General features: G+C 51.4%; 76 protein-coding genes, 1 rRNA gene and 2 other annotated features. Of the genes, 46 read left to right on the top strand and 31 right to left on the bottom strand.

The genetic code is table 11. The features are described from left to right. Window positions 1–79: 79 nt before the first annotated feature. Complete coding sequence (locus CAG64_RS07135; RefSeq protein ID WP_161447760.1) at window positions 80–469, top strand: DUF3293 domain-containing protein; 390 nt, start codon at window positions 80–82, stop codon at window positions 467–469. A gap of 39 nt (window positions 470–508) precedes the next feature. Further along, on the top strand, window positions 509–991 hold the full coding sequence (locus tag CAG64_RS07130) for a putative 4-hydroxy-4-methyl-2-oxoglutarate aldolase (protein WP_021705672.1): 483 nt from the start codon (window positions 509–511) through the stop codon (window positions 989–991). A gap of 8 nt (window positions 992–999) precedes the next feature. Here the strand turns inward: CAG64_RS07130 and CAG64_RS07125 are convergent, their stop codons facing one another. Beyond that, window positions 1,000–1,467: a hypothetical protein gene (locus CAG64_RS07125; protein WP_021705671.1), complete on the bottom strand. Its 468-nt coding sequence runs from the start codon at window positions 1,465–1,467 to the stop codon at window positions 1,000–1,002. A 293-nt stretch (window positions 1,468–1,760) separates the two neighbouring features. Further along, window positions 1,761–1,879 (top strand) — a sequence feature (Thr leader region). Between the two features lie 31 nt (window positions 1,880–1,910). Between CAG64_RS07125 and thrA the strand changes: the two genes are divergently transcribed. Genes thrA through thrC form a run of 3 tightly spaced genes read left to right on the top strand, consistent with a single transcriptional unit; the run spans window position 1,911 to window position 6,623 of the window. Next, window positions 1,911–4,370: a bifunctional aspartate kinase/homoserine dehydrogenase I gene (thrA, locus tag CAG64_RS07120; protein ID WP_021705670.1), complete on the top strand. Its 2,460-nt coding sequence runs from the start codon at window positions 1,911–1,913 to the stop codon at window positions 4,368–4,370. 16 nt (window positions 4,371–4,386) lie between these two features. After that, window positions 4,387–5,343 (top strand): homoserine kinase, encoded by a 957-nt coding sequence (gene thrB / locus CAG64_RS07115; RefSeq protein WP_161447756.1) that lies wholly within the window; start codon window positions 4,387–4,389, stop codon window positions 5,341–5,343. Beyond that, window positions 5,340–6,623, top strand: coding sequence for a threonine synthase (thrC, locus tag CAG64_RS07110; protein ID WP_161447754.1), 1,284 nt, complete (start codon window positions 5,340–5,342; stop codon window positions 6,621–6,623). Before thrB ends, thrC begins: the two co-directional genes overlap by 4 nt. 60 nt (window positions 6,624–6,683) lie before the next feature. Here thrC and CAG64_RS07105 read toward each other — a convergent pair whose 3' ends face one another. The 4 genes from CAG64_RS07105 to mtnN all read right to left on the bottom strand — a co-directional run bounded on the left by CAG64_RS07105 (window position 6,684) and on the right by mtnN (window position 9,867). After that, a complete protein-coding gene (locus CAG64_RS07105; RefSeq protein WP_021705667.1) occupies window positions 6,684–7,304 on the bottom strand; it encodes a TRIC cation channel family protein in 621 nt (206 codons plus the stop codon). A 73-nt stretch (window positions 7,305–7,377) separates the two neighbouring features. Continuing rightward, on the bottom strand, window positions 7,378–8,202 hold the full coding sequence (btuF, locus tag CAG64_RS07100; protein ID WP_161447752.1) for a vitamin B12 ABC transporter substrate-binding protein BtuF: 825 nt from the start codon (window positions 8,200–8,202) through the stop codon (window positions 7,378–7,380). Further along, window positions 8,203–9,156 carry a cobalamin biosynthesis family protein gene (locus CAG64_RS07095; RefSeq protein WP_161447750.1) on the bottom strand — a complete coding sequence of 318 codons (954 nt, stop codon included), beginning with the start codon at window positions 9,154–9,156 and terminating at the stop codon, window positions 8,203–8,205. It lies immediately after the preceding gene. Window positions 9,157–9,171: 15 nt separating this feature from the next. Continuing rightward, a complete protein-coding gene (gene mtnN / locus CAG64_RS07090; RefSeq protein ID WP_161447748.1) occupies window positions 9,172–9,867 on the bottom strand; it encodes a 5'-methylthioadenosine/S-adenosylhomocysteine nucleosidase in 696 nt (231 codons plus the stop codon). Between the two features lie 204 nt (window positions 9,868–10,071). Between mtnN and rpsO the strand changes: the two genes are divergently transcribed. The 5 genes from rpsO (at window position 10,072) to CAG64_RS07065 (ending at window position 15,743) form a co-directional block, all read left to right on the top strand. Next, window positions 10,072–10,341, top strand: a complete 270-nt coding sequence (gene rpsO, locus CAG64_RS07085) for a 30S ribosomal protein S15 (protein ID WP_021705663.1) — start codon at window positions 10,072–10,074, stop codon at window positions 10,339–10,341. A 284-nt stretch (window positions 10,342–10,625) separates the two neighbouring features. After that, the gene (pnp, locus tag CAG64_RS07080) at window positions 10,626–12,761 is read left to right on the top strand and encodes a polyribonucleotide nucleotidyltransferase (protein WP_021705662.1); all 2,136 of its coding nucleotides are present in this window, start codon (window positions 10,626–10,628) and stop codon (window positions 12,759–12,761) included. Window positions 12,762–12,904: 143 nt separating this feature from the next. Next, window positions 12,905–13,819, top strand: a complete 915-nt coding sequence (gene nlpI, locus CAG64_RS07075; RefSeq protein WP_161447746.1) for a lipoprotein NlpI — start codon at window positions 12,905–12,907, stop codon at window positions 13,817–13,819. 107 nt (window positions 13,820–13,926) lie between these two features. Beyond that, a complete protein-coding gene (locus CAG64_RS07070) occupies window positions 13,927–14,337 on the top strand; it encodes a MarR family winged helix-turn-helix transcriptional regulator (RefSeq protein ID WP_161447744.1) in 411 nt (136 codons plus the stop codon). A gap of 68 nt (window positions 14,338–14,405) precedes the next feature. After that, entirely contained in the window at window positions 14,406–15,743 is a 1,338-nt protein-coding gene (locus CAG64_RS07065) for an MATE family efflux transporter (protein ID WP_161447742.1), read from the top strand. A gap of 44 nt (window positions 15,744–15,787) precedes the next feature. Here CAG64_RS07065 and CAG64_RS07060 read toward each other — a convergent pair whose 3' ends face one another. The 3 genes from CAG64_RS07060 to CAG64_RS07050 all read right to left on the bottom strand — a co-directional run bounded on the left by CAG64_RS07060 (window position 15,788) and on the right by CAG64_RS07050 (window position 19,854). Then, window positions 15,788–16,666: a U32 family peptidase gene (locus CAG64_RS07060; protein WP_161447758.1), complete on the bottom strand. Its 879-nt coding sequence runs from the start codon at window positions 16,664–16,666 to the stop codon at window positions 15,788–15,790. Window positions 16,667–16,687: 21 nt separating this feature from the next. Beyond that, window positions 16,688–17,701, bottom strand: coding sequence for a ubiquinone anaerobic biosynthesis protein UbiU (gene ubiU / locus CAG64_RS07055; protein WP_161447740.1), 1,014 nt, complete (start codon window positions 17,699–17,701; stop codon window positions 16,688–16,690). A 113-nt stretch (window positions 17,702–17,814) separates the two neighbouring features. Beyond that, on the bottom strand, window positions 17,815–19,854 hold the full coding sequence (locus CAG64_RS07050; protein ID WP_161447738.1) for a sensor domain-containing protein: 2,040 nt from the start codon (window positions 19,852–19,854) through the stop codon (window positions 17,815–17,817). Window positions 19,855–20,049: 195 nt separating this feature from the next. Here CAG64_RS07050 and ubiT point away from each other — a divergent pair, with 195 nt between their 5' ends. From ubiT to prfC, 5 genes are all read left to right on the top strand, one after another. Next, window positions 20,050–20,577: a ubiquinone anaerobic biosynthesis accessory factor UbiT gene (ubiT, locus tag CAG64_RS07045; RefSeq protein ID WP_021705655.1), complete on the top strand. Its 528-nt coding sequence runs from the start codon at window positions 20,050–20,052 to the stop codon at window positions 20,575–20,577. Continuing rightward, a complete protein-coding gene (locus tag CAG64_RS07040; protein WP_161447735.1) occupies window positions 20,561–21,061 on the top strand; it encodes a GNAT family N-acetyltransferase in 501 nt (166 codons plus the stop codon). The genes ubiT and CAG64_RS07040 overlap by 17 nt, the downstream gene beginning before the upstream one ends. Window positions 21,062–21,205: 144 nt before the next feature. Beyond that, the gene (locus CAG64_RS07035) at window positions 21,206–21,604 is read left to right on the top strand and encodes a DNA polymerase III subunit psi (RefSeq protein WP_021705653.1); all 399 of its coding nucleotides are present in this window, start codon (window positions 21,206–21,208) and stop codon (window positions 21,602–21,604) included. Window positions 21,605–21,610: 6 nt separating this feature from the next. Beyond that, on the top strand, window positions 21,611–22,060 hold the full coding sequence (rimI, locus tag CAG64_RS07030) for a ribosomal protein S18-alanine N-acetyltransferase (protein WP_161447734.1): 450 nt from the start codon (window positions 21,611–21,613) through the stop codon (window positions 22,058–22,060). Between the two features lie 129 nt (window positions 22,061–22,189). Beyond that, window positions 22,190–23,776, top strand: coding sequence for a peptide chain release factor 3 (prfC, locus tag CAG64_RS07025; protein ID WP_161447732.1), 1,587 nt, complete (start codon window positions 22,190–22,192; stop codon window positions 23,774–23,776). An 89-nt stretch (window positions 23,777–23,865) separates the two neighbouring features. On the opposite strand, the gene srmB is transcribed toward prfC, so the two are convergent. Next, window positions 23,866–25,110, bottom strand: coding sequence for an ATP-dependent RNA helicase SrmB (gene srmB, locus CAG64_RS07020; protein WP_040902727.1), 1,245 nt, complete (start codon window positions 25,108–25,110; stop codon window positions 23,866–23,868). A 91-nt stretch (window positions 25,111–25,201) separates the two neighbouring features. Further along, window positions 25,202–25,921 carry a tRNA1(Val) (adenine(37)-N6)-methyltransferase gene (locus CAG64_RS07015; protein WP_161447730.1) on the bottom strand — a complete coding sequence of 240 codons (720 nt, stop codon included), beginning with the start codon at window positions 25,919–25,921 and terminating at the stop codon, window positions 25,202–25,204. 315 nt (window positions 25,922–26,236) lie between these two features. On the opposite strand from CAG64_RS07015, the gene brnQ reads away from it, so the two are divergent. The 5 genes from brnQ to CAG64_RS06990 all read left to right on the top strand — a co-directional run bounded on the left by brnQ (window position 26,237) and on the right by CAG64_RS06990 (window position 32,728). After that, on the top strand, window positions 26,237–27,550 hold the full coding sequence (gene brnQ, locus CAG64_RS07010; RefSeq protein WP_021705648.1) for a branched-chain amino acid transport system II carrier protein: 1,314 nt from the start codon (window positions 26,237–26,239) through the stop codon (window positions 27,548–27,550). 146 nt (window positions 27,551–27,696) lie between these two features. Beyond that, a protein-coding gene (gene prfB / locus CAG64_RS07005; RefSeq protein ID WP_156008732.1) for a peptide chain release factor 2 occupies window positions 27,697–28,795 on the top strand; the annotation gives its coding sequence in 2 pieces (ribosomal slippage) (window positions 27,697–27,771 and window positions 27,773–28,795; 1,098 coding nt in all). 35 nt (window positions 28,796–28,830) lie between these two features. Further along, window positions 28,831–30,348, top strand: coding sequence for a lysine--tRNA ligase (lysS, locus tag CAG64_RS07000; protein ID WP_021705646.1), 1,518 nt, complete (start codon window positions 28,831–28,833; stop codon window positions 30,346–30,348). Between the two features lie 284 nt (window positions 30,349–30,632). Next, window positions 30,633–31,967: a cyclic-di-GMP-binding transcriptional regulator VpsR gene (gene vpsR, locus CAG64_RS06995; protein WP_161457951.1), complete on the top strand. Its 1,335-nt coding sequence runs from the start codon at window positions 30,633–30,635 to the stop codon at window positions 31,965–31,967. Window positions 31,968–32,476: 509 nt separating this feature from the next. Further along, complete coding sequence (locus CAG64_RS06990; RefSeq protein ID WP_021705644.1) at window positions 32,477–32,728, top strand: hypothetical protein; 252 nt, start codon at window positions 32,477–32,479, stop codon at window positions 32,726–32,728. Window positions 32,729–32,767: 39 nt separating this feature from the next. On the opposite strand, the gene CAG64_RS06985 is transcribed toward CAG64_RS06990, so the two are convergent. Then, window positions 32,768–33,802: an NADP(H)-dependent aldo-keto reductase gene (locus tag CAG64_RS06985; RefSeq protein ID WP_021705643.1), complete on the bottom strand. Its 1,035-nt coding sequence runs from the start codon at window positions 33,800–33,802 to the stop codon at window positions 32,768–32,770. Window positions 33,803–33,926: 124 nt separating this feature from the next. Between CAG64_RS06985 and CAG64_RS06980 the strand changes: the two genes are divergently transcribed. Further along, on the top strand, window positions 33,927–34,247 hold the full coding sequence (locus CAG64_RS06980; protein WP_021705642.1) for a DUF6482 family protein: 321 nt from the start codon (window positions 33,927–33,929) through the stop codon (window positions 34,245–34,247). A gap of 13 nt (window positions 34,248–34,260) precedes the next feature. Here CAG64_RS06980 and mutH read toward each other — a convergent pair whose 3' ends face one another. Then, entirely contained in the window at window positions 34,261–34,929 is a 669-nt protein-coding gene (mutH, locus tag CAG64_RS06975) for a DNA mismatch repair endonuclease MutH (RefSeq protein ID WP_021705641.1), read from the bottom strand. Window positions 34,930–35,570: 641 nt separating this feature from the next. Here mutH and rppH point away from each other — a divergent pair. The 5 genes from rppH to CAG64_RS06950 are packed head-to-tail and all read left to right on the top strand — an operon-like array spanning window position 35,571 to window position 40,864. Next, on the top strand, window positions 35,571–36,089 hold the full coding sequence (gene rppH, locus CAG64_RS06970) for an RNA pyrophosphohydrolase (RefSeq protein WP_021705640.1): 519 nt from the start codon (window positions 35,571–35,573) through the stop codon (window positions 36,087–36,089). Between the two features lie 2 nt (window positions 36,090–36,091). Beyond that, window positions 36,092–38,338 carry a phosphoenolpyruvate--protein phosphotransferase gene (gene ptsP / locus CAG64_RS06965; RefSeq protein WP_161447379.1) on the top strand — a complete coding sequence of 749 codons (2,247 nt, stop codon included), beginning with the start codon at window positions 36,092–36,094 and terminating at the stop codon, window positions 38,336–38,338. A 9-nt stretch (window positions 38,339–38,347) separates the two neighbouring features. Next, window positions 38,348–39,142, top strand: a complete 795-nt coding sequence (locus tag CAG64_RS06960) for a sulfite exporter TauE/SafE family protein (RefSeq protein ID WP_021705638.1) — start codon at window positions 38,348–38,350, stop codon at window positions 39,140–39,142. Between the two features lie 42 nt (window positions 39,143–39,184). Beyond that, window positions 39,185–40,000, top strand: a complete 816-nt coding sequence (lgt, locus tag CAG64_RS06955; RefSeq protein ID WP_021705637.1) for a prolipoprotein diacylglyceryl transferase — start codon at window positions 39,185–39,187, stop codon at window positions 39,998–40,000. A gap of 12 nt (window positions 40,001–40,012) precedes the next feature. Continuing rightward, window positions 40,013–40,864, top strand: coding sequence for a thymidylate synthase (locus CAG64_RS06950; protein WP_021705636.1), 852 nt, complete (start codon window positions 40,013–40,015; stop codon window positions 40,862–40,864). Window positions 40,865–40,997: 133 nt separating this feature from the next. On the opposite strand, the gene CAG64_RS06945 is transcribed toward CAG64_RS06950, so the two are convergent. Then, on the bottom strand, window positions 40,998–42,146 hold the full coding sequence (locus CAG64_RS06945; protein ID WP_021705635.1) for a Na/Pi symporter: 1,149 nt from the start codon (window positions 42,144–42,146) through the stop codon (window positions 40,998–41,000). 405 nt (window positions 42,147–42,551) lie between these two features. On the opposite strand from CAG64_RS06945, the gene nhaR reads away from it, so the two are divergent. Continuing rightward, on the top strand, window positions 42,552–43,442 hold the full coding sequence (gene nhaR, locus CAG64_RS06940; RefSeq protein WP_021705634.1) for a transcriptional activator NhaR: 891 nt from the start codon (window positions 42,552–42,554) through the stop codon (window positions 43,440–43,442). 129 nt (window positions 43,443–43,571) lie between these two features. After that, window positions 43,572–43,880, top strand: a complete 309-nt coding sequence (locus tag CAG64_RS06935; protein WP_021705633.1) for an ArsR/SmtB family transcription factor — start codon at window positions 43,572–43,574, stop codon at window positions 43,878–43,880. A 92-nt stretch (window positions 43,881–43,972) separates the two neighbouring features. On the opposite strand, the gene rpsT is transcribed toward CAG64_RS06935, so the two are convergent. Then, on the bottom strand, window positions 43,973–44,233 hold the full coding sequence (gene rpsT / locus CAG64_RS06930; RefSeq protein WP_021705632.1) for a 30S ribosomal protein S20: 261 nt from the start codon (window positions 44,231–44,233) through the stop codon (window positions 43,973–43,975). A 261-nt stretch (window positions 44,234–44,494) separates the two neighbouring features. On the opposite strand from rpsT, the gene murJ reads away from it, so the two are divergent. The 6 genes from murJ (at window position 44,495) to ispH (ending at window position 52,071) form a co-directional block, all read left to right on the top strand. Next, entirely contained in the window at window positions 44,495–46,057 is a 1,563-nt protein-coding gene (gene murJ, locus CAG64_RS06925; protein WP_021705631.1) for a murein biosynthesis integral membrane protein MurJ, read from the top strand. 71 nt (window positions 46,058–46,128) lie between these two features. Next, on the top strand, window positions 46,129–47,064 hold the full coding sequence (gene ribF / locus CAG64_RS06920) for a bifunctional riboflavin kinase/FAD synthetase (RefSeq protein WP_161447377.1): 936 nt from the start codon (window positions 46,129–46,131) through the stop codon (window positions 47,062–47,064). A 64-nt stretch (window positions 47,065–47,128) separates the two neighbouring features. Next, a complete protein-coding gene (ileS, locus tag CAG64_RS06915) occupies window positions 47,129–49,975 on the top strand; it encodes an isoleucine--tRNA ligase (protein ID WP_161447375.1) in 2,847 nt (948 codons plus the stop codon). 46 nt (window positions 49,976–50,021) lie between these two features. Next, window positions 50,022–50,531: a signal peptidase II gene (gene lspA / locus CAG64_RS06910; RefSeq protein ID WP_021705628.1), complete on the top strand. Its 510-nt coding sequence runs from the start codon at window positions 50,022–50,024 to the stop codon at window positions 50,529–50,531. A gap of 123 nt (window positions 50,532–50,654) precedes the next feature. Further along, window positions 50,655–51,086: an FKBP-type peptidyl-prolyl cis-trans isomerase gene (fkpB, locus tag CAG64_RS06905; protein ID WP_021705627.1), complete on the top strand. Its 432-nt coding sequence runs from the start codon at window positions 50,655–50,657 to the stop codon at window positions 51,084–51,086. Window positions 51,087–51,108: 22 nt separating this feature from the next. Then, window positions 51,109–52,071: a 4-hydroxy-3-methylbut-2-enyl diphosphate reductase gene (gene ispH, locus CAG64_RS06900; RefSeq protein ID WP_161447373.1), complete on the top strand. Its 963-nt coding sequence runs from the start codon at window positions 51,109–51,111 to the stop codon at window positions 52,069–52,071. 223 nt (window positions 52,072–52,294) lie between these two features. On the opposite strand, the gene CAG64_RS06895 is transcribed toward ispH, so the two are convergent. Continuing rightward, window positions 52,295–53,779: a carbon starvation CstA family protein gene (locus tag CAG64_RS06895; protein ID WP_161447371.1), complete on the bottom strand. Its 1,485-nt coding sequence runs from the start codon at window positions 53,777–53,779 to the stop codon at window positions 52,295–52,297. Between the two features lie 268 nt (window positions 53,780–54,047). Here CAG64_RS06895 and CAG64_RS06890 point away from each other — a divergent pair, with 268 nt between their 5' ends. Then, on the top strand, window positions 54,048–54,404 hold the full coding sequence (locus tag CAG64_RS06890; RefSeq protein WP_161447369.1) for a DUF2799 domain-containing protein: 357 nt from the start codon (window positions 54,048–54,050) through the stop codon (window positions 54,402–54,404). A 21-nt stretch (window positions 54,405–54,425) separates the two neighbouring features. After that, on the top strand, window positions 54,426–56,222 hold the full coding sequence (locus CAG64_RS06885) for a cation:proton antiporter (protein ID WP_161447367.1): 1,797 nt from the start codon (window positions 54,426–54,428) through the stop codon (window positions 56,220–56,222). Here the strand turns inward: CAG64_RS06885 and murQ are convergent. Genes murQ through CAG64_RS06865 form a run of 4 tightly spaced genes read right to left on the bottom strand, consistent with a single transcriptional unit; the run spans window position 56,219 to window position 60,742 of the window. Next, window positions 56,219–57,148, bottom strand: coding sequence for an N-acetylmuramic acid 6-phosphate etherase (gene murQ / locus CAG64_RS06880; protein WP_161447365.1), 930 nt, complete (start codon window positions 57,146–57,148; stop codon window positions 56,219–56,221). The genes CAG64_RS06885 and murQ overlap by 4 nt on opposite strands. 21 nt (window positions 57,149–57,169) lie before the next feature. Next, the gene (locus CAG64_RS06875; protein ID WP_161447363.1) at window positions 57,170–58,276 is read right to left on the bottom strand and encodes an anhydro-N-acetylmuramic acid kinase; all 1,107 of its coding nucleotides are present in this window, start codon (window positions 58,274–58,276) and stop codon (window positions 57,170–57,172) included. After that, a complete protein-coding gene (locus CAG64_RS06870) occupies window positions 58,266–59,147 on the bottom strand; it encodes a BadF/BadG/BcrA/BcrD ATPase family protein (RefSeq protein WP_161447361.1) in 882 nt (293 codons plus the stop codon). The genes CAG64_RS06875 and CAG64_RS06870 overlap by 11 nt, the downstream gene beginning before the upstream one ends. Beyond that, window positions 59,144–60,742 carry a sodium:solute symporter gene (locus CAG64_RS06865; protein ID WP_161447359.1) on the bottom strand — a complete coding sequence of 533 codons (1,599 nt, stop codon included), beginning with the start codon at window positions 60,740–60,742 and terminating at the stop codon, window positions 59,144–59,146. The genes CAG64_RS06870 and CAG64_RS06865 overlap by 4 nt, the downstream gene beginning before the upstream one ends. Window positions 60,743–60,957: 215 nt before the next feature. Between CAG64_RS06865 and CAG64_RS06860 the strand changes: the two genes are divergently transcribed. Together CAG64_RS06860 and nagZ are read left to right on the top strand one after the other, a co-directional pair. Beyond that, window positions 60,958–61,806: a MurR/RpiR family transcriptional regulator gene (locus tag CAG64_RS06860; protein WP_161447357.1), complete on the top strand. Its 849-nt coding sequence runs from the start codon at window positions 60,958–60,960 to the stop codon at window positions 61,804–61,806. Window positions 61,807–61,816: 10 nt separating this feature from the next. Continuing rightward, entirely contained in the window at window positions 61,817–62,803 is a 987-nt protein-coding gene (nagZ, locus tag CAG64_RS06855; RefSeq protein ID WP_161447355.1) for a beta-N-acetylhexosaminidase, read from the top strand. 27 nt (window positions 62,804–62,830) lie between these two features. Here the strand turns inward: nagZ and btsR are convergent, their stop codons facing one another. Both btsR and CAG64_RS06845 read right to left on the bottom strand, forming a co-directional pair. After that, a complete protein-coding gene (gene btsR, locus CAG64_RS06850) occupies window positions 62,831–63,547 on the bottom strand; it encodes a two-component system response regulator BtsR (RefSeq protein ID WP_021705616.1) in 717 nt (238 codons plus the stop codon). Between the two features lie 9 nt (window positions 63,548–63,556). Further along, on the bottom strand, window positions 63,557–65,233 hold the full coding sequence (locus tag CAG64_RS06845; RefSeq protein ID WP_161447353.1) for a sensor histidine kinase: 1,677 nt from the start codon (window positions 65,231–65,233) through the stop codon (window positions 63,557–63,559). A 235-nt stretch (window positions 65,234–65,468) separates the two neighbouring features. Between CAG64_RS06845 and CAG64_RS06840 the strand changes: the two genes are divergently transcribed. Both CAG64_RS06840 and tyrA read left to right on the top strand, forming a co-directional pair. Next, complete coding sequence (locus tag CAG64_RS06840) at window positions 65,469–66,542, top strand: 3-deoxy-7-phosphoheptulonate synthase (RefSeq protein WP_021705614.1); 1,074 nt, start codon at window positions 65,469–65,471, stop codon at window positions 66,540–66,542. Between the two features lie 16 nt (window positions 66,543–66,558). Continuing rightward, the gene (gene tyrA / locus CAG64_RS06835; RefSeq protein ID WP_161447659.1) at window positions 66,559–67,686 is read left to right on the top strand and encodes a bifunctional chorismate mutase/prephenate dehydrogenase; all 1,128 of its coding nucleotides are present in this window, start codon (window positions 66,559–66,561) and stop codon (window positions 67,684–67,686) included. A gap of 47 nt (window positions 67,687–67,733) precedes the next feature. On the opposite strand, the gene CAG64_RS06830 is transcribed toward tyrA, so the two are convergent. The 3 genes from CAG64_RS06830 to ettA form a co-directional block, all read right to left on the bottom strand. After that, the gene (locus tag CAG64_RS06830) at window positions 67,734–68,738 is read right to left on the bottom strand and encodes a M23 family metallopeptidase (RefSeq protein WP_161447657.1); all 1,005 of its coding nucleotides are present in this window, start codon (window positions 68,736–68,738) and stop codon (window positions 67,734–67,736) included. A 10-nt stretch (window positions 68,739–68,748) separates the two neighbouring features. After that, on the bottom strand, window positions 68,749–69,123 hold the full coding sequence (locus CAG64_RS06825) for a PilZ domain-containing protein (protein WP_161447655.1): 375 nt from the start codon (window positions 69,121–69,123) through the stop codon (window positions 68,749–68,751). Between the two features lie 169 nt (window positions 69,124–69,292). After that, the gene (ettA, locus tag CAG64_RS06820; protein WP_021705610.1) at window positions 69,293–70,960 is read right to left on the bottom strand and encodes an energy-dependent translational throttle protein EttA; all 1,668 of its coding nucleotides are present in this window, start codon (window positions 70,958–70,960) and stop codon (window positions 69,293–69,295) included. Between the two features lie 262 nt (window positions 70,961–71,222). Between ettA and sltY the strand changes: the two genes are divergently transcribed. Then, window positions 71,223–73,172: a murein transglycosylase gene (gene sltY, locus CAG64_RS06815; protein ID WP_161447654.1), complete on the top strand. Its 1,950-nt coding sequence runs from the start codon at window positions 71,223–71,225 to the stop codon at window positions 73,170–73,172. 58 nt (window positions 73,173–73,230) lie between these two features. Then, the gene (gene trpR, locus CAG64_RS06810; RefSeq protein ID WP_021705608.1) at window positions 73,231–73,530 is read left to right on the top strand and encodes a trp operon repressor; all 300 of its coding nucleotides are present in this window, start codon (window positions 73,231–73,233) and stop codon (window positions 73,528–73,530) included. A gap of 38 nt (window positions 73,531–73,568) precedes the next feature. Here the strand turns inward: trpR and yjjX are convergent, their stop codons facing one another. From yjjX to bamD, 7 genes are all read right to left on the bottom strand, one after another. After that, a complete protein-coding gene (yjjX, locus tag CAG64_RS06805) occupies window positions 73,569–74,102 on the bottom strand; it encodes an inosine/xanthosine triphosphatase (RefSeq protein ID WP_021705607.1) in 534 nt (177 codons plus the stop codon). Then, complete coding sequence (locus tag CAG64_RS06800) at window positions 74,068–76,425, bottom strand: putative bifunctional diguanylate cyclase/phosphodiesterase (protein ID WP_161453063.1); 2,358 nt, start codon at window positions 76,423–76,425, stop codon at window positions 74,068–74,070. The genes yjjX and CAG64_RS06800 overlap by 35 nt, the downstream gene beginning before the upstream one ends. Beyond that, window positions 76,409–77,452 carry a polyamine ABC transporter substrate-binding protein gene (locus tag CAG64_RS06795; RefSeq protein WP_161453061.1) on the bottom strand — a complete coding sequence of 348 codons (1,044 nt, stop codon included), beginning with the start codon at window positions 77,450–77,452 and terminating at the stop codon, window positions 76,409–76,411. Before CAG64_RS06795 ends, CAG64_RS06800 begins: the two co-directional genes overlap by 17 nt. 175 nt (window positions 77,453–77,627) lie before the next feature. After that, the gene (gene pheA / locus CAG64_RS06790; protein WP_161488531.1) at window positions 77,628–78,806 is read right to left on the bottom strand and encodes a prephenate dehydratase; all 1,179 of its coding nucleotides are present in this window, start codon (window positions 78,804–78,806) and stop codon (window positions 77,628–77,630) included. An 11-nt stretch (window positions 78,807–78,817) separates the two neighbouring features. Next, window positions 78,818–78,936: a sequence feature (Phe leader region), on the bottom strand. Window positions 78,937–79,046: 110 nt separating this feature from the next. Continuing rightward, entirely contained in the window at window positions 79,047–79,373 is a 327-nt protein-coding gene (gene hpf, locus CAG64_RS06785) for a ribosome hibernation-promoting factor, HPF/YfiA family (RefSeq protein ID WP_161488532.1), read from the bottom strand. A 320-nt stretch (window positions 79,374–79,693) separates the two neighbouring features. Then, entirely contained in the window at window positions 79,694–81,112 is a 1,419-nt protein-coding gene (locus CAG64_RS06780) for a lytic transglycosylase F (RefSeq protein WP_161488533.1), read from the bottom strand. A 115-nt stretch (window positions 81,113–81,227) separates the two neighbouring features. Continuing rightward, window positions 81,228–81,953, bottom strand: coding sequence for an outer membrane protein assembly factor BamD (gene bamD / locus CAG64_RS06775; protein WP_161488534.1), 726 nt, complete (start codon window positions 81,951–81,953; stop codon window positions 81,228–81,230). 136 nt (window positions 81,954–82,089) lie between these two features. Between bamD and rluD the strand changes: the two genes are divergently transcribed. The 4 genes from rluD to CAG64_RS06755 form a co-directional block, all read left to right on the top strand. Then, entirely contained in the window at window positions 82,090–83,067 is a 978-nt protein-coding gene (rluD, locus tag CAG64_RS06770) for a 23S rRNA pseudouridine(1911/1915/1917) synthase RluD (RefSeq protein ID WP_161488535.1), read from the top strand. Between the two features lie 2 nt (window positions 83,068–83,069). Continuing rightward, a complete protein-coding gene (gene pgeF / locus CAG64_RS06765; RefSeq protein WP_161488536.1) occupies window positions 83,070–83,798 on the top strand; it encodes a peptidoglycan editing factor PgeF in 729 nt (242 codons plus the stop codon). 142 nt (window positions 83,799–83,940) lie between these two features. Continuing rightward, window positions 83,941–86,517, top strand: coding sequence for an ATP-dependent chaperone ClpB (clpB, locus tag CAG64_RS06760; protein ID WP_161488537.1), 2,577 nt, complete (start codon window positions 83,941–83,943; stop codon window positions 86,515–86,517). Window positions 86,518–87,005: 488 nt separating this feature from the next. Next, window positions 87,006–87,068, top strand: a 16S ribosomal RNA gene (locus CAG64_RS06755); the annotation flags it as partial.

Genomic DNA, 87,068 nt, shown 5'->3' with positions numbered 1-87,068 from the left:
TTCACTTTGTTGATTTATATCAAGAGTTCACATGTAACAAATATTAATAGTAATACTTGAATGTAAAATTACTACAGATATGAAGATTGATACCAAAATGTGGCAAGCGTATCGCGAGCCTTTTTTCCGTTTTTCTCGAGAGTTGACGTGTCGGGAGTTTGCGATCATTACCGCATGGAACCCGCGCAGCCAACTGATGTCAAACGAATATAACCGTATAAAAAATAATGCGTTAGAGCGCCGACTTCGGCATTATTCATACGTGTCGGTGTTGGTCGGAGACGCACAGTTTTGCTGGGCGGAGGAGAGTTTCGCCGCAGCACTGCCGCTGGTCAAGGCGCTCTCTCTGGGAAGAGAATTTGCCCAGAATGCCATCTATTATGTGCGTGATGGTGAGCTGCTGTTGTTCTCGTGCCAGGGGACGCAAAAGGAACATTTAGGAGCACTGACAAGCCGTTGTTGTGAGTGAACACCGTACAAGGAATACGAGAATGTCATGGAGGAAACAATGAAAGACATAACCCCCGATATCTGCGATAAATATGAATCACAGGTAACACTGATTCATCTACCGTTACAAAATTACGGGCGTCGACACGCCTTTTGGGGTGAAATTGCCACGGTTCGCTGCTACCACGATAACTCGAAAGTACGAGAAATGCTTGAGCAGGACGGGCACGGCAAAGTGTTGGTGGTGGACGGACATGGCTCCTGCCAACATGCACTTTTGGGTGACCAACTGGCCATCAAAGCGATCGAAAATGGCTGGGAAGGCGTGATCGTGTATGGCGCGGTGCGCGATGTGGGGATGCTGGCGGAAATGGAACTGGGCGTGAAAGCGTTAGGCGCCAACCCGTTCAAAACGGAAAAACGTGGTGCAGGTGATATCAATGTCACGTTAACCATCCAAAATCAGATGATTCAGCCTGGGGATTACATCTATGCCGACTGGAACGGAGTTTTAACGTCGAAAGATAAACTTGATGTATGAGCTGGTGGTCAGAAGCGGAAACCCAATCCGACTTCGACCCCTTGCTGCCACTGTTGATAATCAACGGTGGCGTGCAAATCGAGGTTTTCTGTCAGCCTGACTCGGCTGGAGACTTCTGCGGACAACTGAGTATCGATCACCTGGCTGTTGGTTTCTTCCTTGAACTTATGGGAATGCAGGGTGCTTTTCACCGATACCCGATCGTTAAACTGATAACTGACCCCACTCATAAAACCGCTTTGACTGATGTCGTTGGAGTTATCGATGCGGGCACCAACGTACAGATCGATCTTATCAAACAGGTTATAGGAATAACCGCTATCAATTGTCCAGCTGTCGAAACCGGACGGATCTTTTTCTGTCGAAATAAACAGGCGGTGCGGGGATTGATTGAGTTGCGACGGAAGTGGCGGTAACTCTGTCGCTGCAACGAAAGAACTAAAAAACAACAGCATGATCATGATGCACTTGTTCATAAAGCTCTCCCTGCTTTTCATTTGTTAGTTCCACTGCGTAAAGCTAATTAAAGCATAAATTACTTCAACGTCTACTCAGAATCATATAGCGAATAGTTATTACTATATGCGTTGGCTGGTGATTATTCGAGCGCCAATGCATAACATTTGGATCAAGTGCAAAGAATGGAAAAGCTCGGTTTGGCTGAAAAGATTGCAACTTATAGTTGACTCAGGGTATTTAAATGCGGTAAGACTAAAAACACGCAAACACATAAACAATGTATAACGACGTTCAACCATGATTCTCAACAGCCATACCGTAATGACCACCACCATTATTATTACCGACACCACCGATGTTGGGGCAGGCTGCTGAGCGAAAGAAATTCAAAAAAAGGCCTGTATCCCACCAGATACAGGCCTTTTTTTATACCGATTTTTCAATATTTGGAGAGGAAGGGATGCGAGTATTAAAGTTTGGCGGTTCATCATTAGCCGATGCTGACCGTTTTCTGCGTGCTGCAGACATCATCGCAAACAATGCACAACAGGAAGAAGTGGCCGTCGTTTTGTCGGCGCCAGGAAAAACCACCAACAAGCTGGTCGCGGTCATCGAGGGCGCGCTGCGCAACGGTGAAGCGGATCTGCAGATTGCCGAGCTGGAAGATTCGTTCCGCGATTTGTTCCAGGACATCAAGCAGGTGCTGCCTGCGTTGGACGGCCACGCATTTGATCATCAGGTCAAAACCTCACTGTCTCAGCTGCGCCAGTTTGTTCATGGCATCAGTTTACTGGGCATGTGCCCGGACAATGTCAATGCGCGCATTATCAGTAAAGGCGAACGCGTTTCCATTCAACTGATGAAGGCGGTACTGGAAGCCAAAGGTCAGCCAGCCAGCCTGATTGACCCGGTTCACTACCTGCTGGCGCGTGGCGATCATTTGGAAGCCATGGTGGATGTCGACCTCTCCACTCACAATTTCCGTCAGCAGCCTTTGCCGCAAGGCCACGTTAACATCATGCCGGGTTTTACCGCGGGAAATGAAAAAGGTGAGCTGGTGACGCTGGGCCGCAACGGGTCGGATTACTCGGCGGCGGTATTGGCCGCGTGTCTGCGTGCGGACTGCTGCGAAATCTGGACTGACGTAGATGGCGTCTATAACTGTGATCCCCGTTTGGTGGATGACGCGCGCTTACTGAAATCGCTCAGCTATCAGGAAGCGATGGAATTGTCCTACTTTGGCGCGTCGGTACTGCACCCGAAAACCATTGCCCCGATTGCTCAGTTCCATATTCCCTGTCTGATCAAAAACAGTTTCAACCCACAAGGCGCCGGCACGCTGATCGGCCAGGATACCGGGGAAGACAATCTGGCAATCAAAGGCATCACCACCTTGAACGATCTGACCATGGTCAACGTTTCTGGTCCGGGCATGAAAGGCATGGTCGGCATGGCCAGTCGTGTGTTTGGCGCCATGTCCTCTGCCGGTGTGTCGATTGTGCTGATCACCCAATCTTCGTCTGAATACAGCATTAGCTTTTGTATTGAAGCGCAGGATAAGCAACTGGCGCAGCGCGCGCTCAGCGACGCTTTTGAGCTGGAGCTGAAAGACGGCCTGTTAGAGCCGGTCGACTTTATCGATAACGTATCCATTGTCACGCTGGTCGGGGATGGAATGCGCACGTCTCGCGGCGTCGCCTCTCGTTTCTTCTCATCTCTGGCGGAAGTCAACGTCAACATCGTAGCGATTGCCCAAGGATCGTCGGAACGTGCCATTTCTGCCGTGATTCCGGAGGATAAGATCTCGGAAGCGGTCAAAGCGTGTCACGAGAATCTGTTCAACTCCAAACACTTCCTTGATGTGTTTGTGGTCGGCGTTGGCGGCGTGGGCGGCGAGCTGGTGGACCAGATCGAGCGACAACAAGCCAAGCTGCAGGAGAAAGGCATCGTCATTCGCGTGTGTGGTCTGGCCAACAGCAAAGGGCTGTTACTCGACAGCGAAGGGCTACCGCTGGAGCACTGGCGCGATAGGATGAACAGCGCGACAGAAGAGTTCAGCCTGGCGCGTCTGATTGCGTTGGTGCAGCGTAATCACATCATCAACCCGGTGTTGGTCGACTGCACGTCAAGTGAAGCGATTGCAAACCAGTACACAGATTTCCTTGCCGCCGGTTTCCACGTGGTGACGCCCAACAAAAAAGCCAACACCGCCAGCATGGCTTACTACCATCAGTTACGCGATGTGGCACGCAGCTCGCGTCGTAAGCTGATGTATGAGACGACAGTAGGAGCAGGGTTACCTGTGATTGAGAACCTGCAAAACCTGATTTCTGCCGGCGATGAACTGGAACGCTTTAGCGGCATTTTGTCGGGCTCATTGTCGTACATTTTTGGTAAGCTGGATGAAGGTATGACGCTTAGTCAGGCGACGCAAATTGCCAAAGACAACGGTTTTACTGAGCCGGATCCCCGCGATGATTTGTCGGGTATGGATGTCGCGCGTAAACTGCTGATCCTGGCACGTGAAGCGGGCATGGCTCTGGAGCTGGAAGACGTGATCGTCGATCAGGCGCTGCCACCGGGTTTTGATGATTCCGGTTCAGTGGACGAGTTCATGGCTCGTCTGCCCGACGCGGATGCGTACTTCAGTGACTTGTCGGCCAAAGCCAAAGTTGATGGCAAAGTATTGCGTTACGTCGGTGAAATCAGCAACGGTCAATGTCGCGTCAGTATGGCGGCGGTCGATGATAACGATCCTATGTTCAAAATTAAAGATGGTGAAAATGCGCTGGCCTTCTACAGCCGTTACTACAACCCTATTCCTTTGGTGTTGCGAGGTTACGGTGCCGGTACAGAGGTCACTGCGGCTGGGGTATTTGCGGACGTTATGCGGACGTTGGGATGGAAATTAGGGGTTTAACGGAATGAGTAGTGAGATGGATGTTGTCGTTTACGCACCGGCTTCAATCGGCAACGTCAGCGTAGGATTTGATGTGTTGGGGGCCGCGGTGTCCCCGATAGATGGCACCTTGCTCGGGGACCGGGTTGCCGTCAGCGCAGGCTCAGAGGCATTCAGCCTGCAAACCGCAGGTCGCTTTGTAGCGAAATTGCCGGACAACCCCAAAGACAATATTGTGTACGATTGCTGGCGAGTCTTTGCTCGTGAGCTGGATAAAAAAGGCGTCAGCCTGAAACCGGTCGCCATGACGCTGGAAAAGAACATGCCGATCGGTTCAGGGCTGGGGTCGAGTGCCTGCTCAATTGTTGCGGCGCTGGATGCGTTAAACCGCTTTCACTCTGAGCCGCTCAATGAGACCGAGTTGCTGGCGCTGATGGGCGAAATGGAAGGGCAGATTTCCGGCGGGGTACATTACGACAACGTCGCACCTTGCTATCTGGGGGGGGTGCAACTGATGTTGGAAGAGCTGGGGATCATCAGTCAGTCAGTGCCCTGTTTCGATGACTGGTACTGGGTGATGGCTTATCCGGGGATCAAGGTTTCCACCGCGGAGGCACGTGAGATCTTGCCGTCTCAGTACCGTCGTCAGGATATCATCGCCCACGGCCGTCATCTGGCGGGGTTCATTCACGCCTGCCATTCCGATCAGCCTGAGCTCGCCGCGAAGATGATCAAAGACGTGATCGCGGAACCGTATCGTGAGAAACTGCTGCCAGGCTTTGCCAATGCGCGCCAATACGCGGCATCCGCTGGTGCGCTGGCGACTGGTATTTCCGGCAGTGGCCCGACCCTGTTCAGTATCTGCAAAGATAAAGATGTCGCCGAACGGGTTGCCCGCTGGCTGGAACAGCATTACGTACAGAATGAAGAAGGATTCGTCCATATTTGTCGTCTCGACAAACAGGGCTCAAAAGTAACAGGAAGTGAGCTATGAAGCTTTACAACATAAAAGAAAATGATGAACAAGTCTCCTTTGGCCAAGCCGTTCGCCAAGGATTAGGCCGTAATCAAGGGCTATTTTTCCCGTCACAACTGCCTCAGTTTGACGATATTGATGCGCTGCTGGCGGACGATTTTGTCACTCGCAGCACCAAGATTCTGTCGGCGTTGATCGGTGATGAGTTGAGTGAAGAACAGGTCAATGCCATGGTCGACGCAGCATTTCAGTTTCCGGCGCCGATCAAAGCGGTCAAAGATGGTGTGTACGCATTAGAGCTGTTCCACGGTCCGACACTGGCGTTTAAAGACTTCGGAGGCCGCTTCATGGCGCAGTCACTGGCGGCGGTGTCCAATGGGGGTAAGATCACCATCCTGACGGCGACGTCAGGTGACACCGGTGCTGCGGTGGCGCACGCATTTTACGGTATGGAAGACATAAATGTGGTGATTCTGTATCCGAAAGGTAAAATCAGCCCGCTGCAGGAGAAACTGTTCTGTACGCTGGGGAAAAACATCCACACCGTCGCGATTGACGGCGATTTCGATGCTTGCCAGGCTCTGGTGAAGCAAGCGTTTGACGATGCAGAGCTGCGCGAAGAAATCGGTCTGAACTCCGCTAACTCGATCAACATCAGCCGTTTGATGGCACAGATTTGTTACTATTTTGAAGCGGCGGCGCAGATGAGCAAAGCTGAACGTGAGAATCTGGTGGTGTCGGTACCTAGCGGTAACTTTGGTAACCTGACGGCCGGTTTGCTAGCCAAAGCGCTGGGTTTGCCGATCAAACGTTTCATTGCAGCGACCAATGCGAACGATACCGTGCCACGCTATCTGCAAACCGGTCAGTGGGATCCGAAGCCGACCGTGGCGACGACCTCGAATGCGATGGACGTCAGCCAGCCAAACAACTGGCCGCGTATTGAAGAGTTGTGTCGGGTGAAAGAGTGGGGCCTGGAAACGCTGGGTAAAGGCGCAGTATCTGATGCACAGAGTGCAGAGTCGGTGAAAACGCTGTTTGAGCAAGGCTACTTATGTGAGCCACACGGTGCGATTGCCTACCGTGTGTTGGACGAGCAACTGCAAGCGGGTGAAACGGGTCTGTTCCTGTGTACCGCGCACCCAGCCAAATTCAAAGAAGTGGTCGATGAGGTCCTCGCGTCCGACATAGAGTTGCCCGCACCGCTTGCTAAGCACGCGGCCATGGCGCTGCTGTCTGAAGATCTTGATAACGACTTTGACGCGCTAAAAGCGGTCTTACGTCGCGTGCAGAACTGATCCACGTTCAAGGCAATAAAAAAGGTCGCTCAGGCGACCTTTTTTATTGCCTTAAAGGCGTCAGCGATTGAGGGCAAAGGTTGGCAGTGACAAGTGCCAACGGATGGCGCCAAGTCGAATCAGCAGAGTTGACAGCACACCGGACATGAAGGCGGTGTTGCTGTCATAGCCCATCGCCAGCGCGGTAGTGTGGAAAATGCCCCCGATAATACAGGCTGTCGCATACACCTCACTGCGCAGCACCATCGGCACTTCGCGTGCCAGTACATCACGGATAATGCCCCCACCACAGCCCGTGATCACGCCCATGATGATGCCAACCAGAGCCGAATCCTGATAGGCCATGGTTTTTTCGACCCCGATACCCACAAACACCGCCAGACCAATGGCATCGCACACGGGTAAAATCCACCAGGGCAGCCGTTTAGGACGGCGGACGATTAACATGGTCAGTAAGCAGGTGATCAGAATCACCCACAAATAGTTGGTGTCTTTGATCCAAAAGACTGGCGTCGCTCCGAGCGCCATGTCGCGGATGGTGCCACCGCCAATGGCGGTCACACTGCCCAACACCGCCACGCCAAACGGATCCATTTTCAGCCGCCCGGCAAGCAGAACACCAGAAATTGCGAATACCGCGGTACCGAACAGATCGGTGAAATAAAGCAGCATGGAATCCATGTTACTCACCATTGCTATTGATAGAAGGAACAGAAAATAGGGCTGGCATTCTACGCATTCCGCCTGACTCCCGTTAGCGCTTTTGTCTGACAGAGTCGAATCGATCACACACTTGTCGGATCGCATTGAGGGTTCGTGGTGTGGGGCGGTTGAGCCAGTCGGCGTTCAGTGCCCAGATGTGTTGATTCTGGACTGCGGGCAACTGCGCCGCCCACTCTTGCCACATGTTCCCGTTTTCAATCGCGTGCTCAGAGGTAAAAATGACCTCGGGCTTGGCGACGATCACCTGTTCCAGCCCGACCTGAGGGTAGGGGGTTGCGCTGCGTTCAAAGACGTTCTCTCCGCCACAGAAGCGAAACACTTCGCTTGGCCAGCTGCCCTGAGCCAATGTGATGATTGGCTTTTCACTCAACTGATAGAAGTAACGTACAGGCGTTGCCGTCTGATAACGCTGTTTTAATTCCGCAAGCTGCTGGCGAAAGTGAGTGGCGGCGGTTTTACCCACTTGAGGGTCTGCGCTGAACTCGCTCAGCTGCTCAATGTTGCGGGCGATGTCTTCCAGTGTATGGGTCTGTGAATAATAGATGCGTAAACCAAATTGCTTGAGCTTGTCGAGTTCGCGCTGTGGGTTGCCGGCAGGCCAGGCGATGATCAAATCGGGTTTGAGCGCGATGATGCGCTCGATTTTTATCCCCTGGTAATTGGATACATGCTCGAGTCTGGCGACCTGCGTTGGGTAATCGCTGTGCGCACTGACGGCGATCAGTTGGTCACACAGTCCGGCTGCGCAGGCCAGCTCCGTTGCGTGTGGAGCGAGTGCGATCACTCGCTGTGCTGGTTTGGCCGCCAGCGAAGTCGACAACAGTAAAAGGGCGCTCAGCGCCAGCAGTTTGTGCATTTAGAATCCCTGATAGATAACGGCCAGGATCACACTTTCGGTCACGATCCAGATCAGAATGCGCCAGGCAATAAATTTCTGCAATTGGGCGAGGTGAATGGCCGCGGGCGCGATTCGGCCACCAATTTTGGCCCGTACCGTTTTACGTCCATCGTAGATGGCCGGTCCGCCAAGCGCCAGCTCCAGCTTTGAACCGAGTGATGTTAGCAACCAGCCCGGTCCGGGTAGCGGCCAACTGACACTTTGAGCACGCATGGTTTGGAAGGTCGACAGACCGCGTTGTCCAGGCACGACGAGCAGTGCCAGCAGGCGCAATGGGACAAAATCGAGCACGGCAACCAGGCGAATCGCGGGTAAGCCAAACGGCGAAAAGGTTGCGCGGGACGGAGACCAGACGCGTGACAGTTCTACCGCCAGGCGGTACAGCAGAGCACCCGCTCCACCGCCGAGTGCGTACCAGAACAGCACACCGACCACATTGCGGCCATAGCCGAGGATCAGAGTTTCAGCCCCAGCTTTACCCAACCCAAGGGCGGACAAGGTACTGGTTTCGCGATTGAGGAACGGTTGTAAAGTGGAGCGTGCCTGGGCTTTCTCGTCTTTGGCCAGGGCAGGTAACAGTTCGTGGGTGAGTTTGTCATAGCTGCGCCAGTCCAATGCCAGTATCAGCAGCGCCAACTCATACAACTGAGGTTGCCAGACTAACGGTTTTAATGCCCACAGTACCAGCCAGGTTGGCAGCAACATGAGTAGCAGAGCGAGTGAGCCCGAGATCACGCTTTGTGTGTGGCTGTGCGGTGTATTGACTTTGTCGGCCAGCAACTGAGCGAAACGGCGCCACAAGTTAGCCGGATGGGCATCGCGGGGGATTGGCAGTAGATAATGACACAACAATGCGCCCCACATCACCAGGAGCGCGCCGTTGCTGTATAGCGAGTTGAATAAATCTTCCATGATTTAGATGGTGAATTACTTCAGCAGCTCCACCATCTTGATCACCATGGCTGAGGAGCTTTTCGCCGCCAGCGGCAAGAACTCTTCAAAACTCATTGGCGACTCTTTGTCTGCCACGTCAGAAATGGCACGCACAACCACAAACGGGACGCCAAACTGGTGACAGGTCTGAGCAATGGCTGACGCTTCCATTTCAACGGCGATCACTGTCGGAAAATGCTGGCGAATGAAAGCCTGGCGCTGCGCGGTGCAAACGAACGTATCGCCCGTACAAATCAGACCGCGTACCGCGTGTTTGTCTTCCATTTGCTCCAGCGCACGTTCCGCGATGTTCATCAATTGAGCATCGGCCTGGAAAGCCGCAGGCTGGCCTGCCATTTGACCCATTTCATAGCCAAAAGCGGTCACGTCGGCATCGTGGTGACGCACTTCGCTTGAAATGACCACATCACCCAGATTCAGGCTTGAGTCGAATCCGCCGGCGGAACCTGTATTGATCACGACATCCGGTTGGAACTGGTCCAATAAAATGGTGGTACCGACGGCGGCCGCGACTTTGCCGATGCCCGACTGCAGTACGACCACTTCGACGCCGTTCAACTGGCCAGAATAAAAGGTGCAGCCCGCTTTGCTCATTTCCTGGCGGTTACTGATTGCGTCTTTTAGAATCGCGACTTCTTGTTCCATCGCGCCGATGATGCCGATTTTCATGCTGGTTCTCTTGATATGAAATTGAAAAAACAGGATTGAAACAAAGTGTACCATGAATCGGATCACTGCCAATACGCAATCTGTCGGGTGGGTGGAAAACCGGTTGCTAAGCGATATCGATTCCCCTATAATTCGCGCTCCTCGTGTCGGCTGAATCAGAGATTGGCTGACACAAATATAAACTTAACTCTTTAGGAGAGAATTATGTCTCTGAATGCAGAAACTAAAGCAGCAATCGTTGCAGAATACGCACAAGGCGAAGGCGACACCGGTTCACCAGAAGTACAAGTAGCACTACTGACTGCTTCTATTAACCACCTACAAGGTCACTTCAAAGCGCACAAAGGCGATCACCACAGCCGTCGTGGTCTGCTACGCATGGTTTCTCGTCGTCGTAAACTACTAGATTACCTGAAAGGTAAAGATCTAGGACGTTACCAAGACCTAATCAAACGTCTAGGCCTACGTCGCTAATCAGTGGCTGCATAGCACAGTTTGTACGAAAAAGGGGCGTCAGCCCCTTTTTTGTTGGCTAAATTTAGCCAAACCGCATTTATCCCGTTATACTACGCACGGCAAAATCCAAACGTTGGATTTTCTCTTACATACTCAGGCATTACAGTCAACCTCGTCGACCAAAAGGTCGCGACTATTAAAAGCTGCCTCGAGCCCGCTAGACGGCTTTTACTAGTCGCGATTCGTAATGCTCTGAGCCTAAACACATTCAATCTAAGCACAGCTTAGAGCAAGGAATAATAATGTTCGAAAAACCAGTTGTTAAAACGTTCCAGTACGGCAACCACACGGTGACTCTGGAAACGGGCGTGATTGCACGTCAAGCTACAGCTGCGGTTATGGTCACTATGGATGACACCGCAGTTTTCGTTTCTGTTGTTGGTAAAAAAGAAGCAGTGGAAGGTCAAGACTTCTTCCCACTGACTGTAAACTACCAAGAGCGTACTTACGCGGCAGGTAAAATCCCAGGCGGTTTCTTCAAGCGTGAAGGTCGTCCTTCTGAAGGCGAAACATTGACAGCTCGTCTGATTGACCGTCCAATCCGTCCGCTATTCCCAGACGCGTTCAAAAACGAAGTTCAGGTTATCGCGACTGTAATGTCAGTAAACCCTGACGTTCAGCCAGACATCGTCACCATGATCGGTACTTCTGCTGCTCTGGCTATTTCTGGTATCCCGTTCAACGGCCCAATCGGTGCCGCGCGCGTAGGTCATATCGATGGTCAGTTGGTTCTGAACCCAAGCAACACTGAGTTGGACGCGTCTAAACTTGATCTGGTGGTTGCAGGTACCGAATCTGCAGTACTGATGGTTGAGTCTGAAGCGGATAACCTGACTGAAGAAGAAATGCTGGCAGCGGTTGTTTACGGTCACGATCAACAACAAGTGGTGATCAACGCGATCAACGAGTTCAAAGCAGAAGTGGCGACACCAGCGTGGGATTGGGTCGCACCTGAAGAGAACACAACGCTGACCAACAAGATTGCTGAGCTGGCAGAAGCGAAGCTGGTTGAAGCTTACCAAATCACAGAGAAGATGGCTCGCTACGACCGCATTCATGCAATTGCTGCGGAAGTAAATGAGGTACTGCTTGCTGAAGACCCTGAAGCAAACACCAAAGAAATCCACACTATTTTCCATGACCTGGAAAAGACTGTAGTACGTCGCAGCATCATCGCTGGTAACCCGCGTATTGACGGTCGTGAGAAAGACATGGTTCGTGCGCTAGACGTACGTACTGGCGTTCTTCCTCGTACACACGGTTCTGCGCTGTTCACGCGTGGTGAAACTCAGGCAATCGTGACTGCGACTCTGGGCACTCAGCGTGATGCTCAAATCATCGATGAGCTAACGGGTGAGCGTAAAGATCACTTCCTACTGCACTACAACTTCCCTCCTTACTGTGTGGGTGAGACAGGCTTTGTTGGTTCTCCTAAGCGTCGTGAAATCGGCCACGGTAAACTGGCGAAGCGTGGTATTGCTGCGGTAATGCCGTCTGTAGATGAATTCCCATACACGGTACGTGTGGTTTCTGAAATCACTGAATCGAACGGTTCTTCGTCTATGGCATCGGTTTGTGGTACGTCTCTGGCGTTGATGGACGCAGGTGTGCCTATCAAGGCATCTGTTGCGGGTATCGCGATGGGTCTGGTGAAAGAAGGTGACGATTTCGTTGTACTTTCTGACATTCTGGGTGATGAAGACCATCTGGGTGACATGGACTTTAAAGTAGCAGGCACCAGCACCGGTATCACTGCACTGCAAATGGACATCAAGATCGAAGGCATCACCAAAGAGATCATGCAAATTGCGCTTAACCAGGCACAAGGCGCACGTAAGCACATCCTGTCAGTCATGGATGAAGCGATTTCAGGTGCTCGTGACGATATTTCTGAGTTTGCGCCACGCATTCACACCATGAAGATCAGCTCTGAGAAGATCAAAGACGTGATCGGTAAAGGTGGTGCGGTTATCCGTCAGCTGACGGAAGAAACGGGTACAACCATTGAAATCGAAGACGATGGCACCATCAAGATTGCAGCAACCGAAGGTGCGGCAGCTCAAGAAGCGATCCGTCGTATTGAAGAGATCACTGCGGAAGTGGAAGTGGGCCGTATCTATACAGGTAAAGTCGCGCGTCTGGCTGACTTCGGTGCATTCGTTACTGTACTGCCGGGTAAAGATGGCCTGGTACACATTTCTCAAATCGCCGACAAGCGTGTTGAGAAGGTATCGGATTACCTGTCTGAGGGTCAGGAAGTTCAGGTGAAAGTACTGGAAATCGACCGTCAGGGCCGTGTACGCCTGAGCATGAAAGAAGCGGTTGAGAAACCTGCGGCAGAAGAAAACTCAGCGCCGGAAGCACCAGAAGCCGAGTAATTGAGTCATCTGTTTTTCGCTTAGCTTTTACGGGATTTTCACCCACAAAGCATAAAGCATGCTATAAAGGGAGCATATTGCTCCCTTTTTTATATGCGGAAAGTCCGGTCCTTATTCTGATCGGCGAACAGGAGTCTCTACTTGTGAAATGGTTTCAAACCGCTAGCTTAAGCATTTTTCTTTTGGTGATCTCTGGCTGTGCCTCGGTCGGAAATAGCAGCAAAGACCAGTGGCTTTATCCTCCCATGGCCATCGCATTACAACCCAACCTTCAACAACAAGTCCAGATTGCGCGTTTGACGCAACTGCTGCAACGCCCGGATCTGAGTGATGAAATCCGAGCAAAAATGTTTTTTGAGCGCGGTAACTACTACGACAGCGTTGGTCTGCGCGACTTGGCTCGGGTCGACTTTGAGCAGTCACTGGCATTAAACCCTGTCCAGCCGGATGTGTTTAATCTCCTCGGGGTGTACTTCACCGAGCGCGGTGAGTTTGACAGTGCTTACGATGCCTTCGACTCCACTTTGGAGCTCGACCCTGGCAATACTTATGCACAGCGCAATCGCGCTATTGCACTGTACTACGGAGACCGGGTGGACTTAGCGCTGGAAGATATGCAAAAGCAATATCAGGTCAGTCAGGCCGATCCGTTCAGTGCCTTGTGGCTGTATATCATCGAGTCCGATCTTGACGCTGAGAAAGCGCGCAAGGATTTACAGGCTCGTTACCAAAACCGCAATCAGGAGTGGGGCTGGGTATTGGTGGCCGTCGTCCTGCGCGACGTGTCCGATGAGCAAGCCTTGCGCGCCATCATCAGTGAAACTCGTGACAACACCTTGTTGGCACAGCGACTGACGGAAACGTATTTTTACATGGCCAAACGCAATCAGCAGGAAGGGGATTACGCATCGGCAATCTCACTCTACAAGTTGGCACTGTCGTTTAATGTCTATGAATATGTCGAACATCGCTATTCGTTTCTCGAGCTGGAACGTATTTTCAATGACGTTCGCGACGAGCAGCAGGCCAAGGCCGAACAAGCGGCGTCTCAGTCTTAAGTTGCAAACCCAATACGCATCAGCCGCTCGTTCGAGCGGCTTTTTTATTGCCTGTTGAGCTGTTCGTCGCTAGAATAGTTAGCTTGGCTAACTAATTGGAACACGGAATGAGTCTGGAAAAGAGCCTGGAGCTGACCGAGCGTTTTGCGGCAAAAATATGGCGCAAATACGCTAAGGAAGACCCGATTGCGCAGCTGAGTTTTAATGAGTACGACTATCTGAAAGTGGTTCAGACCGCGCGTGAGCCGATACGTCTGACCGATTTGGCGGCGGAACTTGAGGTCACGAAGCCCTCCGCCACCAATATGGTCAAACGCCTGGAAAGAAAAGGCCTGGTAGCCCGGGTGCCATGCCTGACGGACGCGCGTTCTAAACGTGTGGTATTGACCGCACTGGCTCTGGAGAGCCTCTCGAATGAAGCTCAGGTCTACTCGGTCTGGGCCAAACGGGTATCCGAGCGGCTGAACCATGCAGAGGCCCGGCAACTCGAACAATTATTGATGAAAGCCATGCGTTAACGCTTAGGCCGTGACAAGGCGGCCTTGGTCTATTTAGTTAGCCTGGCTAATTTTTTGTGGTGAAAGTTATGAATCAGTCCATTTACCGCCAGTTCTGGCGCTACACCATTCCGACCGTGGCAGCAATGCTGGTGAACGGCCTGTATCAGGTCGTAGACGGCATTTTTATTGGGCGTTATGTCGGGGCTGACGGCCTGGCCGGGATTAATGTGGCCTGGCCGGTGATCGGTTCTATTCTTGGTATTGGTATGCTGGTTGGGGTTGGCACCGGGGCACTGGCGTCGATTAAGCAGGGGCAACAAGCGCTGGATGAAGCAAAATCGATCCTCGCGACCGGGTTGATGCTGCTGGTGGCGCTGACGCCGCTGGTTGCCGGTATTTTATGGGCTTATTCCGATCGCTTTCTGCTCTGGCAGGGAGCGGAAGGGCGCGTGTTTGAGCTTGGGTTGCAGTATTTGCATATTCTGATCGTCGCGTGTGTGTTTACGCTTGGATCGATCGCCATGCCGTTTCTGCTGCGCAATGATGACAGCCCCAATCTGGCCACCTTATTGATGGTGATGGGGGCGGTGGTGAACATCGTGCTGGACTACGTGTTCATTGTCTGGCTGAAATGGGAACTGACCGGCGCTGCGCTGGCCACCGGGATTGCGCAGTTGTTGGTGACCTTGCTTGGGCTGGCGTATTTTTTCTCATCTCGAGCTAAGCTGCGTCTGACCCGTGCTGATTTTCGCCTGCGTTGGTCGGCGATTCCGTCGATTTTTACTATCGGCACCTCCAGCTTCTTTATGTACGCGTACGGTTCAGTGATGGTAGCGCTGCACAACAGTTTACTCACTCAGTACGGTAGTGCTGCGCTGGTCGGGGCATACGCGATCCTTGGCTACATTGTGACGGTCTACTACCTGGTGGCGGAAGGCATTGCCAACGGGATGCAGCCTTTGGTCAGCTACAATCACGGGGCGGGGAACCGCGACAATATCCGCAAATTGCTCAACGTGGCAATGTGCAGTGCGGTGTTAGGCGGCGTGGTGTTTGTATTGCTGCTGAATCTGTTTCCTGGCGTGGTGGTATCGGTGTTCAACGACAGCGATCAGAGTCTGATTGTCAGCACCATCACGGCGTTGAGACTGCACATGTTTGCCTTGTTCCTGGACGGTTTTTTGGTGGTGGCGGCGGCTTACTATCAGGCGATTCATCGGGGAGGTAAAGCGATGTTTGTGATGATAGGCAATATGCTGATCCAACTGCCGTTTCTTTATGTCATGCCGAAGTTGTTCGGGATTACCGGGGTGTGGATTGCGTTCCCGTTGTCGAACATTGCGCTGAGTCTGGTGGTGGCGGTGATGCTGTACAAAGATGTGCGTAAGATGCTGCTGCCCAATCTCAAACCGCTCAACGCGTAAATCACAACAGGCTCTGGTATACAGAGCCTGTTGTCGTTCAGGGGTTATAAATTGCGCACTTCCAAACCGGCCAGTTGATGCCAGTAGCCATTACACTGGCGGTCAGGCAGAGACTCGGGATGTTCGCCGTGTTCATTTGCCCGGAACCGATCCAGTTGAGTAAAGGTGTCGAGCCCCAGCGGGCTGAGGCGAACCACATCCACCAGTCCTTGCATCGCGGGTAAGTCATTATGCAGGTTGTAACAGTAGCCTGACTGAGTCTGAATACCGTTCAGATTGAACACCGCTTGCCCTTCCTGACTACGCACCTGAATGCCAGTCGGGTAATGGATACAGCAGGTTTCGCAGTCATCTTTGGCCCGGTTTTCTGCACGCGCGGTGAAACAGCGCGCCGAGTAGGCCAGTGGCAGATAACCGTGGCCGAAAACTTCAATCTCAAACTGACCGCGAATGCCCAATTGCTCACATTGGCTGAGGGTGTGGTTGAGCCATTCACGCGACAGTTCCACCGGCATGCACCAGCGGATCATCCCCTGGCGAAGAAACAGTCGCAGTGTCTGCGCATTGTAGGCATTGACCGCCGGACCGACCACGAACGGCACCCTTTGCTCACGCGCCAGCTGGATGGCTGAGACGTCGTTGGCTTCGATGGCGAAGTCACCGTTGTCGATGTACTTTTTCATCACGTTGACTTCACTCGGCGCTTCAAGCAAAGCCATGGTCGACAACACGACCTGTTTCCCGCTCTCAGATAATGCTTTCGCGAGCGCCAGCCAGTTGGCTGGCTTCATTTCCCGTCGTTTGGAGCAGACGGATTCGCCGAGATAGACGATGTCCGCTGTGCTGCTGGCGGCTTGATGGTAAAACTGCTCCACATCCTGCTTAGGCCAGAAATAGAGCAGAGGGCCGAGGGCGTATTTCATGGAATGTTGCATCGTTTTTCCTTACTGCCATTTACGATGATAGGCACCGAGCGTGGTTTGAGTGCCTTCGGAGACGTTCGCCAGTGCCGTACTCCAGGCGCTATCGACCTGATATGTTTGCGGATTGGCCTGAAAGCGATCGATGGCGGCGCGCCAGGTACGGGTGACCTGTTCGACGTAGGCCGGGCTGCGTTGACGCCCTTCAATTTTGACGGAAGCGACGTTAGCGGCAAACAGTTCTGGTAACAAAGAGAGTGTGTTCAGGCTGGTCGGCTCTTCCAGCGCATGATAGCGTTTGGTTTCACCGCAGATATCCGCATCAAAGCGTCCTTTACACAAGGTTGGATAACCGGCGTTTTCGCCGGCGCCGTAGCGGTCAATGAGGATATTGTTGAGCCGGGATTCCAGTCCGTCGCTGGTTTCCTGCCAGCGGACATAGCGCGCTGGCGAACACGCACCGACGGTGTTGGGGGATTCACCGGTCAGGTAGGAGGAGAGATAGCAGCGCCCCTCAGACATGATGCACAGGCTGCCAAAAGCAAATACTTCCAGCTCGACCTCTTCACTGATGTTACGCGAGAGCTGCTTCACCTGATGAATGGATAGTACCCGCGGCAGGACGACACGTTTGACCTTAAAATTGCGCTGATAGAATTCGATGGCCGGAACATTAGTGGCAGAGGCCTGTACTGACAAATGCAACTCCAGGTGCGGATAGCGCGTGGCGGCGTATTCCAACAGCGCAATGTCGGCTACGATCAATGCATCCACGCCGATCGCCGCCGCCCGATCTACCGCATCTGTCCAGCGCTGGAAGCCGTCCGGATGAGCAAACGTGTTCAGCGCAACGTGTATTTTCCTGCCATGGTCGTGGGTGTACTGTACCGCTTTATCCAGCTTCTTGCCGGTAAAGTTCAGGCCCGCGAAGTGACGCGCATTTGTGTCATCTTTAAAGCCGATATACACCGCATCGGCGCCACAGTCGATTGCGGTTTTCAGGGCGGGCAGGTTACCGGCCGGGCATAAGAGTTCCATCGTTTCATACCAAACTTTGTCTCAAAGTGGTGGGCATTTTATGAAGGATAATCAAGCGCGGATTTGATGTAAGGCAGGTTTACTTCAGTTTTTTCTCAAATACTTATTTGGAGTTAGTTCTTGTGGCGACGGTTCTGGGCGAACAGCTCTTCCACTTCGTGTTTCGGTTGTGGGCGGTAGAAATGAAAGCCCTGAATGGAATTGCAGTTGAGATTGGACAGTAAGGTTGCCTGCTGCTGGGTTTCAACCCCTTCGGCGACCACAGTCAGATTGAGGGATTTGCCCAGATTGATGATATTTTCAATCACAGTGACCTGCTTAGGCAAGGTATCAATGTCACTGATAAAGGCGCGATCGATTTTGAGTTCATCGAGTGGAAAACGTGCCAGATACGACAGCGACGAGTAGCCGGTACCAAAATCATCGATCGACAAACCAAAGCCGAGTTTCTTGATGGCATTGAGCATTTGCAGAGTGTGTTCGCTGTCACTCATGACCGCACTTTCCGTCAGCTCAAAAGTAATGCAGGCCGGATCCAGCTCGGTGGTACGCAGTAACTTTTCCATGAAGTCGATCAGTTTCGGGTTGCCGAACTGCTCCGGCGACAAATTGATGGCCACCCGTCCAGGTAAAATCCCCTGCAGCTTCCAGCGTTTGACAGTAGCGAAGACATCGCGCATTACCACGCGGCCAAGGTGCTCAATCAAGCCGGCGCGCTCCGCCACCGGAATGAAAGCACCCGGAGAAATATACCCTTCCACCGGATGTTTCCAGCGCACCAGCGCTTCGGCGCCGTTGATGCTGAAATCGCGCGCATTCACTTTGGGCTGGTACCACACCTCGAGACCATTTTGTTGCAGTGCTTTTTGTAGTTCGATCTCGAGCCACAGACGCATGCGGGCTTCTTTGTTCATCTGATCGTTGAAACGGATCAGGCGATTGCGACCGCGATCTTTGGCCTCATACATCGCCGTATCGGCATTTTGCAGCAGGATGCGTGCATCGTTGCCGTCGCCCGGATACGCAACACTGCCGATGGAGCAAGCAAGACGTTTGCTGAAATGATGCAGGTCGAATGGCTGATTGATCAGTGAAATGATGCGCTCGGAGAGCATCTCAGCCATGCGATTGTTGTCCGGTTCGGGAATGATGATGCCGAATTCATCACCGCCAAGATGGCCAAGGACTGCGTGCTGAGGCAGCAAACGCTTCAGGCGGGAGGAGACCTCTTTGATCACTTTGTCACCAATGTGATGACCGAGTGAGTCATTGATGTTTTTGAAATTGTCGATATCCAGATAAAGCATGATCAGCGGTGTGTCATTCTGGATAAACTGCTCAAGACGTTTGGTGAAACCGAAGCGGTTAAACAGGCCGGTTAACGAGTCGGTATGGGCGTTTTCACTCTTGGCGAGCGATAATGGCTTCGGCTGTTCGTCGGCGTCTTGGATCAGCACCAGTTGCGTGTTGCTGCCGAGCAGAGTGGCGGCATCGGCATGCAACTGCACCTTGCGTTCAAAGCCGCATTTCGGTCCTGTCAGACACACCAGCGGCGCTTCCGCAAGCAACAGCCCCAACGGCGTATTAAAAACCGTTTTGGTTTTCTCATCGATAAACAACGTTGACAGTTCTTCTCCGAGCAGCTCGTTGTTGCTGTTGAAGCCGAGCAGTCTTACTGCCGCCGGGTTGGCGGACAAAATGCAGTCGTCTTCGACCAGCAGAATACCGTCGGGCAACAGAGTGGTCAGAGTGGAAAAGCGTGTTTCGGACTCTTCCAGCGAGCGGATCAGAAGTTGTTTTTCTGAGGTGTCGATGGCATGAAACAGAATATGACGGACAGTGCCGTTGTCATCGACAGGGGTCAGGCAGAATTGCAGGCTGGTTTCGAGGTCGATTTCACTGAAGGTGATTTCGGACTCAATGGTTTCGCCCTGAAATGCCCGTTCGTAATACGGTCTGAGATGATGATAGAACTGCGCACCCAATACTTGGGCATCGCTCATCCCGACCAACTCTTCACTGTTGAGTCCGGCAATGTCGCAGTAGCGATCGTTAACCACGGCGTACTTATGCTGATTGTCCAAAATCGCAAAGAAAAACGGGCTGTGGGCCGTTATTTTGGCAAACCAGTGCTTTAATTGTTGCGCAGGCATGTAGTACTACCGACTCCCAAAGAGCTGTTTCATTCACATGGATTGTAATGTTTGTTGATGATATTCACTATAACTGTGATTCACGCTAGATCAAGCATCACAGCTAGATACGGGTTTATTGATACACAACAGGAACCGACGTTATCACATCCATTATGATGAGGAATTCTCACAACAAAGTAACGGATAACGCTCGTGATTAACAAGATTCGTACTCAATTAGTTCAAAATGCAGCGTCAATTTTGCGATCTCCAGTCCACTTATTACCTCCAATCGTACAAAAAAAAGCCTTATTAGAGGGACTTAAAACCGTATTTAAAGAATCCCTCGAAGAGGGGGATTTTGATTTTCTGGAAGATAAATGGTTGAAAGTAGAGATAAAAGATATGCTACTTTGTTGGTATGTCAGCTATCAGAATGAGCGTCTGATGGTGGCTGATGGCGCGGTGGAGCATGACGTCAGCTTTTCTGCTAACCTGAATGACTTGGTGTTGATCGCCGGGCGGAAAGAAGATCCTGATACCCTGTTTTTTCAGCGGCGTTTGTCAATTGAGGGAGACACGGAGCTGGGACTGGAAGTCAAGAATCTGATGGACAGCGTCGATCTGGATTTATTACCCAGAACGCTGCAAATTTTACTCGAACAACTGGCCGATTTTGTGCAAAAGGGCTTACAATCCCCGATAACACAAAATGAGGTAATGAATGCTTATTCGAACTGAAGCTCCGGCAGACATCCTGGCGATCGATCGCTTGTTGAAATCTGTGTTTGACACCGATGCCGAAGCGCAATTGGTGATGTCTTTGCGTGAAAACAGCCGTCTGACGCTGTCTCTGGTCGCGTGCAGCGATGAGGGCGAAGTGATTGGTCATGTGATGTTTACGCCGGTGACGCTCAATGGGGAAGACCTCAATTGGCAAGGGCTGGCGCCGTTGGCGGTGGCTAAGGCGCATCGTGGTCAGGGGATCGCGTCTGCCCTGATTAAAGAGGGTTTTGAGTCTCTGCTGATGTTTGGTTATCCGGTATGTGTGGTACTGGGCAATCCGGATTATTATCAGCGTTTCGGTTTTAAACCCGCCGAACAATACCAGATGCGCTGCCCATGGGATGTGCCGGTCGGCGCTTTTCAGATATGTGAGCTGGCCGAGGGCATGCTGAATAACCGCAGTGGCCTGATAGAATACAGCCCGGAATTTACGCAATAGCCCGGTGCGGGTCGAAAAGGGGCTCAAGCCCCTTTTTTGTTATCTCCATCCATGTACAGCCCAATGACAGGGAAAGGCACAAGGCTTGTGACTTTTTCCCCATTAATTTGATAGGATGAGCGCCTCACATCAGGTAACACGACTATGTCCAACACCGAGACTCAATATTTATCCGAAATGGGAATCCAGTACTGGCAGTTGACGCATCCAGAGCGGCTGACGGGCTACCAGGCTACTCAGGTGGATTTACCCGAATCCTGTCAGCTGCTGCTGGTCGCCCCCTCATGCCCGCGAGGCGAGACCGCCGCCATGTTTGCGCGTGTGTTGAAAAGCATCAAGCTTGAGTTGGGACAGGCGCGGCATATTCTGCCTGACGATTTTAGCGCTATCAGTGAGCAACATCTGAAATGGATCTGGTTTGCCGGATGTGATGTTCAGGCGGGCATTGATGCTCACGTCCTTCATACTCCGATGTTGAGCGACATTGATGGCAATAACACGCTACGCCGTGCGCTGTGGCAGCAAATCTGTTCTTATCAGTAAATTATCATGACCCAAACTCGCTTAATGCCGTTAGCCGCCCAACACCTTGACGCGGTGTATCGGATCGAAACCCAAGCTCATACACACCCTTGGTCACACAATTTGATCCGCGATATTAACAGCCGTGGAGGCTGCCATCATGTACTGCTGGCCGAAGAACAGGTCGTCGGCTACTTTTACGCACAGAATATTGTTGGTGAAGTCACGCTGCTTAACCTTGCCGTTGATCCGGCCTGTCAGGGACAAGGCTACGGTAAAATGCTGCTGGACGGGTTTCTTGAGTTGTGTCAGCAACTGAGCGCCGACAGTGCCTGGTTGGAAGTGCGCGAGAGCAACCAACGAGCCTATCAGTTATACGACCTAGCGGGTTTCCATGAAGTGGATCGGCGCCGCAACTACTACCCAACGCAATCCGGTCACGAAGATGCGATCATCATGAGCTATCTGTTTTTCTGACCGTCGCCATCCAAAGTTGCCCCGAGCAGCAATATAAGCGAAAATACCGCGCAAAATTAAATCGCATTGCTAACTGACGGCCCGGAGCCGGCTTTTTTCACCCAGTTAGCCCAAGAGAAGACCATTTCCATGTCAAACGCATTTTTGAGTGAAGTGTCCAAACGTCGTACGTTTGCGATCATTTCGCACCCGGACGCGGGTAAAACCACCATTACTGAAAAAGTTCTGTTATTCGGACGTGCCATTCAGACCGCCGGTACGGTTAAAGGCCGAGGCTCGGCTCAACATGCCAAATCTGACTGGATGGAAATGGAGAAGGAACGGGGGATTTCGGTTACCACATCGGTGATGCAGTTCCCGTACAACGAGTGCCTGGTGAACCTATTGGATACGCCAGGACACGAAGATTTCTCGGAAGACACCTACCGTACGTTGACGGCGGTAGACTCTTGTTTGATGGTGATCGATGCCGCGAAAGGTGTTGAGGACCGGACCCGTAAACTGATGGAAGTTACTCGTCTGCGTGATACGCCGATCGTGACGTTTATGAACAAACTGGACCGCGATATTCGTGATCCAATGGAGCTTCTGGACGAAGTCGAAAGCGAGCTGAACATCGCGTGTGCACCGGTGTCGTGGCCGATTGGTTGCGGTAAAGAGTTCAAAGGGGTGTACCACATTCACCGTGATGAAACGATTCTGTACACCACAGGTCATGGGCACACGATCCAGGAACAGCGCATTGTGAAAGGCCTGGACAACCCTGAATTGGATGAGGCCATCGGTGCCGAACTGGCGGAGCAGTTACGTGAAGAGCTGGAGCTGGTTCTGGGAGCGTCGCATGAATTTGATCGCGAACTGTTCCTGAGCGGCGAGCTGACCCCGGTTTTCTTCGGTACGGCACTGGGTAACTTCGGTGTGGACCACATGCTGGATGGTCTGACTGAATGGGCGCCAGCCCCTCTGGCACGTCAGGCAAATGAGCGTGAAGTAGAAGCGAACGAAGAGAAGTTCTCTGGCTTTGTATTTAAGATTCAGGCCAACATGGACCCGAAACACCGTGACCGAATTGCGTTCATGCGCATCGTATCGGGCACCTACACTCAGGGCATGAAAATGAACCACGTGCGACTGGGTAAGCAGATCAACATTTCCGATGCTGTGACCTTCATGGCCGGCGATCGCTCCCGGGCGGAGAACGCTTATGCCGGCGATATCATCGGTCTGCACAACCACGGTACTATTCAGATTGGTGATACCTTCACGCAAGGGGAAGCACTGAAATTTGCGGGTATTCCTAACTTTGCTCCAGAGCTGTTCCGTCGCATTCGCCTGAAAGATCCACTCAAGCAGAAACAGTTGCTTAAAGGTTTGGTGCAACTGTCGGAAGAGGGGGCAGTACAGGTGTTCCGTCCGCTGCAAAACAACGATTTGATCGTGGGCGCGGTGGGGGTACTGCAGTTTGATGTTGTGGTGGCGCGCTTAAAAGCGGAGTACAACGTTGAAGCTATCTATGAAGGCGTAAATGTGGCCACGGCACGTTGGGTTGAGTGTGACGACGCGAAGACTCTGGAAGAGTTTCAACGTAAGAACCAGGCAAACCTGGCGCTTGATGGCGGCGATAACCTGAGTTACATCGCACCGACGATGGTGAACCTGAACCTGGCTCAGGAACGTTTCCCGGACGTCCAGTTCCGAGCGACTCGCGAACACTGAGCACGACATCCCGGCCTGTGGACCGGGATTTGGACACTAAAAAAGGTGATGCCATGGGCATCACCTTTTCTATCGTTTTCAGTTTGAGGTTACTTCTTTTTCTTCGCCACTTTCTTTTTGGTGCCGGTTGCTTTTTTCGTCGCCGCCTTTTTCTTATCGTCTTTTTTCTTTTTCTTAAACACCGGCTTCTTGTGTTTAGGACGCAGCTCTTTGATGAAACGCTCTTTGATGTCTTCTTTCACGTAGCGGGCAACCCGGTCCATCATGGGTTGGTCGTGTGCTTCGACCAGAGAAACCGCATTGCCTTTTTTCCCGGCGCGGGCCGTACGACCGATGCGGTGCAGATAAACATCGGCACTGCGCGGCATATCGTAGTTGATCACGTGGCTGACGTCGGGCAGATCGATACCACGCGCTGCAACGTCGGTGGCGAGCAGGACATTGACGTCACCGTTACGAAAACGGCTGATGGCGTTATTCCGGCGATCTTGTGGCATCTCACCCTGAATCCAGGCACATGGGATCTGGGCGCTCTCCAGTTCAGCACGTAGTTCTGCCAGACGTTCGCGGGTTTTGAGAAACACGATAGTGCGTTCTGCTTGCTCGGTAATGATGGTTTTCAGCAGCGCCAGTTTGTGCTCCATGTCGTCGGCACGGTGATACCACTGGGCAATCTTCTTGCGTTCGCGACGTGACGGCTCGGCGTCCACTTCGGCCGGCTCTTTGAGCAGATCCGCAGTAAAGCCTTCCACCCCTTTGCCTTCCAGTGTGGCGGAGAACAGCAGCGTCTGTTTGCGCCAGCGACACTCAGAGGACAGCCGGTCGACGGTTGGGCCAAAGCCCATATCGAGCATGCGGTCGGCCTCGTCCAGGATCAGCCATTCGATCGCGCGACAGTCGAAACGCTCAGCCTCAATGTATTCCATCAGACGCCCGGGGGTCGCGACCACGATGTCTTGTGTGGTCGCCAGAATGTCCGCATGTTCCTGATACTGAACACCACCGGTGATGGTAAAAATGTTCAGTTTGGTGTGCTTGGCCAGCGCACGGGCCTGATCGGCCACCTGCATCGCCAGTTCGCGGGTCGGCGTCAGGATCAGCACTCGGGCCGGTCCTGGTTTTCGGCGCGGAAAATCGCTCAAAAATTGCAGTGCCGGCAGGACAAAGGCGGCGGTTTTTCCGGTACCGGTTGGTGCTGACGCCAGAATGTCGCGACCTTCCAGTGCTTCAGGAATGGCTTGGGCCTGAATCTGGGTTGGACGGGAGTAGCCCATCTCTTCGATGGCCGTCAATAGATTCGGATCAAGATCGAGGTCGGCAAAAGTTTTGATCACTGTGGTGTCTCCGCGAGCCATTCGGCGCTGTTGAGTGAATTTAAAGGGCGCATAGTATAAAGCCATTGCTAAGTAGGGTCACAGGTTATTTCTACATCTTCAAATAAAATTCTCGCGTCAGTTCGATAAAGGCCTGGCTGTAATCCAAATTTTCCCGGATGGTTAACTCGCTCACCTGACAAGGTGCGGCGGAGCGAGCCAGTTCGAACAGTAAGCGGTGGACCGGTTTGGTGTCTGACGGTTTGACCCGACATAAGCGGGTGACAAACCAGCCGGATTGTTCGGCTTGACGGATAAATGCCTCGCCTTCGCTGTCGGGCAGAACGAAACTGGCACATCCGTTTGGCGTCAGCAATTCAGCGCAGCGTGCGATCAACGCCTGATGGGAGAGACGGTCAGTATGACGAGCGGTGGCGCGCTGTTGGTGCTGTGACTGCTCGCCGCTGTTGAAGTACGGAGGATTGCACACGATGGCGTCGAAGCTGCCGGTTAGCGGTATCGACAGAATGTCGCCTTCGAGTATCTCAATCCGTGCCTGCCAGGCTGAGTTGGTGACGTTGTGCTGCGCTGCGGCAATGGCGTTGGGCTCAATGTCCACCGCCGTTACATGCGCATGCGGTTGTCGCTGGGCACACATCAGCGCCAGTAGCCCGGTGCCCGTGCCGATATCCAGTATGCGTTCAGCGGGTTCGATGTCAGCCCAGGCTCCGAGCATCACGCCGTCTGTGCTGACCGGCATGCCAGACTGACCGCCCTCTATCGAGAACTGTTTGAACGAAAATCCTTTAGTTTTTAGTGGCGTGGCTTTCATTTTTTATTTTGCTACCGATCGGTTATTAAGTATTTACAACTATTGTTAATAAAATGTTTGGTGAATTGTTCTATTCTTTGGTGGAAAAATGTGCAATTAAGATGGCGTATAATATTGGTTTTTTGATTTTTGTTAGTATAACTGACTGCTTTTTTACTTTTGTAATAAATTAATATAGTGTTTTTTTATCACGGGTTGCGAATTGATGATGCATTCGTCATTATTCGCACCCCGGATCTCTGGATTCGCTCGCATCAATTAGGTGCGTGGATGCATACACAACAACATATTTGACTATAACGATAAGGGCTATCTGTGAAGCAGACTTTAAAACTAACAGATATTGTTGCAATCGGCTTTATGCTGTTTGCGTTTTTCCTGGGTGCCGGAAACATCATTTTCCCACCATTTGCAGGGCAACTTGCGGGTGACAACCTTTTACCGGCAATGACAGGTTTCCTACTGACGGCGGTCGGACTGCCTTTGATCACCATTATTGCCATCGCACTGGCGGGTGGTACATGGGAACACATGACCAAAGATTTGCCCAAGCGTGCAGCGACCATTATGGCGGTGCTGATTTTCATCATTATCGGGCCAGCATTTGCTGCGCCGCGCACCGGACTGGTGGCGTACGAAATGGCGGTTAAGCCATTTATGCTTGACGCCGGTCAGTTCCAGCTAACAGCTTTTTCTATCATTTTCTTCATCGTAGCGATGGTGTTTGCCTGGTTCCAGGGACGACTGATCGACATGATTGGTAAAGTTCTGACCCCGGTACTGTTTCTTGGATTGATCGCGCTGGCCGTTGGCGTATTTATGAATCCTCAAGGGGACATCGTGGCGGCGCAGGGAGAATACCTGACCCATCCTCTGCAGAAAGGCTTCCTGGAAGGTTACAACACCATGGACACGTTCGCCTCACTGATGTTTGGTGTACTGATGGTGGATGCGCTGCGCGGCAAAGGCATTACCGAACGCGCTGCCACTACTAAGTACCTGATCAGTGCTGCCTTCATTGCTGCCGCTGGACTGGCGTTTGTCTACATTTCGCTGTTCTACCTGGGCGCAACCAGCTCGGTTGTCGCTGCCGGAGCTGACAATGGCGGTGTGGTGCTGAGTCAATACGTTCAGGCGCTGTTTGGCTCTTACGGTCAAATCGTTCTGTCGGTCATCGTGCTGCTGGCGTGTCTGACAACCGCGATCGGCCTGATCTCGGCGTGTTCGGATTACTTCAGTTCGCTGACGCCGCTGTCGTACAAAACCTGGGTTATTATCAACGGCGTTGCGTGCGCGGTGGTGGCCAACGTGGGTCTGTCACAATTGATTTCTCTGTCTGTGCCAGTGTTGTTTGCGCTTTATCCGGTGGCGATCGCGCTGGTGGCACTGACTTTCCTGCGCAAGAAGTTGCCAAACCCGAAAATGGCGTACCGTACGGTGATGCTGGTTTCTCTGCTGTTTGCAGCCATCGATGGGGCCAAAGTGGCGGGCATGGATGTCTCGATGCTTAACATGCTGCCATTATTCGATGTGGGAATGGCCTGGCTGTTGCCAACCGCACTGTCGATTGTGTGTGTCTTCTTTATCGGTTCGAGTGAAAAAGAGCAACTGGCCGACGACATGGCCTAATCCAATCAGCGGTTGAATATCAAAGGCCGGCGCTATAGCGCCGGCCTTTTCTATAGCGATTAGCGAACTCTAATTTTTCCTGTATCTTCATCACATTTTTCAGTAGAATTCTTCGGTTAAATTCTACACGAAAGTGCAAAGCAAACATGTTTGAAATCAATCCTATTAAAAACCGTCTCCAGGACGTGTCTGAGCGCACGAATGTCCTGAGGGGGTATCTTTGACTATGACGCCAAAAAAGAGCGTCTAGAAGAAGTCAACGCAGAATTAGAACAACCGGATGTCTGGAACGAACCTGAACGTGCGCAAGCATTGGGTAAGGAACGTGCTTCTCTGGAAGCGGTTGTGGAAACCATTGAGCAACTGGAGCAGGGCGTCGACGACGTGGAAGGGCTGCTTGAGCTGGCGGTGGAAGCCGACGATCAGGAAACGTTTGACGAAATCGAACCTGAACTGGCTGAGCTGGAAGAAAAACTGGCACTGCTCGAGTTTCGTCGTATGTTCGCTGGCGATCATGACAGCTCGGATTGTTATATTGACCTGCAAGCGGGCTCCGGTGGTACTGAGGCTCAGGACTGGACGAACATGATGCTGCGGATGTATCTGCGCTGGGCTGAAGCCAAAGGCTTTAAAGCCGAAGTGATCGAAGTTTCCGAAGGTGAAGTGGCGGGTCTGAAATCGGCAACGGTCCGTATTTCGGGTGAATACGCGTACGGTTGGCTAAGAACGGAAACCGGTGTGCACCGTTTGGTGCGTAAATCACCGTTCGACTCCGGCGGTCGTCGTCACACTTCATTTGCGTCTGCGTTTGTTTATCCAGAGGTTGATGAAAACATCGATATCGATATTAATCCGGCGGATCTGCGTATCGACGTGTACCGTGCGTCGGGCGCGGGTGGTCAGCACGTCAACACCACGGAATCTGCGGTACGGATTACCCACCTTCCGACCAATACTGTGGTGCAGTGTCAGAATGACCGTTCGCAGCATAAGAACAAAGATCAGGCGATGAAACAGCTGCGCGCTAAGCTGTTTGAACTCGAGTTGCAAAAGCAGAATGCGGAAAAACAAGCCAACGAAGACGCCAAATCCGACATCGGTTGGGGCAGTCAGATCCGTTCTTACGTACTGGATGATTCCCGCATTAAAGACCTCCGTACCGGCGTTGAAAACCGCAACACTCAAGCGGTGCTTGATGGCGATCTGGACAAATTCATTGAAGCTAGCCTGAAATCAGGTTTGTAAGCTTTTCACCGACTAACGACAGGATACATCGAAAAATGACTGATGCTGTTCAAAACGAAACTGTACTAGAAGAAAACAAACTGATTGCTGAACGCCGCGCGAAACTGGATGAGATCCGAAAGAGCTGCAAAGCAAACGGTCACCCAAACGACTTCCGTCGTGACAGCCTGGCGGGCGATCTGCAAAAAGAGTTCGGTGAAAAGAGCAAAGAAGAGCTGGAAGCGTTGAACCACGTCGTGGCGATCGCAGGTCGTATCATGGCGAAGCGTGGTCCATTCCTGGTCATTCAGGAAACTTCTGGCCGCATTCAGGCTTACGCCTCGAAAGATGTTCAGAAAGCTCTGAAAGAGCAGTACCAAGGCCTGGACATCGGTGACATTATCGGTGTGAAAGGTGCGCTGCACAAGTCAGGCAAAGGCGATCTGTACGTGAACATGGAAGAGTATGAGCTGCTGACCAAAGCATTGCGTCCTCTGCCAGAGAAATTCCATGGTCTGACCGACCAGGAGATGCGTTACCGTCAGCGCTACGTGGATCTGATCGTCAACGAAGACTCTCGTCAGGCGTTCATCATCCGTTCTAAGCTGGTGTCTGCGATCCGTAACTTCATGAGCTCGAAAGGGTACCTGGAAGTTGAAACACCAATGATGCACGTGATCCCTGGAGGCGCAACGGCGCGTCCGTTCGTCACGCATCACAATGCACTGGACATCGACATGTTCCTGCGTGTCGCGCCTGAACTGTACCTGAAGCGTCTGGTAGTCGGTGGTTTTGACCGTGTGTTTGAGATCAACCGTAACTTCCGTAACGAAGGTCTGTCGCCACGTCATAACCCAGAATTCACTATGATGGAATTCTACCAGGCATACGCTGACTACAAAGATCTGATGGATCTGACCGAAGAGATGCTGAGTACTGTGGCGATGAACGTACTGGGTTCAACCTCAATGCCATACGGCGATGAAACGGTTGAATTTGGCGGCAAATACGCGCGTATGAGCATGTTCGAAGCGATCAAACACTACAACCCGACTCATGAACAGATCCAGGCGCTGACGGAAGCTGATCTGCAAAACCGTGAGTTGATGGTGTCGATTGCGAAATCAGTTCATGTTGAAGTTGAAAGCTTCTGGACCTGTGGTCAGTTATTGGAAGAGATCTTTGGTGAAACCGCTGAACCAAAACTGATTCAGCCAACCTTCATCACGGGCTACCCGGCGGACATTTCGCCGTTGGCACGCCGCAGCGATGACAACCCGTTCTTCACTGACCGTTTTGAATTCTTCATCGGCGGCCGTGAAGTGGCGAACGGCTTCTCTGAGCTGAACGATGCTGAAGATCAGGACGCACGCTTTAAAGCGCAGGTTGATGCGAAAGATGCGGGTGATGACGAAGCCATGTACTACGATGCGGACTACATTACCGCTCTGGAACACGGCCTGCCTCCTACGGCCGGTCAGGGTATTGGTATCGACCGTTTGGCCATGTTGTTTACCAACACGCACACCATTCGAGACGTTATCCTGTTCCCGGCTATGCGCCCACAGGCTTAAATTTGAGATTGAAAAAACCACCTTCGGGTGGTTTTTTTTCATCTTAGGTTTGCCCTATTACCCGTATTGGGCCTTTTATCGCCTTCCTGAAGCAGAATTCGCCCGCCATTTTGACCAAGAATATGAACTTGTATTAATAAAAGTCATGGTAAAAGCACTATTACATGTCTAGTCTTAACATTGAGACAGATTATCTTGGCGAGTCTCGATAATGTAACGGCTCGCAGTGAAGTGCTCTGTAATGAGCACGTAATACTATAAAAATTGATATAAGGAACAGAAAAATGGGTAATCAATTCCGAATGGATTCTGTCCCTGGTTCACTTATCGTTGTTGGTGGTACATATGAACCCTGGCTCTCAGTTTTGGAGCAGGTTGGCTGGCGTTGCACTCAGTGCGCGGATCTGCGTAAAGCAGATGCTTTGTTCACCGAAACCGGACCTTGTATTGGTATCGTTGACCTGAGTCACGATGAATTCAGTCTCAACGGTATTGCGAATCTGGTCAGTAATCATAAGCAGGTGCGTTGGCTGGCGTTTATTCGTGAGTCGCAACTGAGTTCAGACACCATCTGCCAGTTTATCGTTAACTTCTGTATCGATTTCTTCACCGCTCCGATCCCTGATGCCCAGTTGCTCAGCACCATTGGCCACCAATTAGGTATGCTGAAGCTGGAGAAGAAAGTCTGGCCGCATTATGGCTCGACCAGCAATATGGGGCTGATTGGCGACTCGATCCCGATGAAACGTCTGCGTGATCAGATCAAACGTATCGGTCCGACCGACGTTAGCATTCTGATTTACGGTGAAAGTGGTACTGGCAAAGAAACCGTCGCGCGGGCTATTCATAAAACGTCATCCCGAGGCAATCGCGAATTCATTTCAGTTAACTGCCGAGCCATGTCCGAGCGCAGTCTTGAGGCCGATCTGTTTGGCATAAATCTGGAGGAGGGCAGTGATGCCTCTATGCTGGAGCGTGCTGACGGAGGAACCATTTTGCTGAACGACATCCTGACACTGCCCAAGTCTCAGCAACTGAACCTGCTGCGTTTCTTACAAGAAGGTACGGTAGAGACAGCGGCTGGTCGCAAAGAAGTCGATGTGCGTATTTTGGCGGCCAATTCCGCCGATATTGAAAAAGCCTTGATAGACGGTGATTTCAACGAAGAACTCTACCACTACATTAATGTACTGCGAATCAATGTCCCGAGCCTGAAAGAGCGGGCGGGAGACATTGCGATCCTGGCGCGTCATTTCCTGCAGGAATACTCGAAAGAGTTCAATGCGCAGGCGCGCAGTTTTACCGAAGACGCAACCCGGGCCCTGACTCGTTATCACTGGCCGGGTAATGTGCGCGAGCTGATGAATCAGATCAAGCGCGTGGTGCTGATGTCTGACTCCGTGATGATTGACGAGTTGCAGCTCGACTTACCCAAACGCAGCGACGGCAAACGCAGCCTGAAGAGCATTCGTGAACGTAGTGAGCGGGATGCTCTGCTATTAGTACTGGAGTCGCACTCTGGTCAGGTTTCGATGGCGGCGAAAGAACTGGGTGTTTCCCGCGCCACCATGTACCGTCTGCTCAATAAACACAATTTGATCACAGAAAGTTCTGTCTGAACGCGATCAATACCGATTACTGTCCTTGGGCTGCCTGAAAAGGCAGCCTTTTTTATTGACCGATTATTTTATTAGTTGAATATTGTTCAGGTGAATATGTTATTCCTGATTGGCATATGGTTTGAATATCAGACGAAAAATTTATTTTCTCAAAGAATAAGAATATTTGGTTGAATATTCATCTGGTTTGCTTAGAATTTAACCGTGAGCACAGCTCCACATCTAACTCTTTCAATGGATTAATTTTTTCGACCAGGAGGCGCAAAATGAAACATCTATCTGTATTCATCCAAGTTTGCGCTTCTGCGATCGTAGCCCGAGATATGGCGACTTTTATTTGCCGTAACGACGCTATGTCTGATCGTAAACCTGGTACCGATAACTAATTGATCCGTAACCTTTTAGGCTGCGGAAAATAGCAGCCTGACGGGTAAACCCCAAGTTGTACTCCCATTTTTCCAGACTGCTATTTTCCCAGTAACTTACTCTTAATCTACTGGAGAAATACCATGAGTCATTCTGTCTACCTGAAACTAGCCACCTTACTGGTACGCGCTGATCTGAAACGTGAAGAACGAGTTTGGAAACGCAAGTTGCGCCGTAGCGCTCACGATTTACCGTGGAACAACGTCCATCTGCTACGAGACATCGGTTTGGAACAAGATGGCCGTCCGGTCGGTATGTCTGAACCTGATGCAGTTAAAGCGGAACGTCGTGTGCGTCATCTGCGTCGAGTACTCAGTGCGCGAATACCTACGTAATCTGACCGGGTCAGGTGCTGATACCTGACCCGGAACCCTTTATGGGCAAGGATTGGAGTAAGTCGTTCCGATCTGCTGAATGCCCTCAAGCAACTCCTGAGTTAATTCGACTTCAATACTGTCAATGTTCGACTTCAATTGTTCCAGGTTGGTGGCTCCAATTATATTGGCGGCCACAAACGGACGTTGATTGACAAATGCCAGCGCCATCTGAGCCGGATCCAGGCCGTGCTCACGCGCTAAATCGACATACGCTTGCGTGGCTTTGACGCCTTGTGGCGTAAAGTAGCGGACAAAGCGTTCAAATAAAGTGCAGCGAGCCCCTTCCGGACGCGCACCGTTGAGATATTTACCGCTCAGGCAACCAAACGCCAGTGGCGAATAAGCAAGCAGCTGAACGCCTTCAAAGTGACTGATTTCCGACAAACCGACTTCAAAGCTGCGGTTGAGCAGGTTATAGGGGTTCTGAATTGAGACGATGCGTGGCAGTTCGTGCTTTTCGGCCAAACGCAGCAGTGTCATCACGCCCCACGGCGTTTCATTCGAGACACCGATATAACGCACTTTACCGGCTTTAACCAGGTCACTCAGTGCTTCAAGGGTTTCAATCAGTGTGACTTCATCCTGACTGTCTGGATGAGGATAGTTGAGCTGGCCGAAACAGTTGGTCTGACGCTGAGGCCAATGCAGTTGATACAGGTCGACGTAGTCGGTTTTAAGACGGCGTAGGCTGTCGTCAATTGCCTGATGGATATTGCGTCGATCGAGACTCATGTGATCTCGGATGTACGGGACATTACGAGGCCCGGCAACCTTGGTCGCCAGCACTATTTTTTCACGTTTCCCCGACTTTTCCAGCCAGTTCCCAATAAACTCTTCCGTGCGTCCCTGAGTTTCCGCTTTGGGTGGCACTGGATACATTTCAGCCGTATCAATGAAGTTCACTCCGCGCTCAAGTGCGCAATCCAGCTGGCTGGACGCTTCCGCTTGTGTGTTTTGCTCACCGAAGGTCATCGTGCCAAGGCAGATCTTACTGATTTCTAACGTTGAATGAGGCAGCTTGGTGTATTGCATAGTCCTTCCTTGCTTGTTGTGATTCTCCCACTATAGGGGAAGAGTTTGTCTGAGGGGAAGCAGAAACAGACGGGATTCGCAAAAACAGATGGCTTAGCTAAACTTTGTGCTAAGGAGGTGATTTATGCAGAGACACCAACTGGATAAGTGGATTCACGCCCCGCACAAAGATAGTTATCAACCGCCGAAAGTGTTTGTTATCGGATGTTCTGATTTGTCCCAGTATTTGCTGGCGGTTGAATTTAAACACCGACTGGAGCCGATCAAGCAAGCGGGTGAAACGCTGCACTTCGACTCTATTGAGCAGGTCAAAGAGGAATTGATCCGGCTGGGGGTAGAACGGGCGTACTTGCGGCTGCATAACGCCTATGATGAGTGCGGCAGCCCCGATGGCCAGTGTTATTGCGATATTGAGTTATCACTGGCGAACCACATCAGTCATTAGCGCATCTGGTGAGCTAAGAGAGAAAGTTCCGTTGCAAAATACGGGCAGTAAACTGCGTTCGCAGATAGAACCCGCGTGGCAGGGTTTTGATTGGCCGGCCTGTGGCGCCATAGGCTTCGGTGACCACCCGGCCGTTGGCCGCTTTGGGGCGTAGCTGTAGCACCTCACCATGACGGGCGGTGATCTGTTCCACCTGACCCAGCACGATCAATTCCATCAGTTCTTCCCAATCTTGTTTGAGCTGCGCTTCTTCATCAGCGTCTGGCGACCAAAGTAAAGGTGAGCCCACCCGTCGTTCAGGCAGGGGAATTTCACGTTCGCCTTGCACGGGTACCCACAGGATACGCGACAGTTTATTGCGTACATGGCTGTGTTCCCAAGTCAGGCCATGCACCCCGGTCAGTGGCGCGACACAAACAAAGGTGGTTTCGAGCGGTTTTCCGCTATGGCTGATCGGAATACTCTTCAGTTCGATACCCAACTGGGCAAAATCTTGGGTCGGTTTGCTGCCTGCGGTGGCACCCAGATGCCATTCAAGCAGTTGTCCGACCCAGCCTTTGTCGCGGCGTAAATCCGGCGGGACGGCCATACCCGCTTCCTTTGCCAGTTCTGCAAATGAGTGGCCGGCAATGCCCATAGCGCGTTCGAGGAGTTCTTGTTCTGACTGAGGTTCTGGTTTCATGACTGTTTCCGCCGGCGATCATCCGCAGTATGGTAACAAATTTTTCCAGCACAACGGAATGGCGAGTGTTGTCCCGGGAATGGTCAGATAACGATCGTTTTGCCCAAAAGATCATCTATTCATAACTTATCCACAGAGTGTGGCGTCGAAAACGCAGGATTACGGAGGTCTGGATCAATAAACAGGGGTTTTAACCTCAGTTTAGGGTTGATTTTTCTGACGTGATGCTGAAGTGTTCACTACTGATGTGGATAAAATCGTCGTTGGTGGATCTTTGACCGATCTGTGTGGAAAGGAGATGAGATATCACGCTGGGTTTGAAAATAAACAAAGAATACATTTAAGGTTATGATATTTAATATTTTTTGTTTTTTGTTTTTTAGGTGACCTCACAGGTCATCTCGGCAGTGTATTTAAAATGATCACTTTCTCATTGATTCTACACATGGTTATGCACAGAAAAGGTGAATAAATGTGGCGTAGCTCTCATCCTGCTGTTGATAACCACGGTTTGGTGTAAAAGTTATTCAATATGCGCAGTGAACACAATAAATCACGCCTCAATCACACAAGGAAGTTTGCTCATATTGGGGATATGTGGAAAAATCACTGTTATTAAAGATTTTATTAGAGGTTGGCCAGTGATAGATGGCGATGGTTACCGCTTAAATGTGGGAATTGTAATTTGTAACAACCATGGTCAGGTCTTCTGGGCAAAACGATACGGACAACACTCTTGGCAGTTTCCTCAAGGTGGCATTGATGATGGCGAAACTCCTGAGCAAGCCATGTTCCGGGAGTTGTATGAAGAAGTGGGATTGACGAAGAAAGACGTCAAGATCATCGCAACCAGTCGTCATTGGCTGAGGTACAAGCTTCCCAAGCGTTTGGTTCGCTGGGATTCCAAACCTGTCTGTATCGGCCAAAAACAGAAATGGTTTTTATTGCGTCTAGAGTGCGAAGAATCGCGCATTAATATGCAGCGTGGTAATTCCCCTGAATTTGATGGTTGGCGTTGGGTCAGTTATTGGTATCCGGTCAGACAAGTGGTTTCTTTTAAGCGCGATGTTTATCGTCGGGCAATGAAGGAGTTTGCCTCGATGGCAATGCCGTTTCGTGAACGTAAACTGAAAGGTAAACGCAAACACAAAAGAGGATAGGCATGCTTTCTCAACTAAGGGAAATAGTTGAACAGGTTTCCAAAGTGGAAGACGTCCATCAGGCGTTGGATGTTTTGGTGAAGCAGACATGCCGTGCAATGAGCACGGAGTGTTGCACTATCTATCTGGCAAACGAAGAGATGCATCGCCTGGAGCTGATGGCCACACAAGGTCTCAAGTTCAAAGGCGATAAAATTCATATCGATTTTAATGAAGGTCTGGTGGGATTGGTGAAGCGTTCTGCTGAACCTATCAACCTGGCTGAAGCTTCCAAACACCCCAATTTCAAATACTTCTCCGAACTGGGGGAAGAGGTATACCAAAGTTTCCTCGGCACGCCCATCATTCACCGCAAACAAGTGCTTGGTGTGTTGGTGGTACAACAGAAAACACCGCGTCAGTTCAGTGAAATGGAAGAGTCTTTTCTGGTTACTCTGGCGGCCCAGTTGGCGGTGATCATTGCCCACGCGCAAACCCAGGGTTTGTGGAAGCTGAGCAAGCGACAACAGGCGATCAAAGGCATTCCAGCATCGGCGGGAATTGCCATTGGCCAGTTCTGGTGGGACGACACTCAGCCGCAACTTACTGATGTGTATCCGGCGTCGACGTTGAATGTCGAACAAGAGCAGGAGTGGTTGCTGCTGGCAGTGGAAGCTGCGCTGAGTGATTTCCGCCGGATGCGCAAGAAACTCGACAGCGAAATCAACAAAGATGCATTGGCGATCTTTGATCTTTTTACTCACTTGCTGAATGACCCGATGCTGCGCGGCGATTTGAAAGCGCAAATCCAGAAAGGCGAGCGCGCTGACTGGGCGTTGCGTCAGGTAGTGGAAACTTACTCGAACCGTTTTGCGCGGATGTCGGATGTCTACTTACGCGAGCGGGCTCAGGACATTCGAGAGCTCGGGCAGCGGCTGCTGTATTTCCTGCACAATACCGAAAATGAACAGCAAGAATTTGAACAACCGGTGATTCTGGTGGTGCGAGAGCTGACCGCTTCCTTGTTGGCGTCGATTCCAAAAGATAAGCTGCTGGCGGTTGTGTCGCTGGAAGGGGCGGCTAACTCGCACGCCGCTATCCTCTCGCGGGCGCTCGGCATTCCTGCGGTGATGGGCGCCACGCTCAATCTGAAAAATCTGAACGGCAAGCTGGGGATTGTTGACGGCTACAGTGGCAAGATCCTGATTTCGCCAAACAAACAGTTGCTGCGTGAATACCGTGCACTGGCGGCGGAAGAGCGCGAGTTGGCCAGCATGGTCAACAAGCGCATCGAAGAGCCCGCCTGTACTCAGGATGGAGAACGGGTGCAGGTGTTGCTCAACGCGGGGTTAAGCGCGGATGCCAACATTGCTGTGAACCAGGGGGTTGACGGGGTCGGGTTGTACCGAACGGAAATCTCTTTCCTGCTGCAACACCGTTTTCCTTCTGAAGAAGAGCAAACCCAGCAGTACCAGGCGGTGTTGGGAGCGTATCCGGACAAACGGGTGGTGATGCGGACGCTGGATGTTGGCGGTGACAAAGCGTTGCCGTACCTGCCGATAGAAGAGGACAACCCCTTTCTTGGCTGGCGTGGGATCCGCTTTACGCTTGATCATCCGGATATCTTCTTGATGCAGCTTCGGGCAATGATGAAAGCCAGTGCAGAATATCAGAACTTGAGTATACTGCTGCCGATGGTATCAGGGGCGAAAGAGCTCGACGACGCGTTAACGCTGATCCATCAGGCGTATCAGGAGGTGTCGGTCATCGATGAACGGATCGTGATGCCGCCCGTTGGCATCATGATTGAAGTACCGTCGATACTTTACTTGCTGCCACTCATTGCCACGAAAATCGACTTTGTTTCGGTTGGGACCAATGATCTAACCCAATATCTGCTGGCGGTGGATCGCAATAATTCCCGCGTGGCAGATGTGTATGAATCGATGCATCCGGCGGTGGTGATGGCACTGAAGCAGATCCAGTCGTGCTGTGAGCAACTGAAGCTGCCCGTCTGTGTGTGCGGTGAGCTGGCCGGTGACCCGATCGGCGCGCTGCTGCTGGTAGGGCTGGGGTATCGCACGCTGAGTATGAACACGTCGAACGTTGCCCGGGTTAAATACCTGTTGCGTCATTCCGCTGCACAAGAATTAACAGCACTTGCTGACAAAGCGCTGATGCAACCCTACGGGGATGCCATTTACAATATGTTGCAGCACTTCTTTGAACAGAAAGGCTTCGCCGGCTTCATTCGTGCCGGGAAAAAATAAGGTAATCACTTGAACGTTGAATTTTTGCTGCTGTTGCTTCTGCTCGGCTCTGTGGTAGGTGTGTTGGCTGGGCTGCTGGGCATTGGTGGTGGCCTGGTGGTGGTACCGGCACTGCTGTTTCTGCTGCCGATGGCTAAGGTTGACCCTGCCATCGTGATGAATATTGCTTTGGCGACCTCCCTGGCCAGCATCATCGTGACGTCCGGTTCGTCGGCACTCAACCACCTCAAGCTGGGTAATGTCGATATGTTTGTCGTCAAATGGTTGATGCCGGGAGTGGTGATTGGCGGGTTTGTCGGCGCGAATATCGCGGAATGGATCCCGGCTCAGTACCTGCCGAAAATCTTTGGTGTCATTGTCTTGCTGCTGTCGCTGCAGATGTTGCTGTCGCTGAAAAACAGCAAACATCGCGACATGCCAGGTACACTGGCGACCATGTGTTACGGAACCGGGATCGGTGTGGTATCGAGCCTGGCTGGTATCGGCGGCGGTTCGTTGTCGGTGCCGTTTCTCAACCGTCACGGGGTCGAAATGCGCCGTGCTGTCGGCTCATCATCAGTGTGTGGTTGTGTGATCGCGATTTCCGGTATGACCGGGTTTATTCTGCACGGTTTCAGCAGTGATAACTTACCGCCGTACAGCTTGGGCTATGTTTATCTGCCTGCATTGGCGGCCATCGCGGCAACGTCGATGCTGACCACACGCATTGGTGCTCGTTTGGCCACTCGGATGCCGACCGCCGCACTCAAGAAAATTTTTGCCGTGTTTTTGATGTTTGTTGCCGGAACTATGTTACTGCAATGACATCTCACTCTTAATACCTATTTCAAGCAAGAGAAACGTTTTATGTCTCAGGAATACTTCCAATTTCCTAATATTGATCCTGTTCTGGTCACGATAGGCCCTTTGTCGATACGTTGGTACGGTTTGATGTATTTAGTTGGGTTTGCCTTTGCTTTGTGGCTGGCTAACCGCCGGGCTGATAAACCAGGCAGTGGCTGGACCCGAGAGCAAGTATCGGATCTGCTGTTTGCGGGTTTCTTGGGAGTCGTGATCGGTGGCCGTATCGGTTACGTGATGTTCTATAATTTTGGTCTGTTCCTCGACGATCCTCTTTACCTGTTTAAAGTCTGGACCGGCGGAATGTCATTCCATGGTGGCCTGCTTGGTGTGATTGCTGCGATGGCCTGGTATGCGCATCGTCAAGGCCGGACCTTTTTTGGTGTGGCCGACTTTATTGCGCCGCTGGTGCCGTTTGGCCTCGGGATGGGGCGACTGGGTAACTTTATGAATGGTGAGCTTTGGGGACGGGTAACAGACGTGCCATGGGCGATGGTTTTCCCCAACGCAGGTCCTCTGCCGCGCCATCCGTCTCAGCTGTATGAACTGGCACTGGAAGGCATCGTGTTGTTCTTCATTCTTAACTGGTTTATCAAAAAGCCTCGTCCACTCGGGTCGGTATCAGGGCTATTTTTACTCGGATATGGTACATTCCGCTTCCTTGTCGAGTTCGTCCGTGAGCCGGATGCGCAACTGGGGCTGTTTGATGGCGTGATTTCAATGGGGCAAATCCTGTCGACGCCGATGATTCTGGCCGGTCTGTTGATGATCATCTGGGCTTACAAGCGTGGACGGTACAAAGACGGCGTTGCAGCAAAGTAGTAAGGAATCCAAGTGAAACAGTATTTAGACCTCTGCCAACGTATTGTTGATCAGGGCGTATGGGTTGAAAACGAACGCACCGGTAAACGTTGCCTGACGGTGATCAATGCCGACCTGAGTTACGATGTCGGTCACAATCAGTTCCCGCTGGTGACCACGCGTAAAAGCTTCTGGAAAGCCGCCGTAGCCGAGCTGCTTGGCTACATCAGAGGTTATGACAATGCGGCCGATTTTCGTCAGTTGGGCACCAAAACCTGGGACGCCAACGCCAACTTGAATCAAGCCTGGCTGGATAACCCTTATCGTAAAGGTGAGGATGACATGGGGCGGGTTTATGGAGTGCAGGGGCGTGCCTGGGCGAAGCCGGATGGGGGGCATATTGACCAGCTCCGTAAGATTGTGGATGACTTAACCCGCGGTGTTGATGATCGCGGTGAAATTCTTAATTTCTACAACCCGGGTGAGTTTCATATGGGATGCCTGCGTCCGTGTATGTACAGCCATCACTTTTCCCTGCTGGGGGATACCTTGTTCCTCAATAGTACGCAGCGCTCATGCGATGTGCCGCTGGGTCTAAACTTCAACATGGTTCAAGTCTATGTGTTTCTGGCGATCATGGCGCAGATCACCGGCAAGAAACCAGGCGTGGCGTACCACAAAATCGTCAACGCGCACATTTATGAAGATCAGCTGGCGCTGATGCGCGACGTGCAGCTTAAGCGCGAACCGTTTGCGGCACCTCAGTTTAGCATCAACCCGGATATCCGCTCTTTGGAGGATTTGGAGACTTGGGTAACGCTGGATGACTTTGAGGTGACGGGGTATCAATGCCACGACGCGATCAAATACCCGTTTTCGGTCTAAGCCGTAATTCAACACAAAAAAGCCAGCATCCGCGCTGGCTTTTTTGTTCGTCAAATGTACCGTCCTAAATAAGCTTGACTGAGACAAAAAAGGCCCCAGTATTGGGGCCTGTCACAATAAGCGATGGTGTTGATTAAGCGGATAACGCCAGAATGGTGCCTGGAAGAATCAGGAAAACCGATAACAGGTAGCCTGCAACAACTGCTTTGTTTTTGATCGCCATTTCGGAGATCATATCGGCACCTTTCAGTGGCAGTTCACGCAGGAACGGAATACCGAAGATCAGCAGGGTTGCCAGTATGTTGAAGGTCAGGTGAACCAGAGCAATTTGCAGGGCGAAGACCGCGAACTCACCCGTTACTGCTGTTGCCGCCAATAACGCGGTAATGCAAGTACCGATGTTCGCCCCAAGGGTAAATGGGTACACGTCACGCACTTTCAGGACGCCAGTCCCAACCAGTGGCACCATCAGGCTGGTAGTGGTAGAAGAAGACTGCACCAAAACCGTGACTATAGAGCCAGATACGATACCGTGGATCGGGCCACGGCCAATGGCGTTTTTCAGAATGTCACGAGCGCGGCCAACCATCAGACTCTTCATCAGTTTGCCCATCACCGTGATAGCCAAAAAGATAGTGGCAATACCGAGGACAATCAACAGCACACCGCCAATCGTATCGCCGAAAGTTGACAACGGGCCTTTGATCGCGCTGACCACAGGTTTGGTGATCGGTTTGATGAAGTTGAAGCCTTTCAGGCTCATGTCACCGGTAGCCAGTAGTGGCGACACCAGCCAATGGGAAATTTTTTCCAGAATGCCAAACATCATTTCCAGAGGCAGGAAGATCAGTACTGCAAGCAAGTTGAAAAAGTCGTGGATAGTGGCACTTGCAAACGCGCGTTTGAACTCTTCTTTACAGCGAACGTGGCCCAGGCTGACCAGAGTGTTGGTGACCGTGGTGCCAATATTGGCGCCCATGACCATAGGAATGGCGGTTTCGACCGGCAGTCCGCCAGCCACCAGGCCCACAATGATCGAGGTGACTGTACTGGAGGATTGGATTAACGCCGTCGCCACCAGGCCGATCATCAACCCGGCAACTGGATGAGAGGCAAATTCAAACAGTACTTTGGCTTGATCGCCCGTCGCCCATTTGAAACCACTGCCTACCATAGATACTGCCAGTAGCAGCAGATAAAGCATGAATGCCAAGTTAGCCCAGCGTAACCAGCGAGTCGTACCCGAAATCGGTGACGCTGCAGTAGTAGCTTGGTTCATCATTTTTTTCTCCGTGGACCTGTATGGATAGAACTGAGGTCGGTTGTTGAAACTGTGGGCGATAGTAGAGAGCGAATGTTTCATTAATATGACAGTTATATTGAAACTGATGTGTTTTTGAGCGCTTGAACCCTTGTTGGTGAATAAAATTATCAGTAGTTATTTATCTTTTTGATTTATATAATTTTTATAACTTGTTTTGTGACGAATTTTGGCGCAGATTTTTCGTACCTGTAGGTGTTATGTAAAGCGTTTTGTGACACGGGTACGGCATTGCTGTCATATTTCTGGTTGTACTGTTCGGAATAATTATGATTTTTTCTCTAATAATTCGGTTTTAACGATTTATTGTGGTCACAAAATACATTTGCTATAAACAAAGCTCGACGACCTTGATGGAATACAGGCATGTCTCACCTCAACTACAACCACCTTTATTACTTTTGGATGGTATGCAAACAAGGCTCAGTCACTAAGGCGGCGGAAGCTTTGTTTCTGACGCCGCAAACTGTCACTGGGCAAATCAAAGCGTTGGAAGAACGGATGGATGGCAAACTGACTAAGCGTAATGGGCGCAGTGTCGAGCCTACCGAGTTGGGTCAACTGGTGTTCAAATACGCAGACCGAATGTTTGGCCTTAGCTATGAGATGCTGGATATTGTCAATTACAGCCAGCGTTCAAACATCCTGTTCGATGTTGGTGTGGCGGATGCGTTGTCAAAGCGATTGGTAAGTAAGATTCTGATGACGACTGTACCAGCAGACAACAGCATTCATTTACGTTGTTTTGAGTCGACCCACGAAATGTTACTTGAACAACTGTCGCAACATAAATTAGACATGATTTTATCCGACTGTCCGGTGGATTCCGGTCAGAGCCCGGGGCTGTACAGTAAAAAGCTGGGTGAGAGTAAGATGAGCTTTTTCTGCTCTGGCAATCTGGATAAGGTCAGATTTCCTGCGGTGCTTGAGCAGCGTAAACTGCTGATCCCTGGAAGTCGCACGGCGATGGGGCGTAAAGTACTGCAGTGGTTTGATCGTCAGGGCATTCAGCCCAACATCTTGGGTGAATTCGATGATGCGGCATTAATGAAAGCCTTTGCCCGTTATCACCATGATGTGATTTTTCTTGCGCCTTCTTTATATGTGTCAGAAGTGGGGGATGATCTGCCGCTTCAGTTGATCGGACACATCGAGGAGCTTAGAGAAGAATATTATGTCATTTTTGCCGAGAGGATGATCCAACATCCGGCAGTAAAAAACGTTTGTGACGCGGATTTTAGCAATTTGTTTGAATGATTAATTTTATTCTTGTGAACAAATCGATTACTATCTCCGCTGATATTGTAAATTTTTATAAATTCGCTTGACTGACTAGGTTAAACTTGTGAAGTCTGAGATGTACAGTTGTTCCAAGGGATCCCGCCTATGAACCTACAAGAAATGGAAAAAAACTCGGCTAAAGCGGTGGTGTTGCTTAAGGCCATGGCTAATGAGCGTCGGCTGCAGATCTTGTGCATGCTGCATAATCAGGAGCTATCGGTTGGAGAATTGTGCAGTAAACTTGAATTGAGCCAGTCGGCATTATCCCAGCATCTGGCGTGGCTGCGACGAGACGGTCTGGTGCATACACGCAAAGAGGCTCAAACGGTTTACTACACGTTGAGCAGTGATGAGGTGAAAGCCATGATTCATTTGCTGCATCAGCTGTATTGCAAGGAAGCAGCGATGGCGTAAGCCATCGCTTTTTACTTTTTAAGGTAAAATTCAGGTATAAAAAAACCGGCCATGCAGCCGGTTTTTTTCTTCACTGTGTTATCAGAGTTCTATTACAGAGCTTTGATTGCAGCAGAGAAGCGAGACTTATGACGTGCAGCTTTATTCTTGTGAATAAGGCCTTTAGTCGCCATGCGGTCTAGGATTGGTGTAACTGCAGCAAATGCTTCAGTTGCAGCAGCTTTGTCGCCTGCTTCGATAGCAGCAACAGTTTTCTTCATGTAAGTGCGCATCATTGAACGACGGCTAGCATTGTGCTGGCGACGTTTCTCAGCCTGGATAGCGCGCTTCTTAGCAGATTTACTATTTGCCAAGGGTCTAACTCCCAAAAACTTTAGTTCGGTGACAATTTAAGGGCAGGGAATATCCCTCATTAGCACTTAATTGTCAAATGATTTGTGCAAAAACCACTCGAAACCAAACAAATTTTGGTAAGAAAAGGTCTTCGCGGTTAAGATGGCGTGGATTCTAACAGTATTTTTATACCAATGCTAATACTTATCTGCTCTTACGCCGACATTCCTTTCCCGGCGAGGTAGATAATCGGATTTTTAGCTGCTTCGACAGAGGTTAAAGTGAGTAAACGTCTTCTTAAGTCTGGCCTGATCGTCAGTGCCATGACTTTGGTTTCGCGTGTCCTGGGATTAGTCCGGGACGTGGTAGTCGCCAACTTGATGGGCGCAGGGGCTGGGGCTGATGTCTTTTTTCTGGCCAATAAGATCCCCAATTTTTTACGTCGCCTGTTTGCCGAAGGCGCATTCTCTCAGGCGTTTGTTCCGGTCTTAACCGAATCACATGCTCAGGGGGATATGGACAAAACGCGTGAGCTGGTTGCTCGCGCTGCCGGTACGCTCGGGGTGATTGTCACCGTGGTTACCCTGCTGGGTATTCTGTTCTCCGGAGCCGTCACTGCGGTGTTTGCGGCGGGGTGGTTCTGGGACTGGCTGAATGGTGGTCCGTCGGCAGAAAAGTTTGAACTCGCCACCTTGATGCTCAAACTGACCTTTCCTTATTTATGGTTCATTACGTTTGTGGCCCTGTCCGGTGCCATCCTCAACACCATGGGAAAATTCGCCGTCTCTTCTTTTACGCCGGTGTTTCTCAATGTGATGATCATCTTTTCGGCCTGGTTTATTTCACCGCAGATGACTCAGCCGGAGATTGGTTTGGCGATCGGGGTGTTTCTCGGTGGTCTGGTTCAGTTTCTGTTTCAGATCCCGTTTCTGATTAAGGCCGGGGTGATGGTCAAGCCGAAATGGGGCTGGCGTGACCCGGGGGTCGTAAAGATCCGGACGCTGATGATCCCCGCGTTGTTCGGGGTTTCCGTCAGCCAGATCAACCTGTTGTTTGACACCTTTATTGCCAGTTTTCTGCAAACCGGTTCAATCAGCTGGCTGTATTATTCTGACCGGTTGCTGGAGTTTCCGCTCGGGTTGTTTGGTATCGCAATTGCCACGGTGATTTTGCCGGCGCTGTCGCGTAAACACGTCGACGCCCAAGGCGAAGGCTTTGCTCACACTATGGACTGGGGGGTGCGTATGGTCACCCTGTTGGGGATTCCCGCCATGTTGGGGTTGATGGTGTTGGCCAAACCGATGTTAATGGTACTGTTTATGCGCGGGGAGTTCAGTCCTCACGATGTGCATCAGGCGTCGCTGTCTCTGCTGGCGTATGCGTCTGGCCTGTTGAACTTTATGCTGATCAAAGTGCTGGCCCCGGGATATTACTCGCGCCAGGACACCAGAACGCCGGTCAAATACGGCATCATTGCTATGGTGACCAATATGGTATTCAACGCGATTTTTGCCTGGATGTACGGTTATGTCGGTCTGGCGATAGCCACGGCCTTGTCGGCATTTGTCAATATGGCGCTGTTGTACCGCGGTCTGCATTTGCAGGGGGTGTATCAGGTGACTCGCCAGACCATCTCTTTCGTGGCGCGTCTGATTGTCGGTGGCGCACTGATGGTCGCAGCAATCCTGTGGGCAGATAAAGACATGTCGGTGTGGCTGAGCTGGAGTGGGTCGTACCGGGCGCTGATGTTGGCGATGCTGATTGGCCTTGGTGCCTTGGTATATCTCATTAGTCTGTTTATCATGGGGATTCGCCTAAAAGACTTAAAAGCAGCGACAGATTAAGATGGATTAGTATATAATCCGTCAGTTTCACACATTGATAATTGAGAATTGCAAGGTTTCAGCGTATCTCCATGGAATTAATCCGCGGTATTCATAACATCAAAGCAAGTCATCATGGCTGTGTTCTGACCATCGGCAACTTTGATGGTGTGCACCTCGGGCATCAACAAGTGTTGAGCCAGGTTTCTGAGCAGGCGAAAGCACTGGACTTACCTTCAGTGGTGATGACGTTTGAACCTCAACCGATGGAGCTGTTCGCGAAAGACAAAGCGCCGGCCCGTCTGACTCGCCTGCGCGATAAGTTTGTGCAGCTCGGGAAACTCAATATCGACAGACTGCTGTGTGTGAACTTTAATGTGCACTTTGCCAACCTGAGTGCGGAACAGTTCATTCGTGACTTGTTGGTCGCAAAATTGGGTGTTAAGTTTCTGGTGGTTGGCGATGATTTTTGCTTCGGCAAAGGGCGCACGGGCAACTTTGCCATGTTGCAACAAGCCGGCCGGGAATACGGCTTTGAAGTCGTCAGTACCCAGAGTTTCTGTTTGCAGCAACAACGTGTCAGCAGCACCGCGATTCGTGAAGCGCTGGCTAGTGATGATCTGGTTGCCGCCAGTAGCATGCTGGGGCGTCAGTACAGCATCAGTGGGCGGGTGTCACACGGCCGAAAATTGGGCAGAACCATAGGTTTCCCAACCGCCAATATCCCGCTCAAGCGTTGCGTGTCACCGGTTTCCGGTGTGTATGTCGTTGAAGCATACGGTTTACAGGACACGCCGGTTGGCGGCGTCGCGAATATCGGCCAGCGCCCGACGGTCAATGGCATTCGCCAACAACTTGAAGTGCATTTGTTTGACTTTCACGGCAATTTGTACGGCAAACAGCTGGAAGTCGCACTGTTACATAAGCTCCGAGACGAGCATAAATTTGAGTCGTTTGATGCGCTCAAACAACAAATTGAATTGGATGCTGAGGCAGCAAGGGTGTGGCTGCGTCGGCTTAAGCGTTAAACGGTTTAGTCCACCGTTTAACATAATGTCTAACTATCGCCCAACATAACGGAATTAAGAATCGATGAGTGAGTATAAAGATACCCTGAACTTACCTGAAACAGGGTTTCCGATGCGCGGCAATCTGGCCAACCGCGAGCCAGAAATGCTGAAGCGTTGGTATCAAGAAGACCTTTACGGCGAAATCCGTAAAGCGAAAAAAGGCAAAAAATCTTTTGTATTACACGATGGCCCTCCATACGCCAACGGTGATATTCATATTGGCCACGCACTGAACAAGATTCTTAAAGACATTATTATTAAATCCAAAACACTTTCAGGTTTTGACGCACCTTACATTCCTGGCTGGGACTGCCACGGTCTGCCTATCGAACTGATGGTAGAAAAAAAGGTTGGTAAACCAGGTCAAAAAGTTACCGCGGCGGAGTTTCGCGAAAAATGCCGTGACTACGCTGCGGGTCAGGTTGAAGGTCAGAAAGAGAGCTTTAAGCGCCTTGGTATCATGGGTGAGTGGGACAAGCCTTACCGCACCATGGACTTCGACACGGAAGCGAACATCATCCGTGCATTGGGTAAGATTGCTGACCAAGGTCACCTGTTGAAAGGCTTCAAACCGGTTCACTGGTGTACCGACTGTGGCTCTGCATTGGCAGAAGCAGAAGTCGAGTACAAAGACAAAGTCTCTCCTTCGATTGATGTGCGCTTTAAAGCGGCAGACGAAGCGGCGTTGTTGTCTAAATTTGCATTAAGCGAAGGCCACGAAGGTCACGGCGATATTTCTATCGTTATCTGGACCACCACACCTTGGACACTGCCAGCGAACCGCGCGGTGTGTCTGCGTGACGATCTGGAATACGTGTTGATCCAAGTTGAGGGTGACGATGCGTCTGAACGTCAACCTGAGCGTATTATCGTCGCTTCTGAGCTGGCGAAAGACGTGATGGATCGTGCCGGCATCGAGCACTTCCACAATCTGGGCTTTGCGAAAGGCGCGGATCTGGAGCTGACTCAGTACCAGCATCCGTTCTACGACTTTACTGTGCCTGCGATTCTTGGCGATCACGTGACAACAGATTCTGGTACGGGTGTGGTTCACACGGCACCTGGCCACGGCCAGGAAGACTTCGCGGTTGGTCAAAAATACGGTCTGGAAGTCGCGAACCCGGTAGGTTCCAACGGCGTTTACCTGCCAGATACAGAGCTATTTGCTGGTCAACATGTATTTAAAGCCAATGATGCGGTTGTGGAAACGCTCAAAGAGAAAGGTGCGCTGCTGCATCACCACGCTTACGAGCACAGCTACCCGCACTGCTGGCGTCATAAAACGCCAATCATTTTCCGCGCAACCCCACAATGGTTCGTGTCTATGGACCAGGCTGGCCTGCGTACAAAAGCACTTGAGTCCATCAAAGGTGTACAGTGGATGCCTGAATGGGGTCAAAGCCGCATTGAAGGCATGATCGAAGGTCGCCCAGAGTGGTGTATCTCTCGTCAGCGTACCTGGGGTGTGCCGATTGCACTGTTTGTGCATAAAGAAACCGCAGAACTTCACCCCAACACCTCTGAGCTGATTGAAAAAGTGGCTCAACTGGTTGAGCAAAAAGGCATTCAGGCTTGGTGGGATGTCGATGCGGCGGAACTGCTGGGCGAAGAAGATGCAGCGAATTACGAGAAAGTACTGGATACACTCGACGTCTGGTTTGACTCGGGTGTGACCCACTTCTCAGTGGTTGATGCTCGTGAAGAATACCACGGCCACAGTGCAGATCTGTACCTGGAAGGGTCTGACCAACACCGCGGTTGGTTCCAGTCTTCACTGATCTCATCGATCGCGATGAAAGGCGAAGCGCCATACAAACAAGTACTGACACACGGTTTCGTGGTTGACGGTCAAGGCCGTAAGATGTCGAAGTCGATCGGTAACGTTGTGGCACCTAAAGATGTGACCAACAAGCTGGGTGCCGACATTCTGCGCCTGTGGGTGGCATCAACCGATTACACTGGCGAAGTCGCCGTATCGGATGAAATTCTGAAACGCAGCGCCGATGCGTACCGTCGCATCCGTAACACCGCCCGTTTCTTCCTGGCGAACCTCAACGGTTTCAACCCAGAAACGGATCTGGTTCCGGCTGACGAAATGGTGGCACTGGATCGCTGGGCGGTTGGTCGTGCACTCGCCGCGCAAGAAGAGATCGTGAAAGCGTACGGCGAATACAACACGCACGCCGTCACGCAGCGTTTGATGCAGTTCTGTTCAATTGAAATGGGCTCGTTCTACCTGGACGTGATCAAAGATCGTCAGTACACCGCGAAACGTGGTGGCCACGCGCAGCGCAGCTGTCAGACCGCACTGTACTACATCGTTGAAGCTTTGGTTCGCTGGATGGCGCCAATCATGTCGTTCACAGCGGACGAGATCTGGAACGAAATGCCGGGTCAACGTGACAAGTTTGTCTTCACGGGGGAATGGTTCGATGGTCTGTTCGGTCTGGCTGAAGGCGAAGAGCTGAACAACGAATTCTGGGCTGAAATTCAGTCGGTGCGTAATGCCGTCAATAAGCAATTGGAAGCTGCACGTAACGAAAAAATCATTGGTGGTGCGTTGCAGGCGTCAGTCACGCTGTACGCTGACGACGCGCTGGCAGCGAAAATCAACAAACTGCAAGATGAGCTGCGTTTTGTGTTGCTAACCTCTGATGCAGTGGTTAAGCCAGTGAGCGAAAAAGGTCAAGCGGCGCATGCCACTGAACTGGATGGCTTGTTCGTTGAAGTTGCCGCGATTGACGCTGAGAAGTGCGACCGCTGTTGGCACCACACTCCGGATGTTGGCACCATTGTTGGTCACGAAACCATTTGTGGTCGCTGTGTGTCTAACGTCGACGGTGAAGGCGAAGTTCGTCGATTCGCTTAATTTGATTTCACGGCCGCTGCGGTGGCCGTGATAACAGGAATGATGAATGAGTGAACAGACGCTAACTTTAAAACAATCTGGTATTCGCTGGCTGTGGCTGGCTTTGCTGGTGTTTGTTGCCGACATCGGCATCAAGCTGGTGGTGATGAACAGCATGGGTTACGGTTGGGAAAACCGCATAGAGATCCTGCCGTTCTTCAACCTGTTATACGTCCACAACTACGGTGCCGCGTTCAGTTTCCTGAGTGATCAGGCGGGATGGCAACGTTGGTTGTTTACGGGGATTGCTTTTGCAGTCACGGCCATGCTCTCTTACTGGATGAGCAAGTTACCCGCACAAGAGAAGTGGAACAACATTGCGTATGCGCTGATCATTGGTGGCGCGGTTGGCAACGTGTTTGACCGAGTGGTGCATGGTTTCGTGGTGGATTATCTGGACTTTTTTTGGGGAAATCATCACTGGCCAGCATTCAATCTGGCAGACATGGCCATTTGTATTGGTGCGGCGATGATCATTGTCGACAGCTTTCGCAGTAAAGACAAGGCCAAAGGCTGAACCGCCCAGGAACTGAATAACCCTAAGCGCCATCCGTTGATTCGGGAGGCGCTTTTTACTATAAAGGCTCGACACAGAGTCAACTCGCGGGCGATGCCCGTCATCTATCAAGGAAGCCCTGACGTGACTACGATTACCCACAATTCAGCAGTGACCCTGCATTTTACGATTAAACTCAGCGATGGCTCGGTGGCCGACAGTACGCACAACATGGGCAAGCCAGCCAAGCTGGTGATTGGTGACGGCAGTCTGAGCGATAATTTTGAACAATGTCTGCTGGGGATGGCACCGAATGAGCAGAAAGCCATTGAACTGAAAGCCGCCGACGCATTTGGTATGCCAAACCCGGACAACATCCATCATATGGATCGCGCCCGTTTTGTCGGTGACGCTGAAGTGGAAGTTGGCACCGTCATGGCGTTCAGCGGTCCGGATGGGATGGAAATTCCGGGGATCATTACCGAGATCGCAGGGGATTCCGTGACCGTGGACTTCAATCATCCTCTGGCCGGACAAGATGTGACTTTTGAAGTTGAGATTTTGTCAGTAGAATAACGCCCCAGACAGAAGAACTCCCATGAGCAATGAAATGAAAATACTGTTAGCAAACCCACGCGGTTTCTGTGCCGGTGTTGATCGCGCCATCAGCATTGTTGAACGTGCGCTGGAAATGTATCAACCGCCGATTTATGTCCGCCATGAAGTGGTGCACAACCGGTTTGTGGTCGAAGGCCTGAAACGTCGTGGTGCGGTGTTTGTCGAAGAGCTGCATGAAGTGCCGGACGACAACATCGTAATTTTTTCTGCTCATGGAGTCTCGCAGGCAGTCCGTCAGGAAGCGAAAGCCCGTGCTTTGACGGTGTTTGATGCCACATGCCCACTGGTCACGAAAGTGCATATGGAGGTGGCGCGCGCCAGCCGTAAGAATATGGAAGTGGTGCTGATTGGCCACGCGGGTCACCCTGAAGTGGAAGGGACCATGGGGCAGTACGCCAGCGATAGCGGTGGTATGTATCTGGTGGAAAAGCCGGCTGATGTCGCGGCGTTGCAGGGCAAAGTAAAGCACCCGGATAATCTTCACTACGTCAGCCAGACAACGTTGTCGGTGGATGAAACCGCCGATGTGATTGAAGAGCTACGTCGGGTATTTCCACACATTCAGGGGCCGCGGAAAGATGATATTTGTTACGCGACTCAGAACCGTCAGGATGCTGTGCGTGAGCTGGCGGAAACGGTGGATGTGATGGTGGTAGTGGGCTCCAAGAATTCGTCCAACTCCACCCGATTGAAAGAGCTGGCTGAGAAACTCGGCACGCCGGGGTATCTGACTGACTGTCCGGAAGACATTCAGCCACAATGGTTTGAGGGCAAACAGAAGATCGGTGTGACTGCCGGGGCGTCGGCGCCGGAAGAGCTGGTTAACCAGATCCTCAATCGAATCCGCGAACTTGGCGCTGAGTCTGTCGAGGAAGTGCTGGGGCGCGAAGAAAACATGTTCTTTGAAGTGCCGAAAGAGCTGCAAATCAAACAGGTTGACTAACCTGGTGATGGAACAATGAGGCGACCTGATGGTCGCCTTTTTTCTATCTCGCGCAGAGTGTTTGGTTAGGGCTGGATGCGCTGCCACAGCAAAGCATCTTGTTCTGGTGGGCTTTGGGTACTGAGGCTGCTGTCACTCGCACAAGCAGAGTCATAGTGGTCTTGTGAAAACAAAAAGAGCTCCCGAAGGAGCTCTTTGACGTTTAAGCTAAATCGTTACAAGGTCAGGCGGTCTCCGCCACTGCCTGAGGTTTTTCTTCGTCGCTCAGGGCCATTTCACCTTTGCCTTTTGACGTCTTGATCACGTAGACCATGGCCGCCAGCGAGAATACTACACCCACGATGGTCGACAGCTGCATTGGCAGACCGAAGCCGAGCGTGCTGCTGTTGAGGATGAAGGTCACACAGACGCTGGTCATGAAGACCGCTGGCACGGTGGTGATCCAGTGCAACTTATTGTGGCGCAGCAGGTAAGCGGATGCGGTCCACAACATCATAACGGCCGTAGTTTGGTTGGCAAAACCGAAGTAACGCCAGATGATACCGAAATCGACTTGAGTCAGTACGCCGCCGATCACGAACAGAGGCACTGCCATCAGCAGACGATTGCGTAGTGTTTTCTGCTCCATATTGAAGTACTCGGCCAGAATCAGGCGGCTTGAGCGGAACGCTGTGTCACCAGAGGTGATGGGCAGGATCACAACGCCCAGGAAGGCAATCACACCACCAAAGACACCCAACAGACCGAAAGAAGAACTGTACACGACATTGCCTGGTCCGCCGTTTTTCACCGCTTCCGACAACGCTTCCAGTGAGCCGAAGAACGACAGGGCGATTGCACACCAAATTAGGGCAATAACACCTTCGCCGATCATCGCGCCATAAAAGACAAAACGGCCGTTCTTTTCGTTTTCCATGCAGCGTGCCATCAGCGGCGATTGTGTGGCATGGAAACCAGAGATCGCACCACAGGCGATGGTGATGAACAGGGCAGGCCACAATGGCATGTCGTTCGGGTTCAGGTTAGAGAACATATCACTGACCTGGAAATCGCCCATCACCGTGTGTTCACTGGAGACGGCAACGGCCGTCATCAGGCCGACAGACATGAAAATCAGCAGCGCCCCGAACAGTGGATAAAAGCGGCCAATGATTTTATCGACAGGGACAATGGTTGCAATGATGTAGTACGCGAAGATGATCACCACCATGGTTGTCATGCTGACGTTGAGGCTGGTCTGATCGTTGATCAGGTTGGTGATCATGCCAGCAGGTGCGGAGACAAACACCACCCCAACCAGCAGCAGCAGAACAATGGCAAAAATGTTCATAAAATGTTTCGCGCCATTGCCCAGATAACGTCCGGTAATACTCGGAACCGATGCACCACCATTGCGCACGGACAGCATGCCGGAGAAGTAGTCGTGTACCGCGCCTGCGAAGATACAGCCGATCACGATCCACAGCATAGCGGCAGGGCCGTAAAGCGCTCCCATAATTGGGCCAAAAATCGGACCCACACCCGCAATGTTCAGCAACTGCACCAGGTACACTTTCTTGGTTGACATCGGTACGTAATCGACCCCGTCGGTTTTGGTGTGTGCCGGTGTTTGGCGCTGTTCATTAATACCAAATATTTTCTCGACGAAAGCGCCGTAAATAAAGTATCCGCCGATGAGGGCTGCGACACAGGTTAAGAACCACAACATAGCAATTGTCCCTTGATTAATTGATTAAGCTCAGCCTGGATATTACGTCGCAAGGAGTCGAGAAACATCCGCTTTTACCTTGAGTGGTCGTATCCTGATGTGAGTGGTAGCCAATGACATTGAGCGGTTTTGGTGCGGAGTGAACGGTTGTGGTGCAAGAGGAGTGCTGCTCTCCCGGCGAAGCCGGATAGTCTACAATTGGGTAGCAAAAGTATGTCGTTAGTGGCATGTTGGTGGGTAGTACACGCATTGTTATAAAGGAACAAAAATGAAAACAATCATAATATTGAGCGCAGTGGCAATCCTGGCAGGCTGTGCCAGCAGTACCGCAGACCTGGCGCAGCAGGGTAATTGGCATCAAATCGGTTATCAGGATGGCGTGAAAGGGGCGGAGCAGCGCAATTACAAAGAGCTCTCCAAGTATGGTGCGGCCAATCAGGCGGATTACAACCTCGGTTACAGCGAAGGGCTGGACGAGTACTGCAATCCGAACTTTGCCTATCAGATAGGCTTATCCGGACAGTATTACAGCGGCGTTTGTGAAGGCACCAAAAGCGCACAGAAATTCCGAATGGAATGGCAGCGTGGTTGGAATGACTACAGTACCAACAATTCCGACTACTAAACCGGACGGGATAAGCTCACTATGCAAATGGAAAGTTCTGCGCTGATGTTTGCCGCTGTCGGTGTGGTTGGGCTCGGTTGTCAGTGGCTGGCATGGCGGTTGAGATTGCCGGCGATTTTGTTTTTGTTGCTCGCTGGGATTGTGGTCGGTCCGGTTAGCGGCGTGTTGGACCCGGATCATCTGCTCGGTGATCTGCTGTTTCCGCTCATTTCTCTCGCGGTGGCGGTGATTTTGTTTGAAGGCAGCTTAACACTGAATTTCAAGGAGATCCGTGGCGTCAGCCGTTCGGTCTGGAGCATCGTTACCCTGGGAGCCTTGATTTCCTGGGGGCTAACCAGTGTGGCCGCTCACCATCTGCTGGATTTTGACTGGCCACTGGCGTTGTTGTTTGGCAGCTTAACGGTCGTCACGGGCCCAACGGTGATCGTGCCGTTATTGCGTACCGTGCGCCCGACCAGCAAGCTGGCCAACATTCTGCGTTGGGAAGGCATTTTGATCGACCCGTTAGGGGCGTTATTCGTGGTGATGGTGTATGAATTCATTGTCTCCAACAGCCAGATGCACAGCCTGGAAGTGTTTGCCGCGATCATTGCAGTGGGGGTGATACTCGGTACGGGGGTCGGGGCACTGATGGCACACATACTACGTCGCGGTATGCTGCCGGAATATCTTCAGCCGTTCGCGGTACTGAGTGTGGTGCTGGGGGTGTTCACTCTGTCGAATGCAATAGAGTCTGAAGCCGGACTACTGACGGTGACAGTGATGGGCATGTGGCTGGCCAATGCCAGAGACGTCAATATTCAGCATATTCTTCACTTTAAAGAGCATTTGACTATCTTGCTGATCACGGGCCTGTTTATTTTCCTCGCGGCACGTATCAGTATTGATGAGTTTACCGCGCTTGGCGCAGGTGCTCTGCTGTTGTTTGCTTTCATGCAATTGGTCGCAAGACCCGCGTCGATATTTCTCTCTACGCTGCGCAGTAATCTGGCCGTGAGAGAAAAGCTGTTTCTCTCCTGGGTCGCTCCGCGTGGCATAGTGGCGGCATCCATTTCATCACTGTTTGCAATCAAGCTGGTCGAGTATGGTATGGCGGAAGCTGCGTTGCTGGTGCCGCTGACGTTTATGGTGATCATCGGTACGGTGGTACTGCAAAGTGCGACTGCCCGTCCGGTGGCCATCGCTCTCGGTGTGGCGGAGCCTGCTCCGAAAGGCTTTATGTTGGTTGGTGCCAACGAAGTGGCACGTAAAATAGGTCTGGCGTTGGCCAAATACGATCGACGTGTGCTGCTGACAGACTCAAACTGGGATTATATTCGCCAGAGCCGGATGTTGGGACTGGAATGTTATTACGGCAATCCGATTTCCAGCCATGCTGAGGAATACCTGGATCTGATCGGCATCGGTCAAGTGCTGGCGCTGAGCCCGGATCGACATTTCAACGCCATGGCGTGTATGCAGTTGGTGAGTGAATTCGGTGATCAGAAAGTCTATTGTCTGCAGGACAATAATGGCAATGGTAACCACGACAAGCACTACGTTGCCGAAGAGTATCGCGGTATGTCATTTCTGGGCGGAGAGGTGAGTTACAAAAAGCTCGCCAGTCTGCTTAATCAGGGCGGTGAGATCAAGCACACCAAACTGAGTGACAGTTTCAGCTATCAGGACTATCTGTCACATCACAAAGAAAGCTTTGTACTGCCGCTGTTTTCTGTGGGCGAAAAAGATCGGATTATCATATGCAGTAAACCTGCTGAATTCTGGCCCCAGCCAGGGCATACGGTAGTGTCGATCATTAAATCCAATGAGAGCCGTTAACGGCTCTCGTTGTCGTGATCAACCGCTTTGCGCAGAAATCCCTGATTGCTGTCGAGTTTCGCTTTGGCTTGCTGGTAATCCATGCCTGTCAGTTGCATCAGTATGGCCACTTTGGCGTTGTTGTCGCTGCGCGTCAGCAGTGACCGTGCTTCAGCATAATCGCAATCGGTGGCCTGCATGACGATACGAGCGGCACGGGCGACCAGCTTTTTGTTGGTCGCTTTCACATCCACCATCAAGTTTTGATAGCTTTTCCCCAAGCGGATCATAGAGGCGGTTGTCAGCATGTTCAGAACCAGCTTCTGCGCCGTCCCGGATTTGAGTCGGGTAGAGCCGGTCAGGGCTTCCGGACCGACCACCGGGCTGATGGCAATGTTAGCCAGATGGGCAATCGTCGAGTCTGGATTACATGAGAGTGCGACTGTGGTTGCGCCGAGCTGATTGGCGTATTCAAGTGCACCAATTACGTAGGGGGTCCGGCCACTGGCGGCGATACCCACCAACACATCCTGCTCGCTAAAACGGATGCGCTGCAAATCTTCCATCCCCAACTGTGGGGAATCTTCAGCCCCCTCTTTGGCTTTCAGGATCGCTTCCGGTCCTCCTGCAATCAGGCCCAGTACCATCTGATCTGACACGCCAAAGGTCGGAGGGCATTCCGACGCGTCCAGCACGCCAAGTCGACCGCTGGTTCCCGCTCCGATGTACACCAGCCGGCCGCCGTGTTGAAAAGCTTGGGTAATACAATCCACCGCGTCGGCGATCTCCGGCAGCACTTTTTCTACCGCCAGCGGGACCAGTTTGTCCTGTTGATTAAGGCGTTTAACGATTTCAAGTGAAGGCAGCAGATCGATGTCCATGGTGTCCGGGTTACGGCCCTCTGACACCAAATGAGACAGCGCTGCAAGTAATGCATCGTTAGTCATGATATTCCTTATGATTGACGGCTAAGCAAAATAAAGAACGCCCAGCGACGCCAGCTTACTGGCTCCGGTCACTTCAGGCAAATTGCTTGGCAGGTTATGGATACGGCGTTGTGCCAGCCAGGCAAAGGCCATGGCTTCCATGTAGTCGCTGTCGACCCCGCGGTCACTGGTCTGAGCCACGGTCCAGTCTGGCAATAAAGCGGCCAGACGCTCCATCAGCAGCGGGTTGCGTGCTCCACCGCCACACACCAACAGCTCTGGCGCAGGGCCGGAGTGAAACGCGCCGACTTCGTTGGCGATGGTTTGGGCGGTGTATTCGCACAGAGTGCGCTGCACATCGGCGGCGCTTAGCTCAACGTCTTGCAACTGCGGCATTAACCACGGCAGATTAAACAGTTCACGTCCGGTGCTTTTCGGGTACGGCTGAGTCAGATAAGGCTCTTGCAGTAGTCGCGCCAGCAACGCTGGCACTACGTCTCCCTGGCACGCCAGACGGGCATCCTGATCATACTTGAATCCGTTGTGCTGTTGACACCAGGCATCCAGCAACAGGTTGCCCGGACCGGTGTCGTAGCCCAGAACGTGTTCGCCCGGACGAAGAACAGAGATGTTTGCCACGCCGCCAATATTGAGTACCACCACGCAGGAGTCGGTGGAGTGGAAAATCGTCCGGTGAAAAGCGGGTACTAAAGGTGCGCCCTGGCCGCCCAGCGCCATGTCTTTGCGGCGAAAATCGGCCACGGTATCAATGGCGGTTTGCGTGGCGACAATATTGGCATCACCGAGCTGCATGGTGAATGGTGCGGTACCGGACGGTTGATGGAATACTGTCTGTCCGTGGTTACCGATCGCGCGGACTTGCGCCGCCTCGTAACCGGATTTGTCCAGTAAAGCATTGACGGCATCCGCAAACAGATGACCGAGCAGGTGATCCAGTTCGCCGATTTCCACCAGATTGGTGGACTGACCGATACACACGTTAAGCAGGCGCTGTTTGAGAGCGTCCGGCATCGCGTATTCGTCGTACGCCAGCAGTTCAATGTCTTGATTTTCGATGGCCACCAGAGCGGTGTCGACACCGTCGAGGCTGGTACCGGACATTACGCCGATATAAAGTTCACGAGTCATGGTGTTCTCCTGCCAGTTGATGCGCCAACCGTGTGGCACCGTCGAGTGCATCGCCTTGCGCTGTGATGCAGCGTGCCTGCCACGCTAGTGAAAGGCGTGATTGATAGTATTGTCCCAGACTACCGAGAAAAACGATAGCTAAGTCATTATTTTTGCAGCAATCTTTCACAAGCTGCTCAATATGCTGTCCGCCCCGCTGAAGAATATCACAACTGACGCTGCACCCTTGCTGCGCATGGCTCAGCACCAACGGTGCCAGAGCCGCATAAGCGCAGGCGTCAGCCTGTTTGAGCCAGGACAGAATGGCAGCGCGCTGGCTGCCGAGTGAGGTCGCCAGCGTCAGAGTCAGCGGATTGGATTCATTGTTTTCATAGCTGCGGATCAGTGCCCGGACGGCTTGCATCCCCAACCAGGCACCGCCGCCCTGATCACCAATGGGGAAGCCCCAGCCGCCAAGCAGTGTGATATCCCCATTGGACTCCAGCCGGGTAGCAACGCTCCCGGTACCAATGGCCAGGCAGTTGACCGGTTCGCCCCGATTGGCACCCAGCAGCGAAATATGGGCATCGGAGGTGATCTGAAGGTGCGGGCAGAACGATAGTGCCTGCTCTAGCCCGGCTTTGAGGTGTGGATTGCCGCTGCCGGCCACTCCAATGGCGACAGCGCACTGCGCGGGGTTCAACTGATGGCTGGTCAGTTGCTGAGTGATCGCCTCACTCAGCAGCGCGTAAGCGTGTTCGCCCTGTTGCGTCAGGGAGGACGGCCCGAAGGTATGTTCGCTGATCGGGATGGGGCCGGATTCAGTTAATGCAGACAGACGCAGAGCGGTTTTGCTGCCGCCGCCGTCCACGGCCAGAAGATGGCTGATCATGAGCGTGCCTCCTGCATCTGGCTATGCTCTTGGGGCTGTGCTTTACCGCTCAGACACACCAGCAGGGAAACCAGCGTTCCGACACATAACTGGTAAGGGAAAGCGAGGCGAATGCCCACCCACTGTGGATAGACGATAGCCATCACACTGTCCCAGACGTAAGCCTGGAGCAACAGAGTGGTGGTAAACCCTGCCAATAATGCCCAGCCAACCGACGCCTGATTGCCGCGCTGGGTAAACAGAGCCGTAAAATAGACCCCCAATAGGCCAGTGTAGGCAAACACCATGACGCTCAAAGCGAAAGACAGCAGGGGCATGTCGGTGTATTGCTGCCAGTAGTAGCATAAAATCCCCATGCTGCCGAGTGTGGCGGCGGCCACGGCCATGCCCACCCGGCCAGCTTTTACATAGTGCATCTCACTTTGCTGACCATGACGAGCTTCTTTCCATGGCCTATACAGATCCTGAATGGCAACCGATGACATTGAGTTGAGGCCAGAGTTGAGGGTCGACAGTGCCGCAGCGACCACCCCGACAGTTACCAGACCACGCAGCCCGGCAGGCATTTCGTTTAACACGTAGTACATGAAAATAGTGACTTTCTCGCCATTGAAGCTTTGTACCACGTTCTTGCTGGCCATGCCCATCAGATCCGGACGTTGGTAGAAGATATACAATAACAAGCCGATCGACATGAAGATCAGTACCACAGGAATGGCGTACAAAATGGAGTTGATCATCGCCTGAGAGCCTTGTTTGGCATCTTTACAGGTCAGGACGCGTTGGGTCATGTCCTGATCCAGACCAAATGCGCCGATATTGAGCAGGACAAAGCCAGTGATACACGCCCAAAAACTGAAGGTGCCGGCCGGACTGAAATCAAGACGAAAATCTAGAAACGTCAGTTTGGATAACTGATCATTTCCCGGCGATTCCAACGCCTGAATGATTTGGCCCAAGTCTGCCGGGATCTGGCTCAGCAGGTAGACGATCACTGCCAGGGCTGCGCCGACATACACGATCAGCTGGATCAGATCACTCCAGATCACCGAGCGAATACCACCCATGTAGGTGTACGCCAATCCGACTACCACCAAAATCATCACCGAAGTGATCACACTCTGTGGCTCGATATTGGTAAACAGGATCATCGATACTGCAATGGCTGCCATATAAAGTCGTGAGCCTGAGGCAAAGACCCGTCCGATCAGATACATGCTGCCTGCGCGGCGTTTGGTCTTCTCGCCGAAACGCACCTGCAGCAGTTCATACACGGTGGACACTTTGCTCTGATAAAAGCGGGGGATCAAAACCCAGGCGACAAACAAGGCACCAATCACGGCTCCGATGTTGGTCGCCAGATAGGTCAGATTGCCGCGGTAACTGGATTCCGGGCCGCCGAGAAATGTAGCGGCAGATTGTGAGGTGGCCAGCACTGAAACTGCGACGACCCACATTGACATCGCGTTGCCGCCTAAGAAATAGTCTTTGGTTGAGGTTATCTTGACGCGGCTGAAATACCAGCCCGTGTAGGCGATGATGGCAAAGTAGATCGCAAAGACCATCCAGTCCAGCGAAGTAAACAAGGAATTCATAGCAGCTCCATAGCGATGAATGGACGACAAGTCCGGCATCTGTTCAGCATGGCGCGGGTCTTGCCAATCCGCAAAAGCTATTCCGCGGCGGAATCGTTACCGGGCAGGTTGTATGAGCACGCTCTCAGTTTTGAGCATAAACTATTCCTGACATGGCTAATACAAGGAATAGTTATTCTTAGGTTAAGCTGATATCTACGATGGAGAACGCGCAGATGAACGGACTCGCCAAACTCACTGCCCTGCTGCCAAAATTGTCGCCATCAGACAGCCGGATCGCGCACTATCTGTTGGATCACCCTCAGCAGGTGAAACAGTCGTCTTCGCCTGAGCTGGCGAGGGAGATTGGTGTCAGCCAGTCGACCATCGTCAAATTCAGTCAGAAGTTGGGGTATCAAGGGTTCTCTGAAATGAAACTCAAGTTGTACGAAAATGCGCTTGCCTATCAGCCCGTATCCCGCAAAATAATTCACGGCAGTATCAGTCGTAATGATCCGCCGGAACAGGTGATGGCCAAGCTGCTCAGCAGTAAACAACTGTCTCTTGAGCGTACCGTGTTGCTCAATGAGGGCCAGCACCTGACCCACGCTGCGGGGTATCTGCATCTGGCGAACAAAATCCAGATCGCCGGGGTTGGGGCTTCGTCGCTGGTGGCCAAAGATCTGGCCTACAAGTTGATGAAAATTGGCCACGCGGTGCATACAGAGCCGGATGCGCATATTCAAATTGCCAACGCCGCGGCTCTGACTGAGGCAGACGTGTTGATCGCTTTGTCGTACTCTGGCCGCAGTCAGGAAGTGCTGAAAATTGCTCAACTGGCACGCAGCCGCGGAGCGAAAGTGATTGGTGTTACCCAACTGGCGCCAACACCGCTGGATAAGCTCTGTGACATAAAACTGGTCAGCGCGGCCGATGAGGAGCAGATCCGCAGTTCATCCATCACGGCGCGTGACAGTCAGTTGCTGGTGACCGATCTGCTATTTATTGCGCTGACGCAGCAGGAAGAACAGGCTGATCAGTTGATAGAACAAAGTAAGTCCGCTGTGGCAACACTCAAACAATAAAGGAACAAGTATGGGACCGTTATGGCTCGATGTGGAAGGTTGTGAACTGACCGCAGAAGATCGTGAAATTCTTCAACACCCGACGGTGGGCGGGGTCATCCTATTTGCCCGCAACTATCACGACAATCAACAATTACAAGCGCTGACGAAAGCGATGCGGCAGGCGGCTGGCCGGTCCATCCTGATTGGCGTGGATCAGGAAGGCGGACGGGTGCAGCGCTTTCGTGACGGCTTTTCACTGATCCCGCCCGCGCAGCAGTATGCGTTGCACGATGAAGGTGAAAATCTTGCCCGTCAGGCGGGTTGGCTGATGGCCGCTGAGTTGATTGCCCATGACATTGACCTGAGCTTTGCGCCTGTGCTGGACAAAGGGCATGATTGTAAGGCAATCGGCAACCGCGCATTTGGCGACGATGTGGATACCATTGTGCGTTTCAGTCATGCGTTTATGCACGGCATGAAGTCGGCGGGCATGGCTACCACAGGAAAACATTTTCCGGGGCATGGCGGCGTGATTGCCGATTCGCATTTGGAAACCCCGTTTGATGAACGCGACGATTTGTTCACCAATGACATGCGTATTTTTAAAGCGCAGATTGATGCTGGCGTATTGGATGCGATGATGCCAGCGCATGTGATTTATCCGCACTACGATGCGCAGCCCGCCAGTGGCTCGGAATACTGGCTTAAGCAGGTTTTGCGTCAGCAACTTGGTTTTCAAGGCCTGATTTTTTCCGACGATCTGACGATGGAAGGAGCGGCGGTCATGGGCGGTCCGGCTGCCAGAGCGCATCAGGCACTGGTTGCCGGGTGTGACATGGTGCTGGTGTGCAATCAGCGTGATGCGCAGGTCGAAGTGCTCGACAATCTGCCCATTATGGATGTGCCTGCCGCAGTACCTTTGCTTAAAAAAGCCAGCTATTCACTGCAGGAATTACGTGGTTCGCAGCAATGGCAGCAAGCCTCACAAGCGATGCAGCGTATGCTGGAAGCCTGATCCTCTGAGCCGCTTTGGCGGCTCTGTTCAGTGAAACCCTAACATCTCTTTAAGGTTTTTCAGATAACGCCGGCTGACCGGCACTTTGTGTTCGCTCAGCGTGACAATTTCCGCCAGCCCGTTCTCCAGCAGTTTGATTTCTTTGATCGCCTTGATATTAATCAGATACTGGCGATGACAGCGCACCAGTGGCGTTTTCTCCTCCAGCACTTTGAGTGTCAGCTGGCTGGTGGCCGTTTGTTCATGCGTCTGGATTTGCACACCGCTGATGTCGCTGAAGGCACACTCTACATCCTGAGTCGGAATGATCACAATGCGATTGTGGCCGAAGCACGGCACCTGAGCGAGCGAAGAGGGCGCCAGAATCGAGATGTCCTGGTTGGGACGCTGACTTTTGACCAGGCGTTTGATGGTTTTCTTCAATCGCTCGGTATCGACCGGTTTGAGCAGATAATCAAACGCATTGTCTTCAAATGCCTGAACGGCGTACTGATCGTAGGCCGTCACAAACACCACTTTAGGCATGGTGTCCGGATCGAGCATGCCCAACAGTTCAATGCCGGTGATCTGGGGCATCTGAATATCCAGAAAGACCACATCGGGTTTGAGCTGGTTGATTTTCTTAAGACCTTCAATGGCGTTACTGGCCTGATCCATCACCTCTATCTGGCCGGTTTCTTCGAGCAGTTCGCTCAGCTCTTCACGCGCGAAGAGTTCGTCGTCAATGACAAGTGCTGAAAGCATGTGACTACCTTAGTACGTTCCCTGATGTGGAATAATAAAACTCATTCTGGTGTATTGGTTCGCGGCAACATCGATCTGCAACGCGGCGAGACGACCAAATTTATTGGTCAGCCGCTTGTCCACAATTTGCATGCCGAGCCCGGTGTGTGCCTCCTGCGGTGGTGTATACAGCCCCGCATTGTCTTCCACCACGATCCGAGCTCCGTCCGGCAGCGGCTGAGAGTATATGCGAATGTGCCCGTCTTCAAGTAATTGCGACGTACCGTGTTTGATTGCATTCTCCACCAATGGCTGCAATGTAAAGCTTGGCAGATTTCGTTCCAGAAGCGAGTCGTTGATGTTGATCTCGACCTCTAAGCGGTCGGAGAAGCGCGCGGTTTCGATCGTCAGGTAGGCGTTGACGTGCGCCAGTTCCTCTTTGAGGGTCACGGTCTCGATGTTCTGTTTGAGGTTGCTGCGAAAAAACTGCGATAAATGTTGGATCAGAGCGCGCGCTTTCTCAGGATCCCGACGAGTGATGGCACTGATGGTATTGAGGGCATTGAACAGGAAGTGCGGATTGACCTGGGCATGCAGCAGTTTGATTTCCGCCTGAGACAACAACAGTTGCTTTTGCTGATATTCACCATAGAGGATCTGACTGGAGAGCATTTGTGCGATGCCTTCAGCCATCGACATATTGATGGTCGAAAACAATTTACGCTTTGGTTCATAGAGTTTGATCGTGCCAATCACTCGATCCCCGGCGCGCAGTGGGATGATCAGCGCAGAGCCCAACTTGCAGTCTTTCGATAAAGAGCACTGATAGGGGCTGTCTTTACCGTCGAGGTAAATGATGTCGTTCTGTGCAATCGAGTCGAGCGTGCTTTGCGATGAGATCGGCGTGTTCGGTTTGTGGTGATCATCGCCAATCCCGACAAAGGCCAGAATTTTCTCTTCATCGGTGATCGATACGGCGCCCACGTTGGTTTCTTCGTACACGATCCGGGCGATTTTTTCCGCATTGCGGGTGTTAAACCCAGACGCCAGAATGCCCACAGATCGATCCGCAATATTGAGTGCCCGGCGGGAAAACGTGGCGGAGTATTCTTCAAAGATGGTTTTGCGATCCTGCAGTATGCTCATAAACAGCGCGGCCCCGACCGAGTTGGCGATGATCATGGGGGCCGCAATCGCCGACACCAGCACATAAGCCTGATCAAACGGTTTAGCAACCAATAAAATGATCAGCATCTGGACGATTTCAGCCACCAGAGTGATGGAAAACACCACACTGGGGTTAAACAGCGAAGCCGTTTTGCCTCTGCGCAGCAGGTAGGTATGCAACAAACCACCAATCAGGCCCTCTGCTGTGGTGGATATGGCACAGGCGAGATCAGTAAAGCCGCCCAGTGAGTAGCGGTGTATGCCACCGGTAAAGCCAACCAGAAACCCGACCACCGGCCCGCCAAACAGTCCGCCCATCACGGCACCGATGGCTCGGGTATTGGCAATCGCATCATTGATCTGCAAACCGAAGTAAGTCCCCATAATACAGAACAGCGAAAATAGAACATAAACACTGAGTTTGTGACTTAATCTGCTGGAGATGTTTAAAAGCGGTAGGAAGATCGGGGTTTTACTTAGCATGTACGCCAATACCAGATAAACACACATCTGTTGCAGCAGCGAGAGAATAAGGTCCATAGTCAGTTCCATCGGGGTCTTCCGCATATTTTAGGTAAGTTGATACCAAGAAAATACGCTCTGTCCGTGTTTTTTTGATTAAAGAGTTAATACATTGCGGTGTAAATAATAATTTACATCAAATGTTTTTGTTGCTTTACGCTTGCATTCTGTTTCTAGCCTGATAAGGTAAGTTTTGTTGAGTTTGTGAGCTCAATGTTACGTTTGGTGTAAATTTAAATATACAGGTGTTAAGATGCAAAAAAGTGAATTGAGCAACATTAATATTATGGAAGAGCAGGTGCTGATCACACCGGATGAACTCAAGGCAAAGCTGCCCTTGAGTGATAAGGCTCGTCGCTTTATTCAAGAGTCCCGTCAGACCATTGCCAACATTATCCATAAAAAAGATCACCGCCTGCTCGTGGTATGTGGTCCTTGCTCTATTCACGATATCGACGCCGCCAAAGATTACGCCAAACGTCTGAAAGCCCTGTCTGAACAGCTCAATGATCAATTGTATATCGTGATGCGTGTGTACTTTGAAAAACCGCGTACCACAGTCGGCTGGAAAGGGTTGATCAACGATCCACACCTGGATGGCAGTTTTGACATTGAACATGGTTTGCATGTTGGGCGTCAATTGTTGGTGGAACTGGCTGAGATGGAAATCCCGTTAGCGACGGAAGCCCTCGATCCTATCAGTCCGCAGTACTTGGCCGACACCTTCAGTTGGGCTGCCATCGGTGCCCGCACAACGGAGTCTCAGACTCACCGTGAAATGGCCAGTGGCTTATCGATGCCCATCGGGTTTAAAAACGGCACAGACGGCAGCCTGGCTACCGCTATCAATGCGATGCAGGCGGCTTCTTCCAGCCACCGTTTTATGGGGATCAACCGGGAAGGCCAGGTGGCTTTGCTGACCACACAAGGTAACCCGAATGGTCATGTGATTCTGCGTGGCGGCAAGCAGACCAACTACGATTCGGTCTCCGTCGCTGAGTGTGAGCAGGAAATGAGCAAGTTAGGGTTGGAAGCGTCTCTGATGGTGGACTGCAGCCATGCTAACTCGCGCAAGGACTACCGTCGTCAGCCGCTGGTGGCAGAAGATGTGATCCATCAGATTCGTGAAGGTAACACGTCGGTCATTGGCCTGATGTTAGAGAGCCATATCAACGAAGGTAACCAGTCATCTGATCTTGCACCAAGTGAGATGGAGTACGGTGTGTCGATCACCGACGCCTGTATCAATTGGGGGGCAACTGAGGCACTATTGCGTCATGCTCATGAAGAGCTGGTGCCGTTTTTGGAAAACCGTCTCAAAGGTTAAGTGAAAGGAAAGTTGGATGGCTGTAGAACTGAATGAACTGCGCGAGCAGATTGACAGTGTCGATAAACAGATACTCAATTTGCTGGCCGAGCGCTTGTCACTGGTAGAAAAAGTCGGAGAGGTGAAAAGTCAGCACGGCCTGCCGATTTATGCCCCGGATCGCGAAGCGGCGATGCTGGCTTCTCGCCGTGAAGAGGCTGAAAAAATCGGCGTTCCGCCGCAGTTAATTGAAGACATTCTGCGCCGGACGATGCGCGAATCCTACGCCAGTGAGAAAGATTCGGGTTTCAAGTGCCTTAATCCAGAGCTGCGTTCTGTGGTGATTATCGGTGGTCACGGTCAACTGGGGGGCTTGTTCGCCCGGATGTTCCGTCTGTCCGGCTATACGGTAAAAATCTTGGGCAGCAAAGATTGGGAGCAGGCCGATGAACTGCTCGCGGACGCTGGGTTGGTCGTGGTGACGGTACCGATTCACCTGACGCAGGGGGTGATCGAACGTTTAGGCCATTTGCCACACGACTGCATCCTGTGTGACCTGACGTCAATTAAATCCAAGCCATTGCAGTCGATGCTTCACGTACACTCCGGACCGGTTGTCGGGTTGCATCCAATGTTTGGCCCCGACGTACCGAGTCTGGCAAAACAGGTGATCATCTACTGCAACGGGCGTGGCAGCGAGCAATATCAATGGTTGCTGCAACAGTTCTCTATCTGGGGGGCGAGTTTATGCCTGATCGATGCCGGTGAACATGACCATGGGATGACCCTGATTCAGGCGTTACGTCACTTTACGTCGTTTGCTTACGGTCTGCATCTGAGCCGTGAGAATCCCGATCTGGACAAACTGGTTCAGCTCAGCTCACCCATTTATCGCCTTGAGCTGGCGATGGTTGGTCGACTGTTCGCTCAGGATCCCAATCTGTACGGAGACATTATTCTGTCTTCAGGCGAGAATATTGAGATGATCAAACGCTTCCATCGCTGCTTTGGTGAAGCGCTGCACATCCTAGAAGGGCATGACAAACAGGCGTTTGTGACCAGTTTTAATCAAGTCAGTGAGTGGTTTGGCCCGTACTCACAACAGTTTATGCGAGAGAGTCAGAACTTGCTCAAGCAGGCCAATGATTCCATCCATCGCGGCTAAAACTGCGTAGATGTGGTACAAAAAGAGCAGCCCGAAGGCTGCTCTTTTTAATGGGGGCTCGGCGAGTTTGCATCGCGGCGCTCGTCGTTGCTGGCGGTTCGGACAGACTCGTTCGGGTAAGGGTGCTGAGTGAGTGCGACCTGCAACTTGACGACCTGATTGACCTGAGCGACCAGTGAAGCCCATTTGACGTGCTTCTCAGCTTTGAACAGCGATTCAAAGTTTTCAGGTGTCCAGGACATCAGGTTGTGCGGGTTAAGGGGGCGTCCAAGAAAACGCACTTCATAGTGCAGGTGTGGGCCGGTGGAGTTTCCCGAGTTGCCGCACTCTGCAATCAGATCGCCTTTGCTGACAAACTGGCCCGCGCGAACTTTGAATGCTTTCAGGTGAGCGTAAGAGCTGGAAAAGCCGAACGCGTGTTGTAAGGTCAGGTAGTGGCCGTACCCCTGGGCACTGGGCCGGGCTGACTCCACCACGCCATCGGCGGGGGCGTACACGGCTTCTCCCATATTACAGGTCAGGTCGATCCCCGCGTGGGTATGGCGTTTACCTGAAATCGGATTGATCCGGCTGCCAAATTCCGATGACACCCGGTTGTAGTTAAGCGGGGTATCGTTTGGGATCATGCGAAACAAGGTGGCGCGCACTGCTGAGTCAATCGCGGCGGCGTCAAGACGCTGCTCGAGACTGTCTTCATCCTCAGGCTGGCTGTCGCCGGCAAGGCCAAGTACGGATTCCACATCATAGACCCGGCGGCCGAGCAGTTGAAGCTGATTACGTTTGGTCTCCAGCTCCTGGCTCAGAGCATGCGTTTCATCCTGTTGTTCGCTGTTGAGCTGGGTGAGGTAGGTGACCTGGGTCTGCTGCTTAATCAAAGCGCTTTCAAGTTGATGTTTCTGGGTGTAGAGGTACAGCAGCGCGGAGCCTGACAGCAGGCTGAACGACAGCAGACCAGCGGCAACAAGTCCGCTTGTTATCAGGCCTTTTTTTGACAAATAAAAGCTGCGATCCCCTGATGGTGTGGGAATCGAAATAGTAATACGTTGTGACATCTCGGGTGTGCTACTCGGCGCTATCGCCTAAATCTGTCAGGTGTTTCAGCTCTCTGTGTAACAGAGCGTCGTCACCGACATTGAGTTCGACCAACCGCTTCAAGTGTCCGATACTTTCAATATCAATATGATCAATGCTGGCACGGAGCATATTGCTATTCATACTAACCACTTTGGCAACCAAGCCGATAGAGACATCACTGTCAGGAAGCGAAAACTGAATATCTACGGTAGCGTCTGCGTTAAGTTGGGTTATGTCCGCATCGACAGACAGGAGTAACCCGTGGAGAGACAGATCGTGGATTTTACCATCCAGGGTCACGTCTCCCTGCCGGAGCTGTGCAGGCGCTTGATAAATCACGCGTGAAAAACGACGTCGTTCCATCTGAATGCACCTTACTGAGTGAGTATTGCTAACAGCATAGCAAACCACACCTTTATACGATGTGTCGTTACTCCGAAAAGGAGCATGGAGTCTGACGTCTCGCGGATTTTGTCACCGCAAAGAATAAAGGCCGCTATGATAGCGGCCTTTGCACAAAATACAAGCAGGATTATTTCGCAATACGTTTGTACTTGATGCGGTGTGGTTCTGCTGCTTCAGGGCCCAAGGTTTTCTTCAGCCAATCCATGTACTCGGTGTAGTTCCCTTCGTAGAAGTTTACCTGACCTTCATCACGGTAGTCGATGATGTGCGTCGCGATACGGTCGAGGAACCAACGGTCGTGCGAGATCACCATGGCACAGCCAGGGAATTCCAGCAGAGCTTCTTCCAGTGCACGTAGGGTTTCTACGTCCAGGTCGTTGGTCGGTTCATCGAGTAGCAACACGTTGCCGCCCGCTTTCAGCAGTTTGGCCAGATGGACACGGTTACGTTCACCACCAGACAGCTCGCCGATGACTTTCTGCTGATCTGAGCCTTTGAAGTTGAAGCGCGAACAGTACGCGCGCGCCGGAATTTCAAAGTTGTTGATCTTGATGATGTCAGCGCCTTCCGAAATTTCCTGGAATACGGTGTTCTTATCGTTCATTGAGTCGCGGAACTGCTCAACAGACGCCAGCTTCACCGTATCTCCCATTTCGATGCTGCCTGAATCCGGTTGCTCGGTGCCGCTCAGCATCTTGAACAGGGTCGATTTACCTGCACCGTTGGCACCGATAATGCCGACGATCGCGCCTTTGGGCATATTGAACGACAAGTCATCAATCAGGACGCGTCCATCGAATGACTTAGTCAGGTTTTTCACTTCAATGACTTTGTCACCCAGACGTTCACCTGGTGGGATAAACAGTTCGTTGGTTTCATTACGTTTCTGGTGGTCAGTGTTCTGCAGTTCCTCAAAGCGGGCCATACGCGCTTTGGATTTGGCCTGACGACCTTTCGGGTTCTGACGTACCCACTCCAGTTCTTTCTCGATGGTCTTTTGACGAGCTTTTTCCTGAGACGCTTCTTGCTGCAGACGCGCATCTTTCTGCTCTAACCACGAGGTGTAGTTGCCTTCCCATGGGATACCTTCACCACGGTCCAGTTCCAGAATCCAGCCCGCAGCATTGTCGAGGAAGTAACGGTCGTGGGTAATCGCAACGACGGTTCCAGTGTAGTCGACTAGGAAACGTTCCAGCCAGGCCACGGACTCTGCGTCCAGGTGGTTGGTTGGTTCGTCGAGCAGCAGCATGTCTGGTTTTTCAAGCAGCAAACGGCAAATCGCGACACGACGGCGTTCACCACCAGAAAGATGGGCGATTTTCTGATCCCACTCCGGGAGACGCAGGGCGTCTGCCGCGCGTTCGAGTGTGTTGTCGAGGTTGTGACCGTCTTTGGCCTGGATCAGTGCTTCCAGTTCACCCTGCTCTTTGGCCAGCGCATCGAAGTCTGCGCCGTCTTCTGCGTAAGCTGCATATACCGCATCAAGACGCTTTAGTGCGTCTGCCACATCAGAAACGGCTTCTTCGACGACTTCACGTACGGTTTTGGATTCGTCCAGAACCGGTTCCTGAGGCAGGTAGCCCACATTAAGGCCTGGCTGCGGACGCGCTTCACCATCAATGTCAGTATCAATGCCTGCCATGATGCGCAGCAGGGTCGATTTACCTGCACCATTAAGGCCAAGAACACCGATTTTTGCACCCGGGAAGAAGCTTAGAGAGATGTCTTTCAGAATTTGGCGCTTAGGTGGCACGATTTTGCTCACCCGCGACATGGTATATACGTATTCAGCCATTGCCGATCGTTCCTAAGTTTAAAACCAAGTAAAGGCAACATTTTATACCAAAGCCCTGCGTTTTGTTACCTCCTGAATGTGAAGGAAAGTGAATTTCGCTGTTTCATGGTGTGAAATAATACGTCGTTGAGTGCATATGTCGCACTTTTATGAATTTATGATTATTTACAGCTAATTTACATCCGAATGCTTTACATTTTTCCCTAGAATTAGGGTAATGAGAGGCGTTATTAAACTGAATAAACTATAGGATGAGAGGCGCATGACGCGAACGAGTTTTTCAAAACCGCAAAGCATTCTTTCGTCGGTGGTGGTGATCGCATCACTGGCCAGCGGTACCGCGTGGGCAAACTCTGATAAAGCACTGGAAACCCAACGTAAACTTTACGATCAGGCGCAGACGCTTCTGGACGCTAAAGAGGTCGATGCGTATCAACGGATGCGTTACAAAATTGCCGATTATCCACTGACCCCGTACGTCGATTACCGGACCTTTTTGATTGATCTTGGTGACAAGAGTCCGAGTGAGGTGACAAGTTTTATCGCTGAACACAAGGAGTTTCCTTTCTCGGCACGAGTCAGTGCTCCGTACCTGGCGGCACTTGCCCGTCAGCAGCAATGGCAGACGTTCTTAACTTTCCAGCCACAGCTTCCGTCTGGTGAAACTTATCAGTGCTATTACTATTACGCCAAATACAAAACGGGCAAAAAGCAGGAAGCGTTTGATGGCGCTAAACAGATGTGGCTCAATGGACACAGTGTGTCTGATGCGTGTGATCCACTGTTCAGTGTCTGGGATAAAGCAGGCTACAAAACGGACGAGTTAGTGATGCAGCGAATGCGGCTGGCATTCGATAATCGTAACAGCGCGTTACTGAGTTATCTGCAAAAACAACTCAAAGGCAACGACGCCAAACAAACCGCGAAAGCCATGCAGGATTTGCTGGCGAAACCACAGTCGGTGCAAAGCTACGCCGCATCACACAGCGCCAGTGAACATAACCGCCGGTTAGTGAAACGCTCTCTGGAACAGTGGGCCCGCCGCGACCCGGAAGCGGCTCAGCGTGCCTATGAGTCGGTGATGACCACGCAGAAATTCAGCGCAGAACAGCGTCAGGAGATGGCGGATTTCATAGCACTGCGACTGATGAATACGGATTCATCAATCGCTGCGGCGTGGCGGGATAAAATGGTCCGCAGTTCGCAGAATGGGGATTTGATTGAGCGACGCATTCGTCTCTCTATTCAGGAGGCTGACTGGAAGGCGGTGCAAAGTTGGATTACCGTTTTACCAGAATCGCTCAAACAGGATATGCGTTGGCAGTACTGGCAAGGACGTACAGACATTGCTCTGGGGAAAAAAGAGCAGGGCACAGCAACCTTGGAAAAGCTGCTCGGTAAACGCGACTTCTACAGCGCGGCGGCGTCCAAACAACTTGGCAAGCCGTTTGAATATCCAGTCACGAACGTGACACTTGATCGTCAAGCGGTGGCGCCTTATCAAGCGGCTCTGGCACGTATCCAGGAGTTGATAGCTCGCGATAAAATTGCCGCCGCCAAAAGCGAATGGCGCTGGTTGCTGTATCGTTCGACTCAGGCTGAAAAAGAGATGTTAACCGCGTACGCCGCCAGTCAGCACTGGCACCACTTGACCGTGACCGGTTCTATCTCTGCCAAAATGTGGAACAACATGAAGCTGCGTTTCCCGCTCGCTCATCAGTGGTGGTTTAACTTTTATGGCAAGAAGCACAATATCGATCCGATCACCTTAATGTCGGTGGCGCGGCAGGAGAGTGCACTCGACTCAGAGGCCCGCTCACCGGTTGGAGCGCGTGGCATCATGCAAATCATGCCGGCTACCGCCAAACACACGGCGAAGAAATACCAGCTCAGTTATGCCGGTGCGGACGAGTTGTACAATGTCAGCAAAAATATTGAAATCGGCAGTACTTATCTCAATGGGCTGTTGGAGCAGTACGACAACAACCGGATTTTTGCGTTCGCTGCCTACAATGCCGGACCGGGCAGGGTCAAGCAATGGCGTCAGCGCAGTGCCGGTGAGCTGGATGCATTCGCGTTTATTGAAATCATTCCGTTTCGTGAAACCCGTGGCTATGTGCAGAACATTTTGATGTTTGAAACCTATTACCGCGACTTGACTGGCGGAGCCGGTGATTTCCTCAAACCGGGCGAGCTGCGTACAAAATATTGATTCCATTGAGCGGCGAAAGCTCTACAATAGTGGCGTTGAATTATTGTAGAGTGAGCCTATGTCGTTAGAACCCGATTACACTGACTGGCAACAGCTGATGGATTTAGTCAAAGACGCGGCCGCCGACGACCAACATACGCTGTTATTGACCATGATGATGACACCGGATGAGCGTGAAGCTTTGGTGGCGAGGCTGAATATAGTCTCTGAGCTACTCAAAGGTGAGAAATCACAGCGCCAGATCAGTCAGATGTTGGGAGTGGGGATCGCCACCATTACCCGTGGGTCCAACGAACTGAAGGCCAAATCGGACACTGAGCGACGGCAGATTGCCCGACTGATTCTCAAGCAAGACTGAAACAAAAAACGCCAGTGAATACTGGCGTTTTTTGTGCGTTATAAGTTGGCGGGAAAGTGTTCCGGGTTTGTGAATGGGATCAGAGCCAAGATTAAAGCCTGATGATAGACCGAGCTTCGGGTGAGCTGGTGCTGAGTCAGCAAACCGATCGCGCCGCCTTTTTGCTTAATGTTGTCAGTGCCAAACACTTCGTCCATGACATCACCTAGTTCATTTGCCTGAGCGAGTTTTTCCAGCACTTTCGGCGGCAACATCAGGCTGGCTGAGCGAGATTCGCCACGCTGCGTCGGCGATTCAATCACCATCCAGGCGAACGTTACACCACCTTCAATCCCCGCTTCCAGGCCGACGTAGTAATCGCCGTCGTCAATGATCTGTTTGGCGTTGCGCACTCGATTGAGCGCACCGGCACGGGTTTCTTCATCGGTCATCGGTTGGTCGGCCACTTCGCTCGGCACACTGACGCCGACAAACTCAAAGGCTTGTTGGCCGAAGGCGCTGGCAAAGGCACTTTTTACCGCATTGATTTTAGCTGGATTAAGCGAAGCTACGATGACTTTCTTGATTAACATCTGAGGTTCCTTGGTTGTGTTCACTCCACTGGCGCAACTGGCTGAGTGGCATGGGTTCACCAAACAAGAAACCTTGCATGTAATCGCAGTTGTACTCAGACAGCCACTGGCGCATCTCTTCCGTTTCGATCCCTTCTGCGGTGACTTGCATTGCCTGGGACTGACACAATTCAACCAGAGGTTTGATGACTTTCTTGTTATTGGTCGCAAGCAGGGTTTCAAGGAAGAAACGATCCAGTTTGATTTTCTGTACCGGGTACTGCACCAGCTGTTTGATGGACGTGTAACCGGACCCGAAATCATCGATCGCCAGCTTGTATCCTAACAGAGACAGTTCGTGTAACAGAGGAAAACTTTGCGAGTCGGCTGCAAAGGTTTCGGTGATTTCAAAATCAATTAGGTTGGGTTCCACGTTATAATGCTGAGCTTCGTGGTGAATAAAGTTCGCCAGTTGCAGTGAATCGAGTTCGGCAGACGAGAGGTTGATCGACAGGTTGATGGCTTCACGAAACATGGCCTGCAAGTCATGGAAGTCTTTAAATGCAGCGCTGATCACCCAGCGGTCGATGGCACCGAACAGACCAATCTGCTCGGCAATTGGGATGAACTCACTGGGAGGAATGCTGCCAAGCTGCTCGGACTCCCAGCGCAGCAGTGCTTCCACCCCGGCAATTTGGGCACCGTTATGCTTAAAATAGGGTTGGTAGACCAGATAGAACTCATCATCAAAACGGCCACTGCGCAGCGCGCGTTCAATTTGAGTACGACGCTGACCAGCACGGGCCAGATCTTCCGAGTAGTAAGCAATCTGGTTTTTACCGGCTTTCTTAGCCTGGTACATGGCCGTATCGGCATTGGATAACAGCTTAGCGACTTCTTTGCCGTCTTTAGGATATGTGGCAATGCCGATACTGGCGGTAATGGGGAAGTTTTTCAGCAGTGACCGTTTGCCACTGGCGATGGGCTCAATCACCTGGGCGGCAAACTCTTCGGCAACATGTTCAACCTGATGTGCCCGAGGCGTAGAGATGAACACAGCAAATTCATCACCGGACAGGCGGGATGCCAGACACTTGACCGGGTATTTACTCTGGAATTGCTCACACAGTGCCGTGATGTGTTTCGCGAAACTGACCAGCAGAGAGTCGCCGACCTGATGACCGTATTTGTCATTCACATACTTGAAGTTATCCAGATCAATATACAACACCCAGACATAACGGTTCTGAAACTGGTTGGCCAGAGCGCGTTCTGCGTACGCCTGAAACTGATGGCGGTTGGCCAGTTGCGTCAGATGATCATTTTCGGCTAGCACTTTGGTCTTCTGATAGGTGGAATCCAGCTCCTGATACATATCATAAAAGCGCGATGACAGACGGCCGATTTCGTCATTGCTGTGCAGTCGTTCAATGTTCTTGCGTTTGTGACCTTCCACTTCCCGTAACTGGCGTTCCAGAGTGCTGATAGGGCGGATAACATGACGATACAGCAGAAACAACAACAGCAGCACCGTGGTAATGGATGACAGGCCGAACGCGATTGCCAGGTTCTGGCTGACTTTGTTGAGTTTGTTGCGGATCAGATAATGAGCCGGGTCCAGCGTGGCGTAGAAATCGTTCAGCAGTTTGACGGTATGTGTTTGCGTGCCGGCTTGTGCCAGCGGCTCAGGTGTGAAGAAAATGCTGCTCTGATTATCGAACTCAATTTGATTACGCAGCCGGTTGAATGCATCGAGTGACACCGATACAACCACAAAAAAAAGCTCGTTCTTGTTGTAGCTCAGTGGCGACGACAAGGTGCGTTTGTCGAGGACATCATAGCGGACCAATACGCCGTCACCCTGTCCATTTTGGGTGTAGCCGATGTGAGAAGTGTGGCTGGTGGCGTCGTATGTCTGTTCAACGTATTCAAGAATAGACGGATCGAGTTTGGCGAACGGCTCATTGCTGTTGTCGGCGTAATACTGGGGATGTTTTTTATCATCCAGAATGGCGATGCCGGTAAAGGATTGCTGAGAGGCCTGAAGATTGGCGATGGTGTCTTGCAGATTTTCGATCAGTTCAAACTGGCGATAGGGGTTATCGCTGTTGGCCACATAATGGCGAATGATGTCACTCTTGGTCAGGGTAAACGAATAACTGTTCAGCAAAGAAACCGACTGCCGAAAGTGACCGGCCAGCTTTTCCATGTTGAGCTGAAGGTAGCTGTCTTCCAGCTTGATCAGCGCATCTCTCTGGCCGTTGTAAATAGTGTAACCTGATACTGCTGCACTGAGCAGGATAACCGGAGCAACCAGTAGCAGTATCCTAGTATTTAGCTTCATGACGTTTAATTATACTGTTTATTATTTTGGCTCTTAGGCCTATGTTTGAATTTGACAGCTCAGCATCGATGAGTCCGTGGTCAATTTGATCTTGCGACAAAAACAATGATGTATCATTAACATAATAGTCTGGAAGTAGTTTCAATGCGCTTAAATTTGGCGTCGCAGCCCTGATATCAATTGCATTTTTTGCAGCAATGTTGGGATCTAGCAAAAAGTTTATAAAAGACTTTGCCAACGATTTATTTTGTGAGTGGTTGCTGACGGCCAGGCAGTCTACCCAGATGAATGCCTGACCTTGTGGCCGGGCGAACGCCCATTTATCACCCGAGAAAGAACGATTCAGCGAATAGTGGTCACCACTGTAGGCGAGTGCCATGTGTAGTTCTTCTGCACTTTGGTGGCTTCGCACATAACTGAGCACGTATTCGTAAGTCAACACGTTATGATTGAACGGTTTCAAATCCTCGTAAGCCTGTTTGAGTTTGTCTTCACTGCCGGTGAAGGGCGATGCCCCCTGTGCGTAAAGGCTGGGTAACAGGGTTTCGACACTGTCGGTGATCATCCCGATGTGTTGAGTGAGCGAGGCCGGTGGGTGCATGAACTCTTGCCAGGTCTGAGGCGGTTTGGTGACTTTATCTTTGCGGTATACGTAGCCGACGGTGCCCCAGAAATAAGGCACCGCGTGAGTACCGCAAGCCTGATTCCAGATGGATGCGTTGTGCTGACGGTTTGGTATGTCTGACAGATCAATAAACGAACCCTGACGGGCATAAATTTGCGCCGAGACATTATCGAGCACCACAATATCGAATGGAAGCTGCACCCCTTTTAGCATCAACAGACTGCGCTCGTCGTCGTTGTCAAAGTGCGAGGTGGTTAATGTCGCTTTATGTTCTTGTTGCCACTGGTCGATGACCCGCTGAGACAAAGTGTCTTCCCACAGGTACATGTTGAGGTTTTGCGTTTGAGCAGCTGCGAACGGGCTCAGCAGAGCCGGGAATAACAAGACGTATTTTAACTTCATACGGGTAGGTAGGGCCTATCTTAAGTGTTAGGTAAACCGCCTATCAGAATGAAAGAGCTGTACTTTTGTACAAAAAGCTGAGCACTTATCCAATATGCAACCAAGTAAGCCTGATGGTAAAAGTTATATGGATAAGTGTCAGCAATGAATGGGGAATTCTATGACTAAGTTAAACTTATTGAAGCTGAACCTGAGTCGGTTTGACGTTTTCGATTGGGTAACATCCTAGTACTTTCAAATGCTTGGTTATTTTCGTCAGTTCCGCCAATGCCTGTTGCATACCGTCTGAGTCCAGGTGTGCTTCAAGATCCACGTAAAACATCTCTTCCCACGGGTTACCCATGATCGGGCGCGATTCCAGCTTGGTCATATTGATGCCGTAACGTTGCAGAACCAACAGAGTTTCAACCAGAGAACCCGCCTGTTGTGACGTAGACATGATCAATGTGGTTTTGGCTGGGATCTGCGTCGAGACTTCAACTGGCTTACGTGCCACCACGATGAAGCGGGTGTGGTTTTCGGTCTGGTTAGCGACGTTGCCTTGTATGGGCTGCAGCCCATACAGTTTGCCGCTGGAGGCATTACCGATAGCGGCGATGTCATCGCGATTCAGCTCTTTGACCTTTTGCATTGCGTCTGCGGTACTGGCACACGACTCCAGCGTGACACCGTCCAGGCGACTAAGAAACTCGCTGCATTGCTGATGTGGCTGAGGGTGTGAATACAGCGTTTTGATGTGTTCCAGGCGAATGTCTTTGGTGGCCAGCAGGCAATGCTCAATCGGCAGCGTCAGTTCGCCGACGATGTACAGTGTCGTGTGCTGCAACAAATCATATACTTCATTGATTGAACCGGAGCTGGTGTTTTCGATCGGCAGGACGCCATAGTCGGCATGCCCCGATTCAACAGTCGTGGTCACTTCCTTAAAGCGATCGCAGTTGAGCTCGATTAACTCTGTGTTCTTGCGGCTGAAGTACTCACGACTGGCCAAATGTGAATAAGAACCTTTGGCGCCCAGAAAGGCCACTCTGGCGAGAGGTTTGCGGCTTTGCTGTGGGTTGGCAAGATTTTGCAGGTAAGCCTGTTGCAGCAGAACGGAGTCTTCGATGATGGTGTGGAAAATTTTAGTGATGTACGGTGCGTCAAGCTGATACTTGTCTTTACCGTTATTGATCAGTTTGACTAATAGCTGCTGCTCACGCTCCGCATCACGCACGGGTTTGGACGTCTCCACTTTGCTTTTCGCTACTTCAATACTCATCTGACGGCGTTCAGACAACAGGTTAAGCAACTGGTCATCAAGTTCATTGAGACGCAGTCGGATTTCATCAAGTGAGTAGTGCTTATCAGTCATAAAATTTTCCTTATAAAAAAGCCTCCCGTTTGGGAGGCTTTCTGTTCGTTTTTGACTTATCTTCCGCGAACGAGCAGGCCTCCAGCTTCAGTGGAGAAAAAAGAAGTCAAAAAAGAACAGTGAGGTCAGGCGCATATTCGTGTCTGGGGTTAAAAGAACTGTAAACACAATAAGCAAGCGGACATAGGGCGTCAAGCAAAAAAATAGCGCCTTTCGGCGCTATTTCTTGTCTCCTGTCAACTATTCGATCTCTTCTTCCGGCTCAGGTTTTTCGGCTCGGCGAGCTTCGGGTTTGTGACGTAGTTTGTTGAGCTGTCGTTCCAGTTTCTGTTCGGCCTCATTGACGGCAGCGTATAAATCTTCATGAATGGCGGAAGCCACAAGCTGACCCTTCGGTATGGTGATGATCGCTTCAAACTTCATCTGTTTGTTCGGCTGCTCGCTGAACGTTGCCTGACAGCCAATGACGTCGACTTGCCATTTTTCCAGTTTTTTAAATTTACTCTCAATGTGAGTACGGATAGCAGAGGTGATTTCGATGTTTTTGCCAGTGATGTTTACTTTCATAGATGTTTTCCTCTGTTGCATCCCTCATGGGTTGAGTTCAGATTACCTGTTTGGTGTGCATAAAACGTGATATAAATCATGTTTTGTTGGCTGGTTTTGGCCATCAGAATCAAATGTGATCTTTCGCAAAGAGTGCAGGCGTTGTTCGCATAAAAAGCTTGTACATATGAAAAAACACGCTAGATTGGGAGAGGTAGTAGGCTAAAAATATTCAGTTTTTAGGGATGTTTTTCGGCCTGAAACAAAGTGGTGATGAAATTCTCACCATCACTGTACTGAGAACCTAGTCACACTTTTCTTCTCTCCAACGTCACGTATCTTCACTGAGCCGTTTTCTGGTCGATTTTGGCTGCTGTCGCTTCACGTTCACGACGAATTTTCGACAGCTGTTTATAGACGACATAGTATCGGTTGACGTTAGACACATACACCACGGGCTGGCTGCCAATGTTGCGGCGGGCCATCAGTTCTACGTGGCGAAACCAAACATTCGGATTGTAACCGTGTTTTACCGCCAGCTCGCGCATTCGACGAATATTGGCCGGACCGGCGTTGTAGGCCGCTAAAGCAAAATAGACTTTGTTGTCATAGCTGATGGCGTCATCGTTAAAGTAACGGTCTTTAATGAAGCGCATGTACTTGATGCCCGCATGAATATTGTTTTCTGTTTTATAGATATCAGGAATATTCACATACGGCTCCCGGGCGGTTGTCGGCAGGACCTGCATAATGCCAACAGCGCCTTGCGAGGAGACTTTACTCTGATCCAACCCGGATTCCTGAAAGCCCTGAGCCGACATCATCAAATAATCAAACTGATATTGCTTGGCGTAACGCTGAAAGAGGGTGGTTAAGGTGTCCAACTTTTGGATCGCTGCCGGGTTCAGGGCTTTATCCAGCCAGCGGGTACTGTCGAGATACTTGCCAAAGATTACATTGCCCAGCAGTGTGCCGGAGCGGGCGGTGTTAATGAACGTGTTCAGCTCCTGTTTGAGTTTGGGGCTGTGCTGGCGCAGAGCCCAGGCTATCTGACCGTTTTCGCGCAGTGGCAACTGACGATGTACCCGGATGTGCGGCATCACATCGAGCCAAATTTGGGTCTTGTGTTCGTCCATCACCGTCATCCCAATGTGCCCTTGTTCAAGCATTTCCAGCAGATCGTAATCCTCCAGCACTTCGTCAACGAACTGAATGCGAAGTGGTTCAAGATTGGCCGTTGTCAGTTGATGATTCACGCGTTGCAGGCTTTCCGCATAACTGGAACTGGCACGCACCCAGACCTCAAGGCCACTGAGCTGTTTGACGTGGGTGATGTCAGGCTGAGCAGCATTGGTGACCAGTAATTCCCGAACATCACTCAATAGTGGGTCGGTGAAGTCAAGGTGGTCGGCGCGACTATTTGTGATGGTGATGTTGGCCGCGGCGATGTCCCCCAAACCTTGTTCCAAAGAGGACAGCAGGTCATCGCGTGGCACCGGAATCACCTGTACTCGCAGGCCTTTATGGTGTTGTTTGAGCTGGGTTTCGAAGTGGCTGAGTAATTCGGCGATGATGCCTTTAGGTTGACCGGCTTCCACGTAATAAAACCCCAGATCGGCGGAGACCAGTACCCGGATCACGCCTTTTTGCCGCATGATATCCAAATCACCGGTATAGGGCAGTTGACGCAGCGGCGACAGTTCCAATGAAAATCCGTTGAGAGAGAGGCAGCACAACAGCAAAGCGATTATCTCTCGCATAACATCTGTTCCTTCTGATGCTTATTGAGTTAAAGCTTAGTTTCTGCACGGGCGTTGTGCCATCAGGAACAAAAAACCACTTCAGATAAAGTGGTTTTGTCTTGCGTGAGTTTGCTTAGATTGGGTTGAGCTTCATCAACGCTTCGGTCCGCTGGACGGCGTCTTTTAATCCCAGTTCCTTATAGGCATCGCGCTGAATTTTCAGTGATTTACGTGCCGCTTCAGTATCTGGATAAGCTTTTTGCAGCTCTTGCGCACGATTGATCGCGGCGATCCATGCTTCACGGCGCAGGTAGAAGTCTGCGGTGGCTAAGTCATATTCAGCCAGGCGGTTTTTCAATGCGATCATGCGTTTGTGCGCGTCTTCGGCGTATGGGCTGCTCGGGTAACGTTGCAGCAGTTTCTTAAAGTCAATGAAGGCGGCTTTGACCGGCTCTGGATCGCGGTCACTGCGATCAATGTTAAACAGATCGTGCATAAAGTTACGATCCTGAGCCATGTGCGTCAGACCGCGCATGTACAGTACCCAGTCGGTTTTGGCGTGTGTTGGGTTCAGACGCATGAAACGTTCGATGGTTGCCAGACCCAGTGCCAGATCATCATTTTTGTAGTAAGCGTAAATCAGGTCGAGCTGAACCTGCTCTGAATAGGCACCAAATGGGTAACGCGAATCAAGAGCTTCCAGCTTTTCAATCGCAGTCTGCCAGTTGCCGCTCTGCAGAGAAGATTGTGCGTCTGAATACAGTTCAGAAGGTGGAACATCCGGAACAACCTGCTCGCTACTTGAACAGCCGACTAAAAGTGATAACGCTAACAGGCCAGATAAAGTGTGGTGTTTCATGTCAGGAGTCGATTCCTTGAATTTAAATATTTCTTCAGCTTCCGTTACTTTCTTACCAGTAACAGATACAATGACGCAATAGTGTATTTTTCCATAGTAGTGAGCATTAGTCTCACAGTTTTTAAAAAAGTTCGATATGGCTCAGCAGATTGAATTAACAAACACAGTAAAAGACAGTCAATTGGGTCAGCGTCTTGACCAGGCTGTCGCTGAATTATTCAGTGATTTTTCGCGTTCTCGCCTTAAAGAGTGGTTACTGGACGGCAAAATCATGGTCGATGGCAGCGTGGTGACGAAACCTCGCGTGAAGGTGATGGGCGGTGAAGTAATTACTGTTCAGGCCGAACTGGAAGACGAAGAGCGCTGGGAAGCGCAGGATATCCCGCTGGATATTGTGTACGAAGATGACGACATCATCGTGATCAATAAGCCTCGGGACTTCGTGGTGCACCCGGGAGCGGGCACGCCTGACGGCACGGTTCTGAACGCGTTGTTGTTCCACTATCCGGAGATCGCCGAAGTACCGCGAGCGGGCATTGTCCATCGTCTGGATAAAGACACCACAGGTTTAATGGTAGTCGCGAAAACCGTACCGGCGCAGACTCGTCTGGTTCGCGCGCTGCAAAAGCGTCACATCACTCGTGAATACGAAGCGATTGCGATTGGCCGCATGACCGCAGGCGGAAAAGTGGACAAACCGATTGGCCGCCACTCTACCAAGCGAACCTTGATGGCCGTCAACCCGATGGGGAAACCGGCGGTGACGCATTACCGGGTGGCGGAACATTTCCGTGAACATACCCGCATTCGTCTGCGTCTGGAAACCGGTCGTACACACCAGATCCGGGTGCATATGTCTTACCTGCAACATCCGTTGCTGGGCGATACCGCATACGGTGGCCGTGCACGTATTCCATCAGGGGCGTCCGATACGTTAGTGGACATGATTCGCGGTTTTGATCGCCAGGCGTTGCATGCTGCGATGTTAAGGTTTGAACACCCCGTCACAGGAGAAGAGCTGGAGTTTCACGCGCCGGTGCCTGCTGATATGGTGGCTATTACTGATGCTCTGCGCGAAGATACGCAACTGCACGGTCTGGAAGACGAGTATTAATCATGGAACTGATCATCCCTGACTGGCCAGCTCCGGCCAAAGTTAAAGCATGTGCGTCTACCCGCCAGGGTGGCTACTCTCGTGCTCCTTATGAAGGCCTGAATCTGGGCGTTCATGTCGGGGATGACTGGATTGTGGTTGAGAAAAACCGTCAGTTACTGGCCGCTCAGGCGGCAATGCCCTCGTTGCCTGTGTGGCTCAATCAGATTCATTCTAGCCGGGTGATTGAACTGTTGGCTCCGACCAGTAAAACTCAAGATGCCGATGGCGCATTTACCCGCCAACGGAATGTTGTCTGTTCTGCGATGACCGCCGACTGTCTGCCAATTTTATTGACCAATAGAGAAGGCACTCAGGTAGCTGCGGTGCATGCAGGGTGGCGTGGCCTGGCTGGTGGTATCGTTGAAAATGCATTGGCAGAGTTTGATAGCGAAGTCATGGCGTGGCTTGGGCCGGCGATTGGTCCTCGCGAGTTTGAAGTCGGTCAGGATGTTCTGGAGGCATTCACGGCGTTTGACCCGCTGGCGGCAGAAGCTTTCACGCCACGTGAGCAGGCCGGAAAATGGCTGGCGGACATGGCCATGCTGGCCACTCAGCGTCTCAATAAAGCCGGCGTCAGTCAGGTTTATCAATCCGGGCTGTGTACAGTTGAGGATCCGCAGCGTTTTTATTCCTACCGCCGCGATGGGATCACCGGACGCCAGGCGACGTTTATCTGGATTGAAGAGTAGCCATCTCTCTTTCGAATCTTCATCACAAGCAAAGCTGAGATAAATCAATCTTAGTGTCGCTTCCCCTTGAATTTCGCTCGATGCGCAACCATCTTTGCAACTGTTAGAGAAACATATCTCAGTTGAGATTAAGAAGGTTGATATGCGTCTAGATAGATTCACAAGTAAGTTTCAAATTGCTATTTCCGATGCTCAGTCGTTAGCGTTGGGGCGCGATCATCAATACATTGAGCCGGTGCACCTGATGGTGGCGTTACTGGATCAAAATGGTAGCCCAATTCGACCGCTGCTCACCATACTGAATGTTGATGTCACGCACTTACGCTCAAAGCTGAGCGAAATTTTAGATCGTCTACCCAAAGTCAGTGGCATTGGCGGAGATGTTCAGTTGTCGAGTGCGATGGGCACTTTGTTTAACTTGTGTGACAAAGTGGCTCAAAAGCGTAAAGATGCCTACATCTCATCCGAAATTTTCCTCCTCGCAGCACTGGAAGACCGCGGACCGCTCGGCAGCCTGCTCAAAGAGCTCGGTTTGACCGAGAAAAAAGTCAGCGAAGCGATTGATAACATTCGTGGTGGTCAGACTGTCAACGATCCTAATGCTGAGGAATTGCGTCAGGCGCTGGAGAAATTCACCATTGATCTGACGGAGCGGGCCGAACAGGGCAAGCTCGATCCCGTGATTGGCCGAGACGATGAAATTCGCCGTACCATTCAGGTGCTGCAGCGCCGTACCAAAAACAATCCGGTGATCATCGGTGAGCCCGGTGTCGGTAAAACCGCGATTGTCGAGGGGCTGGCACAACGTATCATCAACAATGAAGTGCCGGAAGGGCTGCGTAATAAACGGGTCTTATCGTTGGATATGGGCGCGCTGATCGCTGGGGCCAAATATCGCGGCGAGTTTGAAGAGCGGCTTAAATCGGTGCTGAATGAGCTGGCGAAAGAAGAGGGGAACGTCATCCTCTTTATCGATGAAATCCATACCATGGTTGGCGCCGGTAAAGGTGAAGGCTCTATGGATGCCGGTAACATGTTAAAGCCGGCGCTGGCCCGAGGTGAGTTGCATTGCGTGGGCGCCACAACGTTGGATGAATATCGTCAGTACATTGAGAAAGATCCGGCACTGGAGCGACGTTTTCAAAAAGTGCTGGTGGATGAGCCGAGCGTTGAAGATACCGTGGCCATTTTGCGGGGTTTGAAAGAGCGTTATGAGCTGCATCATCATGTTGAAATTACCGACCCGGCGATCGTCGCGGCGGCGGCACTGTCGCACCGTTATATTTCGGATCGCCAATTACCGGATAAAGCGATTGACTTGATCGATGAGGCGGCTTCCAGCATCCGAATGCAAATGGATTCCAAACCTGAGTCTCTGGACAAACTTGAACGCAAGATGATCCAGCTTAAGATTGAGCAGCAGGCTCTGAGTAATGAGCATGATGAAGCGAGTGAAAAGCGGTTGCAGATCCTCAATCAGGAGTTGGAAGAAAAAGAGCGTGAATACGCCGAGCTTGAAGAAGTCTGGAATGCTGAAAAGGCTTCACTGTCTGGGACGCAGCACATTAAATCTGAGTTGGAACAAGCGCGTATGGACATGGAGTTTGCTCGCCGGGCGGGGGATCTGACTCGTATGTCCGAGTTGCAGTATGGCCGAATTCCTGAATTGGAAAAACAGCTGGATTTGGCTACCCAGGCCGAAATGCAGGAAATGACCTTATTACGTAATAAAGTCACGGACAATGAAATCGCTGAAGTCCTCTCTAAACAAACCGGTATTCCGGTCTCAAAAATGCTCGAAGCAGAAAAAGAAAAACTGCTGTGCATGGAGGAGGTACTGCATAAGCGTGTCATTGGCCAGAAAGAAGCGGTCGAAGTGGTGTCGAATGCGATTCGCAGAAGCCGTGCAGGATTGTCGGATCCTAATCGTCCGATCGGTTCGTTCTTGTTCTTGGGGCCAACAGGCGTGGGGAAAACCGAGTTATGTAAAACGCTGGCTTCCTTTATGTTTGACAGCGAAGACGCCATGGTTCGTATCGACATGTCTGAGTTCATGGAGAAACACTCGGTGGCGCGTTTGGTCGGTGCGCCTCCAGGCTACGTTGGATATGAAGAAGGGGGATACCTGACTGAAGCGGTACGCCGCAAACCCTATTCGGTGATTTTGCTGGACGAAGTTGAAAAAGCCCATCCGGATGTCTTCAATATTTTGTTGCAGGTACTGGATGATGGCCGTCTAACTGATGGGCAGGGTCGCACGGTGGACTTTCGTAATACGGTAGTGATCATGACCTCTAACTTGGGGTCGTCACGTATTCAGGAAAACTTTGCCACACTTGATTATCAAGGTATCAAAGAGCAGGTGATGGAAGTAGTCAGTAAACATTTCCGTCCTGAGTTCCTGAACCGGGTTGATGAAACGGTCGTATTCCATCCACTTGGCCAAGAACATATTAAGTCGATTGCTAAGATTCAGCTGCAGCGTTTAGCAAAACGTATGGAAGAGCGCGGCTTTGAGCTGGAGATCTCTGAGAAAGCGCTTGAGCTGATAGCGCAAGTCGGTTTTGATCCGGTATTCGGTGCTCGTCCTTTGAAACGTGCGATTCAACAAAGTGTTGAAAACCCGTTGGCCAAAGCGATTCTTGCCGGAGAAGTGGTACCGGATAAGAAAGTTAAACTGATTGTCAGTAACGACCAGATCATCGCGCATCAGGACTAAATACGACAACTTGGAAAATAAAAGGGGCTGCCAAGCCCCTTTTTTGTCGGATTTTTCTTCGTTGTGGCTATTTCGTAAACGAACGAACAGAAAAGTCGTGTTTTTTTTATTTTCTCTATTGTGTTCATTTCTAAAGTACCTATAATGCGCCTCCGTTGCCACGGGAAACCGGCTGAATCAGCAGGCAGCAAATCGGTCTGAAAGTTAAGTGATTAACTTTCGAAGAAATAACGAAAAAAGTGTTTGACACCTAAAGTTATCTCGCTAAAATGGCCGTCCGTTTTGAGCGAAAGCGAAAAACAACAGCTCTTTAACAATATAAACCTATCAATCTGTGTGGGCACTCGTTGATGATAATCCAAATTGATGTTTCGACATCAACTAAGGTTTCAATGATACGAAGTGACCATTGAGTCTTCGGACTCAGCACAGTCAATTCAAACATTACTATATGTAATGTTCAGTATTCATTGAGCCGACAAAATCTTAAATTGAAGAGTTTGATCATGGCTCAGATTGAACGCTGGCGGCAGGCCTAACACATGCAAGTC

The organism is Vibrio sp. V38_P2S17PM301, assembly GCF_009904845.1.
Lineage (GTDB): Bacteria > Pseudomonadota > Gammaproteobacteria > Enterobacterales > Vibrionaceae > Vibrio > Vibrio proteolyticus.
This window is presented reverse-complemented; position numbering and strand designations above follow the sequence as displayed.

What these genes read in the sequence shown, in the direction of transcription:
- CAG64_RS07135 (WP_161447760.1), top strand. Translation starts at nt 80, where the DNA reads ATGAAGATTGATACCAAAATGTGGCAAGCGTATCGCGAGCCTTTTTTC.
- CAG64_RS07130 (WP_021705672.1), top strand. Translation starts at nt 509, where the DNA reads ATGAAAGACATAACCCCCGATATCTGCGATAAATATGAATCACAGGTA.
- CAG64_RS07125 (WP_021705671.1), bottom strand. Translation starts at nt 1,467, where the DNA reads ATGAACAAGTGCATCATGATCATGCTGTTGTTTTTTAGTTCTTTCGTT.
- thrA (WP_021705670.1), top strand. Translation starts at nt 1,911, where the DNA reads ATGCGAGTATTAAAGTTTGGCGGTTCATCATTAGCCGATGCTGACCGT.
- thrB (WP_161447756.1), top strand. Translation starts at nt 4,387, where the DNA reads ATGGATGTTGTCGTTTACGCACCGGCTTCAATCGGCAACGTCAGCGTA.
- thrC (WP_161447754.1), top strand. Translation starts at nt 5,340, where the DNA reads ATGAAGCTTTACAACATAAAAGAAAATGATGAACAAGTCTCCTTTGGC.
- CAG64_RS07105 (WP_021705667.1), bottom strand. Translation starts at nt 7,304, where the DNA reads ATGGATTCCATGCTGCTTTATTTCACCGATCTGTTCGGTACCGCGGTA.
- btuF (WP_161447752.1), bottom strand. Translation starts at nt 8,202, where the DNA reads ATGCACAAACTGCTGGCGCTGAGCGCCCTTTTACTGTTGTCGACTTCG.
- CAG64_RS07095 (WP_161447750.1), bottom strand. Translation starts at nt 9,156, where the DNA reads ATGGAAGATTTATTCAACTCGCTATACAGCAACGGCGCGCTCCTGGTG.
- mtnN (WP_161447748.1), bottom strand. Translation starts at nt 9,867, where the DNA reads ATGAAAATCGGCATCATCGGCGCGATGGAACAAGAAGTCGCGATTCTA.
- rpsO (WP_021705663.1), top strand. Translation starts at nt 10,072, where the DNA reads ATGTCTCTGAATGCAGAAACTAAAGCAGCAATCGTTGCAGAATACGCA.
- pnp (WP_021705662.1), top strand. Translation starts at nt 10,626, where the DNA reads ATGTTCGAAAAACCAGTTGTTAAAACGTTCCAGTACGGCAACCACACG.
- CAG64_RS07070 (WP_161447744.1), top strand. Translation starts at nt 13,927, where the DNA reads ATGAGTCTGGAAAAGAGCCTGGAGCTGACCGAGCGTTTTGCGGCAAAA.
- CAG64_RS07065 (WP_161447742.1), top strand. Translation starts at nt 14,406, where the DNA reads ATGAATCAGTCCATTTACCGCCAGTTCTGGCGCTACACCATTCCGACC.
- CAG64_RS07060 (WP_161447758.1), bottom strand. Translation starts at nt 16,666, where the DNA reads ATGAAATACGCCCTCGGCCCTCTGCTCTATTTCTGGCCTAAGCAGGAT.
- ubiU (WP_161447740.1), bottom strand. Translation starts at nt 17,701, where the DNA reads ATGGAACTCTTATGCCCGGCCGGTAACCTGCCCGCCCTGAAAACCGCA.
- CAG64_RS07050 (WP_161447738.1), bottom strand. Translation starts at nt 19,854, where the DNA reads ATGCCTGCGCAACAATTAAAGCACTGGTTTGCCAAAATAACGGCCCAC.
- CAG64_RS07040 (WP_161447735.1), top strand. Translation starts at nt 20,561, where the DNA reads ATGCTTATTCGAACTGAAGCTCCGGCAGACATCCTGGCGATCGATCGC.
- CAG64_RS07035 (WP_021705653.1), top strand. Translation starts at nt 21,206, where the DNA reads ATGTCCAACACCGAGACTCAATATTTATCCGAAATGGGAATCCAGTAC.
- rimI (WP_161447734.1), top strand. Translation starts at nt 21,611, where the DNA reads ATGACCCAAACTCGCTTAATGCCGTTAGCCGCCCAACACCTTGACGCG.
- prfC (WP_161447732.1), top strand. Translation starts at nt 22,190, where the DNA reads ATGTCAAACGCATTTTTGAGTGAAGTGTCCAAACGTCGTACGTTTGCG.
- CAG64_RS07015 (WP_161447730.1), bottom strand. Translation starts at nt 25,921, where the DNA reads ATGAAAGCCACGCCACTAAAAACTAAAGGATTTTCGTTCAAACAGTTC.
- lysS (WP_021705646.1), top strand. Translation starts at nt 28,831, where the DNA reads ATGACTGATGCTGTTCAAAACGAAACTGTACTAGAAGAAAACAAACTG.
- vpsR (WP_161457951.1), top strand. Translation starts at nt 30,633, where the DNA reads ATGGGTAATCAATTCCGAATGGATTCTGTCCCTGGTTCACTTATCGTT.
- CAG64_RS06990 (WP_021705644.1), top strand. Translation starts at nt 32,477, where the DNA reads ATGAGTCATTCTGTCTACCTGAAACTAGCCACCTTACTGGTACGCGCT.
- CAG64_RS06985 (WP_021705643.1), bottom strand. Translation starts at nt 33,802, where the DNA reads ATGCAATACACCAAGCTGCCTCATTCAACGTTAGAAATCAGTAAGATC.
- CAG64_RS06980 (WP_021705642.1), top strand. Translation starts at nt 33,927, where the DNA reads ATGCAGAGACACCAACTGGATAAGTGGATTCACGCCCCGCACAAAGAT.
- mutH (WP_021705641.1), bottom strand. Translation starts at nt 34,929, where the DNA reads ATGAAACCAGAACCTCAGTCAGAACAAGAACTCCTCGAACGCGCTATG.
- ptsP (WP_161447379.1), top strand. Translation starts at nt 36,092, where the DNA reads ATGCTTTCTCAACTAAGGGAAATAGTTGAACAGGTTTCCAAAGTGGAA.
- lgt (WP_021705637.1), top strand. Translation starts at nt 39,185, where the DNA reads ATGTCTCAGGAATACTTCCAATTTCCTAATATTGATCCTGTTCTGGTC.
- CAG64_RS06945 (WP_021705635.1), bottom strand. Translation starts at nt 42,146, where the DNA reads ATGATGAACCAAGCTACTACTGCAGCGTCACCGATTTCGGGTACGACT.
- nhaR (WP_021705634.1), top strand. Translation starts at nt 42,552, where the DNA reads ATGTCTCACCTCAACTACAACCACCTTTATTACTTTTGGATGGTATGC.
- CAG64_RS06935 (WP_021705633.1), top strand. Translation starts at nt 43,572, where the DNA reads ATGAACCTACAAGAAATGGAAAAAAACTCGGCTAAAGCGGTGGTGTTG.
- ribF (WP_161447377.1), top strand. Translation starts at nt 46,129, where the DNA reads ATGGAATTAATCCGCGGTATTCATAACATCAAAGCAAGTCATCATGGC.
- ileS (WP_161447375.1), top strand. Translation starts at nt 47,129, where the DNA reads ATGAGTGAGTATAAAGATACCCTGAACTTACCTGAAACAGGGTTTCCG.
- lspA (WP_021705628.1), top strand. Translation starts at nt 50,022, where the DNA reads ATGAGTGAACAGACGCTAACTTTAAAACAATCTGGTATTCGCTGGCTG.
- ispH (WP_161447373.1), top strand. Translation starts at nt 51,109, where the DNA reads ATGAGCAATGAAATGAAAATACTGTTAGCAAACCCACGCGGTTTCTGT.
- CAG64_RS06895 (WP_161447371.1), bottom strand. Translation starts at nt 53,779, where the DNA reads ATGTTGTGGTTCTTAACCTGTGTCGCAGCCCTCATCGGCGGATACTTT.
- CAG64_RS06890 (WP_161447369.1), top strand. Translation starts at nt 54,048, where the DNA reads ATGAAAACAATCATAATATTGAGCGCAGTGGCAATCCTGGCAGGCTGT.
- CAG64_RS06885 (WP_161447367.1), top strand. Translation starts at nt 54,426, where the DNA reads ATGCAAATGGAAAGTTCTGCGCTGATGTTTGCCGCTGTCGGTGTGGTT.
- murQ (WP_161447365.1), bottom strand. Translation starts at nt 57,148, where the DNA reads ATGACTAACGATGCATTACTTGCAGCGCTGTCTCATTTGGTGTCAGAG.
- CAG64_RS06875 (WP_161447363.1), bottom strand. Translation starts at nt 58,276, where the DNA reads ATGACTCGTGAACTTTATATCGGCGTAATGTCCGGTACCAGCCTCGAC.
- CAG64_RS06870 (WP_161447361.1), bottom strand. Translation starts at nt 59,147, where the DNA reads ATGATCAGCCATCTTCTGGCCGTGGACGGCGGCGGCAGCAAAACCGCT.
- CAG64_RS06865 (WP_161447359.1), bottom strand. Translation starts at nt 60,742, where the DNA reads ATGAATTCCTTGTTTACTTCGCTGGACTGGATGGTCTTTGCGATCTAC.
- CAG64_RS06860 (WP_161447357.1), top strand. Translation starts at nt 60,958, where the DNA reads ATGAACGGACTCGCCAAACTCACTGCCCTGCTGCCAAAATTGTCGCCA.
- nagZ (WP_161447355.1), top strand. Translation starts at nt 61,817, where the DNA reads ATGGGACCGTTATGGCTCGATGTGGAAGGTTGTGAACTGACCGCAGAA.
- btsR (WP_021705616.1), bottom strand. Translation starts at nt 63,547, where the DNA reads ATGCTTTCAGCACTTGTCATTGACGACGAACTCTTCGCGCGTGAAGAG.
- CAG64_RS06845 (WP_161447353.1), bottom strand. Translation starts at nt 65,233, where the DNA reads ATGGACCTTATTCTCTCGCTGCTGCAACAGATGTGTGTTTATCTGGTA.
- CAG64_RS06840 (WP_021705614.1), top strand. Translation starts at nt 65,469, where the DNA reads ATGCAAAAAAGTGAATTGAGCAACATTAATATTATGGAAGAGCAGGTG.
- tyrA (WP_161447659.1), top strand. Translation starts at nt 66,559, where the DNA reads ATGGCTGTAGAACTGAATGAACTGCGCGAGCAGATTGACAGTGTCGAT.
- CAG64_RS06830 (WP_161447657.1), bottom strand. Translation starts at nt 68,738, where the DNA reads ATGTCACAACGTATTACTATTTCGATTCCCACACCATCAGGGGATCGC.
- CAG64_RS06825 (WP_161447655.1), bottom strand. Translation starts at nt 69,123, where the DNA reads ATGGAACGACGTCGTTTTTCACGCGTGATTTATCAAGCGCCTGCACAG.
- ettA (WP_021705610.1), bottom strand. Translation starts at nt 70,960, where the DNA reads ATGGCTGAATACGTATATACCATGTCGCGGGTGAGCAAAATCGTGCCA.
- sltY (WP_161447654.1), top strand. Translation starts at nt 71,223, where the DNA reads ATGACGCGAACGAGTTTTTCAAAACCGCAAAGCATTCTTTCGTCGGTG.
- trpR (WP_021705608.1), top strand. Translation starts at nt 73,231, where the DNA reads ATGTCGTTAGAACCCGATTACACTGACTGGCAACAGCTGATGGATTTA.
- yjjX (WP_021705607.1), bottom strand. Translation starts at nt 74,102, where the DNA reads ATGTTAATCAAGAAAGTCATCGTAGCTTCGCTTAATCCAGCTAAAATC.
- CAG64_RS06800 (WP_161453063.1), bottom strand. Translation starts at nt 76,425, where the DNA reads ATGAAGCTAAATACTAGGATACTGCTACTGGTTGCTCCGGTTATCCTG.
- CAG64_RS06795 (WP_161453061.1), bottom strand. Translation starts at nt 77,452, where the DNA reads ATGAAGTTAAAATACGTCTTGTTATTCCCGGCTCTGCTGAGCCCGTTC.
- pheA (WP_161488531.1), bottom strand. Translation starts at nt 78,806, where the DNA reads ATGACTGATAAGCACTACTCACTTGATGAAATCCGACTGCGTCTCAAT.
- hpf (WP_161488532.1), bottom strand. Translation starts at nt 79,373, where the DNA reads ATGAAAGTAAACATCACTGGCAAAAACATCGAAATCACCTCTGCTATC.
- CAG64_RS06780 (WP_161488533.1), bottom strand. Translation starts at nt 81,112, where the DNA reads ATGCGAGAGATAATCGCTTTGCTGTTGTGCTGCCTCTCTCTCAACGGA.
- bamD (WP_161488534.1), bottom strand. Translation starts at nt 81,953, where the DNA reads ATGAAACACCACACTTTATCTGGCCTGTTAGCGTTATCACTTTTAGTC.
- rluD (WP_161488535.1), top strand. Translation starts at nt 82,090, where the DNA reads ATGGCTCAGCAGATTGAATTAACAAACACAGTAAAAGACAGTCAATTG.
- pgeF (WP_161488536.1), top strand. Translation starts at nt 83,070, where the DNA reads ATGGAACTGATCATCCCTGACTGGCCAGCTCCGGCCAAAGTTAAAGCA.
- clpB (WP_161488537.1), top strand. Translation starts at nt 83,941, where the DNA reads ATGCGTCTAGATAGATTCACAAGTAAGTTTCAAATTGCTATTTCCGAT.